Raw genomic sequence first — 103,123 nt, 5'->3', positions numbered from 1 at the left:
GGCAGTGCGACTCCCCCCCTCCCCTCCCGTCGGTGTGTGGGGGTCGGCCAGCCCTCCCCCCCCCCCCCCCCCCAGCGGCGCCGCTGCCGCGCGACCGAGTACCGCAACGCAACGGAGAAGGGACGTCATGCTCGACCACTTGATCAAGGGCGCGACCGTCGTGGACGGCACCGGCACCCCCGCCCGCGTCGCAGACGTCGGCATCCGCGACGGGCGGATCGTCGTCGTCGCCGCGCCCGGGACCGTCACGGAAGAGGCCCGCACCAGCGAGGACGCCACCGGGCTGGTCCTCACCCCCGGCTTCGTCGACCCGCACACCCACTACGACGCCCAGCTCTTCTGGGACCCGTACGCCACCCCTTCGATGAACCACGGGGTCACCACCGTCGCCGGCGGCAACTGCGGATTCACGCTGGCCCCGCTCAACCCGGCCCGCCCAGAGGACGCCGACTACACGCGCCGCATGATGAGCAAGGTCGAGGGCATGGCCCTCAAGGCACTCGAAGAGGGCGTCGACTGGTCCTGGCACACCTTCGGCGAGTACCTCGACGCCCTGGAGGGGCGGATCGCCGTCAACGCGGGCTTCATGGTCGGCCACTGCGCCCTGCGCCGCCACGTCATGGGCGAGGACGCCGTCGGCGGGCAGCCCACCCCCCAGCAGCTCCAGCAGATGCTGGACCTCTTCCACGACGCCATGGCGGCCGGCGCCTGGGGCCTGTCCACCACCCAGTCCGCCACCCACTCCGACGGCGACGGCGCACCCGTCGCCTCCCGGCACGCCGGCCCCGAGGAGCTGCTCGCCCTCTCCCGCGCGGTGGCCGAACACGAAGGCACCCAGCTGGAGGCCATCGTCGCCGGCTGCCTCGACCAGTTCTCGGACGAGGAGATCGACCTCTTCGTGGAGATGAGCGCCGCCGCCGGCCGGCCCCTGAACTGGAACGTCCTCACCATCGACGCGGCCGTCCCCGAGCGCGTCCCCCGCCAGCTGATCCCCAGCGAACGGGCCCGCAAGGCCGGCGGCCGGATCGTCGCGCTGACCATGCCGATCCTCACGCCCATGAACATGTCGCTGGGCACCTTCTGCGCGCTCAACCTCATCCCCGGCTGGGGCGAGGTCCTCGGCCTGCCCCTGCCCGAGCGGATCGCCAAGCTCCGCGACCCGTCCGTACGGGCCGAGATGCTGCGCCGCGCCGACAGCAAGGAGGCCGGCGTCTTCCGGCGCCTCGCCCACTTCGGCCGGTACGTCATCGGCGACACCTACAGCCGCGAGAACGAGGGCCTGTCCGGCCGGGTCGTCAAGGACATCGCCGCCGAGCGAGGCCAGGACGACTTCCAGTGCCTGGTCGAGATCTGCGCCAACGACGACCTGCGGACCGTGCTGTGGCCCATGCCCACGGACAACGACCCCGACAGCTGGGCGCTGCGCGCCGAGACCTGGCAGCACGAGGACGTCATGCTCGGCGGCTCCGACGCCGGCGCGCACCTGGACCGGATGTGCGGCGCCCCGTACACCACCCGCTTCCTCGGGGACTGCCTGCGCGGCCGCAAGCTGGTCCCGCTGGAGCAGGCGGTACGGATGCTCACCGACGATCCCGCGCAGCTCTTCGGGCTGCGCGAGCGCGGCCGGATAGCCGAGGGCTGGCACGCGGACCTGGTGCTCTTCGACCCCGAGCGGATCGAGGCCGGGCCCGCGACGCTCGTGCACGACCTGCCCGGCGACAGCCCGCGGCTGGACGCGAAGGCGATCGGCATCGTGTCGGTGCGCGTCAACGGCGTCGAGACGATCCGCGACGACCGGGTGACCGGCGCGGTGCCGGGCACCGTGCTCCGCTCCGGTCGCGACACGAGGACGGTGAGCACCCGATGAGCGGCACGCCCCAGCGGTTGTACGTCGGCGGCGAGTGGGTGGAGCCGGCGGGCGGGCACTACGAGGTCGTCGACCCGGCGGACGAATCGGTCGTCGGGCTCGCCCCGGAGGCCTCGCGCGAGCAGGTGCAGGAGGCGGCGCGGGCGGCCCGGGAGGCCTTCGAGGGCTGGTCGCGTACGGCGCCCGAGGAGCGGGCCGCGATCCTGGACCGGGCCGCGGACGTCATGCAGCGCGAGTTCGAGCCGTGGACGCGGCTCGCGCAGGCGGAGACCGGCGCGCCGACCGGCATCGCCCGCGGGATGCAGGTCGGGGTGGGCGTGGCCCGCTTCCGGCGGTACGCGAAGGGCGCGCTGGAGCCGGTGGAGCGCGGGCTGCCGCCGCAGGTCACCGAGGCCGGCCCGATGGGGAAGGCGAGCGTGCTGGGCGCGCTGGAGGTGCGCCAGCCGGTCGGCGTGGTCACGTGCATCACCTCGTACAACAACCCGTGGGCGAACCCCGCGGGCAAGGTCGCCCCCGCGCTGGCCATGGGCAACACCGTGGTGGTCAAGCCCGCGCCGCAGGATCCGCTGTCGGTGTTCAAGATGGCGCAGGCCCTGCACGAGGCCGGGGTCCCGGCAGGTGTCGTCAACGTCGTCAACGGCCGGTCGGTGGCCGTCGGCGAGGCCGCCGTCGACTCGCCGGACGTCGACATGGTGTCCTTCACCGGCTCCACCGCCGTCGGCCAGAAGATCGCCGAGGTGTGCGGGCGGTCGATGAAGCGGCAGCTGATGGAGCTGGGCGGCAAGGGGGCGGCGGTCGTCTTCGAGGACTTGGACGACGCGGGCCTCACCGCGGCCGTGATGGGCATCGGCACGACCTTCTCCTTCTACAGCGGTCAGATCTGCACGGCGCCGACCCGGGTGCTCGTGCAGCGCGCGGTCCACGACGCGCTGCTCGAGAAGCTCACGGGCTACCTGGCCTTCATGAAGGTCGGCGAACCTTCGGTCCCGGGCACGGTCGTCGGCCCGGTGATCTCGGCGGCGCACCGCGACCGCGTCGAGTCGTACGTCGAGCTGGGCAGGAAGGAAGGCGCCCGGATCGTCGCGGGTGGCGAGCGCCCGGCCGTCCGCGCGGACGGCAAGGGCTTCTACGTGGCCCCGACGCTGCTGGCCGACTGCACCAACGACATGCGGGTGGTGCGGGAGGAGATCTTCGGCCCGGTGGTCGCGGTGGTCCCCTTCGACACGGAGGAGGAGGCGGTGGCGCTGGCCAACGACAGCGACTTCGGCCTGCTCAGCTACGTGTGGTCGGGTGACGTGTCGCGGGCCTTCCGGGTGGCGCGGCGGCTGCGCTCGGGCGGGGTCGGCGTGAACACGATCGGCCGGAACATGGAGGCCCCCTTCGGCGGGTTCAAGCGGTCGGGCGTGGGCCGGGACGTGGGCTCGTACGCCCTGCACGCGTACAGCGAGATGCAGTCGATCGTGTGGACGACCTGACCGCCGCCCGGAGGCGGTACGTCAGCCGGCGTCCAGGGAGAACCCGGCCTCTCCCTGGACCCGGCCGTTGACCTGGAGCTGCACCAGGTGCTCGCCGGAGTGGTAGCGGCGGGTGGTGATCGGCTTGAAGGAGTGGCGGCGGGTACCGGTGAGCCGCTCGCCCGGGGCCAGGGGGCGCGTGGCGAGCTTGAAGACCTTCGGGGTCCGGGAGCCGTTCGCCTTCACGTGGTGGATGACGTAGTCGACGACCAGCTCGGCGGGCGCGTCGCCGGTGTTGGTGACGGCGTAGTCGAAGACCAGGTACTCGCCGACCGCGACGTGCGGGGTGCTCACGACGGGCCCCCGCACCTCGACCGGCACGTCCGGGGAGTGCCCCAGCAGGGTCAGGGCGTCGGCGCGCCCCGCCTTGATCAGGGTGCGCAGCCCGTGCCGGACGGTGCGGTCGGTGGTGCCGTCGGCCGCGGGCGCCGCCAGCCAGCCCGCGGCGATCCCGACGGCCAGCTCTGGGTGGTCGCGGCTGATGTCGTTGAGGTGGTTGGAGACGGACCGGCGGACGTAGTCGGAGGCGTCGCGGTAGAGCGCGTCCAGCAGCGGCCGGGCGGGCCTCGGGTCGGCGATGAACGCGGGCAGCTGCGGGGCCCACGGCAGCCGCGGCCGGGTGCCCTCGCTGGCGAGGCGGCGCACGTGCGGGTCCGGGTCGGCGGTCCAGCCCGATATCACGGCCAGGGCCCGCTGCGGATCGGCGCGCAGGAAGGGCCGTACGGCCGACTCGGCGGTCAGCCGCGGGGTCAGGTCGTGCAGCAGCGCGAGCCCGGCCTCGAACGCGGATCCGCCCTGGTGGAGGGCGCGCACCGCCACGGCCTCGTTGACGGGGCAGGTCATCCAGCCGTCGAACCCCGGGTCGGCGAGGGCGCCGCGCACGACGGCCTCGAAGCCGGTCCAGTCGTCGGGGAGGTCGGTGAGGACGGCGTCGCGGACGGCCGCGACGCGGGTGCTGAACGACAGCCCGTCGAGGGCGGGGGCGTGCGCGAGGGCCCGCAGCGCGGGGGCGGGGGGACCGGAGAGGCGTCCGGAGACGTGACCTGAGAGGCGTCCGGAGAGGTGACCGGCCAGTTCTCCGACGGTGTGGGCGCTGAGGAGTTCGTCCGCGGTGGGCATGTGCCCAGTGTGTCGAGCGGCACTGACAACGGGCCCGCACGACCGGATCCGTCGGTGGCGGGCGCGGGCACGGTGCAGAAGGACCGCCCGGCCCCTCCGAGCGGCGCGATCCGGCCGAAACCGGGTGGGCCAAATATTGACCCGGAAAGTTTTGAATGGTGCAAAACGGACACGGCTGCGGTTTCCGTCTAGCGGAAGCGGAGGGGCGGGCTCGTCGAAACGACGACCGGCGCGCTTGTGAACCTTTCATTGCGTGATCGTTAAGTCTCTCGACCTCAAGGTTCCAAGGGGTTTTGCGAGTCCGGTATGCGGACTTGACTCCTCCGGATATGGAAACCGCAGCGTCTACCGTCTCGACCCATGACACAGCTGGACGTACGGCAGCAGGCCGGAGACACGGTAAGCGGCGTCGCCGAGGGCGGCGACTATCGCGGCAAGGGCCTCGGCAAGGGCTCCGTAGGCCTCGTGGGAAGTGCCGTGATCGGCATCTCGACCGTCGCCCCCGTGTACTGCCTCACCTCGACCCTCGGGTCCACCGCAGGCGAGGTCGGCCTGCAGATGCCGGCCGTCTTCCTCGCCGGCTTCCTCCCCATGCTGCTGGTCGCCTTCGCGTACCGCGAGCTCAACAAGGCCATGCCGGACTGCGGCACCTCCTTCACCTGGACGGTCAAGGCCTTCGGCCCCCGCGTCGGCTGGATGTGCGGCTGGGGCCTCGTGATCGCCACGATCATCGTCCTCTCGAACCTGGCCGGCGTCGCCACCTCGTACTTCTGGCTGCTCGCCGGGGAGATCACGAACAACCCGTCGATCGCCGCCCTGGACGACAACAAGCTCGTCCACATCAGCACCTGCCTGCTGCTGATCGCCGTCGCGACCGCCATCAGCTACCGCGGCATGACCGCCACCAAGGGCGTCCAGTACGCACTCGTCGGCCTCCAGCTCGTCGTCCTCGGCCTCTTCATCGCCATGGCCTTCCAGAAGGCCTCCGCCGGCTCCTTCGACACCGGCCTGGACTTCTCCTGGTCCTGGATGAACCCCTTCGCCGTCGAGTCGATGGCCGCCTTCACCGCCGGCCTCTCCCTCTCGATCTTCATGTACTGGGGCTGGGACGCCTGCCTGGCCACCAACGAGGAGACCACCGGCTCCGCCAAGACCCCGGGCCGCGCCGCGCTCGTCGCCATGGTCGTCCTGGTCGGCTCGTACCTCGCCACCGGCGTCGCCGCGCAGATGGCCGTCGGCTCCGGCGACAAGGGCCTCGGCCTCGCCAACCCGGAGACCTCCGACAACGTCTTCGCCGCCCTCGCCGGCCCGGTCATGGGCCCGCTGCTCGGCATCCTGCTCTTCCTCGCGGTCCTCGCCTCCGCCACCGCCTCCCTGCAGACCACCTTCATCCCGGTGGCCCGCACGGTCCTGGCCATGTCCACGTACGAGGCCCTGCCGCCCAGCTACGCCAAGGTCCACCCGAAGTTCAAGACCCCGGGCCGCGCCACGGTCATGGCGGGCGTCGCGACCGGCGTCTTCTACACGGTCATGACCCTGGTCAGCGAGAACGTCCTCACGGACACGATCTTCGCCCTCGGCCTGATGATCTGCTTCTACTACTCGCTGACGGCCTTCGCCTGCGCCTGGTACTTCCGCAAGGAGCTCACGCGCTCCGGCAAGGACCTGCTCTTCAAGGGCGTCGCCCCGCTGCTCGGCGGCGTGCTCCTGGCGGCCGTCTTCTTCAAGACCCTCTACGACATGTGGGACCCGGCCTACGGCTCCGGCTCCACGGTCCTCGGCGTCGGCAGCGTCTTCGTCATCGGCGTCGGCCTGCTGGCCCTCGGCCTCGTCATCATGGTCATCACGGAGCGCCGCAGCCCGGCCTTCTTCCGCGGTGAGGTCCTGACCAAGGACACCCCGGCACTGGTGGTCGAAGACTAAGGACCCCAGACCCGCACCGCGCCGCCCGTCGCGCCACTCGATCCACTGTGCAGCCGGATGCCCGGTGCCGTTCGTTCCTCCGAACGGCACCGGGCATCCGCGTATCCGCGGACCGGTGGTGACCCGTGCTGACCGGTGTCGTTGATCCCGGCATGAAGCCCTTGAAGCCCACGAAGGCCGTGACGTCCGTGAAGTCCGTGAAGTCCATGCAGCACGTGAAGCGCACCCTCACCGCCCTGACCCTGGCGGGCGCGGCCCTGGGCGCCGCCCCCGCCGTCGCCCAGGCCGACGACGGATTCCCCTCGGGCAACGCCGTCTCCCAGCTCATGGACCTGACGGAGAACCCCGGCGAGACCCTGGAGCAGGCCCAGATCGCCACGGCCGCCGCCGACGAGGGCCTCGGCACCGCCCTGGCCGGCCCGGCCCCCGCGGTCGCGGGCCCCCTCGGCGCCGTCGCCGGATCTGCCGGCCTCAGCGGCTGAGCTGCGGAGTGGCCGAGCGGCCGAGCGGCCGAGCGACTGAACGGCCGAGGTGGCTCAACGGCTGAAGGGCTGAACCAGCCGGGTGTCCCGATGTCCGGGTAGCCGCGGAGCGGCGGGCCCGGCGTCAGTCCGCCACCACGCCCACATGGGTCCGGTGGTGCGCCGGCCGCTCGATCTCGTCGAGCACCGCCACCGCGAAATCCGCATGAGTGATCCGGCCGTCCGCGTCGGCGGGCACCACCGCGTACCCGCCGCGCGCCGCGGCACCGTGATCGAAGTCCCCGGCGGGGGACACCACCAGCCAGTCCACCCCGGCCCCGGCCGTGCCGTCCCCCGCCGCCGCGCCGTCCTGCCGCAGCACGTCCACCCCGGCCCCGTGGCCCTCGTAGAACGCCCGGTAATCCTGCGGGTAACCCGCCGTGTCCATCAGGAGGGTCCCGCCCTCCGTGGGCAGGACGGACGCCAGTCCGGCCACCACGAGCCGCTGCGCACCCGCCTTCGCCGCCCCCGCCAGCAGGGCCCGCGCGGCCGCCGGGAAGAACACCCCCGGATCCGCAGCCGGGTCGTACACCGCGGCCACCACCGCGGCGTGCCCGTCTGCGAGCCGGGCCACCGCCTCCGCGTCAGTGACGTCGCCGTCCCGCCGCCCGGCCTCCGTGACCTCGTACCCGCGGCGACGCGCCTCCGCGACCACGGCCCGGCCGACCCGCCCGCCCGCGCCCCACACCAGAATCCCGCCGCCGGACCCGCTCGCCGTCCCGTTCGCGATCCCGCTCGTCGTCCCGCTCATGACCCACCCCGTTCGTCTGTCTCCCGGCCGTCTGCCGGTCGACGATCAGGACGCTAGCCGGGGACGTGGTTACCTCCCGGGTACCGCGGCTACCGTGACCCGGTGACCGCACACCGTGACTCCCTCGCCGGCCGCCGCCCCGCCGATGCCCTCGACCCGGAGATGTTCGACGAGGTCTGCCCCTCTGACCTCATGCCCTTCCGCGTCGGCGACAAGTGGGCCGGGATGATCCTGCGCTGCCTCGAGGACCGCCCGCGCCGCTTCTCCGAGCTGCGGGTGCCGCTGCGCGGCGTCACCGCCAAGGTCCTCACCCAGTCCCTGCGCGCCCTGGAGCGGGACGGCTTCGTGGCCCGTACGGAGTCCGGGGAACCCGGCCCGCGGCGCGTCGAGTACGCCCTCACGCCGCTGGGGCGCGGCCTGCTGGGCCCGCTGGACGCGGCGTGCGAGTGGACGCGGGAGCACTGGGACGAGCTGATCGACGCCCGCGAGCGGATGTTCGGCGAGGAGCGGGCGGGGTGACCCGCACGCCGGGCCGTCGTTGATCAACATGCCCGGCAAACGATTCTTCAGTTTCCTCGGGGGGACGGCGACCGTGTCGCTCTGGCTGCTCAACCACCTCAGTACGTTCACGCTCTCGCTGGTGCTCGTGGGGGCGATCGTCGTCCTCGCCGTACTGGGCAGCCTCACCGCCCGCCGCGTCCACCCCCGGCTCGCGCAGGGCGAGCACAACGAGATGGTCGGCGTCGTACTCGGCATGTTCGGCGCGATCTACGGGATCATCCTCGCGTTCGTCGTGGTCACCCTGTGGACGCAGCTCGACCACACCCAGACCGTGGTCTCCCAGGAAGCCACCGACCTCGCCCTCGTCGTTCGCAGCGCCGAGGTCTTCCCGCCCGCCGAGCGCGCCCGCATCGACCGTGCGGTCGGGGAGTACGTCCACGCGGTCGTCGAGGTCCAGTGGCCCAAGATGCGCGACGGGACGCCCAGTTACGCGACCACGGCCCCGCACGTCGAGGCGATGTACCAGGCCCTGCAGGCCTACGAGCCGGCCAGTACGCGCACCCAGACCTTCTACGAGGAGGCGGCGGCCAACCTGAACGACTCCGCCGCCCAGCGCCGCGAACGCATCAACCTGGCCACGACCGAACTCCCTACGCTGCTCCAGGTCCTCGTCTTCGGCGGCGCGCTCGTGATCATCCCGCTGACGTTCCTCTACGGGCTGCGCAGCCTGCGCATGCAGCTGCTGTTCGTCGCCTCGGTGGCCGCACTCATCGGCTTCAGCCTGCTGCTGGTGCTCGTACTCGACCGGCCGTTCGCGGGCGAACTGAGCGTGAGCCCGGCGCCGTACCGGGAAGGAGCGCTGGCCAAGTTCTGGGAGGGCAGCGAGAGGGTGGGGCAGAGCGGTTGAGTCCAGCGATCACCTTCTGGGGTTCATCTTCCGGGGTTCACATCGAGGTTCTTGGCGACCTGGGTGACGACCTTCTGGAACTCCTCGATCGGCGAGAAGTCGATGAACTCGCAGTCCTCCATCGCTTCAGGTGCATGGCCCGGTGCCCAGTAGAAGACCTCTCCGGCCTTGTAGTCCTGGTCCCCGTCGGTGCTGTGCAGGCGCACCACGCCCTTGAGGACGTAGCCCCAGTGCGGGCACGTGCACAGATCGCCCGGCAGGCCCTTGAAGGCCGGGGTCATGTCCGTACCCTTGGCGAACTCGACAAATGCTACGGAGAAACCGCCGCCGATCTCCTGCGTTCGCAGCTCGGCGCCGTCGTTCGAAAAGGCCACGGGTGTCTGGTCCCGCGTCGTTGCCGTCATGGCTCCTCCACGGTGAGTTGGGTCCCCGTCTTCAGTCTCCCGCAGCGCAGGGCGCCCCGCGAGGGCGGAAACCGTGGTGGAGTCGGCAAGGCGCCGTCACCAAGCTGTGAAGCTTCTCCGGGACGCTGGTGCTCAGCCCAGCGCGCACCGTGCGCTTCTCATCCGGGAGAACACCCATGAGTACTTCACGCAGAGTCGCTGCCGTCCTCACCGCCGTATCCGCGCTGGCCCTGATGACTGCCTGCGGGCCGACGGAAGACGAAGCGTCGGGCGGGACCGGCGGAACGACAGCGAGCCCGACGAGCCCGAAGAGTCCGGAGAGCCCGACCGGTCCGGCGAAGCCCACCACCGGGCCGTCGAAGTCCCCGACGCCCGGCTCCGATTACGACGTCTTCCCGTGCAGCACGTACGACGTGAAGTTCACCGCCACCCGCGCGGAACCCACGACCAGCAGCTACCTCCTGAAGATCACCAACAAGGCCGCCAAGGCGTGCAAGGTGCTCGGCCACCCGGTCGTGACCTTCGGCGACCTCGACGGCCAGGCCACGGAACGCGGCCCGGCCCCCGGCATCGAGGACGCCCTCAGGCTCGAACCGGGCGAGTCGGCCTACGCCGGGCTGATGGGCGGCATCAACGACGGCTCGGGCAAGACCGTCGACTCGATCGAGATGACCATGAACACCGAGTCCGACCTGGAGCAGAAGCCGCTCAAGGCGTCGACGCCCGGCCTGTACGTCTCCGACAAGAACTCCGTGACGGCGTGGATGGGCAACGCGGAGGACGCGCTCAGCCTGTAGGCGCGGAGCGGAGCAAGGCACGCACCGGCGATCATCAGTGGGTGACCTTTCTGGATGAACGCCTGGTAGGCGGCTGGTACAGCCAGCCCTTCGACCTGGGAGCGATGGAGACGAGCGAGCTCGTCTTCTTCGCCGACGGCCGGGGCTGGAGCCGCTTCGACAGCATCAGCGGCGAGATGTCCGTCGGCCGCTTCCGCTGGCATTGCACGGGGGAGCGAGGGGACGTGCGGCTGGAGCTCCGCTACACCTGGCGGGTCAGCGGACAGTGGGCGGCCGGGGGCGACGGCTTCGCCTCCGTCCACCACAACGAACCGGACGACGGGGTCGTCCGCCCGCACTACCGCATCGGCCCCGAGGAGACGCCCCTGTCGGACCGTCCGGTGACGGCACTGGTCCTCGACACGTCGGTCGAGTGCGCCTTCCACTTCGCCCGGAACGCACGTCGCCAGACCCCGGCGGACGACCCCTCGGCGGTGCTCGTACCGTACGGGGCGTCGCCGAAGCCGGGGGCTGGGAGCCGCCCTTGCCCTGGTCGGGGGTGACGGAGCCGTCGGGGGCGTGGGGGCTCCGCTGGGGCTGCCCTCCTCCCCCAAGCGGCAATCGGCACGACGGCGGGGCGGGGTCCGGTGCCGCGCTGGCTCCTGACGGTCCCCGCAGGCGGGTCCGGCGCATCGGCACTCGGCGGAGCCGAGGTGTGCTGCGGTCAGGATGACGGCGGGGCGGTGGCGGGGGCGTGTTTCCGGTGGGTCGGGGTGGCGGGGTTCTCCGTGGTCTGCCCGCATGTCTGAGTGTCCGTCCGTGCCGCCGCCCGGCGTCAAGGGCGCTCCCTTCGGTCGCGTCGCTTCGCGATTCCGCTTCGCTCCACCCTTGACTCCAGGCGTCGTCCCGGAAGTCCACAGACTTGCGAGCATCCCCCGGAGGGGGAGGGATGGCAGGGGGGACGGGACCCAGAGCTGGTCCCCCTGGGCCCGCGGAGCGGGGTCGGGGGCGCGGGGTGCCGCCCTCCGGGCGGAAAGGGCACGCGGCAGATCGCTACACAGCCGAGGCCGACCGGCGGCCGGCGGCCGTCCGGGGCCGGTCATAAGCCGCCCACGATCGCTACACACCGGCGGCCGACTGGCGGCTACCGGACCGGCCGTGGCTGGGCATAGGCCGCCATCGATCGCTACACAGCCGAGGCCGATTGGCGGCCGACGGCCAGCCGTGGCGGTTTGGCGGCCGTTGGTGGCCTATGCCCGGCCGCTGCCGATGGGAGGGCATGGCTGAGGTCTCCCAGTGGTCGGCCACCCGCCGTCGGCGGCTTTCCCGCCGTGCGCACCTCCGTCCTGCGGCCTGACGGCCCTCCCACCGAGCTCTGCTACAGACAGGCATCCGCCGCCGGACGACCACGGCTGTCCGGCGGCCGCTGGCGGTCTATGTCCGGCCACGGCCGGTCCGCAGGGCGCCGGTCGGCCGCGGCTGTGTAGCGATCGTGGGCGGTCTATGTCCGGCCACGGCCGGTCCGCAGGCCGCCGGTCGGCCGCGGCTGTGTAGCGATCGTGGGCGGCTTATGTCCGGCCACGGCCGGTCCGCCGGCCGCCGGTCGGCCTCGGCTGTGTAGCGATCTGTCGCGTGCCTTTCCGCCCGGAGGGCGGGCCCGCGCCCCTGACCCGACCGGTCGGCCAGGGGGACCGGCACCGGGTCCCGTCCCCCCTGCCATCCCTCCCCCTCCGGGGGATGCTCGCAAGTCTGTGGACTTCCGGGACGGGACGGGCGGTCAAGGGTGGAGCGAAGCGGAATCGCGAAGCGACGCGACGACGAGGAACGAGGAGGAGCGCCCTTGACGGCACGGCCCGGCACGGACGGACACTCAGACATGCGGGCAGACCACGGAGAACCGCCCAAACCCCGACCCACCGGAAACACGCCCCCGCCACCGCCCCGCCGTCATCCTGACCGCAGCAGACCTCGGCTCAGCCGAGTGCCGATGCGCCGGACCCGCCTGCGGGGACCGTCAGGAGCCAGCGGAGCGCCGCCCCCGCCCCACCGTCGTGCCGATTGCCGTACAAGCCCGACCGGCCGGGGAGGCGGGTGGGCAAACACCGACAGGCAGCAGCCCGCCCGCCGTTCGTGCCGTACCGCCGTACCGCCGTACCGCCGTACCGCCGTGTGCGCCGTCCCGCGCCGGCCGGTTGACCGGCGGCGGCTATTCCAGCGTGCCGCTGAACAGCGCCGCCGTCGTGCACTTCGTCGGGGCCGGGCCCGACGGGGGGCGGCCCACCGTGCGGCAGGTGAGGGTGACGGTGATCTCCTGCTTGGCGGCCGCCATGATCGCGGACGCCCAGTGGAAGTCCTGTTCGCGGAAGTTCTCCAGCGCCGGGGCCAGAAGGGGTTTGCCGCCGACGGAGATCGTCACCGTGCCGGTGTCGCCCTGGGGGTTCTCCAGGACCAGGTCGGTCAGGCGGAGCACCTTGTCGTCCGGGACCTTGTACGTCGCCGAGTCCGTGCCGTTCGCCGGGGCGCTCGCGGTCAGGCGGTGCGAGAACAGGGCCGCCTGCGGCTGCGGGGCCGGGCCCTCGCCCGGCTTCACGGAAGTGGAGGGCGACGGGGAGGGCGAGCCGCCCGGGGACCCTCCCGGGGAGCCGCCGGCGCCGGCCGAAGCGGCCTCCTTGGCCTCCTCCGCCGCCTCCTTCGCCTCGGCCGCCTTGGACTCCGCGGCCTTCACGGGTCCCTTCACCGCCTCCTTCGCGGCACTGCGCACCACCGGGCGCAGCAGCCCGAACCACAGGCCGGCCAGTACCAACAGCAGGACGAGCAGCGCGATCAGGACCTTCACCAGCCCCGGTGAGATCACCGGGCGCTGGAGCAGCGTGCCGTCGAGGACGGCCGGGGCCACCTCGGGGGCTCCGTCGGGTCCGGCGTCCGGGGTCGCGGTGATCTGGAAGGTGTGCGGTACGGCCGTGCCGCGCCACAGCCACCGCTTCGGCTTGACCGGGACCTTCACGAACGCCGCCATCCCCGGTTCCACGCGGGTGGCGGCGGCGGGCCGGCCGAAGGTCAGGAGCTCGCCCGCGTCCTTGCCCGAAAGGGCGACCGTCAGCGGGTAGTTGCCGCGGTTGTCCAGCGCCACCCGGTACGCGGCCCGGGTCCGGCTCTGGCCCAGCCGCGGGGTCAGCTCCGCGGCGAAGTCGGCGTAGGCGCGGATGTGCAGGACGCCTTCCGGCACCGTGGAGTGCTGCGGCTGCTCCTGGGCGAGGACGCGTACTCCGTACGTCAGTTCGCCCGGCGGGACCGTGGTGTCGCGCGGGGGCCGCACGACCAGTTCCACCTGGCCCGACGTCTCGGGATAGAGCGACAGCGTGGCGGGTTCGACCACCGTCCACCGTGCGGCCGGGCCGAGCACCTCGAAGGCGTAGTGCTCGACGACGTTCCCGCTGTTGTGGAGTTCGAGCGGGATCCGGGCTTCCTCGCCGGGCAGCACCGGGGCGGGCGAGGCGTCCAGATGAGCGGAAGTGGTCATGAAAGGACGGTAGGGACGGCGGCGGAGGCCCCGCCGCTCCCGTACGGACACACCCGGGGGCATGCTGCATTGCCCGTTGGGTCCGCCCGTTGAGTCCGCGTGGAGTTCCTGCTGACTGCCCGGGTGTTCACTGGTCCCGTACGAGCGGAGAGGTGGGGCCCTCCGCCGAACAAGGGGGAGTGTGCGCCATGCGCTATCACGGTGAGAGCGGCGCCGAGCGGATCCCGGTGCGGCTGACCGCGCAGGACCCGATCTCGCAGGCGGGGCTGGCGGGGCAGCTGCGGAACTGCCCCGAGCTGAGGCTGCTGACGGACGAGGAGGACTCCGCCGGGGACCAGGTGCGGGAGCACGGGCGGGAGTCGGCGCGGGAGCACGCCCGGGAGGCCGATCGGGCAGGGGCGGCGGCACGTTCCGGGCCGGGCGCGCGCGCTCGTTCGCACCTGAATGCCTGTGCCGGGAGCGGTCCCGGCGCCGGTCCCGGGGCCGTGACCGTCGCCGTCGTGTCGGCCGACCGGGTCGGTGAGACAGAATTGCAGACCCTGCGCCGCTACCAGCGGGCCGGGGACAGCCGGATCGTCCTCGTGGCCACGGAGATCGACGACGCCGGGCTGGTGGCCGCCGTCGAATGCGGGGTCGTGGGCGTCGTACGCCGTGCCGAGGCCTCGTCGGACCGGCTCGTGCAGGTCATCACGGCGGCCGCGCGCGGGGAGGGCAGTGTGCCGGCGGACCTGCTGGGGCGGCTGCTGGACCAGGTGGGGCGGTTGCAGCGGCAGGTGCTGGACCCGCGGGGGCTGGCGTTCACGGGGCTCGCGCCGCGGGAGATCGACGTGCTGAGGCTGGTCGCCGAGGGCAGTGACACCGCGGAGATCGCGCGGGCGCTGGCGTTCTCGGAGCGCACGGTCAAGAACATCCTCCACGACGTGACGACCAGGCTCCAGCTGCGCAACCGCTCGCACGCGGTGGCGTACGCGATGCGGCAGGGCTTCATCTGATCCGCTGATCCGCTGATCCGCTGATCCGCTGATTCGACGGAAAGGCTTCCCGGGTGCTGATCCGGCGGCTGGGTTCCCCGGCCGCGTGATCGCGGGGCGTGCCTCATCGGGCACCGGGTGGTACCCGAAGCGCTGCCCCTCGCCGGGCTGCCGCCGGGGCGGCGGCGCGCCACGGTTTCTCTGGAGGAGGAGGCACGTGCGCAGAGGTGAACTCCGGGGACCCACACGAGTACCGGCGTGGGGGCGGCGCGGGCTGGTGCTGCTGCTCGCCCTCGTGCTGCCCGCGGCCGTTTCCGCGGCGTTGCCGGCGGCCGGGCCCGCCGCCGTTACGGTCGCCGCATCCTCCGCGGCCGCGGCCGCGGCAGCCGATCCGGCCCCCGGGCGCCTCGCGTACATCGGCCACGGCCCGCACCGCAGCCTCGCCACCGTCGGCAGGGGCGGCACGCTCGCGCCGCTGCTGCCGGTCGGGCAGGCGGGCAACGACTGCCAGGCCACGGCGCGCGGCGACGACCTGGTGTGGGTCAGTGACCGGCACGGCACCGGAGAAGGGCTGTTCCGGCGGGTCGGGGACGGGCCCGTGACGCTCGTCCACGCGCGGGCGGGGTGGCGGATCGCCGACCCCGTGCTCTCCCCGGACCGGCAGTGGATCGCCTTCGTGTCCTGGGAGAACGACGACGGCGACCTGAGCTCCACTTCGGGTTACCGGTGTGACGACACGAGGGGCAGGACCGGCAGCGACTCCGAGCCCGCGGTGTGGATCGTCCGCACGGACGGCACGGGGCTGCGGGAGGCCGTCAAGGACGCGGACTGGGCGGACTGGTCCCCGGACGGCACGGAGCTGGTGTTCACGCGGGACGCGCGGGCGTTCCGTACGACGGTGGCCGCGGGCGGTGCCGTACGGCCGGTCTCGCCGCCCTCCGTGCCCGCCGCGAAGCCGGTGTGGGAGCCGGGCGGGCCGGGCAGTGAGGACAGGGTCGCGTACGTGACCCTCTACGAGCGGGACACCAGCGACGGCCGGCTCGTCGACCAGGCGCTGGCGGTCGTGCCGGCCGGGGGCGGCGGCGCGGTGCCGCAGCGGATCCTCGCGGTGGGCGACGACGAGGAGGCGCGGCACGGCGTGGCGTGGTCCCCGGACGGTGCGCAGCTGCTGTTCCTGACGGGTGAGCCGTACCTCGTCGACGCGGACCGGCGGCCGTGCCTGTGCCGCGGGGAGCCGCTGTTCGACCCCGACGCCGTGGTGGACTACGAGACGGAGTCGGTGGGCTGGTACACCCCGGCGGGCGGGGTGGCGGTCCCGCTGCTGGGCGGGCTGGACCCGGAGCGGTTCGCGATCGAGAGTTCGCGTCCCGACGTGCCGCTGGACCGGCTGCAGCTGCGGGCGGCGCAGGGTGTGGAGAGCGATCTGTCCGACCCGGCGTACGCACCGGACTCCCGGCGGATGGCGTTCGTACGGACGACGGGGGAGCCGGAGTCTCCGGCGGGTGAGGAGATCCTCGTCGGGGAGACGGGCCGGTTGGCGGCGGCGGTGCCGCTGCGCTACGCGGGGATGGGTGTCGACGAGCACCACGGCCGCCCGGCCTGGTCTCCGGACGGAACCAAACTGGCTTTTGCGCGCTGGCAGTTGCCCGAGCCGGACAATGCGCATCCGCGGGCGCAGATCGCTGTCGTCGACGTCTCGGCGGGTGCCGGGGCCGGGGTGTTGTTGTACGTCGTGCCGAAGCGGGCGGGGGAGGGCGGCTGGACCTGCGATTCGGACGACCGCGATCCGGCGTGGTCGCCGGACGGCTCGCGGCTGGCGTTCTCGCGGTGGAGTTCGTGCCAGCCGCCGCCGATTTCGGTGCCCGAACCGGGGTCGCTGCTGGTGCCCCCGCCGTCGGGAGGGCCCGGCACGGCGCCGACGGGGTCCGGGCAGGCTCCGCTTGCGTCGGGGCTGATGCCGCTGGCCGGCCGGTCGGCCGCGCTGCCCGTCGTGGCGCCCCCCGCCGCTGCCCCCGCCGGGCCCGCGGCCCCCGTCGCCGCGCCGGCCGCCGTCCCGGCCGCCGTCGAGGACGGGCGGGACCGGCACATCTGGACCGCGCCCGCCGCGGCCACGGGTGCCCAGACCGACCTGTCCCTCCGTACCTGTCCCGTCGAAGACCCCTGCCGGGTGGTCGACGTACGGCCCGCCTTCCGGCCCGGGACCCGCGACCTCGTCTTCGTACGGCAGACCACGACCTACGTCCCGCCCCGGATCAACCTCGCCGCCTTCTCCGGCTTCTCCCGTGTCTCCGGCTTCTCCGCCCTCCCGGCCTTCGCCGGCTACGAAGGCCCGCGGATGGTGCTCGCCGTGGCCGACGACGGGAGCGGCTGCCGGGGCGTGCTGCCCCGGCTCACCGCGTGCCCGTTGCGCGTGCCCTCGTCCTCCTGGGACGACCCGTACTCCGAGCCGGACAACCCCGCCTGGTCGCCGGACGGCCGGCAGCTCGCCGTCGACGTGCGGCAGTCGTACGGCGACGGCGGCCGGGTGCGCCGGATCGCGGTCCTCGACCCCGCCGGGGAGTCGGTGCGGATCCTGCCCGACAAGATCCGCAGCAGCCAGTCCCAGCCCACCTGGGAGCCCAGCGCCGACCTGCACGTGTCCGTCACGACGGCCGACTCGCCGCTGCTGCTGGGCAGTACGGCGCAGGTGGTGGTCGGGGCGGGGAACGACGGCATCGCGGACTCTCCCGGCACCGCGGTGCGGGTGCGGCTGCCGGCCGGTCTGACGCCCGACGGTCCGCTGCCGGCCGGCTGCGCGCCGGACGCGGGGGCGCCTGAGGTGCTGGTGTGCACGGTGGGGCTCCTGGTCTCCGGCGGGACCGCGGAGTTCCGGCTCGCCCTGAAGGGGGCCGCGCTGGGCGACCAGCGGATCGAGGCGGCCGTGGAGGGCAGCCTGCCCGATCACCGGGCGGCCGACAACACCGCGGCGCTCGTGGTGTCGGTGGTCGCCGCGGACCTGGTGGTGACGGCGACGGCCACCCCGCCGGTGGTGCAGATCAACGACCCCTCGGTGGTCGAGTTCACCGTACGGAACGCCGGTACGGCCATCGCCGCCGACGTCGTGCTGAAGCTGACCGTGCCGCCGGGCCTGACCCTGGTGTCGGGTACGGCGTGCCCGGCGGCCGGCTGCGTGCTCGGCGCCCTGCCGCCGGGTGCGGAGAAGAAGGTGACGCTCGGCTACACCGCGGCGAACGCCTTCTCGGGCGCGATCGAGGGCGCGGCGTCGACCGCGACCGTCGACCCGGACTCGGAGAACGACAGCGCGTCCGTGGACCTGACGGTGGTCGACCCGCGGCTGCCCGACGCGGCGGTCTCGGTGACCGCCACCCCTGCCCGGATCCTCACCCGGGACCTGTCGACGGTGGTGTGGACGGTGCGCAACCTCGGCGACGCGACGGCCCGGGGCGTGGTCCTGACGCCCGTGCTGCCGGCCGGGGTGCGGGTGGTGTCCGCGCCGCCGGGGCCGCTGCCGCCGGTTCCCCCGCCGCCCGCGTGCCTGCCGCCCGCGGACGCCGGGTGCGAGCTCGGGGACCTCGCGCCGGGGGCGGTGGTGACGGTGACCCGGGTGGTGACGGCGGATACGCCGCTGAGCGGCAGTGTGGCCGGTACGGTCACCGCCGCCGGGACCGACTCGAACCCGGCGAACAACTCCGCGGCGGCGCCCCTGCGGGTGGACGGGCGGCCGGACCGGCCGCCGCCGACGGCCCGGTACGCCGATCCGCACGTGGCGGTGACGGCGGGACCCCGTACCGCGTACACGGGAGGCCGGGTGACGGCCGAGGTGATCGTCCGCAACGGCGGGGCGGTCACGGCGACCGGGCTGACGCTGCGGGTGGTTCCGCCGGCGGGGATGCGGGTGCTGTCGGCGAGCCGGCCGGCGTGCGTGACGGCGGCGGGCTGTCCGCTGGGCACCCTGGCCCCGCGCGGGCGGCTTCCGGTGACGCTGGTGCTGGCGGCGGAGCGGGCGCTGACGGGATCGGTGACGGCGACGGTGACGACGACGGGCTCGGACTCGAACCCGGCGAACAACACGGCGAGCGCGGCGGTCACGGTGCGCGCGCCGGTGCTGGTGCTCGATCCGCCGCTGGGGCCGCCGGGTTCGGTGACGCAGGCGAGCGGTCGGTCGTTCCCGCCGGGCGTGACGGTACGGCTGGTGTGGAGCCGGGGCGTGACGGTGGCGTCGGCGCCGGTGGTGGTGCGGGCGGACGGGACGTTCTCGGCGCCGGTGCTGGTGCTGGTGCAGGACACGCTGGGGGAGCGGGAGCTGTCGGCGTCGCACGCGGTGGCGCGGGATCCGCTGTTCCGGCCGGTGCGGGCGCCGTACCTGGTGGTGCCCGGGGTGCTCCAGCCGTCCGACTTCCAGTGGCGCGGGTGAGCGGGGGCTGGTGTCGGCGTGATCCATGAGGTGGACGAGGCGTTGCGGGGGCTGGTGCGGGCCGAGGCGGTGGGGGCGGGGGCGGAGGTCGACGTCGTCTTCGACGCGCCGACCCGGGAGTGGGCGGCGCGGCGGAACACGCCGACGGTCAGCCTGTACCTGTATGACATCAGGGAGGACGTGCGGCGGCGCTCGCGGGGGCGGCGGAACGTCTACGACGAGACGGGCCGGGTCACTGCCCGTACGCTGCCGCCGCGTTACTTCAAGCTGTCGTACCTCATCAGTGCGTGGACCCAGCGGCCGGAGGACGAACACCGGCTGCTGTCGGGGCTGTTGGCGTGCTTCCTGCGCCACGACGTGCTGCCGTCGGGCGGGCTCGGGCCGGAGCTGTCGGCCACCGGGCTGCCGGTGCCGGTGTCGATCGCGCTTCCGCCGCCGGAGGACCGGGCGTTCGCGGACGTGTGGTCGGCGCTGGGGGGCGAGCTGAAGCCTTCGCTGGACGTGGTGGTGAGCGCGCCGGTGGCGACGGCCCCGGAGTACGAGGCCGGACCGCCGGTCCGGGAGGGGCTGGTGGTGGACGTGTCGGACGTCGACGGCGCACAGGAGCAGGACGGGCCGGGCGAGCAGGACGGGCCGGGCGAGCAGGACGGACCGGGCGAGCAGGACGGGCCGGGCGGGCAGGACGGGTCCGGCGGGCTCACCGGACAGAACGGGCACACCCCGCCGGCCGGGCGCCCCGTACCGCGGCCCCGCGCTCACCGCCCGCACCGGCGGACGGGCGGCTGATGGACTACCTGCTCGGGCGGCTCGGGATCGTCGAGGCGCGGGTGCGGCGGGCGGTTGCGGCCCGCCGGGCCGGGGACCCGGACGCCGACGATCCGTTCCGCGGGCTGTACCTGTCCGACGAGGCGGTGCAGCGGATCCTGGACGAGCCGGCGGCGGTGCCGTGGCCGGACCCGGTCGACGCGGCGGACCGGGAGGCGCTCGCCGCTTCGGCCGGGGGGTCGCGGCTGTCGGCCCTGCAGCAGGAACTGGGCTTGCAGGAGCTGGACGTGGAGCTGCTGCTGATCGCGCTGGCCCCCGATCTGGACCGCCGTTTCGAGCAGCTCTACGGGTATCTGAACGACGACGTCACGCGGCGGCGGCCCTCGGTCGGACTGGCCCTGGCGCTGTGCGGGGTGCCGGCGGTGTCGGCGGCCGCGCGGGCCCGGCTGGCGGCGGACGGACCGCTCGTCGGGGGCGGGCTGCTGGTGGTGGAGGAGCCGGAACGCCCTTTCCTCGGGCGGACGTTGCGCGTCCCGGACCGGGTCGCCGGACATCTGCTGGGGGATGACGCGCCGGATCCGGTGCTGGCGGACCTGGTGCGGTGGGCGCAGCCGGTGGACCTGCCGGAGGAGGTGGGCGGCGAGCTGCCGGGCCGGCTGGCGTACGCGGTGCGCAACGCCGCCTCGCCGGTGTACCTGCGCGAGCCTGCGGGCGGTACGGCCGTGGAGGTGGCGGTGGCGGCGCTGGCCGGTGCCGGGCGGCGGGCGCTGGTGCTGGACCTGGCCCGGCTGGCGGGGCGGCCGGACGCGGAGGGTCTCGTACGGGTGGCCGGGCGGGAGGCCGCGCTCGGCCGGGCCGGGCTGATCGCCGGGCCGGTGGAGGCGCTGCGGGAGTCGGCGGTTGAGCCGCCGGGGAAGTCCGTGGGGGTGCTCCGGGCGGTGGCGGGGCTGGCGGTGCCGGTACTGCTGACGGGCCGGTCGGGGTGGGATCCGCAGTGGTCGGACCGTACACCGCTGCTGGTGGAGGTCGGTCGGATCGGGGCGGCGGCGCGGGCCGCGCTGTGGCGGTCGGTGCTGGGCGACGGGGTCGGGGACGCGGTGGCGGCGTTCGTGCTGTCTCCGGAGCAGATGCGGCGGGCGGCCCGGGCGGCGCGGGGGCAGGCGCTGCTGACGGGCGGCGCGGTGGGCGAGGCGGAGCTGCTGCGGGGTGCGCGGGCGCAGAACACCTCGGGGCTGGAGCGGCTGGCGCGGCGGATCCGGCCGGGGGTGGGCTGGGACGACCTGGTGCTGCCGGCGGGGGTGCGGGGGCAGTTGCGCGAGCTGGCGGCGCGGGCCAGGCACCGGGACCGGGTGCTCGGGGACTGGGGGATGCGGCCCGGCGGGGGGCGGGGGCGCGGGGTGATGGCGCTGTTCGCCGGCGACTCGGGTACGGGCAAGACGATGTCGGCGGAGGTGATCGCGGGCGCGCTGGGCCTGGACCTGTACACCGTCGATCTGGCGACGGTGGTGGACAAGTACGTGGGGGAGACGGAGAAGAACCTCGAGCGGATCTTCTCGGAGGCGGCGGGGGTGAACGGCGTCCTGCTCTTCGACGAGGCGGACGCTGTCTTCGGGAAGCGTTCGGAGGTCAAGGATGCGCACGACCGCTACGCGAACGTCGAGAGCGCGTACCTGCTCCAGCGGATGGAGACGTTCGACGGTCTGGCGGTGCTGGCGACGAACCTGCGGGCCAATCTCGACGAGGCGTTCACGCGCCGGCTGGACCTGGTGGTGGACTTCCCGCTGCCGGAAGCGGAGCAGCGGCTCGCGCTGTGGGACCGCTGCCTGGGTACGGCCCTGCCGCGGGGGGACGACTTGGACCTGGGCTTCTGCGCCCGGTCGTTCGAGCTGGCGGGCGGCGACATCCGCTCGGCGGCGGTGACGGCGGCGTACCTGGCGGCGGAGGCGGGGCGCCCGGTCTCGATGACGGACCTGGTGGCGGCGGTGGCGCGGGAGTACCGGAAGCTGGGGCGGCTGTGCCTGCCCGGGGAGTTCGGGCCGTACCTCGCGGCGGTGCGCTGACACCGGGCGGCTGCTGGAGGCGCTGGACGAGCTGGACCGCCCGGTGCCGGCGCACGGCGCTGCTCGCTACTTCTTCTGGGCCGGCTGCGTGAGGTAGTAGACGTGGGCGGGGCTGATGATCTCGGTGATGGCCCGGCCGAACAGGGTGGTCGGCTCGTGGCCCTCGTACGTGATGTCGGTGTTGATCATCACGACGAGGCTGGCCTCGTGTTCGGGCAGGTAGATGGTGAGGGATTCGTAGCCCGGCAGGGAGCCGTTGTGGCCGATCCAGCCGTTGACGTTGAAGATCCCGAGGCCGTAGCTCGCGCCCGGGATGCCCGTCGGGATCACCTTCAGGCGCTGCTCCTGGGTGGCCGGGGTGAGAAGTTCGCCGGTCGCGAGGACTTTGGCCCAGCGGTGCAGGTCGTCCTGGGTGGAGATCATGGCGCCGGCCGCCCAGCCCCAGGACGGGTTCCAGTCGGTGGCTTCCTCTTCCTTGCCGCTGGCCGTCTGGACGGTGTAGCCCTGCGGGTGCGGTGACGGGAAGTCGGCGTTGGTCGGGAAGACGGTGCGGCGCATGCCGGCGGGCTCCAGGACGTCCTTCTCGATGACGTCCTGGAGGGGGCGTTTGGTCATCTGCTCCACGACCAGGCCCAGCAGGATGAGGTTGGTGTTGCAGTAGTAGAAGGTCTCGTTGGGTCCGGACAGGTTCGGGTGCTTGAAGGCGTAGTCCAGCAACTCCTGTGGAGTGAAGGGTCGTTCGGGGTGGTCGAAGAGCGCCTTGTCGAAGTCCGGGTCCTCGGAGTAGCTGAAGAGGCCGCTGCGCATCTCGGCGAGGTAGCGCAGGGTGATCTTGTCGCCGTTGGGGACGTCGTCGATGTACTTCGAGATCGGGTCGTCGAGGCCGACCTTGCCCTCGTCGACGAGCTGGAGCAGTGCGGTGACCGTGAACGTCTTGGTCTCGCTGCCGATCCGCAGCCACATGTCGGTGGTCATCGGCTGCCGCGTCTCCTTGTCGGCCACGCCGAAGGCGCGTACGTAGGAGCCCTTGCCGGGGGCGGACACGTGGACCAGCGCCCCGGGCACCTTCGTCTCGCTCAGCACCTTCTCCACCGCCGCGTCGAGCTGCTGCGCGACGGCGGGTGTCAGCTGGGGGAAGTCGCTGCTGGCGGTGGCGGTCACGGAGGGGTCCGGCGGGGTCGGCTGTGCCGCGTACGCGGACGCTGCGGTCCCCGCGGTCACGGGTACGGCCAGCAGTCCGGCTGTCACGACGGCAGCCCAGCTACGGCGGAATCGCTTTCCCGAACACGTCACGACGAGCCTCCTCCACGGAGTGGGCAGGACTCCACGCCCTCCAGCGTAGGCACGGCCGCCCGGGCCCGCGAGGCGAGCCGGCGGCCGGCGGCGGGTGCCCGAAGGGGCAGTCACGGGTGCCCTTGGTGGGCGTCCGGGGCACCTGGGCGGGTGGCGGGCGCGGCGGCACGCTGGCGGGGAGGCAACCCGCGAGGGGGAGAGATGCACGGACACGGACAGGGACACGAACACGGCCAGGAACCGGAGTGCGCGGGCGCCGGGCATTCCAAGGCCGGGCCGGAGTCCGCAGCCCCCGACGCCCTGCTCCTGAAGGCGGCCGCGGACGGCCGGGCGGACGTGCTCGGTCCCGCCGCGATGCTGAGGCTCCAGCGGGCTCTGGGCAATGCGGGCGCCGCGGCGGCCGTCCAGCGGTCGTCCGTGCACGACGTGGTCGGATCCGGCGGGCAGGCCCTGGATCCGGGGGTGCGCACGGACATGGAGGGGCGGCTCGGCCACGACTTCGGGGACGTCCGCGTCCACACGGACGCCGCCGCCCACGATTCGGCACGCTCGGTCAACGCCCACGCCTACACGGTCGGTTCGCACATCGTCTTCCAGCGCGACGCGTACGACCCCGGCTCCCACCAGGGCCGTACGACGCTGGCGCACGAGCTGACGCACGTGGTGCAGCAGCGTTCCGGGCCGGTGGACGGGACGGAGACGGCCGGCGGGATCAGGGTCAGTGACCCGGGTGACCGGTTCGAGCGGGAGGCGGTCGCCAATGCCGAGCGCGTGATGGCCGGTCCGGCGCCGGCCGCGGCCTCCGGGGAGGTGTCCGCGCCGGTGCAGCGGGCGGTGGACGGGGGCTCGGACGAGGCTCCCGTATCCGGCGCGTCCGGCGCGTCCGTGCAGCGGGTCGCGGGCGAGGAAGCGGAAGAGGACGAGGCGCCGGCGGAGTAGCGGGTGCGGTCCGGAGCGGAGCGGGACGCCGGGGAGCAGCGGCGGGAGCCCGCCGGGGAGGCCGCGGCGCCGCCCCGGCGGGCCGACGGGGCTGCCCCGGTCCGCACCCGGGCCCTGGACCCGCGGGCCGTGCAACGCCTCCAGGGCAGGGCGGGCAATGCAGCCGTGGCGCGGCTGGTCGGCTCCCGGGGCAAGGACGGGCCGGGCGGCACGGGCGGTACGGGCGTCACGAGTGGTCCGGGCGTCACGGGTGGTTCCGGGTCGGCCGCCGCCGTCGTGCCCGTACAGCGGCTGGACGCCGGGCTGCCCGCGCCGCCCGCGGGCCTGACGCCGGCCACCGACCCCCGTTTCCGCAAGGCCGCCGCGGACCTGCGGGCGAAGAAGAAGGTCCTGGCGGGGCATCCGTCGGCGCAGTCGCAGGCGAAGGCCGCCCGGGACGCGGCGCAGGCACCGGCCGACGACAAGGAAGCGCAGGCGAAGGCCGCCCAGGCCGGGGAGATGGGCACGGCCAAGCCCGGGGTGTTCGACAAGGCCGCCTTCGTCGCGGCGGTGTCGGCGGCGATCGCGGCGAAGGCCCCCAAGACCCTCGACGAGGCGGACAAGTTCACCGGGTCGGGGAAGGCCGACGAGGTCAAGGGCGAGGTCTCGGGGCAGGTCAAGGCGGGCAAGGAGGGGTCTGCCAAGGACGTCGCGGAGAAGACGGCGAAGGCGCCGGACGAGTCCCGTGCGGTGGAGAAGCCGGTCACCCCGCTGCCCGGGCAGCCCGCTCCGCCCGCGCTCGCGCCGCCGGACCCGAAGGCGGCGTCGGTGGCGAAGGCGCCGCCCGAGCAGACCGACCTGAGTGCGGGGCCCAGGGAGACCGACGCCCAGATGGCCGAGGCGAAGGTCACGCCGGAGCAGCTGGCGCAGTCCAACGAACCCGCGTTCACCGGGGCGTTGGCGGCCAAGAAGGAATCCGACGCGCACGCGGCGACCGCGCCCGCGAAGTTCCGGGCCGCGGAGTCGGTACGGATCGCCGCCGAGCAGGGCGGGGCGGCGGCCGCGGGCCCGGCCGGGATCCAGGCGATGACGGCGGCGCGGGCGGGTGCGGGGCAGCAGGTGGCGGCCGGGCAGGGCGCGGCCCGGTCGAAGGAGGAGCAGGAGCGGGCCCGGGTGTCGGCGGAGATCAAGGCGGTCTTCGACACGACCAAGAAGGACGTGGAGGGCATCCTCGGCGGCCTCGACGACGAGGTGGACAAGGCCTTCGACGCCGGTCAGAAAGCGGCCAAGGCGGCCTTCGACAGCGATCACCAGACGAAGATGAAGGCCTGGAAGGACGAGCGGTACTCCGGGGTGACCGGCGCCGCCCGCTGGCTGGCGGACGCGGTGCTGGACCCGCCGCCGCGCGCGAACCAGATCTTCGCCGAGGCGCGCGTGGTCTACGAGCGCGCGATGCAGGCCTGCATCTCGGACATCGCGGACCTGATCGGCAAGCGGCTGGGCGAGGCGACGGCCAGGATCGCGGAGGGCAAGGCGAAGATCGCGGCCAAGGTGGCCGAACAGCCCGCGTCGCTGCGGAGGTTCGCCCAGCAGGCGGCCGACGGGATCGGCGGGGAGTTCGCCGCGCTGGAGTCTTCCGTCAACGAGAAGTCGCAGGGCCTGGTGGACGGTCTCGCCGAGAGGTACGTGGCGGCGCGGGGCGAGCTCGACGAGGAGATCAAGAAGCTCCAGGAGGAGAACAAGGGCCTGCTGGGCAAGGCGAAGGATGCGATCGCCGGGACGGTCGAGACCGTCCTGAAGCTCAAGGACATGCTGCTGGGCGTGCTGGCGCGGGCGGCCGGCGCCATCGACAAGATCATCGCGAATCCGATCGGCTTCCTGGGCAATCTCGTCGGCGCCGTCAAGGGCGGGGTGATGGCCTTCGCCGCACGGATCGGCGAGCACCTCAAGAACGGCCTCAAGCAGTGGCTGTTCGGCCAGCTGTCGGCCGGCGGCATCGAGATCCCCGAGACCTTCGACGCCAAGGGCATCATCAGGCTCATTCTTTCGATCCTGGGGCTGACCTGGACGAACATCCGCGCGCGGGTGGTCGCCCGGATCGGCGAGCGCGCCATGAGCGCGCTGGAGACCGGCTTCGAGATGGTGCAGGTCCTCGTCACCGAGGGCATCGGGGGCCTGTGGAAGTGGATCGTCGACAAGCTGTCCGACCTCAAGGACACGGTCGTCGGTGCGGTCAAGGACTTCGTGATCGAGAAGATCGTGACGGCCGGCATCACGTGGATCGTCTCGATGCTGAACCCCGCCTCGGCTTTCGTCCGCGCCTGCAAGGCGATCTACGACGTGGTGATGTTCTTCGTGAACCGCGCCGCGCAGATCAAGAGCTTCGTGGACTCGGTCCTCGACTCGGTCGAGTCGATCGCGAACGGCGGCGGCGGCGCGGTCACGGGCCTGATCGAACAGAGCCTGGCCAAGGCGGTCCCGGTGGTCCTCGACTTCCTCGCGAGCCTGCTGGGCCTCGGAGGCATCTCCGCGAAGATCAAGGAGATCCTGCAGAAGGTCCAGGCCCCGGTGATGAAGGCGGTCGACTGGGTCATCGACAAGATCGTGACCGCGGGCAAGAAGATCCTCTCGAAGCTGAGGGGCGAGCGCGGCGAGGGCGGGCCCGACGAGCGCACCATGGCGCAGAAGGAAGCCGATGTGGCCGCGGCGGAGCAGGCCGCCGAGCGCGCGATGAAGACGGAGCGCGCCACACCGGGCTCGGTACGGGCCGCGCTGCCCGACATCAAGAAGACCTACCGGCTGACGTCGATCGACCTCGTCGGCTCGGACGACGCCGGATACAAGGTCCACGTGAAGATCAATCCGGACAAGGACACCCCGGTCATCAAGCTGAACGAGATCGGGCTCGATCCCGAGGAGGTGCGTGCCGCGGTGGCCCGCGCGCGGGCCTCCCTGGCCAGTGCGCAGGCACGGTTCGAGGCGGCCAGGAGCGCCGGTGGCGAGGAGCCGCTCCTCGCGCACGCCGGCGGAACGGAACGGACCGTGGGCGGCGGGCGCATGGCGGCCGCGCAGGCCGACTCCCGCCGCAACGCACGAGGCCGCAACGCCCCCGCTCCGCAGCTGGCCGCAGCGGTTCAGGCGGCGGATGCGGCGGCGGGCCGGGTGGCCGATGTGGAGCGCCGCATCGCGGCCGCGAGCCCGCAGGAGCGTGCGGCTCTCGTGGAGGAACGGCAGCAGGCCGGGCGGGCGGCCTCGGCCGCGGCGCATGCGGCCGAGGCCGTCGCCGGGGCGCAGCCGGGCGCGGCCCGCGTCCGCCTCGAGGCGGACGCGACGAAGTGGGACGAGCTGGGCCGGCTGCCCAAGCCGGTCCTGGAGGGAATGTCGGACGAGGAGATCAACGCCCGCGTCGGCGGCATCCAGCCGTCGGCGCCCAGCAGCGCGCGGCCCACGGGAGGCGTGCGGCAGGGTCCCACCAGCATGGAGGACCGGCGGACCCCGGACTACTCGCAGGCGCGGTCCGGCGGGCAGTACGTCCCGACTCCGGGGCCCAACGACATGGAGGGCGTCTCCGGTACGTCGGCCATCCTGCACGCCGAGAAGATGGCCTTCCGGGCGGCGCAGATCTACCAGGGCGGCACGAACGCGGTGGGCGTGACGCTGCATCAGTGCGAGGACTGCCAAGCATGGTTCCGCAGCCAGGCGAGCAGCTCGGGCAAGTTCCTCGTGGTGGCGGACCCTTCCACGGTTCGGATCTTCCTGCCGGACGGCCGGGTGGTGACCCCGGAGCAAGTGGGCCTCTGACCCGGGGAGCCGTTCCGGCGGCCGGCTGGCATACGGTGGGCGGGCCCCCTCCGCACCCTCCCGAGGAGAACGTGCACCGTGCCCAGCTGGCCTGCCACCCTCACCGCCGCCGAGATCGCCGATCCGGACGTACGTGCCGACTACACGGCCGCCGCCCGCCGCGTGCTGCGGCGGGAGCAGGCGCCATACCTGGCCCTGCGGTTGCTGGCGGCGCCGCCGCTCGTGCCGTACCTGGCGGCCGGGCTCGCCTTCATGAACCTCGTGGACGACATAGCCGAGGGTGAGGAGCCCGAGCGCGAGCTCAAGGCGCTCACGGCGAGGGTGGCCGACGCGCTGGAGTCCGGCAGCAGCGAGGACCCGGTGCTGCGGGCGTACGCGCACGCGGTGGTGGCCCGGGGGCTGCCGGAGCACTGGGTGTACACGTTCCTGGACGGGGCCGCGACCGCCGAGGCCGGCTTCGCTGGCTTCGCGACCGGGCAGGACTTCGAGGACTACCTCGACGCGTACGCCTGGCCGGGCGTGGTCGTCTTCACCGGGCTCCAGTACCAGGGCGGCCCGGACGAGGAGCAGGCCGCGGGCTGGCGGCGGTTCGTGGACGCGGCGCAGCGCGTGGACTTCCTCGCCGACCTCGCCGGTGACCTGGCGGCGGGCCGCCTGTGCATCCCGCTCGACCGGCTGGCCGCGCACGGCGTGACGCGGGAGGCGCTGGAGCAGGGGCAGGACACCGAGCCGGTACGGGCGCTGCTGGCGGACGAGTGCGCCCGTGCGCGTACGGCGCTGGAGGCCGCGGAGGGCGTCGTCGGGCTGGCCGATCCGGGGCTGCGGCGGGTGGGCCACACGATGCTGTCGCTGATGGCCCACCAGCTGACCCTGGTCGAGCAGGCCGGCGCCCGCGCCCTGCGACGCGACGTCGGGTACGGCCTGCTCGCCCCGCTCCGGATCCTGAACCAGGCCCGCCGCAGCACGACCTAGGGCTGCTGAACCGTTTCGGTGCGCGGCTCGCCCTGCCAGCGCCAGGTGGTGAGGCGGGCGCGGCCGGGCAGGTCGGCGCGGCCCGTGGCCCACAGCAGGGTGGGCCACGGCGGCGTGTCGGCGGGCGCGTCGGGGAAGAGCCGGGCCAGCACGCGGGCGCAGACGTCCGCGGGCGGGTCCCACGGCAGGCCCAGGCCCTCGGCCAGGTCGTGGGTGTGTACGAGCGTCTCGACGATGCCCATGGCGGCGAAGCCGTCGGCGTCGGAGGCGCCGAAGACGTGGTGGGCACGGACGTCGGCACCGGTCGTCCGGGCCATCGATACGAGCAGTCCGCAGCAGGCCTCCAGCGTCTGTAGGAGTCCTTCGGGTCCGGCGGCGCGGTCGGCGTGGACGGTGTTCTCCGGGCCGCCCGGCCGGCGGGCCGTGTAGACGACCGGTACCTCGCGGTCCAGGGGGGGCCGCCGCGGGCCGAGTTGCAGCGCGTAGGCGAACAGGTCGTCGGCGAGGTGCTCGACGGTCTCCCAGCAGTCCCACTCCAGCGTGCCGGCCCGGCCGCCCCACGCGGCCGCGGGCGCAGCGGCCAGCGTGGCGACCGCGAGCCGGACGGAGCGGTCGAGGTCGTCGGCGGCGGACGGCAGGGGGGTCTCGGGGGACGCCGGCGTGGGGGCGTGTGTGGGGTTCATCCGGGCACGGTAGCGCGGGATTTGCCCGAAGGGGCAGGGCGGGATTCCCCCGGGGCCGTACGGCAGGTCATGACCTTGGGCCGGGCCCGGACCGACCCTGGGGGCGACCGTCACGTCCCAGGGGAGGACCAGGATGCCTCAGTACCTGTCGCCAGGCGTCTACGTCGAAGAGGTGGAGGCCGGCTCACGCCCGATCGAGGGGGTGGGGACGGCCGTGGCCGCCTTCGTCGGGCTCGCCGCGGCGGGGCCGTGCGACACGCCGACCCTGGTGACGAACTGGAGCCAGTTCACCTCGACCTTCGGCGGGTTCGGAGGGGGCGGCGAAGGCTCGTACCTCGCGCACGCGGTCTACGCGTACTTCCTCAACGGCGGCGGCACCTGCTACGTGGTCCGCGTCGGCGGCCGGGACGCCGACGGGGAGGCGCAGGGCGCGGCGGAGGAGCCGCGGCCCGTGGCCGGGAAGCGGGGCAGGGCCGCGCTGCCCGCGGGCCGGCGCACCGCCCTCGGCGGCTTCCAGGCCGCTGCCCTGGAGGGCACCGGCGAGGGCCTGAGCGTGGAAGTGGCCGACGCGGGCGGCGAGTCGCCCGCCGAGGACGCCTTCACCCTGAACGTGAAGCGCGGGGACCGGGTCGAGGAGACCTGGGAGGTGTCCGCCAAGCGCAGCCAGCGCAACTACGTCGTCACGGTGGTCCGCGACCGCTCGCGCCTGATCACCGTCGAGGACGCGGGCCCCGCACAGCCGCTCGGGCGGCCGGAGAACCAGTCCGTCGCGCTCGCCCCGGCCCCCGTACCCGCGCCGGCGGCCCCGGTGGCCGTCGGCGCGCAGGACTACGTGGGCAGTACGGACGACCGGACCGGCTTCAGCGGCCTGGAGACCGTCGACGAGGTCACCATGCTGGCCGTGCCCGACCTGATGGGCGCCTACCAGCAAGGGGCCCTGGACGCCGAGGGCGTCAAGGCCGTGCAGCTCGCGATGATCGCGCACTGCGAGCTGATGGGGAACCGCGTCGCGATCATCGACCCGCCGCCGGACCTGTCCCCGCAGCGGGTCAAGGAGTGGCGCATGACGGGCGCCGGCTACGACTCCAAGTACGCGGCCCTGTACTACCCCTGGATCAAGGTCGCCGACCCCACCGCCCCGAACCAGATGAGGTTCGTGCCGCCCAGCGGCGCCATGGCGGGCGTGTGGGCCCGCAACGACGAAGCCCGCGGAGTGCACAAGGCCCCGGCCAACGAAGTCGTCCGGGGCGCGGTCGACCTCGCGGTCCACCTGACCAAGGGCGAGCAGGACCTGCTCAACCCGATCGGCGTCAACTGCCTCCGCCCCTTCGCGGGCCGCGGCATCCGCGTCTGGGGCGCGCGGACCCTGTCCTCCGACCCGGCCTGGCGCTACCTGAACGTCCGCAGGCTCTTCAACTACATCGAGGACTCGATCCTCCTCGGCACGCAGTGGGTGGTGTTCGAGCCGAACGACGACGCGCTGTGGGCCCGGATCCGGCGGACCATCTCGGCGTTCCTCGTCAACGAATGGCGCAAGGGAGCGCTGTTCGGGCTGACGCCCGACGAGGCGTTCTACGTGAAGTGCGACCGCGAGACGAATCCGGCGCAGGGGATCGACGCGGGACAGGTGGTCTGCGAGATCGGCATCGCGCCGGTGAAACCCGCCGAGTTCGTGGTCTTCCGGCTGGCCCAGTTCTCGGGCGGCACCAGTCTCGTCAACGAGTAACCGCCAAGCGCTGCGGATTACGGATTAGGGGTTCTTTGTGGCACTTCCCGACATGGACACCTCGGTCGGCCACTCCTTCGGGCTGGAGATCGACGGGGTGGTCATCAAGCAGATCAACGAGGTGACGGGCCTGAAGATGGAGCAGGACGTCATCGAGCTGAAGCAGAACACCGCGGACGGCAAGTACGTCATCAAGAAGCTGCCGGGCCGCCCGAAGGCGGGCGAGGTCACGCTGACCCGCGGCCTGACCGCAGACAACAACTTCGAGAAATGGATCAAGGACGCCCGCTTCGGGAAGATGGGCAGCGCGCGCAAGGGCGGCGCGATCATCGTCTTCGACTACGAGGGCGTGGCCATCAAGCGGTACACGCTGGTCAACGCCTGGCCGAAGAGCCTGGAGATCTCCTCGCTGAAGGCCGGCGACACGAGCGTACTGACCGAGAAGCTCGTCATCACGTACGAGCAGATGGACGTCGCGTGAGGCGACAGCGACAGCGCACGGTGATGCCCCCTGCGGGTACGGAGGTCTTCCCGGAGCCGGCGGGTGTCACCGCCGGGACGGCGGCTTCGGCTTCCGCCTCGGCTTCGGCTCCGATGCGGACGGAGTTCGCCTTCGAGCTGCCGCGCGGGTACGTCGACGAGTCCGGCCAGGTCCACCGTTCGGGCGTGATGCGGCTGGCGACGGCGCGCGACGAGCTGGTACCGCTGCGGGACGACCGGGTGCGGGAGAACCCGGCGTACCTGTCGGTGGTGCTGCTGGGCCGGGTCGTGGAACGCATCGGGTCGGTGACGGACGTGCACGCGGGGGTCATCGAGGACCTGTTCGCCTCGGACCTCGCCTTTCTCCAGGACTTCTACCGGCGGATCAACGCGGAGGGGCACACGCGGGCGCAGGTGACCTGCCCGTCGTGCGAGAGCGCGTTCGCGGTGGACCTGGCGGGTGGTGGCCGCCTGGGGGAATCGTGACGTACGCGACGGAGGACCTGTACGGCGAAGTCGCGTACGTCGCCTACCACTTCCACTGGGCGATGGACTCGATCCTCGACCTGGAGCACGTGGAGCGGCGCCGGTACGTCGAGCAGATCGCCCGCCTGAACCGGGCGGCCGCTGCGGGTGCCGGTGCCGGTGCCGGTTTCGGGGGGCGGTGAGCCGTGGTGTGGGACGGGTTGCGCGGGTGGCTGCGCGGAAGGGCGGCACCGTCGCCCGAGGCGAGCCCGCCGGCCGCCGCTCCTGCGGCCCGCGAGCCGGGCGCGGGATGGCGCGAAGTTCCGTTACAGCGCCTGACGTTCGGCGCACCGGATCTGCTCACGGACCCGCTGGGCTTCGGCCCCGCCCTCGCCTCGTGGCGCGACCCGTCGCTGTCGAGCCCGCTGGGCCACGCGATCAGCGCGGAGGCCCCGGCGGGCGTGGTGCACGGAGTCCTCGTACCGCGACCGCGGCCGGTGCCGGTGGCGGCGGCAGGTGCGGAGCCGTCGCCCGTACAGCGGCTGGTGCCGGCGGACGAGCCCGCCGAATCGGTGGCGGGTCGCGATCCTGATCCTGATGCGGGTGCCGTCCGCCCGGCCGATCCGGTGGGTCCCGTGGTGCCGTTGGCTCCGCAGCGGGCGCTGACGGTGGCGCGGGCGGTGGAGCTGCCGCCGCCCGTCCGCACGCTCCCCGTCGAGCGACTGCCGATCGCGGGCCCCTCGGCGCTGCCGCCGACTCCCCGCCTCGACCTCGTCCGCGAAGACCCCTGGCGTCCGGAGCCCGCGCCCGTGTCCGTTGCCGAGCCGGTCCTCGGGGGCGCGGTGGCTCCCGTTGCGCTGCCCGACGGGCTTCGAGGAGGTGCCCCGGCCGTGCAGCGGGTCGTGGCTCCCGAGGAGGAGGCCGTACTCCCGCCGCCCGTGGGGCCGGTCGAGCCGGCGCCCGCCCCGCCTCTGCCGCCTCCCGCCGCCGTCAGGCCGGTACAGCGTGATGCCGATGCAGCTGTGGACGTGCCGCCGCCGCCCGTGCTGCCCGTTCAGCGGGCTGCGTCCACCGAGGGGGAGGCCGCGCCCTCTCCGTCGGTGGTGGCGGTCGAGCCCGTGTCCGCCGCGCCCCTGCCGCCTCCCGTGGCCGTCCGGCCGGTACAGCGGGACGCGGTGACCGAGGCCGCACCGCAGCCTGGGCGGCTGCCCGTACCGCCCGTGCAGCGGTTGGTGGTCCCCGAGGGGGAGCCCGTACCCCCGCCGAGCATGGTGCCCCCGCCGCCTGCGGCCGTGCCCCCTGAGCTGCCCGTGCAGCGGGCGGCGGTTCCCGAGGGGGACCCGGCGCTCCCGGCGGTCGTGGTGCCGGACGGGCCGGCGTCCGCGCCGTCTCTTCCGCCGCCCGCGGCTGTACGGCCGGTGCAGCGCGATGCGGTGGCGGACGTGCCACCGCCGCCCGTGCCGCCCGTGCCGCCCGTGCAGAGGGCTGTGGTGCCCGAGGAGGCGACGGCGCCCCCGGCGGCTGTGGTGCCCGTCGAGCAGCCGTCCGAGCCGCTGCCCGTGCCGCCCGTGGTCCCGGTGGAGCCGCCTGCCGCACCGCCGCTCCCGCCGCCCGCGTCCATGAGGCCCGTGTACGCGGACGCGGCGGCGGACGTCGGGCCGCCGTCTGCGCCGCCCGTCCAGCGCGCCGAAGGCGACCGGCCCTTGGCCGGGGAGCGGCGGGTGGGGCTGGGGGCACCGCTGAGGCCGTACGGGGGCCCTGCGCCTGCCGCCGCTCAGCCCGGCACTCCGTCCGCCGCTCCGGCCGCCGTTCCGTCCGCGCCCGTGCAGCGGCGGGTCGGGCTGGGGGCTCCCCTGGCGTCCGTGCCGGTGCGGGCGCCGGAACCGCGGCCGCTGCCCGGGCCTGCGCCGGTGCCCGGCCCCGCTCCGGAAGCGGCTCCCGAGGCCTCCGTCACCGGAGCCGCCGTCACCGAGGCCGTCGTGCAGCGTCTGGCGGAGCCGGAACCGCCGCTGGTGCGGACGGGGGCACGGGCCCTGCCCGTCGTGCCGGTCGCCCCGCTGCAGCGGGCGGCGGAGCCGCCTCCGCCGCCACCCGCGATCGGACTGGTCGGGGAACGGGCCCTGGAGCTGCACTCGGTGCCGACCCCTCCAGCCCCGTCCCCCTCCGCCTCGCCGTCCTCATCCGTATCCGCCTCCGCCCCCGGTACGCCGTCCTCCGTGCAGGCGCGGGATCCGGCGGGCGCGCCCGCCGCCGTGCCGGTGACCTGGGTCGCCACTCCGACGCCCGCCCCGCAGCCCGTACAGCGGGTGCTGTCGCCGCAGCCCCTCGGCGGAGCGGCCGTGCCTTCCTGGGCGCCGCCGCCGGTGGCCGCACCGCTGCCCGTCCAGCGGTCCGTACCGGCTTGGCCCGCGCAGCCCTGGGAGCCGGCTCCCGTGGCCGCTCATCCGCCCGCGCCGCTCCAGCGCGCGCCCGAGCCCGCCGGGGAGGTCGTACCGGTGGAGTGGACTCCCCCGCGGGACGAGACGGCCGGGCAGCCGCCGGTCGAGCCACCGCCGGTCGAGCTGCCGCCCGCCGTGCAGCGCGCCCCCGACCCCGGAGCCCCGGCCGGCGCCGCCCACCCGCCCGCTCCCGCCGGGGAGTCCACCGACGAGCTCGTACGCCGGCTCGTCGGGCCCCTCGGCCGGCTGCTCCGGGCCGAGTTGCGGCTCGACCGCGAGCGGGCCGGCGTCCGCCTGGACCCCCGCCACTGAACCAACGCAGATCGCGAAGGACACCGATGCCACAGACCCAGCAGCAGACCGACCCCGCCGTGAGCGTGTGCTTCATGGTCGAGATCGACGACATCAGCCTCGGCGCGTTCAACAGCTGCGAGGGACTCGGCTGCGAGGTGGTCATGGAGCAGCGCGAGGAAGGCGGCAACAACGGATACGTCTGGCAGCTGCCCTCCCGCATCAAGTACTCCAACATCAAGCTCAGCCGCCCGGTCACCAAGGACACCGAGAAGGTCACGGCCTGGCTGTCCGGGATGATCAACGGCGTCGCCCGCAAGACCGCCCACATCAGCGCGATGACCGTGGACGGCACCGTGGTGGCCCGCTGGAGCCTGATGGACGTGGTGCCGGTCCGCTGGACCGGGCCGTCCCTCAGCCCCGAGACGGTCAAGGTGGCGACCGAGACGCTGGAGATCGCCCACCACGGCTTCCTGCACGGCGGGGGCTGACGCCGTGGCCCCGAACCAGCCCGTCGCGTTCATCGCCTCCACCCCGCCCGCGAGCACCCCGGGCGCGGGCGGGGGCGGCAAGGGCGATGCCCGGCCCAAGCTCGAACGGGCCTATCTGGAACTGCGCCAGCCCCCCGCCGACGGCGGTACGACCACGCCCGGCCCGCGCATGGGGCAGATCGACTTCCAGTTCAACCCCAAGGAGCTGACGCTCGCCAAGACCGCGAAGTGGGAGCGGAAGACCGCCCGCGGCGCCCGCCGCGCCGGGCCTGCCGAGTTCAAGGGGTCGGGCCCCTCCAAGCTGACCCTGGAGATGTTCTTCGACGCCACCGGCACGCAGGACGACGCGGTGGTCAAGGCCGTCGAGAGCCTGCTCGCGACCTGCGTGCCGACCGACCAGACCCACCAGCGCCAGCAGGGCGTGCCGCCGTGGGTGATCTTCCACTGGGGCGGGATCACCGGGTTCGTCGGCTATGTCAGCCAAGTGCAGGCGAAGTACACGCTGTTCACGCCCGGCGGGCTGCCGATCCGGGCGACCTGCCAGGTGACCCTGGAGGAGATCAGCGGGCCGATGCCCGGCCAGAACCCCACGTCCGGCGCGCTCGCCGCGCGCCGCGTGCACCGGGTGGTCACGGGCGACACGCTGGCCCTGCTGGCCTGGCGGGAGTACGGCGATCCGGCGGCCTGGCGGGAGATCGCGCAGGCCAACGGCATCGACGACCCGATGCGGCTGCGGCCCGGTGCCGAGCTGCTCCTGCCCGCTGCCGAAGAGATCGGAGGCTGAGCCGCCGTGGCCGGTGAGAGCTTTGCGAACAGTCTCGTGGTGGAGGCGGGCGGGCAGCCGCTGCCCGCGCCCGTCGCCGAGTTGATCGTGTCCGCGTACGTCGACGACAGCACGCAGCTGCCGGACCTGTTCGTGATCCGTTTCCGCGACCCGGACCACAAGGTGCTGGAGCGGACGGGGATCACCATCGGCACGCCGGTGAAGCTGTTCGCGCGGGCCGGGGACGGCGCGCAGCGCGAGCTGCTCGTGTCGGGCGAGGTGACGGCGGTCGAGATCGACCTCGACAGCACCGGGACGTTCACGGTGGTGCGCGGCCTCGACCACGCGCACCGGTTCTTCCGCGGCCGCCGGGTCGCCGGGTACCGGCAGATGACCGCGTCGGACGTGGCGGTGAAGGTGGCGCGGCGGGCCGGGCTGCCGCTGGGCACGGTCGATTCGACGACCACGGTGTACGAGCACCTGGCGCAGCCGGGGATCACGGACTGGGAGTTCCTGCACCGGCTGGCGGACCTTGCGGGTGCCGAAGTGGCCGTGGTCGACGGCAAGTTCATGTTCCGCAGGCCGGCGAAGGCGGAGGCGGCCCCGGCGACGTCCACCCGGCCGCAGGCCAGCCCGTACGTCCTGGAGTTCGGGCGGAACCTGCTGCGCTGCCAGGCCGCGGTGACGGCCGCCGACCAGGTGCAGCAGGTGGAGGTGCGCGGCTGGGACGTGCAGGCGAAGGCGGCGGTGGTGGGCCGGGCGCCGGCGGACCGCAGCGACCGGCTGCAGCTGGGGATCACGCCGGGGCAGGCGGCGGAGCCGTTCGGCAAGGCGGTGTTCCTGGCGACGGACACTCCGTACGGCACGCAGGCGGAGGCGGACCAGGCGGCGAAGGCCCTCGCCGCGGACCTGGCGGGTTCGTTCGCGGAGCTGGACGCGGTCGCGATGGGCATCCCGCAGCTGCGGGCCGGTACGGCGGTGACGCTGGCGAACGTGGGCAGGCCGTTCGAGGGCAAGTACACGATCTCCGCGAGCCGGCACGTGTTCGATCCGGCGGTCGGCTACCAGACCTGGATCACGGTCGGCGGGCGCTCCAACCGCTCGCTGTACGGGCTCGCGTCCGGCGGGCCGGGCTCCGGGGCCGCCGCGGGCAGCCAGGACCGGATCGGCGGGCTGGTGAACGCGACGGTGACGGACACCCGGGATCCGGAGGGGCGGGGCCGGGTGAAGCTGGCGTTCCCCTGGCTGGACGGGGAGTACGTCAGCGACTGGGCCCGGACCGCGGAGGCGGGCGGCAAGGGCGGCGGCGGGATCTTCGGGCCGGAGGTGGGCGACGAGGTGCTCGTCGGCTTCGAGCAGGGCCGGGTGGACCATCCGTACGTCCTGGGCGGGCTGTACAACGGGCAGGACAAGCCGTCGGAGCACGAGGCACCGCTCGTCGATTCGACCAGTGGGGCGACCAACCGGCGTTCCCTGGTGACCCGTTCGGGCAACCGGCTGGAGCTGCTGGACGCGCAGAACGGCCCGCGGGGGGTGCGGCTGGCGACCGGCGACGGGAAACTCACCCTGCACCTGGACCGCAAGGCCACGACGGTCACCGTGCACAGCGACGGCACGGTCGAGATCACGGCCAAGAAGAAGGTCACGGTGACGGCGGACAACGGCATCAGCATGGACGCCGGCACCGGGAAGCTGGAGCTCACCGGGCAGTCCGTCCAGGTCACCGCGAAGTCCGGGGTCGAGGTCGACGGCGGCGCGGGCGCGCTGAAGCTCCAGACCAACGGCCAGGTCGACGTGAAGGGCACGACGGTCGGCGTCAACGGCCAGGCCAGCACCGAGATCAAGGGCGGGGCCAGCTGCTCCATCAGCGCCGCCCTCGTCCGCATCAACTGACCCGCGTACGCATCAACTGCCCGCGTTCGCATCAACTGACCCGCCTACGCGCGGGGGAACGAGAAGAGGGGCCGGGAAACATGCCACCTGCCGCACGTGTCGGGGACCCCACCGGGCATCCCGGGGTGATCGGGCCGCCCGGCGTGCCCACCGTGCTGATCGCCGGTATGCCCGCCGCCGTGGTGTCCACCCCGCACCTGTGTTCCTTCCCGCCCCCGGCGGTGCACCCGCCGTCCGTGATCGCCCCGCCCGGCTGCCCCACCGTGCTCATCGGTGGCATGCCCGCGGCCCGCATGGGCGACATGGCCGCCTGCGGGGCGCCGATCGTCATGGGCGCCCCGACCGTGCTGATCGGCGGGTGAGGCGGCGGTGGGCGAGCAGTTCATCGGCTCCGGCTGGGCGTTCCCCGTACGGACGGACGCCACGGGCGGTGTCGCGCTGGTCGGCGGGGACGCGGAGATCGAGGAGAGCATGCGGCTGATCCTGGGCACCGCGCCCGGCGAGCGGCCCATGCGGCCGCAGTTCGGGTGCGCGATCCACGACCACGTCTTCGCGCCGGCGGACGCGGCGACCGCCGCGCAGCTCGCCTACGAGGTCCGGCTGTCGCTGGAGCGGTGGGAGCCGCGGATCGAGCTGGTGGACGTGCTGGTCTCCTTCGACGGGCAGGACGAGGGGACGCTGTACATCGACGTCCGGTACGCGCTGCGCGGCACCAACGACCCGCGGAACCTCGTCTTTCCGTTCTACGTGATCCCGGCGCACGAGGGCGGGGACGCCGGCGGGTCCGGCGGCCCGGAGGGTGGGGGTCGCCGGTGAGCCTGCCCGAGCCGCACCTCGACGACCGGCGTTTCCAGGACCTCGTGGACGAGGCCAAGCGGATGGTCCAGCAGCGGTGCCCCGAGTGGAGCGACCACAACGTCTCCGACCCCGGCGTCACCCTCATCGAGGCCTTCGCGCACATGACGGACCAGCTGATCTACCGGCTCAACCGGGTCCCGGACAAGAACCACGTGGCGTTCCTCGACCTGATCGGGCTCCAGCTCAGCCCGCCGACGGCGGCCCGTACGGACGTGACGTTCTGGCTGTCGGCTCCGCAGGCGCAGACGGTGCAGGTCCGCGAGGGCACCGAGGTCGCCACCCACCGTACCGAGACCGAGGAGGCCGTGGTCTTCTCGACCCTCGGTGAACTGTCCGTCGTGCCGGTTGAGTTGGCGGTGGTCGCGGTGGCGGGCGGGGAGCCGGGTGCGGTCGCCGCCGAGCGGCGGGCCGAGCTGGCGGGCGGGCGCGGAGTGCCGTGCTTCTCGCCGGTGCCGCGCCCCGGCGACGCGCTGCTGTTCGGGCTGTCCCGGCCCGCGCCGCGCTGTGTGGTGGCGCTGCGGCTGGACTTCCCGGTGGCGGGCCACGGCATCGACCCGGAGGACCCGCCGCTGCGCTGGGAGGCGTGGACTTCGGAGGGCTGGACCCGCTGCGAGGTGGACCGGGACGGCACGGGCGGCTTCAACCGGCCCGGTGACGTGCTCGTGCAGCTGCCCGCCGGGCACGTGGCGTCGGTGGAGGCGCGGCAGCGGGCGGGCTGGCTGCGCTGCGTGGTGAGCGAGCTGCAGCCGGGCCGGCGCATGTACTCGGCGACGCCGGAGCTGCTGGCCGCGGAGGCGTTCACCATCGGCGGCACCGCACCGGCCGTGCACGCCGAACGGGCCGGCGGGGAGCTGCTCGGGATCTCCGAGGGGGTGCCCGCGCAGACGTTCGCGCTGGAGCGCGCCCCGGTGATCGCGGGCAGCAGGCCGTTCGTGGTGGAGACGGCCGCTCCGCACGCCGACTGGGAGCCGTGGGTGGAGGTGGAGCACTTCGCCGAGTCCGGCCCGCTGGACCGGCACGTCCGGCTCGACCGCAGTACCGGCGAGGTGGCGTTCGGTCCTGCCGTACGGGAGCCGGACGGCACCCTGCGCCAGTACGGGGCGGTGCCCGCCAAGGGGGTGCCGGTGCGGGTGCGTTCGTACCTCGCGGGCGGCGGCCGTCGCGGTAACGTCGCCCGCCGGGCGCTGTCCGTGCTGCGCAGCTCGATCCCGTACATCGCCCGTGTCGAGAACCGGCGGGCGGCGGGCGGCGGGGTGGACGGCGAGGACGTCGCGAACGCCCGGCTGCGCGGGGCGCTCGCGCTGCGCACCCGGGAGCGTGCGGTCACCGCCGAGGACTACGAGTACCTGACCCGGCAGGCGGCCCCGGAGGTGGCGCGGGTGCGGTGCGTGGACGCCGGGGCCGGCGGGGTGCGGGTGCTGCTGGTGCCGGCGGCCGAGGACGACGGCGAAGGGCGCCTGGAGTTCCGGCAGATGGCCTGCCCGCGGGAGCTGCTGAGCACGGTCGCCGGGCATCTGGACGCGCGCCGGATGCTGGGGGCCCGGCTGGTGGTCGAGCCGCCGTACTACCAGGGCGTGACGGTGGTCGCGGACCTCCAGGCGCAGCGCGGTGCGCCGCAGGTGCGGGTGCAACAGGCCGCGCTGGCGGCGCTGTACGGGTACCTGAACCCGCTGCGCGGCGGCGCCGACGGGACGGGCTGGCCGTTCGGCCGGGCCGTGCACAGCGGTGAGGTGTTCGCGGTGCTCCAGCGGGTGCCGGGGGTGGAGGCGGTGGAGCAGGTCCGGCTGTTCCCGGCGAACCTGGACACCGGCAGCCGCGGCGAGATCACCGACAGGATCGCGCTCGGTCCGGGCGCGCTGGCCTTCTCGTACGACCACCAGGTCCGCTTCCCCGGGGGCCGGCCGTGACGCGCCGCCTGGTCCCGGGGCTGCCGTCCCGCTACCCGCTGGGCGAGCAGCTGCCGGGCGTGTACGCCGACGACGACACCGTGCAGCGGATCACGGAGGGCCTCGACGAGGTGCTCGCCCCGGTGCTCGCGGTCCTCGACAGCCTGGCCGCGTACTTCGATCCGCGGCTGGCCCCGGCGGACTTCGCGGAGCTGCTGGTGGCGTGGGTGGGTGCGGAGTCGGCCGGCTCCGCGCACCGCGCGGTACGGTCCCACGCCCGCCGGGGCACGGCCGCCGGCCTGGCGCAGGCGCTCCGCGATGCGTTCGGTGCCGTGGTGCGGATCGAGGAGAGCGGGGGGACCGCCTGGTCGGAGACGCCGCTGTCGGCCCTCCCGGGCTCTGCCGTGCCGCACCTGACCGTCCGGGTGGCGTTTCCCGGCGGGGGTTCGGCGGACCAGGCCGAGCTGGAGGCGTTCGTCTCCCGCAACCGCCCGGTCCACCTCCCCTTCACGGTGCAGCCGGCCGACGACGGCCCGGAGTGAGCTGAGGGCGCCCGCCTACAGGAACTCGGCGAGCGAGTCGAGGGCGCGCAGGACTTCCGGTTCCGGGGCCGAGGGGAGCTGGGCGACGACTTCCTCGATGCCCAGGTCCGCGAAGTGGCCGAGCTTGCCGGGCGTGGGGTGCACGGCGTACGGGACGACCTGGAGGGACTTCGGGTCCCGGCCCGCCTGCTCCCACACGGACCGCAGCACCGGCAGGGACTCGGTCAGGCCGCGGCCGCCGATCGGCATCCAGCCGTCGGTGTGGCGGGCGACGTGCGCGAAGAGCTTGGGGCCGGCCGCGCCGCCGAGCAGGGTGCGCGGGCCGTACAGCGGGGTGCTGCCGGGCAGTTCGCGGGGTGCCTGGACCGGCTTGGGGTGGGCGGCGCTCGCCTGCACCGAGCCGAAGCTTCCCTCGTACGGGGTGGGTTCCGGGGCCCACAGGGCGCGCATGAGCGCCATCCGGTCCTCGACGAGCTCCCGCCGGGTGGCCCACTCCACGCCGTGGTCGGCGGCCTCTTCGACGTTCCAGCCGTAGCCGATGCCCAGGGTGAAGCGGCCGCTGGAGAGGTGGTCGAGCGTGGCGACGTGTTTGGCGAGCGCGATGGGGTCGTGCTGGGCGACGAGGGTGATGCCGGTGCCGAGGGCGAGGCGCTCGGTGACGGCGGACGCCTGGCCGAGCGTGACGAAGGGGTCGAGCGTACGGCCGTACTGCTCGGGCAGGTCGCCGCCCATCGGGGCGGCCGTGTCGCGGCTCACCGGGATGTGGGTGTGCTCGGGGAGATAGAGCCCGTGGAAGCCGCGCTCCTCCAGCTCGCGTGCGAGCCGTACGGGAGTGATGGTCCGGTCCGTCAGGAAGATGGTCGTGGCGATCCGCATGTACTGGCACCTCCGTCACGTGGGGGGCTCAACCTACGGGCTGGCGGGTCAAATGCCGAGGGGTACAAGCCAGTTGCGCCGCTGCCGCCAATTCGGTAATCAGTAACTCGTCAGATGCGGAGAGTGAGCATCATCCATCCTTGGCCCGCCGCCCGGCGGGGAGGAGGCCTGCATGCCCGGAACGGCTCGGCCCGGCACCGTGCGCGAGCGGCTGGTGCCCGAGCTGGCCGGCGGGACGGCGACGCTGAGCCTGCTCGTCGCCCCGGCCGGGTACGGCAAGACCACGCTGCTCACGCAGACCGCGGCGGCCTTCGCCGGCCGGGTCCTGCGCTGGCAGCCGTGCCGCGACACCCGTGGCGCGCCCGCCCTGCTGGGGACGCTGGCCCGCGGGCTGGGCCTCCCGGAACTGCCCGGCCCGGTGACCGTGGAATCCGTCCTGCTGGCGGTCGAGCGGGGCCCGGACCCGGTGCTGCTGCTCGTGGACGACGTGCACGTCGTCCACGGCAGCCAGGCCGAAGCAGTACTGGAAGAGCTGGCGCTGCTGGCCCCGCCCCCGCTGCGGCTGATCCTGGCGGGCCGCCGGATGCCGTCCCTGAACGCCAACCGGGCGGAGCTGGCCGACACCCGGGTACTCACCGCGAGTGAACTCCGGCTCGGCGAAGCGGAGATCGCCGCTGCCTTCCCGGACGCACCGCCGGGGGTGCTGGCGGAGCTGACCAGCGGCTGGCCGGGGGTGCTGCGGCTCGCCGCAGCGGCCCTGCGGGGCGGGCGCGACCCGCTGGACTCGGCGGCGGTGCGGACGTACCTCGACCGCGAGGTGCTCGGGGCGTTCCCGCCGCGCCTGGCCCGGCTGCTGGAACGCGGCGGCAGCGAGGTGTCCCACGCGGAACTGGCCGAGGAGTACGGGCTGACGGTCGCGGCCCCGCTGCTCTGGTCGCACCTCGCGCGGCGCTGCGCCGTACCGGCCGGCCGGCAGCCGCAGGCCCCCCCGGAGTGCGCCGCCGCGCCGCTGTCGCTGCGCTGCTTCCGCCGGTACGAGGCCACGCTCGCGGGCCGCCCGCTGGACTGGACCCGCACCCGGCCGCGGGTACGGGCGCTGGCCCGGCTGCTGTCGGTGCACGCGGGGCGGCCCGTACACCGGGAAGAGCTGATGGCCGCGCTGTGGCCGGACATCCCGCCGCAGCGGGCGGGGCGCGGGCTGCAGGTGGCGGTGTCGGCCCTGCGGACCTTCCTCGAACCGGGCCTGGACCGGGGGCGGTCGCAGGTGCTGGTGCGCTCGGGGGAGGCGTACATGCTGGTGCTGGAGCCGGGCGGGAGCTGTGACGTGCCGCGGTTCGAGGCGGCGGCGGGGGAGGGGCTGCGGGCGGCCGCGCGCGGCGAGCCGGGCCGCGCCGTTGCGTCGCTGGAGCGGGCGCTGCGCCTCTACACCGGGGAGCTGCTGCCGGAGGACGGCCCGGCGGAGTGGGTGGTCCCGATCCGCGAGCGGTACCGCAACCAGGCCGTGCAGGTCGCGCACGCGCTGGCGGAGGTGGAACTCGGCCGCGGGCGCGCGGTGGCGGCGGTGGCGGCGGCGACGCACGCGCTGTCGGTGGACCCGTTCCAGGACGCGGTGTGGCGGCTGCTGGTGGCGGCCCACCGGCAGGCGGGCGACCCGGTGGCGGCGGACCGTGCCGAGCGCCGGCACGCGCGGATGCTGGACGCGCTGCGGTAGGCCGGCGGCGCGCCGCCGGCCGTCGCCGCTGCCGGCGTTACCGACGTTTGAAGAACTCGACCTCGGCGAGGGCGAGACGGCGGCCGGAGCCGGTGCCGTGGGCGGCCTGGACGGTCAGCCGGACGCGGACGGCGGCGCTGACGGGGACGTGGAAGGTCTGCTTGCCGGGGGCGTCGGCCAGCCGGATCACCTTCTCCGTGCGCCGCCCGTCGTCGGCGGTGACGGTGACCAGGATGCGGCTGGGCCGGGCCTGGGTGAGGAACTTCTCCGCCACGGGCGAGCTGCCGGGGTGCACGACGAGCTCGAGCAGGCGGACGGGCGCCTCGAAGACGGCTTCGAGGTACTCGCCCTCGCCGGATCCGGCGGCGGCCGGGGCCCAGTAGCGGTCGGTGGTGCCGTCGACGGCGAGGGCGGCGGGGTGCTGCGGGTGGCGGCTGGAGGCGGTCACGCGGGCGGCGTGGAGCTGTTCGGTCTTGCCCGTGCGGTCCTTGACCGACTCGACGACCCGGTCGGCCTCGCCCCGGAAGGCGTACGCGAGCGATGCGACGACGAGGAGCAGCAGCAGGGGGAGGACGAACCGGGGGCGCCGCCAGATCCGCAGCGGGGGCCTGTCCCCGGCCCGGTGTTCCTTGCGGGGCCGCCGGGTGAGCAGCCGCCGCCACCACGGCGGCCGGGGCACGGGCACGGCGTCGGCCAGTGAGGACCCGCAGCGCCGGCAGTAGCGGCGGGTGGGGACGTTCCCGCTGCCGCACTGGCCGCAGACCAGGTCGCCGGCCTGCGGCGGCGCCTCCTGCGGATCGGGCTCCCGTACGGGCCGCGGCGGCTCCTGTCCGGGCTGCCCCTCGCGGGGCTGTACGGCATTGCCGGGCGGATGCGCGGGCCGCGGCGGAATCGCGGGACCCGCGGGTCCCGCCTGCTGCGGTGCCTGGGGTGCCTGGGGTGCCTGTGCGGCTTGTGCTGCCTGTGGGGTCTGCGGTGCGGGCTCCGGCTGCCGGGCCTCGGGCACCGCGACGGGGTTCCCCTCCAGGAACAGTCCGCAGGCACCGCAGAACTGCTCGCCTGCCTGACACCGGTTGCCGCACCGGGCGCAGCTGACCACGGCCCTCACCCCTCTCGGGACCATGCTCCCCGCCCGCCCCCGCGCCGCCCACAGCCCCGCGGGCAGTTCCCGGCCCCCGGCGCTGCCCTTTCGGGCAGCGCCGCCGTACTACGTTGGGGCCGGGTACCCGGCCCCAGCGCTCCTGGCACGCGCGGGTGGTGGAGAACCTCACCTTCGCGCTCCGGCATGCGGCCCCGCAGGGGTACGAGGCCGAGCGGGAGATGACCGTACGCCTGGACCGCAGTAGTCGCCCCGAGCCCGGCATCCTGATCAGCTCGGCCGGCTACGACCCCGACCGGACCGGGTTCGCGCCACAGGACGTGGTCCTGGTCGTCGAGGTCGTCGCCGAGGAGTCCGCGGACCGCGACCGGTCGCTCAAGCCGTTCGAGTACGCCCAGGCGGGCGTCCCGCACTTCTGGCGCGTCGAGGACGAGAAGGGCTCACCGACGGTCCACACGTACGAGCTGGACACCGTCACCGGCGCCCATGTCGCGACGGGGATCCACCGGGAGCGACTCGTCACACCCGTCCCGTTCCCGCTCGACCTGGACCTCGCCCGGCTCGTGCCCCGAGCCGGGCCGACCCCCTAGCCGCGCGGGTAGCGGGCGAGCCAGCCCGGGGAGGAGACGGCGGGGCCGTGGAGGGAGGGGCCCTGGGTCATCTCCATGGCGAAGTCGTCGGCGAGCTGGAGCACGGTGGCCCGGCCCTCGAGCTCCGCGAGCCATGCGGCGGGCAGGGCGGTCTCCCCGTGCAGTGCTCCCAGCAGGGCCCCGCACAGGGCGCCCGTCGCCGTCGAGTCCCCGCCGTGGTTCACGGCGAGCCGCAGCCCGTGCCGGACGTCCTCGGCGACCAGCGCGCAGTACACGGCCACGGCGAGCGCGTCCTCGGCGTCCCGGCCGTCGCCGGGGGAGAGGGACTCGACCAGCTTCGGCGAGGGCAGGCCCTGCCGGACCGCGCCCAGGGCCCGTTGGAGGGCGTCCGTGACCGGCTGCTGGCCGGGTCGGGGGCCCAGCAGGCCGAGTGCCCGCTGCACCGACGCGTCCAGGGTGTCCCCGCGCGTCAGCCCGTGCACGATGACCGCCAGCGCCCCTGCGGACAGGTACGCCGTCGGATGCCCGTGGCTCTGCGCCGCGCACTCCACGGCCAGCTGGAGCACCAGGGTCGGTTCCCAGCCGACCAGCAGCCCGAAGGGCGCCGAGCGGACCGTCGCGCCCGCGTCCCGGGCCGTGGGGTTCTTCGGGGTGTCAAGGGTGCCGAGGATCTCGTCGCCGAATCCCGTCATGCAGGCCCGGTCGGGGCCGCGCCGGGCGTAGAGCCACTCCTCCTGGGCCAGCCAGCCGTTGTCCTTGCGCCGCTCGTCGGGGCCCCAGTCGTGCTGCGTCGCCACCCAGCGCAGGTACGCCCGGTGCACGTCGGTCGGCGGGTGCCAGGCGCCGGTGTCGCGGCGTACGTGCGCCCGGATCAGGCCATCGACGGTGAACAGGGTGAGCTGCGTGGAGGCGGTCACCGCGCCCCGCCGTCCGTACGCCGGGGCCGGTTCGGTCAGCCCCTCCAGGCCGTGCGTCTCACGGATCCCGTCGAGGGAGAGCCCGGCCACCGGCGCGCCGAGCGCGTCGCCGATGGCACCGCCGAGCAGCGCTCCGCGGACGCGGCTGCGGAAGTCCTGCTGCTCCGCCCTGCCCCATACTCCGGCGGAAATACCTGCCACTGCTGAACTCGCTGAGCTCACTGGAACCCCCCAACTGGCCCTGGCGGAGCACTGTAACGGACAGCATCGGTCGGATCCGGACGCAGTCCGTCACCTGGGCCGTAAGTGAGCGAAGAACGCACGCAGAACGGCCGGATTCAAAAGGTGGCACGTTTTGCCACTTGCCTCCGGGGCGGCCGCTTCCGGCCATTCACCGTTCAGCGGCCGTTCTCCCGCGGACCCGAGCCTCGGTGCCATGAAGAAGGCACTCCTCGCCGCGACCGCCGTCGCCTCCGCGCTCACCCTCTCCCTCACGGCGGCCCCGGCCGCCACCGCCGGACCGGGCGCCCACCACCACGACCCCGCGATCCCCTTCACCCAGGCCACCGTCACCGCCGGAGCCGACGGCTCCTACACGGTGAAGTGGGCCGCCGAGGGCACCCGCCGCGTCGCGATCAAGGCGGGCGGCAAGGTCGTGGCCCGCGGCGGCGCGCACGGCGAGGCCGTCGTCACCGGCCTGCCCGCCGCCGATCGCCAGTGGTTCACCTTCGACCCCGAGCGCGGCCGGAGCCTGCGCCTGGCCGACCGGCTCGTCCGGCTCGAGGGCACCTCCAACTTCCGTGACGCGGGCGGCTACCGCACCGCCTCCGGCCAGTGGGTGCGGATGGGCGAGGTCTACCGCTCCGACGCCCTCGACAAGCTCACCGCGAACGACCTCGGCAAGCTGCGCCGCCTCGGCATCCGGACCGTGTTCGACCTGCGCATGCAGGACGAGCGGGACAGGGCCCCCGACCGGGTCCCGGCCGGCGCCTCGTACGTCGTCGCCGACGTCTTCGCGGGTTCGGGCTCCTTCCAGTCCCTGCCGCGCACCCCCGACGAGGCCGTCACCGCCATGATCGACGCCGAGAAGGCCATGGTCAGCGGTACGGGCGGCCGGAAGGCCTATGCGGACGTCTTCGACGGGATCCGCGCCGACGACCGCCGTGCCGTCCTCTTCCACTGCACGGCCGGCAAGGACCGCACCGGCTGGTCCGCCGCGGCCCTGCTGACCGCGCTCGGGGTCCCGGCCGGGACCGTCATGTCCGACTACCTGGCCAGCAACGACTACCGCAGGGCCGCCAACGACGCCGTACTCGGCCACCTGCCGCCGCAGCAGGCCGCCGTGTACAAGCCCCTCCTCGACGTGCGCGCCGAGTACCTGAACTCCGGCTTCGCGGAGGCCGGGGCGAAGTTCGGCTCCTTCGACGACTACCTGAAGGACGGCCTCGGCATCGACGCCCGCGAGCTCAAGCGACTGAAGAAGGACCTCCTCGTCGGCTGAGCCGGGGCGCCCCTTCCGGCCGTTGCCGGACCCCCGGCGGTCCCCGGCCGCCCGGTTGCGGGCCGTGCCGGGGGCGCTGATAGTGAGATGGGCCCACCGGCAGGCCGCCCGAGCGGCGGCCGCGAAGGCTCTTCCGGTCTCCCTCGCAGCATGCGGAGAGGAGCACACCCATGCGCAAGAACGCCCGGACGCGTCGTCTCGTGACGACGGTGACCGTGTTCGCGGCCGGGGGCATCATGCTGCTGCCCGCTCCCGCGGTCGCCCTGCCGCGGACCGGCACCTTCCAGCTCGTGAACTTGCAGAGCGGCAAGTGCGGGACGGTCGCCGGCGGCCGGTCCACCGACAACAACGTCGAACTGGTCCAGTTCACCTGCGACCGTGACCCCTCTCGCCGCTGGCGGCTCACCAACGGCGACGGCAGCTCGTACCAGATCGTCAACGTGCAGACGGGCAAGTGCATGACCGTCGCCGGCGGCCGGTCCACCGAGAACAACGTTCCCCTGGTCCAGTTCGACTGCGACTCGGACCGCTCGCGCCGCTGGGAGATCGTCAACTGGGACAGCGAGAGGAGCTCCTACGAGCTCATCAACGCGCAGACCGGCAAGTGCGCGACGTTCGACGGCGGCACCCTCTCCGCCAACAACCTGAGGCTGCTGCAGTTCGACTGCGACAACCACCCCTCGCGCCGCTGGAGCCTGCGGCTGGCCGGTCCCTGACCAGGACGGCGACCGGGCCGAGAAATCCGGTCGGGACCTCCGGCGCAACCGCACCGGAGGTCCTGGCCGTCGCCGTCCCGGATTCTGGCCGGGACTGGCCCAACCACGGTCGTCTCCCAGCCGTCCTCTTGGTCAACTGGCCTTGAACAAAGACGTGTTCACGTCTCGCCTGGTGGATAACACGCCGAGCCCCAGGTGTGTTTCCAGCCAACCTGAGCGTCCTGATTCCACTTTTGATCGCATTTGATTCGGTTTTGATCTCCACTCGGGATTTAGCTTTCGACGCGGCGGCCGCCGGCAATCCGGCGGCCGCCTGCATCCGCTGAATTCCTGGGGGGATCTTGCTTTTCCGAGCAGACATGAATTCGCCATCTCCACGCCGTCTTTCGGCAGGGAGAAAGCCGGGTGGCCTGCGGGCGACCGCAGTCGGCGTGGCCCTGCTGATGACCGCGCCGGTGCTCTACGGGTCGGAGTCCGCCCTCGCGGCCCCGGCCCCGGCGCCGGAGCAGCCGGCCGGTGTGCGGCAATCGGACGAGACGGCCCAGTCCGCTGCCGACATCCGGTCCGCGCAGGTTGCGGCCCGGCTGTACGGCCACCGCGTCGAGGCGCTCTCCGAGCGTACGGAAGCCTCGACGACCTGGGCCAACAAGGACGGATCGCTTACCACGGAGCTCGTCGCCGGCCCGGTCCGCTTCAAGGGCGCGACGGGCCAGTGGCAGCCCGTCGACATCACGCTCGCCGCGCAGAAGGACGGTTCGGTCGCCTCCAAGGCGCACCCGCGGGGGTTGCGCCTGGCGGGCAAGTCGGGTGCGAAGGCTGCTTCGCTGAAGGCGGCGCAGGCCGCCCCGGCCACCGACCTGGTGACGCTGGGCAGCGGTGAGAACGCCGTCACGCTGCAGTGGCGCGGCGGTCTGCCCGCCCCGAAGCTGGACGGTACGCGTGCCACCTACGAGAATGCCGTGCCCGGTGCGGACGTGGTCGTGGAGGCGACCCGTACCGGCTTCGAGCAGTTCGTCGAGGTCAAGGCCAAGCCCGCCGCGGGCTTCTCCTACACGCTGCCGCTGAAGACCAAGGGCCTCAAGGTCACGCAGCAGGCCGACGGCAGTGTGCTCTTCACGGACCGGAAGTCCAAGAAGACCGCGACGATGCCCGCGCCCGTGATGTGGGACGCGACGGTCGACAAGGCCTCCGGCGAGCACACCCGCCGGGCCAAGGTCGCCATGAAGGTCGTCAAGACCAAGGGCGGCGTGGACCTGGTCCTCACCCCGGACGCCGAGTTCCTGGCGGACCCGGCGACCAAGTACCCGGTGACGGTCGACCCGTCGACCTCGACGCTGGGGAACCTCTTCGACACCTACGTCCAGCAGGGCGAGACCGTCGACTGGTCCAACGACACCGAGCTCGACCTCGGCAACCCGGGCACCAAGAACGCCGACGGCACCTGGCGCACGGCCCGTTCCTTCATCACCTGGAACACCGCCCCCGTCGCCGACGCGCTGATCTCCAGCGCCACCCTGAGCCTGTGGAACTTCCACTCCGGCAACGCGCCCGAATGCGCCGCCCAGCCCTGGGAGGTCTGGACGGCCAACAACGCCTCCACCTCCTCGCGCTGGACGAACCAGCCCGCGATGGTGACCAAGATGGCCACCTCCACGCAGACCAAGGGCAACACGTCCTGCACCGCCGACGGCTGGATCACCGCCGACGTCAAGAACCTCGTGCAGCACTGGTCCAACAACAAGTGGGCCTACTCCGGCATGGGCCTGCGGGCCACCGACGAGAACGACAGCAAGGAATGGAAGCGGGTCAACTCCGCGAACGCCGCCTCCAACCCGCCCAAGCTGACGGTCACCTACAACTACCGCCCGCGGACCGGCACGAAGCAGGAGGCCGGCGCCCCCTTCTTCTCCTACGGCGGCGCCTACGTCGTCAACACGCTCACCCCGACGCTCCGCGACACCTTCGTCGACGCCAACGGCGACAAGGTCAACGGCACCTTCCAGATCTTCGACTCGGCGACCGACACGCAGGTCGGGAACGTCATCGTCTCGCCGTGGGTCGCCTCGGGGCAGGTGGCCTCCGTCACCGTCCCCGCCGGGGTCCTGACCAACGGCAAGACGTACAAGTTCCGCACCTCGCCGTACGACGGCACGCACTACAACCTGGGCTGGTCGGCCTGGAAGACCTTCACGGTCGACACCGCCGCCCCCTCCGCCCCCACCGGCATCACCTCGACGGACTACCCGTCGAACGCGTGGGTCAAGGGCGCGGGCCAAGCGGGCGTCTTCAACGTGACCCCGCCCGCCGCCGACCACAACTGGCTCGAATGGTCCCTCGACGGCACCACCTGGACCAAGGTCGCCACCGGTGGCACCTCCGGCGCCAAGGCGATCTCCATCGCCCCGCCCAAGGACGGCACCCACACCCTCCAGGTCCGGGCGGTCGACAAGGCCGACAACAAGTCCGAGGCGATCGACTACACCTTCCACGCCGGCCCGGGCGGCTTCGTCCAGCCCAGCGAGGGCGAGCGCACCGCCCGCCGCCTGCCCCTCGTGGCAGACGCCGACGGCAGCAAGTACGACAAGGTGTCCTTCTCCTGGCGCCGCTCCGCGGCCGACCCGTGGGTCCAGATCCCGCCCGGCCACGTCACCTCCGGCGGCACCCCGCTCACCACGTGGCCCGTCCCGCTGGTGAACGGCAAGAACGCCGGTGTCGTCTGGAACGCCACCGACACCGTCGACCCCGACGGCACCGTGCAGATCAAGGCCGACTTCACCGGCCCCAACTCTGCGACCGGCGCCACCGAACCCCTGTCGGTCGTCGTGGACCGCAACGCCTCCGGCGCCGCGACCGACGAGGTCGGCCCCGGCTCGGTCAACCTGCTCACGGGTGACTACACCCTCTCCGCCACCGACATCTCGGCCTTCGGCCTCTCGGTCTCCCGGACCGCCTCCTCCCGCACCCCCGAGAAGGGCGCGCAGCAGGAGGGCCAGGCCGCGATCTTCGGCAAGGAGTGGGTCTCCGGCACCGTCTCCGGGGCCACCGAATCCGAGTACTCGCACCTGCGGAAGACCTCCGACACCGCCGTCGCGGTGGTCGACCCCGAGGGCAACGAGCTGCACTTCACCGCGAACGCGGCGAAGACCTCCTGGATACCCGAGCCCGGCTCCGAGGAGCTGACGCTGACCGGCAGCGTGACCGGTTCGTTCACGCTCTCCGACACGGAGGGCACGGTCACGCAGTTCACGAAGACCGACCCCGCGGTGGAGAGCTGGCAGGTGTCCAGCACCCTGCTCAACGGCCTGGCCAACACCGAGACCACGACCGTCTCGGAGACCGTGACCGTCGACGGGAAGAAGCTGGCCCGCCCCAAGCGGATCATCGCCCCCACCTCGGGCGCCTCGGCCGCCGCCTGCACCGCGGCCCCCGCCACCAAGGGCTGCCGCGCGCTGGAGTTCGTCTACGCGACGGCCACCACCGCCACCGGTTCCGACCTCGGTGACTACCTCGACCGGGTCAGGGAGGTCCGGCTGTGGTCCACCGAGCCCGGTGCGGCCGCCGCGACCTCCAAGGCCGTGCAGACGTACGCCTACGACGCCTCCGGCCGGCTGCGCCAGGCCTGGAACCCGCTGATCACCCCGGCTCTGAAGACGGAGTACGGCTACGACTCGGCGGGCCGGGTCACCGGCCTGACCCCGGCGGGCGAACTGCCGTGGACGTTCGCCTACGGCCAGGCCGGGAACGCCGCCACCGCCGGTGCCGGCATGCTGCTCAAGGCCTCGCGCTCCGGCCTCCAGCAGGGCACCAAGGACGTCGAGCAGGGCACCGCGTCCACCTCGGTGGTCTACGACGTCCCGCTGACGGGCGCCAAGGCCCCCTACGCCATGGGCGCCGGCGACGTGAAGGCCTGGGGCCAGACCGACGCCCCGACCGACGCGACCGCCGTCTTCCCGGCGGACTCCGTCCCCGCCTCGCATACCGGTGACGCGCTCGCGGCTGCGGACTACACCCGCGCCGACGTCTCCTACCTGGGCGTCTCGGGCCGTTCGGTCAACGAGGCCAAGCCCGGTGGGCACATCACCACCAGCGAGGCGGATCGTTTCGGCAACACCGTCCGCGAACTGACGGCAGCCAACCGGGCCCTCGCGCTCGGCGTCACTGCCGCCGACCGCGCGGCCCAGGCCGATCTGGGCATCGCCGCTCTGCCGTCGGCCGAGCGCGCCGCGCTCCTGTCCACCACGTCCGTCTACAACGAGACCGGCACCCGCGAGCTGGAGGAGTTCGGCCCGCTGCGGCGGATCGACCTGACCGCCGACCTCAAGTCGGGTTCCACCGTGCTCGTTCCGGCCGCCACGTCCGTCACCGCGCGGAGCTGGACGGTCAACGAGTACGACGCGGGCCGTCCCACCGACGGCACCGCCAAGGTCAAGGACCAGGTCACCAAGACCACCACCGGCGCCCAGGTCCGCGAGCACCCCACCGTCCTCGGTGAGGGCCGCACCACGCAGACCGTGTTCGACTGGCCGAAGGGCCTGGCCACTCAGACCGTGAAGAACCCGGGCGGTCTCGCCCTCACGGAGACCACCGAGTACGACGCGCAGGGCCGCATCACCAAGCAGCTGTCGCCCGGTGCGACCGGCACGGACGCGGCCACCCGCGTGACCACGTACTGGTCGGCGACCGGCACCGGCACCTGCCAGGGCCGTCCCGAGTGGGCCGACCGGATCTGCTCCACCGGCCCGGCGGGCGCGATCACGGGCGGCGGGTCCAACCCGTCGCAGCTGCCGACCACCACCACCGAGTACGACTGGTGGGGCAACCCGGCCAAGACGACCGAGACCGCCAACGGCACCACGCGTACCACCACGTCCGCGTACGACGCGGCCGGGCGGGTCACGACCGTCGCCATCACCGGCGGCACCGGCCAGGCCGTCCCGGAGCGGACCACCGAGTACGACCCGGCTACCGGCAAGGCATTCAAGACGGTCTCGCCGACCGGCGGCACCCTCACCAAGGCGTTCGACAAGCTCGGCCGCCAGACCTCCTACACCGACGCCGACGGCGGTGTCACGACCACCGAGTACGACCTGCTCGACCGGCCCGTCAAGGTCGCCGACAACACGCCGTCGACCGTCACGTACACCTACGACCACGCGGCCGAGCCGCGCGGCCTGGCCACGAAGACCACCGACTCCATCGCCGGTGCCTTCCAGCCCACCTACGACGCCGACGGCTCGGTCAGCTCCGAGAAGCTGCCCGGCGGCTACACCCTCACGCAGGACGAGGACACCACCGGTTCGGCGCTCAAGCGCACCTACACCCGCGACTCCGACGGTGTTCAGGTGTACTCCGACACGGTCGCCGAGTCGGTCCACGGCCAGGTCACCCGGCACGCGGGCTGGTCCGGCCAGGACTACGGCTACGACGCCACCGGCCGCCTGACCACCGTCGAGGACACCGCGGACACGGTCTGCACCAAGCGGACGTACACGTTCGACGGCCGTGCCAACCGCAAGACCCTGACCAGCGCCGCCGGCACCCCCGGCGCCGACTGCCCCACCACCGGAGGCACCACCACCACCCACACGTACGACAGCGGTGACCGCCTGGTCGACGCCGGCTACACGTACGACGCGTTCGGCCGCACCACCGCGCTGCCGGGCAGCACGCTGTCGTACTACGCCAACGACCTGGCGTACCAGCAGACCGCGGGCGGCAAGCGCCAGACCTGGCAGCTCGACGCCGCGCTGCGCTTCCGCTCCTGGAAGACCGAGACCGGCAGCGGCTCCACCTGGACCCAGACCGGCTCCAAGGTCAACCACTACGACAGCGACGGCGACAACCCGCGCTGGATCGTCGAGGACACCGCCACCGGTGCCCTCACCCGCAACGTCGACTCGGCCTCCGGCGACCTGGCCGCCACCACCAGCAAGACCGGCGACACGGTCCTCCAGCTCACCACCATCCACGGTGACGTCGCGCTCCAGCTCCCGCTGGACACCTCGAAGCCGCCGGTGGCGCTGGACGCCGACGAGTACGGCAACCCGCGCGCCGGACAGGCCGCCACCCGCTACAACTGGCTCGGCGCCAAGCAGCGCTCCACCGAGACCCTCACCGGCCTCACCCTCATGGGCGTCCGCCTCTACAACCCCGTCACCGGCCGCTTCCTCTCCACGGACCCGGTCTACGGGGGCAACGCCAACGCGTACGAGTACACGCACGCCGACCCGGTCAACCGCTACGACCTCGACGGCAAGTGGAGCTGGCGCAAGAAGTGGAAGAGCTTCCGCACCTGGGGCGGCTGGCGCACCACGTGGCGTGTGGCCTCCTACGGCGTGGGCATCGCGGCGGCCATCGGCTGCGGTGTGTCCATCGTCTGTGCGGTGGCCGCGGGCGCTGCCGTCGGCGCCATGACGTACTGGGCGGGCGGCGGCCGCATGACCTGGCGCGGTACGGCCAAGGCCGCCGGCTGGGGTGCCGTCAGCGGGTTCATGACCCGTACGGTTCCCAACGCCTGGAAGATCGGCAAGTCCGGGTTCAACCGGACCAGGTACCCTCGCGTTCGCTCGTACAGCGGCTGGCGGTTCTACCGGAACATTCGCTTCTGGAAGCGGATGCTCTGACCGCACGACGTGACAACAGCAGGGGTCCGGCGGCCGGACCGGCCGCCGGGCCCCTGCCCTGGACGGAGTGACATGAGCAAGATCATCGTGGCGGGCGAGATCACCGCCGCGCTCGTCCTCTTCGGACTCACCGCGATCGACGCCTTCGGCTCGGTGCCGGCCAACACGGTACTGGTCCTGATCGGCGCCGGATTCGTCGGCGCCGCGGTGTCGCGCATCAGGAGCGCCCGGTCACCACACTGACCGGACACCCGGGACACCCCCGCGCCGGGCACCCGGGCCCCGCGCCCCGCCCCTCACGGAACCGGCCGACGGCACTGCCGTCGGCCGGTTCTGCCGTCTCCACGGCATCGGCGTAGCGTGGAAGACGAGTCGGACGAAGCCCGCACACGAGGAGCGACGGCGATGGGCAAGCCCTCGATCGACGAGTTGCGCGCACATGTACGCGGGACGGTCGTCACCCCCGGCGACGACGCCTACGACGAGGCGCGCAAGGTACACAACGCCATGATCGACAGGCGGCCGGCCGCCGTCGTCCGCTGTGCGAACGCCGGTGACGTCATGGCCGCGGTCGACTTCGCCCGCGAGAACGGGCTCGACCTCGCGGTCCGTGGCGGCGGGCACAGCGTGCCCGGCTTCGGCACCTGCGACGGCGGCGTCGTGGCCGACCTGTCCGGGATGCGAGGCGTCCGCGTCGACCCCGCTCGCCGGACGGCACGGGCCGAGGGCGGCGCGACCTGGGGCGACTTCAACGCGGCGACGCACGCGTTCGGTCTGGCGACGACCGGCGGGATCATCTCCACCACGGGCGTCGGCGGGCTCACCCTCGGCGGCGGGATCGGATACCTCGCCCGCGGCCTCGGCCTGAGCTGCGACAACCTGATCTCGGCCGACGTGGTGACCGCGGACGGCCGGATGCTCGTCGCGAGCGAGGAGGAGAACGCCGACCTCTTCTGGGCGCTGCGCGGCGGTGGCGGCAACTTCGGCGCGGTGACGTCCTTCGAGTTCCGGCTGTCCCCCGTCAAGGACATCTACGGCGGCCCGATCCTCTACGAACTCGACAGCGCGGCCACCGTGCTGCAGTCGTTCGCCGAGTTCATCGCCGGGGCTCCGGAGCAGCTGGGCGGTTTCCCGGCCTTCCAGATCGCCCCGCCGCTCCCGTTCATCCCGGAGGACCGGCACGGCGATACGTTCGCCCTGATCGTGGCCTGCTGGGCAGGGCCTGTGGAGGAGGGCGAGGAAGCCCTCCGGCCCTTCCACGACTTCGCCCCGGTCGTCGCCGAGGCCGTCGGCCCGATGCCGTATCCCGCGCTCAACAGCGCCTTCGACGCGCTCGTCCCGCCCGGCCTCCAGCACTACTGGAAGGCCAACTTCGTGACCGAGCTCACCGAGGACGCGATCGCGGCCCACGTGGAGCACGGGCCGCGCGTCCCCGCCGTGAACTCGACGGTGCACGTCTATCCGATCAACGGTGCCTGCCACCGGGTCGCACCGGATGCGACGGCCTTCGCCTACCGGGACGCGTCGTTCGCCACCGTCATCGCCGGGATGTGGCCCGAGCCCGCCGACAACGAGGCCAACATCGCCTGGGTCCGGGACTACTACGAGGCGACCGCCCCGCACTCGGAGGCGGGCGGGTACATCAACTTCATGGCCGACGACGACCAGAGCCGGATCCGGGCCAACTACAAGGGCAACTACGACCGGCTCGTCGAGGTCAAGCAGACGTACGACCCGGGGAACCTGTTCCACCTGAACCAGAACATCCGTCCCTCCTCCCCGGGCGGGCCCCGGGAGTGACGCCGGGCGCGAGGCCGTGAGTTGGGACCGTGAGTTGGGGCCGCCGGTCGAAGCCCGTAGGTTGGGGTGCAGCGGTACGGCGGGCACAGGACCCCGCGAGGACCCCGAGCGAGCGGAGAACCGGGCGTGGAACGTGAACACGGGCGGCGGCGCAGGAACCTAGTGGTCGGCAGCGGGGTCGTGGCGGCCGCGGGGCTGGCCGTCGGCCTGTACTGGTTCGAGCCCTGGCAGTTGTGGGTGGACGACACGGTCAACGAGGCCGTCCCCTCGGCCTCGGCCCCGGCCGCTCCGCGTTCCGGCACGCCGGCCACCCCGCCCACCGGGCCGCAGACGGTGGCCCAGGGCACTCTGATCAGCCACGAACACGCCACCACCGGGACGGTCAAGCTCCTCCGGCTCGCCGACGGCTCCCACACCCTGCGGCTGGAGGACCTGGACACCAGCAACGGTCCGGACCTGCGGGTCTGGCTCACCGATGCCCCGGTCATCGAGGGCCGCGACGGCTGGCACGTCTTCGACGACGGCAAGCACGTCAGTCTCGGCGAACTCAAGGGCAACAAGGGCGACCAGAATTACCCCGTCCCGGCCGGCCTGAACCTCGCCGACTTCACCAGCCTCGCCATCTGGTGCGACCGCTTCGACGTCTCCTTCGGCGCGGCCGCTCTCGACCGCTCTTAGCGGCTACGGCTCGATCAGACCGGCGCACCTCGACTCCGGTCGCGCCCGAGTGCCGACACCCATATCCCGCCCCCTCCGACCTGGCACGATGAGCCCGCGCCCGGCCGTGAACCTGCCACGTCCACCGGGTCGCCGCTCCGCACTCGAACAGAACGAAGGGGACGGAGCTGTGTCTGCGCCACGGATGAGCACCACACCGCTGCCCGGCGTGCCGGGATCGGGGTCAAGGGGCGCTGGCGGGTCGGCGGAACGCTCGTCGCCCGCGGCGAGTTCTCCATCGTCATCGCGGGGCTGGCCGTGTCCGCCGGCATCGAGCCCGCGCTGGGCCCGCTGGCCACGGCGTACGTGCTGATCCTCGTGGCGGTCCGACCGCTCACCGCCCGCTACACCGAGCCCGTGGCCGCTTGGGCCGCGGAGCGCCGCCGGGCGCGCCCGGCGGCGCTGACGGCGGTGCCCGGTCCGGCCCGGTCGCCGGAGCCCGTCGCGGCCCAGGACCAGGACCCGGCTCCACACGTCTGAGCCGGGCCCCTCACACGGTCCGGTGCGCGGGCCTGCGCCCGCCGGATCGGATCAGAACGCGAAGACGGCGTTGCCGTTCAGGGTCGCCGACATGGAGCAGGCGTTGGAGAACGTGTGCTTCCAGGCGACGCGGCTGCCCTGCCACACGCCGTCGACGGTGACGGTGACCGGGTCGTAGTGCATCGGACACATCCGGTCCGGGTTCGGGTCCGCCAGCAGCCGGTCGAACTCGCGGTCGGTGGCGTTCAGAGCGGCGCAGGCGGCCTGGGGGTCGGGGTGCGTGCCCTGGGCGGACGGCGCGCAGCTGAGGGTGGTCGCCCTGACGATGGTGGCCGTGGCGTCGTCCCCCTTGGCGACGGCGAAGACCAGGGCGGACGGGGCGTAGAGGCTTGCCGGCTGAGCCTCCGCCACGCCGGTGGCGCCGGCCAGGCAGAGGAGGGCGGCGGCAGATACAGCAGCGAAGCGGTGACGCACGACGATTCCCACTTTCGATTCGAAGGTTGAACGCGATCCATTCATGTCATATCGCGCCCTGACATCGCCAACCCTGTCGGAGTCGAAGGGGAGTTGCATATCGAGGGGTGTTTTACGGACACGGCGTCCGCATATCGGAGACCGAATGGTCGTTCGACCAGCTCACGCGGGGTGTGAGCGCCGGGTAGTCGGGTGGCAACCGGGGGTCAGCAGGGTGATGCCGCACCCGTGTAGGCCCCCTGACCTGCCGTCGGCTGTGCGCGGTTCACCGAACGGCCACCCAGCTTGACCGGATAGAGCCGGTCGGCTCCGTTTATCCGGCGCCGGGGGAGGCACAGCAGACGGCCGGCGCCCCGGAAGGGGCGCCGGCCGTTGGAGCCGGAGGGGTGCGGAGGGTCTAGAAGACGCTCACGCCGTACGCACTGAGGGCCTCGGTCACCGGCTGGAAGAAGGTCGTACCGCCGGAGGAGCAGTTGCCGCTGCCGCCCGAGGTGAGGCCGAGCGCGGTGCCGCCGGAGAAGAGCGAGCCGCCGCTGTCGCCCGGCTCGGCGCAGACGTTGGTCTGGATCATGCCGTAGACGACGTCGCCGCCACCGTAGTTGACGGTTGCGTTGAGGCCGGTGACCGTTCCGCTGCGCAGCCCGGTCGTGCTGCCGCTGCGCTGGACGGACTGGCCCACGAACGCGTTGCCGGCGGACGTGATGTCGCGGTACGAGCCGTTGTAGAGGTAGACGCGGCCGTCCGCCGCCGAGGCGTTGGAGTGGCGGATGATGCCGTAGTCGTTGACCGGGAAGCTCGATCCCGCGCGGGTGCCGAGGAGCGTGGTTTTGGCGGAGTTCGTGTACCACGTGCTGCCTATGTTGGTGCAGTGGCCGGCCGTCAGGGCGTAGTAGGTGCTGCCGCTGCGGACGTTGAAGCCGAGGGAGCAGCGTCCGCCGCCCGCGTAGATGGCCTGGCCGCCGGCGATGAGCTTGTTGAACGTGCCGTTGGTTCGCTTGATCTCGAGGGACTTCGCACGGTCGCCGGCCGCCTTCTTGATGGTGGCGATCTCGGCGGCGGAGACGGTGGAGTCGGCGGTCAGGACGACCTTGCCGGTCGCCTGGTCGGTGTACCAGGCGGTGCCGGGCACGTCGGCGCCCAGTACGGCGTCGCTGACCGCGGCCAGTTGGACGGCTCCGGCTCGTCCGCTGTCGGCCGTGGCCGCGGACGACAGCGGGGCGGTGAGCGCCGAGGCGGCCACGAGCGCGGAGGCCACGGCGATCAGCCGGGCACCGTTGGCGAAGCCGCCGAGGGGGGTCAGGCGCTTGAGGTTCACTGCTTCCTCCGGTGGGGGGAGTGCGTGGACCCGCTGGGTGGGCGGGTCCTTCGGTACGCAGCCGGCAGAGCCAGGGCCACTGGCCGTGAACCTGACAACTGCGACGAGAGGAATCCTCAAGTCCGGGCGGCGGGCACGGCAAGGACGCCTTTCGGCCGTTCTACGCGCGTTCAAGTGCCCTGCGACCCTGGGGACTTGGCGCGGGAGCCCGCCGGATCGCTCCGGTCGGCGCGGGTGATCGTACGCACGCTCGATCGCGCACGCGACTGCAAACACTTGCGGAAGTTTGCTGAGACTCTTTCAGAAGACTCCGCGACGGCCGAGCGGAGCCGCCGGGTGCGACACCCTGAAGCGGAGCGGGGCGTACCGTTTTGCCTGACCAAGGTCGTCGTGACGGCGGAGGCACCCCTGGCCGGGACGGCGTCCCCGGCAAGCGGCCATGGCCACGGCCGGTCGCAGGACTCCGGCGTTACGGGCGCACAGAAACGCCGCAGCGGGGAGGAGGAGCCGTTCGCGGCGGCGGCGGCCGAGCCGACGGCTCGGGGCGCCCCGCCGACACGCCCCGGCGCGGCACCGGACGACTGCCCGGTGCCGCGAAGATGCCGCTTCGCCCGCAAAGCGGGAGTGTCCGGTTCACGCCCGGCAGGTGCCGGGCGGGTCCCGGATGGCGGTCGCGAGTGGCCGGTGGCAGCCTGGGAGGGAAGCCTCAGGCCGCGTCCCCCTCGATTCCCTCCATGCCCTCCACGGCGCATGGGTCCGTTGTTCGTGTTCGCGGGAGGTGGAACTCCGTGAGAAGCCATGCTTCACGTACCGCAACCGCATGCAGTCTGGTGGTGGCCGGTGTGCTGACGGTCACCTGCATGCCGGTCGCCCACGCCTCGCCCTCGGTCGTCGCGCCGTGCGACGCCGCGGCCTCCGTGCGCCCGCCCTCGACCGGCGACACCCAGGTGATGGACACGGTCGTGTGCCTGATCAACGCCCAGCGCACGCAGCGGGGTCTGGCGCCCCTGACCGTGAACCAGGCCCTGACGAACGCCGCACAGCAGCACGCCATCGCGGCCGTCCAGCTGAAGTGGTGGGGGCCGGGCAAGGATTCGCACACCAACCCGCGCACCGGCTCGACCCCGCAGAGCCGCATCAAGGCGGCCGGATACTGCCCGAACCCCCGGTCCTGGGCCGTCGCCGAGATCACCTACACCGGCTGGGGCGGCGCCGGAACCCCGAAGGCCGCCGTCAACTGGTGGGTGAACGTCAGCACATGGGGCCACCGGAACATCGTCCTCGACCCGTCCCTGCGCGAGATCGGCCGCTGGGCGCAGCCCGGTGCGGCCGATCCGGCCGGAGCGGGAGCGAGCGGTGCGGGAACGTACGTCGTGACCTTCGGCCGCTGCCAGCAGTGACCCCGGACAGGTCCGGGTCGCACATCAGCGCGAAGGTTCAGGCCTCGCGCCGGTGCACGGAGTCCAGGACGGCCAGTTCGGCGTCGGACAGGCGCAGGGCGCCGGCGGCGACGTTCGCCTCCAGGTGACCGGGGTCGCCGGTGCCGGGGATGGCCAGTACGTGCGGTCCGCGGTGCAGCGTCCAGGCGATCCGCACCTGGGCCGCGCTGGCCCCGTGCGCCCGGGCGACGGCGAGCACCTCTTCGCTGTCGGAACCGCTCGCGCCCGCCGTACGCCCGTGTCCGGCGATCGCGTAGAACGGCACGAAGGCAACGCCGAGTTCTCCGCAGGCTCGTACGAACTCGTCCTGGTCGGGGCGGACTCCGATGCCGAACTGGTTCTGCACGCAGACCACGGGCGCGATGGCCCGGGCCTCGGCGAGGTGCTCGGGAGTGACGTTGGAGATGCCGAGGTGCCGGATGAGCCCGGCCTGGCGGAGTTCGGCGAGTGCGCCGAAGCGCTCGGCGATGGAAGCGGTGCCGATGACGCGCAGGTTGACGAGGTCGAGGTGGTCGCGGCCGAGCTGGCGGAGGTTCTCCTCCACCTGGCTGCGCAGCTGTCCGGGGCCGGCGTGGTCGGTCCACGCGCCCGACGGGTCGCGGCCCGGACCCACCTTCGTGGCGATCACCAGGTCGTCGGGGTAGGGGGCCAGGGCCCGGTTGATCAGCTCGTTCGCGGAGCGCAGCGGGGAGAAGTAGAAGGCCGCGGTGTCGATGTGGTTCACCCCGAGCTCGACCGCGCGGCGCAGCACGCCGATCGCCCGGCCGCGGTCGCTCGGCACGGCGTCGTCCGCGAACGCCTCGCCGTGCTGTGTCAGTCGCATCGCGCCGAGACCGATGCGGTGGACGTCCTGGTCGCCGAGTGTCCACGTACCCGATGCGGCCGCGGCTGTCGTTTGTGAGGTCATGACCGGATGATCTCCCGGCGGTACGCTGCAGGCCCATTGATTAAGACATGTCCGAATCCGGGGTGGGTGTGCAGACCGAGCTGACCTTCTCGGTGAGCGATCTGGCGCAAGTGCGGTTCGCCGTCTCGCCGATGTGGGAGGTCGGGCCCAGTTTCCGGCTGCTGCGCTCCTCCCCCGCGCATCCCGTGCACCGGCCGTGGGCCGAGCAGGTGCGGCCGAGGCTGGCCGCCGCCGGACTCGACCGCGGCTGGCTCGCCGAGCTGGTGCCGCCCGCGGGGTACGTCCCCGACTTCCTCAATCCGGCGCCGACGGGGCCCGCTCCCACGCTGGCCGAGGAGTTGGGCAGGATCCTGGCTGCACCGGCCGACCGGGTACGCCGTGACCTCGACCGGCTGGAGCAGGAGCAGGGGCGGCTGGGCCCCCGGGCGCGGACCCTGTACGCCGACCCTCAGGCCCGGCTGGTCCGTGTCGCGGAGGAGATCACTGCGTACTGGGAGCTGGCGCTGGCGCCGTACTGGGCACGGATCCGGGCGGTGCTCGACGCCGACGTCTTCCACCGGATGCGGCAGGTGGCCGAGCAGGGCGCGGGGCACCTCTTCAACGACCTGCACCCTTCGGTGAGCTGGGACGACCGTGCGCTGCGGCTCAGTCGCCGGAACGTGCCGCTGTCCCGCAAGACGGCGGGCGCGGGACTGGTGCTGATCCCGTCCGCCTTCACCGCGCCCGTCCCCTTCACCCGGGTGACGCCGCCCGAACCGCCGCAGCTCGCCTATCCGGCGCGCGGTACGGGATCGCTGTGGGAAGCCCGGCCCGTCAGCGGGTCCGGCGCGCTGGCCGCCGTGCTCGGGCGGTCCCGGACGCTGTTGCTGACCGAGCTGGGGCGCCCGGCCTCCACCACCGAACTCGCCCGCCGCACGGGGCTCTCGGCTGCCGGGGTGTCCCAGTACCTCACCGCGCTGCGGGCTGCCGGCCTGGTCAGTGCGCACCGGGCGGGCCGCTGCGTGCTCTACGCCCGCACCGCGGCTGCCGAAACCCTGCTCGCTGCCGCGCCGTAGCCCGGTCCTGCGGGGGCCGGAGCCGGGCTGCGGAAAATACTTCGCCTGCGGACCGGGCCCGTCCGTAGAGTGATCCTCACGAACGCACCTCCCGGTGCGCCGGCCGGCGGCTACTTCCTCCAACGAAACCATGTCCGCAGCCACTTTGATCTCGGGAGGCCGTGCGTGAGGGGTGCCCGGTGCGCAGGCAACGGCTACTTCCGGATCAGGCGGTTGCGGGTTCAAATCCCGCCCGGCCCTCGGGACGACACGACCCGGGCCGGTAGCTCAACTCGGTAGAGCACCAGACACAAGTCCGTCGCCGACTTCTGATCTCGGGCATCCCCTCACGTATCGCTTCCCCTGCTTTCCTCATGAATCCGGGGGGATTCCACATGGCCCGCTTCAACCTGCGCGCGTTCAAGGCCGCGCCCGTGTCGCCCGTCCGGTCCACCGGACGTACCGCCGCCACCCACGAGGGCGGCCGGGGCCGGGAACGCGACGCGCGCTCCGAGCTGTTCCTGCTCGCCGTCGCCAACTTCGTGACGCAGCGGACGTTCTACGAGAGCGGCGAGGGCCGCGACGACCGGTTTGCCGCCCTGGTGCGCAGGCTCGCCGTCGAGGATCCGCAGTGGACGGCCGGCCTGCTGGGATGGCTGCGGGGGGACGCGAACATGCGGACGGCCTCGCTCGTCGGTGCCGCGGAGTTCGTCAAGGCACGGCTGGACGCGGCGGAGTCCGTTGCGCAGGCCGGGGCCGCCGTCCCGTCCAGCCGGCAGGTGATCGACTCCGTGCTGCGCCGCGCCGACGAGCCGGGCGAGCTGCTCGCGTACTGGACGGCGACGTACGGGCGGAACGTTCCGAAGCCCGTCAAGCGCGGGATCGCCGACGCCGTGCGGCGCCTCTACTCCGGCAGCTCGCTGCTGAAGTACGACACCGCTTCCCGGGGTTACCGCTTCGGTGACGTGCTCAACGTGGTGCACGCCTCCCCCGACCCGGCCAAGCCTTGGCAGGGCGAGCTGTTCCGGTACGCGCTCGACCGCCGGCACCACCCGGACGCGGCGGTCCCGCCCGTGTCCAGCCGGACCCTGACCGCCCACCGGGCGCTCATGGAACTGCCGGTCGCCCAGCGGCGGGCCGTGGTCACCGGACCCGGTGGCGCCGAGCGGCTGGCCGAGGCGGGCATGACCTGGGAGGCGCTGGCGGGCTGGCTCCAGGGGCCGATGGACGCGGCGGCCTGGGAGGCCGTGATCCCGTCCATGGGCGTGATGGCGCTGCTGCGGAACCTGCGCAACTTCGACCAGGCGGGCGTCTCGGACGCGGTGGCCGCCCGGGTCGCGGCGAAGATCTCCGATCCGGAGGTCGTCGCCCGGTCGCGGCAGTTCCCGTTCCGCTACCTGGCCGCGTACCAGCACGCGCCCTCGCTGCGCTGGGCGTATCCGCTGGAGCAGGCCCTCGGGCACTCGCTGGCGAACGTACCGGCGCTGCCCGGACGGACCCTGATCCTGGTCGACCGCTCGGGGTCGATGTGGGACAGGCTCTCGGAGCGCTCCCAGCTCAACCGGGCCGACGCGGCGGCCGTCTTCGGTACGGCGCTGGCGATGCGGGCGGAGAATGCGGACCTGGTGCAGTTCGGCACCACCAGCGCCGCCGTGCCGTACACGGCGGGCGAGTCGGTGCTGAAGGTGCTGGAGCGGTACTCCAGCCTCGGCGGCACCAACACCGCCGAGGCGGTCGGGCGGCACTACGACCGGCACGACCGGGTACTGATCGTCACCGACGAGCAGGCCGCACACCACCACGGCGGCGACCCGACCGCGCAGGTGCCCGACCGGATCCCGGTCTACACCTGGAACCTGGCCGGGTACCGCGTGGGCCACGGGCCCTCCGGCGGGGCCAACCGACACACCTTCGGCGGTCTCACGGACGGCGCGTTCCGCATGGTCTCCCTCATCGAGGACGGCCGGAACGCCGACTGGCCGTGGACGGCCGCCTAGCCTCGCTCGCGGGGCGCGGGCGCGCTGCCCGCCCGGGCCGCGTCACCGGTCCCTGGAGCGGTAGGCGCGCATCGCGAGGGGCATGAAGACGGCCGTGATGCCTGCCGCCCAGACCAGGGACCACATCACGGGGCCCCCGACGGGGGTTCCGAGCAGGAGGCCGCGGAAGGCGTCCGAGAGGTGGGTGACGGGGTTGATGTCGACCCATGCCTGGAGCCAGCCGGGCATGGTGTCGACGCGGACGAAGGCGCTGCTGGTGAAGGTGATCGGGAAGATGAGCGTGAAGGCGAAGACCTGCACCTTCTCGGCGTCGCCGGCCAGCATCCCGATCAGGACCGCCGTCCACGAGACCGCGGCGGCGAAGACCAGCAGCAGGACGGTCGCGCCGACGAAGCCCGCGAGCCCTCCGGTGATCTCGAAGCCGAGGACGGTGCCCAGCGCGATCATCAGGAGCATGGCCCAGAGCTGCTTGGCCAGGTCGGCGGTGATGCGCCCGAACAGCGGTGCCGATCGGGCGATCGGCAGACTGCGCAGCCGGTCGAAGACGCCTTTGGTGAGGTCTGTGTTCAACGCCATGGCGGTGTACATGCTCATGAAGAGGGTGTTCTGCACGATGATTCCCGCCAGCGCGTACTGGAGGTACTCCTCGGGCGAGCCCGCCATCTGTCCGCCGAAGACGTAGGTGAACAGGAAGACGAACATGATCGGCGTGATGCTGTAGTCGACGAGCTCCAGCGGGTTGTGCTTCACGGAGATCAGGCTGCGCCACGCCATCGTGGCGGTCTGCCGCAGGGCGGCCACGGGCCGCACCCGGCCGCCGCGGCCCAGGGTTTCCGTGATCGACGCGGTGGTCATGACACGCTCCCCGCCGTCGCGTACCGATCGTCGTCGCCGGCGTCCGCAGCGGCGGTCTCCGGCCGGGCCCGGTGGCCGGTCAGCACCATGAACACCTCGTCGAGGGACGAGCGGCGGAGGGTGAGCTCGCCGACCGCGATCCCCACCTGGTCCAGGCGGCGCACCACGCTCGGCATGAGCGCCGGGTCGTTGACGGGTGCGGTGATCTCTTCGCCCTCGATCTTGGCCTGCGGGCCGGCTTCCTCGGCGACGAGCGCGTGAGCCGCCGCGAGATCGCCGGACCGTGCGGGGCGCAGCTGCAGCACTTGCCCGCCGACCTGCGATTTCAACTCGTCGGGGGTGCCGTCGGCGATCACCTTGCCCTTGTCGATGACCACGATGTTGTCGGCGAGCCGGTCGGCCTCGTCCAGGTACTGCGTGGTCAGCAGGGCCGTCATGCCCTCCGAGACCAGGATGCGGAGCATCTCCCACACCTCGCCGCGGCTGTGCGGGTCGAGTCCGGTGGTCGGCTCGTCCAGGAACAGGATCTGCGGCCGCCCGACCAGGCTGGCCGCGAGGTCGAGGCGCCGTCTCATGCCGCCGGAGTACGTCTTGGCCGCCCGCCCTGCCGCATCGCTCAGCTGGAAGCGGTCGAGGAGCTCGGCCGACCGGGAGCGGGCCTCGGAGCGGGGCATCCCGAGCAGGCGGCCGATCATGAGGAGGTTTTCCGTACCGGTCAGGTTCTCGTCCACGGCGGCGTACTGGCCGGTCAGCCCGATCATCGAGCGGACGAGCCCGGCCTCCCTGACGACGTCGTACCCTCCTACCTGCGCCCGCCCGCCGTCCGGCACCAGGAGGGTGGCGAAGATGCGGACTGCGGTCGTCTTGCCCGCGCCGTTGGGACCGAGCATGCCGAGCACGGTGCCCGCCGGCACCTGGAGATCGACACCGTCCAGGGCGCGGGTCTCCTTGAACCGCTTGGCCAGGCCTTCGGCCTGGATCGCGTATTCCATGGGGTCACCTCGGTTCCGCGGGGAAAGCGTCATCGACCTTTCAACTGTGACGCATGCCACTGACACTCCGCCTGGTGGAAGGCGCACGCGCCGCCGCTCCCGGCCCGGTGCCGCCGGGGCTCGGCAGCCTTGCCGGGCGGGCCCGGTGAGGTCACGCTGGAGGGAGAGGAGCCCGATGCGCGGGTGCCCGAGGAGGGTCCATGCCGTGACGCACGCCGACTGGCTTCTGGTGCCGGGGGAGCGCGGCAATTCCGCGACCCGCCTGGACCGGCGGCGCCCGGGCGGGGCCACGTGGTGCGGGGGCAATCACGTACGGGCCCTGGTGCACGGCTCCGTCTACTTCGCGGAGCTCTTCGGGGCGATCCGGGCGATGCGTGCGGGCGACCTGCTGCTGTTCACCGACTGGCGCGGCGATCCCGGGGAGCGGCTCGACGGGCCGGGCAGCGAGATCGGCCGGGTCCTGGGCGAAGCGGCGCGGCGCGGCGTGATCGTCAAAGGGCTGCTCTGGCGCTCCCACCTGGACGGTCTGCACTTCAGCCAGCAGGAGAACCTGCACCTCGGCAAGGAGGTCGAGGAGGCGGGCGGCGAGTGCCTGCTCGACATGCGGGTGCGGCCGGGCGGCTCGCACCACCAGAAGCTGGTGGTGCTGCGCCACCCGGGGCGGCCCGGGCGGGACGTCGCGTACGTGGGCGGGATCGACCTGTGCCGCAACCGCAACGACGACGCCTCCCACCGGGGCGACCGCCAGTCGCTGCCCATGGCTGCCGCGTACGGCCCGCACCCGCCGTGGCACGATGTGCAGCTCGCCCTGCGCGGGCCGGCCGTCGGCGACATCGAGGCCTGCTTCCGCGAACGCTGGGAGGACCCCGCGCCGCTCACCCGCAGCCCGGTGACCCGGGTGCGGCAGCTGTTGCACCGGGAGGACACCAGCGCGGGCAGGCTGCCCCCGCAGGAGGCCGACCCCGCGCCCTGCGGCACGCACACGGTGCAGGTGCTGCGCACGTATCCGAACCGGCTGCTGGTTGGGTATCCGTTCGCACCGGACGGCGAGCGCAGCATCGCCCGGGGGTACCTCAAGGCACTGCGCAGGGCGCGGACGCTGATCTACCTGGAGGACCAGTACCTGTGGTCCCCGCGTGTGGTGGACTGCTTCGCCCGGGCGCTGAGCGCCCATCCGCAGCTGCGCCTGATCGCCGTCATCCCGACCGTGCCCGAGCAGGACGGCCGGCTCACCCGCCCCATGAACCTCATCGGCCGGATCTCCGCGCTGGACGACCTGCGGCGCGCGGGCGGCGACCGGGTCGCGGTGTACGGGCTGGAGAACCACGGCGGCACGCCCGTCTACGTCCATGCGAAGGTGTGCGTGATCGACGACGTGTGGGCCTCCGTCGGATCCGACAACATCAACCTCCGCTCGTGGACCCACGACTCCGAGCTGAGCTGCGCCGTGATCGACGACCGGGCGGACCTGCGGGAGCCGCGCGATCCGGCGGGGCTGGGGGACGGCGCGCGGACCTTCGCCCGGGAGCTGCGCCTGGGGCTCATGCGCGAGCACCTGGACGCACCGGACGGTGCGGGGCGGGACGAGCCCGAGGTGCTGTGCGATCCGGTGGCGGCCTTCGGCGCCTTCGCGGAGGCGGCCCGGGTGCTGGACGGCTGGCACGCCGGCGGCCGCGGCGGTCCGCGGCCGCCGGGGCGGCTGCGCCGGTACGTTCCGCCGGAACTGCCGGGTCCGGAGACGGTGCTCGCGACTCCGCTGCACCACGTCCTGGTCGATCCGGACGGCCGTCCGATGGGGCTGCGCCGCCGCAACGCGTTCTGAACGCCCGTGCCGCGCGACGCGGTCAGCCGATCCGGTAGCGCGCCTCGATGCCCTCGATCACCAGGCGCAGGCCCTCTTCGAAGCCGGTGTCGTAGTCCTGGAAGAGACCGGCGCCCGCGGTGGAGACGCGTACGGGGCCGGCCGCGGACGCCCTGCACGCCGGTGACCGCGCACCGGACGGGGTCCGCGGGACGGCGTCCGCCTCTTCGACGCGTTCCGGGGCCCGCACTGGACCCTCCTGACCGTCGGCCCCCGGGTGCCGGACCTCCCGGACCTGCCCGGCGTGCCCGCCGTGCGGATCCCGTCGTACGGGGCGTACGGGGCCGGGGTGTTCCTCGTCCGGCCCGACGGCTACGTCGGCTGGGCGGGCGAAACGGCCCGGGGGCTGGCGGAGTTCGCAGCCCGGGCCGGGGTCCAGCAGGTCCCGCAGCTCCTTTGGCGACACTCCCCGGGCGGGGATCCGGCGAGCCGCGGCTGCGCCGACTGCCGAGCCGCGGACCGGTTGCGTACGAGGAGGAACGCGCCGCCGGTCCGGTCACTCCCCCGGCGGGACCATCCGCGCCAGCAGGGCGCGCGCCGCTGCAACGGCCGCCGTACCGGTGGACGTCCCGGCTGCCGGGCCGGGACGGCGGGACCTGTCCAGGGCCAGCCGTACGGGATGGTCGAGCGGCAGCGGAAGAAGGGCGAGCCGTACGCCCTGGAGGGCCTTGCGGCGGGCGCCCGGATCGCCGGGGTCGGCCGCCAGGGCCTCCAGCCGCGTGTGCAGTTCCTCGTACCGGGCGTCGTCGAGCGCGGCCCGGATGCCGTCCGCGTGCTCGGCGGCCAGGCTCAGCAGGTGCTGCGCCGCGGTGGCGGCGGGCTCCTCGCGACGGGGTTCGGCCACCGCGGGCGCGGTGGCGCGCGGCGTCGTCGCCGCCCCGGGATTTCCCTGGTGGGTGAAGGCGGCCCAGAGAGGCAGCCGCTCCAGGCCCGGCCGCTGCATCTCGCGCAGCAGGTCGGGGCCGAGCGTGCCGGGGTCGCGGCGGTCGGGATCGAGCATCCAGATCTGGGCGGCCCGCAGCGCGTCGGCGGGGCTGCGGCCTTCGACCACCACGTGGTGGTGGAAGACGGCCATCATCAGCGCGGTGGGGCCGTCCTGGGCGGTCCACCGCGATCCGACCACGTCCCGGGCGCCGGCGGTCACGAACGCCGTGGCGAGCGTGAGGGCCTCGTCGTGGTCGCGCGTGCTGAGGTCCGTCTCGCACGCGCTGAGCACGACGAGCGGCCCGCTGTCGGCCTCCTGCCCGTCCGGGAAGGCATCGCCCGCGCGGTCGAGCAGCCGGGTGACGGTCAGCATGCCGAGGTCCGGCCGCGCGCCGCGCCCGCCCCGCTCCGGGGGCAGTTGCTCCGTTTCCCCCGGGAAGGCCAGGTGGAGGGCGGAGACGGTGGGGGTGGTGGCCGCCGAGCCGTGGCAGGCGAGGTGGAGTACGGACAGCGGTTCCCCGAGCAGCTCCATCAGCTCGTCGGGGGTGCCGATGGCCTCCGGCTCGACGTCGGATCCGTAGTACTCCCCGAGCATGCGGGCGTCCGGGTAGAACGCCGCGTTGAGAGCCGCCGTCTCGTACTCCGCCAGGGTCAGTTCGCAGCGCGGATCGGCCAGCAGGACCGCGGCGGACGCGGGGGGCCGGTGGTCGCGGGCCACCGTCCGCAGGAAGTGGCCGCCGGAGGCGGCATAACTGATGGCCATGAACTGGCAGGCGTAGTCGGCGGGCGCCCCTTCGGGCAGCCGCGCCGCGTGCCAGGGCACGACTCCGAGGTTGCCGCACGGCACGAGTACGAGGCGCGGGGTGCTGGTGCGCGGGCGGCGGGAGGCGTTCGCCGCGATCCGCTCGGTCATGCCGGTGAGCACGGGCCCCAGGGCCGCCTGGAACGACCAGTCGCACAGCGCCGACAGGGCGTCCTCCCAGGCTTGTTCGACCTCCGGGTCCGGGTCGAGGCCGGCCCGCTTCGAGCGCTCGGCGGCGGCGCCGAGGTACCGCCGCAGCGGACGGCTGTGGCGCTCCGTCAGCAAGGGCAGTCCGATCACGCACGTCCCGCAGTCCGGGCCGACGATCAGGGCCAGGCCGGACGAGAGACCCGTACCGGACATCAGGTAGACGAGCGCGTCGGCGTCGCAGTCGGCGACCGCGGCCGTCAGCTCGCTGATCGTGGGGGTCGGCAGCAGCCGCTGCTCGCGGTAGCCGAGCGCTTCGAGCGCCCGGCGGCGCAGGCTGCTCGGCAGGCCGTCCGGGACGCCGCCGGGGAGGGCGCCGGAATCGGTGTCCCGGGCCGGGTTCCGCCAGGCGGCGGCCAGGTCGGCGTGGCCGCGGGCCTCCAGGAGCTCCGGCACGCCGGACGACACCGAGGCCGCCTGCAGGACCATGGCGCGGCCCAGCTCCAGCGCGGTCACGGTGTCGTTCAGCGCGCCGTGCGTGGCGGCCCACATCGCGGTCTCGACGGCCCGCCGGGAGCCCGACCGGGCCGTCTCCAGGCCGTGTTCGGCGCCGACTTGCAGGACGACGTCCGCGGCCAGCGCGTGGAGCGCCTCGACGGCGATCTCGGTGGCGGCGGCGGAGTCCGCGGCCTGCCGCGTACCGTGCCACCGCTGCTGGTGGAGCTGCGTCAGCTTCCACAGGGAGTCGGCGGCGAGCGAGGGGGCCCGGCCCTCCTTGAGGAGGGTGCGCAGCCGTGCCAGCGCGTCGATGGCCTGGTCGAGGTCCGCCGGGTCGTGGGTCAGTTCGTACCGCAGCTCCAGGCTCGACGCGTGGGTCATCCAGTCGGCGGGCCCGGCGTCGGGGCCCGGCGTGTTCAGCTGCCTGATCGGCCCGGGGTCGTTCGCCACGCGGGCCCGGATGGCCCGGGCGGCTTGCTCCAGCTGCGGCAGCACGGGGTGGAGGTAGGCCGGCAGCCCGTGCTCGACCGCCACGACGCGGTCGAAGCGGTCGACGCCGGCCAGCATCTGCGCGGTGTCGCCGAGCAGGCCGCCCCTCACCATCTGCGCGAATCCGAGCGCGAGCTGCACCTGCACGTGGTTCACGTCGCCGGGTGCGAGGCCCGCCTCGATCCCGGACAGGGTGTCGACGGCCGCGTCGAGCGCCGGCAGGTGGCTGCGGTCCTTGGCCGCGCACGCCACGGAGACCGCCTGCATCACCTGGAGGGGAACCACCCCTTGAGCGGCCCACGGGGGCAGGTCCTCGACGAAGCGGCGGACCATCTCCGGGGTGAGGGCGCGGCCGAGGTCCACGTCCCGGCGGTTCCCGCCGACGCCCTCGCCCAGGTGGAGCATGCTGCTCATCGTCGCGGCGAGCATCCGCGTCATCGGGTCGTCCGGCGGCATCCGGTCGTACGCCGCGCGCAGCAGGCCGAGCGCCTTGTCCAGCTCCTCCGGCTCACGGCTCTGCGCGGCCCCCATCACGGCGGCCATCGCGGGCAGGAGCGCGGTGACGGCGACCTCGCTCGGCGACCTCGGGTCGCCGGTCCCGGTGTCGGGCGCCGGCGCCGGGGGCGCCGCGTCAGCGGGCTGCGCTCCGGCGCCCGGGGGCCCTTCTTCCGGCTGCGCGCCCGCGGTCTGCGCCAGCAGGTCCACGATCGTCTTCAGCTGTCCGGCCATCGGGTGGCCCTCGGGGATCAGCCGGAGCAGCTCGCCCATGTCCTCGGGCACACCGTCGCGTTCGATGCGCTCGAGCATCTCGCCGGCCTGCCGGATCTCCGGGCCGAGCGACGTCAGCGCCTCCGGCGCCGACAGCAGATCGCCGAACGCCCGGCTCAGGGCGCTCATCCCGCCGGGGTGCTCCAGGTCCCATCGGGCGATGTCGGCCGGGTTGGGGACCTCGCCCCGGAACAGGGCGCCCAGGTCGGGGACCGGCAGCGAGGTCATCGCGATGAACATCGCGGCCATCTGCTGCTCCTCGGGGGCGATCGTCACGCCCGGTTTGGGGGTGACTCCCTCGCGCAGCAGGCGCTGCGCCCGCTCCTTGTCCCCGGCCCGGCCGCCGGCGGCGAACCGCAGGGCGAGGAGGCCGCCGAGCACGACCGTGATCCGGTTGCGGGCCGCGGGATCGTGCTCCATCAGGGTGACGAGCCGGTCCAGCTCCTCGATCGATGCGTCGTAGGCCGAAGCCTCGCGCAGGGGCACGTCCTGCATGGAGAGCAGCCCCGCCGCACGCCGTGTCGCCTCCTCCGCCCAGACCCGCAGTCCCTGAAGGCCGCCGCTCTCCGCCTCGCTCATCTGTGCCCCCCTACCGCGGCCGCTGCCGCGCCGCCGCCCATCATGGAACGCCGCCCGGCGCCGTGTCCGCCGATTCGGCTCCGTGACCGGTCTTCGCCCGGAACGCGCCCGGGAGGCGACCGGACGGTGCGGGCTCAGCGGGCGAGTGGGGTCCCGGGGCGTTCGGCGGCGTGCGCGTCGCCGCCGGTCCCGCGTCGCCCGTCGCCGCCCGCCGCGGCGACCCGTCCGCCGCCCTTGCGCGGCCGCAGGCCGAAGCGCTGATGACGGCCGCGACGAGCGCTGCCGCCGACGGCACGAACAGACCGGCCCGGAATCCGTCCAGCAGGGCGCCGGGCGTCTGCGAGGGCGCGGCGGCCGCACTGACCGCGGTCACCGCGGAGAGCCCGACGGCGGCCCCGAACTGGAAGGCGGTGTAGAGGAGTCCGCCCGCGAGCCCCTGCTCCTCCTCGGCGACGCCGTCGGTGGCCACGGTGGCGAGCGGTCCGTACGCCAGGGAGTACGCGAGGCCGAGCGTGATCAGGCTGGCCCGCGACATCGCGCGGGACGTCACCGCGGGCCTGCCCGTGGATGCCCGGGCCGCCTGGCCCCCGCCCGACCGGCCCGGGTCCGGGGGAAGCCCCCTGCCGGACAGCAGGTCGACGGCCTCGCGCACGGCCTGCGCGCCGTCCGACGCCACCGTCCGGCGCAGCGGTTGCCCGACACCGGCACCCGTCACGCACCCTGCGCAGACAGACCCCCGCCACCGCACGGTCGCCCCTCGACGCCGCCTTCCGCCGGACTTCGTCCGGCGCCGGCAGGCCTGTGCCGGAGAGGCCCTCTTGTAATGGGCATGGCACATCAACCACCATGGCGCGCGCACGTCACGCACGTCATTCCCGCACAAGCTGCACGCGTCGTACGAGGAGACCACACGTGGCCCAACGGAACGGACCGTTACGCTCAGCCCTCGCCGTCCTGGCGTCCCTTCTGCTCTTACCCGTCGGTGCGGGCGTCGCGGCAGCGGCCCCGGAGCCGGGCCCCGCCAAGAGCGCGGCACAGCGGAACATCGAAGAGAAGATCGAGCCCAAGCTCCGCACCCAGCTCGACGACGGCAACAAGGCCGTCTTCTGGGTCTACCTCGACAGCGCCGCCGATCTCGACGCGGCCGCCGCGCAGAAGACCCGGGCCGGCAAGGCAGCGGCCGTCTACCGGGCCAAGAAGGACCACGCCGCCCGGACCCAGGCCGACCTGATCAAGGCGCTGGACGGCGCCAGGGCCGAGTACACCTCCTTCTGGATCGTCAACGCCGTCCGGGTCGTCGGCAGCGAGAAGCTGGCCGGCACCCTGGCTCAGCGCTCCGAGGTGGCCCGGATCGACGCCGACGACAAGGTCAGCCTCCCCAAGCCCGCTCTGGGCCAACGGGAGGCGAAGGCCGCCGACGCCGTCGAGTGGAACATCGACCGCATCAAGGCCCCCCAGGTGTGGGAGCAGTTCGGCGTCCGCGGCGAGGGCATCGTCATCGCCAACATCGACAGCGGCGTCGACTTCCAGCACCCCGCGGTCGCGAACCAGTACCGCGGCCGCGCGGGCGACGGCTCGTACGACCACGACTACAACTGGTTCGACCCGGGCGGCGTCTGCTCCGGCGGGGCCCCGTGCGACAACAACGACCACGGCACCCACACCATGGGCACGATGGTCGGGGACGACGGCGGCGCCAACAAGATCGGCGTGGCACCCGGCGCCAAGTGGATCGCGGCCAAGGGCTGCGAGACCAGCTCCTGCTCCGAGGCCTCGCTGCTCGCCTCGGGCCAGTGGATCGTCGCCCCGACCGACCGGGCCGGCCGGAACCCGCGACCGGACCTCGCCCCGCACATCGTCAACAACTCCTGGGGCGGACCGGGCGGCGACGCCTGGTACCAGGAGATCGTCGACGCCTGGCGGGCGGCCGGCATCTTCCCGGCCTTCTCCAACGGCAACTCCGGCCCCGGCTGCGCCACCAGCGGCTCGCCCGGCGACTACGCGCAGTCCTACAGCTCCGGCGCCTTCGACATCAACAACGCCATCGCGTCCTTCTCCTCGCGCGGTGCGGGCCCCGGCGGCATCGTCAAGCCCAACATCGCGGCGCCGGGCGTGAACGTCCGCTCCTCCGTCCGCAACGGCGGGTACGGCGCGTTCTCCGGCACCTCCATGGCCTCGCCGCACACCGCGGCCACCGTGGCCCTGCTGTGGTCCGCCGCCCCGGCCCTCGAAGGCGACGTCGCCCAGACCGAATCCCTCCTCGACGGCACCGCCCAGGACACCGAGAACGCCCAGTGCGGCGGAAACACCGCCGACAACAACGTCTTCGGCGAGGGCAAGCTCGATGCCCTGGCCGCCGTCCAGGCCGCTCCCCGGGGCGCCGTCGGAGCCCTCGCCGGCACCGTCCGGTCCGGCGACCAGCCGGTCGCGGGCGCCAAGGTGACCGCCGACGGCCCGATCGACCGTACGACGACCACGGCCGCCGACGGCACCTACCGCTTCCCGTCGCTGTCGGTCGGCGACTACGCCCTCACCGCGGTGAAGTTCGGCTACGGCCAGGAGTCCGGCGCGGCGACGGTCACCGAAGGCGCCACCGCGACCGGCGACTTCACCCTGACCCAGGCCGCCTCCGGCAAGCTCACCGGCACCGTGTCCTCCGGCACCGGCCCGGCGGCCGGAGCGGTCGTCACCATCGCGGACACCCCGGTGACCGCGACCGCCGACGCACAGGGCCGCTTCGAGGTGACCCTGCCGCACGGCACGTACGACGTCCGCGCGTCCCACTCCTCCCGCTGCGTCACCGCGGGTACCTCGCGGGTGACCGTCGCGGGCGACGCCACGGTCGCCGTGACCCTCCCGCAGCGCACCGACGGCTACGGCTACGCCTGCACCGCCGCGAGCGACCGCCCGTACCAGGCCGGCGACCGCCAGCTCGCGCTGACCGGCGACAACACGACCGAGCGGACGGACCTGCCCTTCCCGCTCCCGCTGTACGGCAAGACGTACAGCCAGGCGTGGATCGGCACCAACGGCACCGTCAGCTTCGGCGGCGCCCACACCAGCGACATCAACGGCGACCTGCCGAGCGCCGCCACCCCGAACGCCGCGCTGTACCCGTTCTGGGACGACCTGGTCGTCGGCGCGGCCGGCACCGGCTCCGGCGTGTTCACCTCGGTGACCGGCACGGCTCCGCACCGGTCCTTCGTGATCGAGTGGCGCCAGGTGGCCCACTGGTCGGCGCAGAGCGACAAGTTCTCCTTCTCCGCCTCGATCGGCGAGGACGGCCGGGTCTCATACTCCTACAAGGACACGGGCGGCACCGGCATCAAGGGCGGCTCGACGGCCACCGTGGGCGTGGAGAACGCGACCGGCACGGACGCCTTCGCGTACTCCTTCAACAGCCCCGTCATCACCGACGGCCTGTCCCTCTCCTTCCGCACGACCAAGAGCGGTGTGGTCGCCGGCCGGGTGCTGGACGCGAACGACGGCAACGGCGTGGCGGGCGCGACGGTGACCGTCGGCACGGGCGGCGGGGCCGTCTCGGCCACGACGGCCGCGGACGGCGGCTACGTCGTCCAGGCCGGCTCGGGCTCCACCCCGGTGTCGGTGACGGCCCCGGCGTACGAGCCGAAGCAGGCCACGGTGGACGTCGAGCCCGCCGACGTCACGGCCTTCACGCAGCCGCTGCGCACGGGCAAGGTGACGGCGTCGAGGCAGTCGGTCGAGCTGGTCCTGCCGCCGAACCAGAAGCGCACCCGCAGCCTGGACCTGACCAACCCGGGTCTGGGCACGGCGTACACGGTGACCGAGGACGCGGCGTGGCTGACGGCGACCCCGGCGTCGGGCGACCTGCCGACGAACGGCAAGCAGTCGCTCTCCCTCGCGGTGGACACCACGGGCCTGCAGCCGGGTACGGTGCTGAGCACCGATCTGAAGATCGCCTCGGCAAGCGGGCGCACGCCCGTCCTGACCGTCCCGGTCAAGGTCGTCGTTCCGCGCTACCTGGTCGCGCTGGACGCGGGTGCGGACCGGCCCGGCACGGACGCGCTGGGCGACGCCTGGTCCCCGGACCGGAAGTACAGCGCCGGCTCGTACGGCTACCAGGGCAGCTCGTCCGTGAAGTCGACGACCCGCACGATCGCCGGGACCGACGAGCAGCGGCTGTTCCGCAACGCGCGTGAGGGCATGTACGAGTACCGCTTCGACAACGTGCCCAACGGCACGTACACGGTGGAACTCGGCTTCGCCGAGCTGTCCTCCACCAAGCCGAACCGGCGCGTCTTCGACGTCCTCGCCGAGGGCGTGCAGGTCCTGCCCTCCCTGGACATCTCGCTGGAGGCGGGCACCTACAAGGCCCTGACGCGCACGTACACGGTCACGGTGACGGACGGCGTGCTCAACGTCCGCTTCGTCGCCCACAGCGGCTACGGCAAGCCGCTGCTCAACTCGCTGCGGGTGACCGACCGCCCCGACCGGGGCTGAGGCGGGGCGCACGGCTCCTGAACACCTGAACCGCTGAGGGGCGGGGTGCCACGGCACCCCGCCCCCTGGCGTACCGGCCCGGCAGCCGCCGCAGTCGTCGACGTGCATCGAAGGTCCCGGAATACCCGGCGGGCGCAGGGAGGTTGCAGCGAACAGACCACCGATCCGAGCGGAGCAGCAGCCTTGACCATCGACAAGAGCCCTGACACGAGCCATGACGCGAGCGGCGGCACGGACCGCTCGTTCCTCTTCGTCCTCGGCAGTTCCCGGCCCGGCGGCAACACCGAGATGCTCGCGCGGGACGCCGCCGAGCAGTTGCCCGCCGGCATCCCGCAGCGCTGGGTTGACCTGTCCCGGCTGCCGCTGCCCGACTTCCAGGACGGCCGGCACGAGACCGCATCCTGGCCCGTCGGGGAGAACGAGGAAACGCTGCGGCAGGCCACGCTCGAGGCCACCGACATCGTCATCGCCTCGCCGCTGTACTGGTACAGCCTCTCCGGGCAGACCAAGCGCTACCTCGACTACTGGTCCGGCTGGCTGGCCGTGCCCGGCCTGGACTTCAAGAAGCGGATGGCGGGCCGGACCCTGTGGGGCGTCACGGTCATGGCCGACCACGACGAGGTCGTCGCGGACGGCCTGGTGACCAGTCTCAACCACACGGCGGCGTACCTGCGGATGCGCTTCGGCGGCGTGCTGCTCGGCAACGGCTCCCGGCCCGGCCAGATACGCGACGACGAGCGGGCGGCGATCCGGGCCAAGACCTTCTTCCAGCGCGAGGCACCGCTCGCCCGGTTCCCGTTCGAGGAGGGCGCCGGAGAGCCGCAGCCGTAGCGGACGGGGAGCGTGGGTGCCGGGCCGGGCACCCACGCTCGCTCAGTCTTCGATGTACCCGGTCGCCGGGTCCACTTGCTCCAGGAAGTTCCGGGCCGCGTCTTCCAGTTGTGCCTCGCTCAGCGCGTCGGCGCCGTGCACCGCCGACATGAATCCGTACCCGGCGTTCGGACCGGACTCCCACACGAAGTCGTACACCCCGCGGCTGTCCGGCCGCTCCGTCACCGTGAACGTCTCACCGTCCACGACCAGCAACTTGTTCACCATCCGGGGAGGATACGCGACCGCTCTCACTCGAGGCGGTACAGGATCGACTCGCGCTCGTTCCGCCGGATCTCCTCCAGCGTCAGGCCGGGCAGGGCCAGGTGCGAGAGCGTCACCTCGGCGGAGCTGGGGACCGCGTCCTCGGCGAGCCACTCCCCGGGCTTCCAGGCGTTGCTGCGCAGGAAGGCCTTCGGGCAGTGCTGGTACGCCTCTTCGACGCCGATCACGATCGCGCTGCGCGGCGGCTTGCCCACCGGCGTCAGCTGTTCCAGCAGACCGGGGTCGGCGCTGATGCAGGCACGGCCGTTCACCCGCAGCGTGGAGGTGCGGCCCGGAACGACGAACATCAGTCCGGCGCGGCCCGTCTCCACGATGTTGTGCGAGGTGTCCAGGCGCTTGTTGCCGGTGGCGTCGGGGATGGCGAGGGTGAACTCGTCCAGTACGGCGACGAATCCGGCGGGCCCGCCCCGGGGCGTCACGTCACAGCTGCCGTCCGCGCCGGCGCTGGCGACGAACACCAGCGAGGAGCGCGCGATGAACGTGCGCGACACGTCGTGGATCCGGTCCACGACCTTGCGCCGCGCGAGGTCGCCCGGGTGCTCGTAGAGGTCGCGCAACCGGGCCGTGTCCTGCACGGCAGTGGACTGCAGGGCGTCGAATATGCGGCCGGTATTCGGCGGGGTCGTCGTCACACGTCCGCAATCTAGCCGACTGTCGATCTTGCCGGAACAGTCCGTGGGCGCACGGCCGGCACCCGGCGGGCTACGCCGGGTGCCGGGCGCCGCTCAGCGTTCCGACAGCTCCGAGGGGGCCTCCTGGACCACCCAGCCGTTGCCGTCCGGGTCCTCGAAGGACATGAAGGAGTTCCAGGTCTCCCCCTTGCCGTCCTCCCAGCCCGCCGCACCCACGTGGCGGACCGGGGAGACGTCCACGCCCCGGGCCACCAGCTCCTCGCGGGCCGCCTCGATGTCCGTCACGCAGATCTGGAGGCCTTGCAGCGTGCCCGGCGCCATGTCCTTCGTGCCGGGCGCCGGGGGCATCCCCTGGAGCATCGCGATCGAGCACCGCGAGCCCGGCGGGGTCAGCTGGATGATGCGCATCCCGGGGGCGACCTCGTCGTCGAGGTCCACCGTGAAGCCGACCTTGTCGGCGTAGAACTCCTTCGCCCGGTCCAGGTCGGTGACCGGGACCGGGACGACTTCGAGCGTCCAGTTCATCAAGGGTCTCCTCAAAAGGCGCAGGCGGCTCCGGCCGCCTCGTCCCCACGCTAGACGAGATCGGTGCGCCCGACCGGCTTCTCCGCCTGCGCGGCACCGGGAACCCGTGGGTACCGTGGGACGGGAGACGACACCCGGTATCGGAGGCGCAACGCGTCGGCGACGAGGTGAGAAGCATGCAGAGGCAGACGACACCCGCACAGTTCCGGGCCAGCCGCGGTGACATGCAGAGCTGGCAGGCGGTCGATTTCGAGGTGTACGAGCACCTGGTGGAGCAGCAGCGTGCGGCGGGCAGCCCGGCCGGGCCCGCGGCGCGCACCCAGGCCGGACGCGGACGCCGACAGGACCGGCCGGGCACGGAGCGCGGCCGCTAGGAGCCCGGGTGGCCTGCGGACCGGCGGGCGACCAGGCCCGCCAGGGCGTGCAGGCCACGGACGTACGGCGACCAGCGGGCCGGACGGGTCACGCTGCCCGTGCAGGCGGCTTCGGCGCGGTCCAGGCTGTCCTCGATGCACGCGTCGTGCATCGAGCGCCAGAAGAGCGGCCAGCCGAGGCGGGCCGGGCCGCGGGCGGACATCGCAAGGGTGTGCCGCAGCACGGTCCGGTCGGCGTCGACGGGCAGGACGGCGAACTCGTGAAAGCCGTGGAACCCCCGCGGCCCGTCGAACGCGAACCGGATCCAGATGCCCGGCACGTACGCCTCGACGGTGTAGCGGACCGGGCCGTGGCCGCCCGCCGCTCCGACCCCGAGCGGGCGGTCGAACTCCATCCGGGGCCAGGCCGGACCGGGCCACAGCCGGTCGCCGTCCCCGCCGGCCAGGGTGTCGACGAGCGCGCCCACCTCGCTCCCCTTGGCCGGCAGCAGACGCTCGTGCACGTTGTAGACGCCCATGCGCCCTCCCTCGAAGCATTTCTAGAGATGATCCTCTAATTAATTGGAGGGTACTCTCTGTTTCATGGCGAGACCACCCCGCTTCGACACCGATCAGCTCCTCGACGCCGCCGTCGCGCTCGCGGCGTCCGGCGGCCCCGCCGCCGTGACCATGACCGCGGTCGCCCAGGCGGTCGGAGCCCCGAGCGGATCGGTCTACCACCGCTTCGCGGGGCGCACGGCACTGCTCGCCGAGGTGTGGCTGCGTACCGTGGAGCGTTTCCAGGAGGGCTACTTCACCGTCGTCGACACCGGTCCCGACCCCCGCCGGGCCGTGCGTGCGGCGGCGCGGTACGTCGTGTCGTGGAGCCGCTCCCACCCGCAGGAGGCCGCGCTGCTCCTGTACGGCCCGGGGGACTTCGGACGGGCCGACTGGTCCGAGGAGCACACCCGGCGCGCCGACTCCGGCAACGCACGCGTGTACGCCTCCCTCCGTGCACTGGCCGCGTCCCTCGGCGCGACGGAGCCCCTGGACGAGGAGCGCATCGCCCTGGCCCTGATCGACCTGCCGCTGTCCGTGGTCCGCCGCCACCTGCGCGCCGGCCGGCCGCTGCCGCCGCACGCGGAGGACCTCACCGAGCAGTGCTCGGCCGCGCTCCTCGAACCGCCCCCGCCGACTGCGCAATAGGCTCCCACCTGCACGTCCGGGAGAACACCGCGCACGGAATCCGGTTGCCCCGTCCGGAATCCGGTGACAGAGTCCGGGCATGCCTGCCTTCATCGCCCCGGACGGGACCGAGCTCGCCTACCACGTATCCGGAGACGGACCTCCGCTCGTCTGCCTGCCCGGCGGCCCGATGCAGGACTCCGTCTATCTCGGCGATCTCGGAGGGCTGACCGCACACCGGCAGCTGATCAGGCTGGACCTCCGCGGAACCGGCCGCTCCGCCACCCCGCAGGACGCCGGCTCGTACCGCTGCGACCGGCTCGTCGACGACGTGGAAGCGCTGCGCACGCATCTGGGCCTCGAGCGGATCGACCTGCTCGCGCACTCCGCCGGCACCAATCTGGCCGCGCTCTACGCGGCCCGGCACCCCGAACGCGTCGGCAGGCTCGCGCTGATCACGCCCAGCGTGATGGCCGTCGGCGTCACGGTCACCCCGGACCACCGGCGCGAGACGGCGCAACTGCGCCGGGAGGAACCGTGGTTCCCGGAGGCGTTCGAGGCGCTGGAGGCGATCGTCGCGGGTCGGGGGGCCGCCGACTCCTTCCAGGCCGTCGCTCCCTTCTTCCACGGCCGGTGGGACGAGGCCGCGCGGGCCTTCCGGGCCGCCGAGGACGGACAGAAGAACCAGGAGGCCGCGGCGGCGTTCGGCGCCGACGGGGCCTTCGAGCCCGCGACCACCCGGGCCGCGCTCGCCCGGCTGGCGTCGCCGGTCCTGCTGCTGGCGGGCGAGGTCGACCTGAACTCGCCGCCCCGGGCGATGGCCGAGGTCGCCGAGCTGTTCCCGCAGGCCCGGCTGGTCGTGCTGCCCGGGGCCGGGCACTACCCGTGGCACGACGACCCGGAGCGGTTCGTGGCGGCCACCGCGGCCTTCCTGGCCTGAACGGCACCCCGCCCACCGGCCGCCCGGCGCCGAGCGGGCCGGTCGTATGCGAAGGCCTACGGCCGCTCCGGCCGCCGGCAGTGCCGAGACGGTCGGGTCACGGCGTCAGGCGCGCGGCGAGGCCGGTGTAGCCGTGGTCGTGGAGGCGGGCCGCCGAGGTGGGGAAGTAGTTCTTGTCCACGGCGACGCCCAGGCCTTCGACCATGCGGTTCATGAAGTTGAACAGGGCACCGACCATCACGGCGTCGTGCAGGGCGCGTTCGTCCCAGCCGGCGGCGAAGACCGCTTCGGCGTCCGCCGGGGTGAGGTGCGACGGGTTGCGGGTGAGGATGCCGAGGTAGCGCAGCACCGGCTTGAGCTTCTCGTCGACCGCGGCGCCGTCGAGGTCGGCGAGCGCCTCGGCCAGCAGGCCCTCGGGGACGCCGAAGGCCTCTGCGGTGGCGGTGTGGATGCCGTGGCAGTAGGTGCAGTCGTTGACACCGGATACGTACGCCGCCATCAGTTCGCGCTCGGCGACGGTGAAGGGCGAGTCCGCGCGCAGCACCAGTTCGTGGAACTCCAGGAGCGGCCGCGAGGTGCGCGGGTAGGCCTCGAAGACCTGAAGGAGCGCCGCGTCGGCGGGCAGGGACTTCAGGTAGGTCATGGCCGCCACCCTTCCGTGGGCGCCGAACGCGCGGCGCACTGGTCGATCTCGTCCCGGCGGAGCCAGCACGCCGCCAGGTGGGCGGTGGTGGCGGGGCCCGGCGCGCCCAGGTCGCAGTAGGCGAACATGCGCAGCGTCTGGTCCCACGCCTTGCGCAGGGCCGCGGGCGCCGATGCCGGTCCGCCGGCCGCGGCCAGGGCCGGGCGGGCCTCGCGCCAGCGCCGTACGCCCGCCTCGACGAGGCCCTCGAAGGAGACGGGGACGTGCACGCCGTGCCGGACCCGGTCCACGGCGAGCAGCACCTGCGCCGGGTCGTCGGCGAGCGACGCCATGCCGAGGCCGGCCAGGAGGCGTTCGGCCTCCAGGCCCATGAGCATCACGCCGGTCTCGGTCATCGCGGGCTCGTCGACCGAGGTGAGCGAGAAGCGGGTGTCGAATGCGCCGGGCTCAGACACGGGCGACCATCCGGTCGTCGGTGACGCGCAGGCCGGAGGCCTCTTCGAGGCCGACGGCGACGGCCGTGGCCACCCGGGCCGTCGCCACGCGGTGGCCGTCGATGTTGCGGGCCGCCGGGCCCAGCACCATGCCGGCTGCCGCGCCCACCGCGAAGACGCGCGGGGCGTTGCGGAAGGCCAGGGTCTGCTCGTCGAGGTCGGGCCACCCGTCGCGGGCGGCGGGAACGCCCTCGGGCAGCAGCCGGTCGCCGTTGGAGACGGTGGTGCCGAGCGCGAGCACGGCGTGGTCGCCGACCACGCGCTCGCCGTCGGCGAGCCGTACGGCGATGCGGCCGGCCCGCTCGGGCAGCAGGCCGGTGACGGCGCGGCCGCGGTGGACGGTCAGCCGTCCGTCGGCTTCGGCGGCCTGCATCAGCGGGCGGAACTCGAACATCACGGACGCCCTGCGGTGCCCGCCCATCAGGGTCAGCCGGTCGTCCCAGCTCGTCCCGTCGAAGCGGGCCCTGCCCTCGGCCCGGAAGAACGACGCGTTGACGTCGGCGCACTGGTAGCGCTCTTCGGAGGCGCGCACGATCCAGTGCACGCGCTTGCCTTCGGTGAGGGCGTTCGCGATCAGGTGGGCCGCGCTGAGGCCGGCGCCGACGACGATCAGGCGCTCGGCGTCCTGCGGTACGGGTTCGTCCCAGTAGCTGACGCCGTGCGGCGCGGCGTCGCCTTCCCACCAGTCGGAGGGGGCGGCGCGGCGCTCTTCGCCCAGGCAGAGGATGGCGTACGGGGCGGTGACCGCGAAGCCGTCGCCGCGTACCGTCACCGCGTCCGCGGTGGGCCGGACGTCACGGACGGTGGCGCGCCAGGTGCGCTGGTCCACGTGGTGCAGGGTGGAGACGTGCCGGCAGTAGGCCTCGAAGACGTCGACGGGCACCACGGACCGGTGGCCGGCCTGGGCCATGCGGATCTCGCGTCGCTCCACCGGGGTGAGCCGGGACCAGTGCAGCCGGGCGAAGTCCAGCAGCTCGCAGTCGCGGTAGCCCTCGACTCCGGGGTGGTGTTCGTAAGGCGAGCGCAGTACGCGCTGCTTGAGCATGTCGACCCGGTCGAAGAACCGGCCGCACGGCCGGCCGTCGCGGTCGAGCAGGACGACGTCGTGGACGCCGAGGTGCCAGAGCGCCGATGCCGCGGCGAGGCCTGCGGGGCCCGCGCCGACGATGACCGCGTCGGCGGTGGCCGGGGGCTGGGTGGACTGCACGGCCATCGGGCCGGTGCCGGGGGCGAGCGGCCAGTCACGGCCCCGGGGCGAGTCGAGCAGATGGGGCTCGGGGACGAAGGTGATCACCCTATGACCGTCACCGGGACGATGACCTCGATGACCGGACGCTGGGGCATGCCCTCGGCGACGAGCCGGTCGAGGGTCTTCGCGGCCGTCTCCGGGCTGTCGGTGGCGACGGGGGTGTACCGGGAGTACGCGTAGGTGGGCCTGCGGCCCGTGGTCTCCAGCGAGTACATCTTCACCACGGCCTCGCCGGGGCGCACTTCACCGCCGTAGAAGGTCAGGCGACGCTGGTCGGGCGTGATGAACGACTTCCCGAACTGCCGTGACATGATCAGGGTGTCGGCGTCGTTGACGAAGACGGAGTCCTCGTCCGTGGCGGCCTGCATGGCGACCCACGTACGGTCCGTCAGATTCGTCTCGGACTTGATCACTTGCCAGCGTCCCGGTTCGGGAAGATTGACGCACACCGAAACGTCGTGGTCGACCGTGTCGATGGCACCGGAAATCATCAGGACGCGGCGTCGTATGTCAGCGACGCCGGCCATCTGAATATCGCGAGCCCTGACCCGCGAGGAAACATCTATTCCCGACACTTCCAGCGACGGCATCGCATCTCCCCGAATTCTTGACAGAGAAGTCCAGGTGTCACAAGTGGGACCGAGATTTCCACAGGACCCACACCCTGTCAAGCACACTTGTGCGAGAGGGCGTTGGGCGTGCGACACCGGCCGGCACGGGGGCCGGCCGGGAAAACGTCGTCACGCCGCCCGGCCGGTCCCGAGGTCGATTCCCGGCGCTTCGCCGACGGAGCCGACGTAGGCGATCTCGAACGCGCCGAAGTCGCGGATGCGGATCTTCAGGACGAGGTCCTCCCGCAGCCGGACGAAGAACTCCCGCGGCTGAGAGGCGTCTTCGAAGGTCTCGTACGTCCTGAAGACCGTCCTTTCGACGATCGCGAACAGCGCCTTGTGAACGGCGTTCTTCTCGATCTGCCCCGCCTTGTCGGACCACTGCTCCAGGAGGTCCCAGCCCGAGTCGAGCCGGAGCCGCGGGGGTTCGACTCCTGCGCCGGCCGCGTGGGACTCCTGCTCCCAGCGGCGCAGCGAGCGGAAGTCGGCTTCCATGGGACGTCCGAGCATCGCGCAGGCAAGTCGCAGTTTGCCCCACACGAACGGCACCGCCCGCTGGCGCAGGACCGCCCGGAGAATGCGTTCGGCCGTCCAGCTGTCGCCGGTGCCGAGATATCCCACGGCCTGTTCGTAGAGGAAATCCACCTCCTGATCGGTGAGTTGTCCGGCCGAACGCGCGAGGTCCTCGATGCGCAGTTCGCGTTCGGTGACCGTGGCCGGAACCGGGTCCGTCGCGTCGGCGAGACCGGCCCAGCGGATCACGACCAGTCCTTCGGCCTGGTCGACGAGCGTGTCGAGGAAGACCCTGCTGCCGTCGTCGAGCAGGTCGGCGTCGATGACGTCGATGCGGCACGGCCCCACCTGCTCCAGCCAGGCCTCCCCCACCTCGCGGAAGCTGCGGATCACCCGCTCGCTGTGGAGGACCCGGATCCGGTCCGGGGCGTGGCGCCGGGCCGCTTCGGTGCGGCCCTCCTCGTCCACGAGCGCGGCGCACGCGGGGTCTTCGGGAGCGATGAGTTTCAGCCCGGCACGGGCCTGCCGGGGCCACCCGGCGGTGACGCCGGCGCCCATCAGGGCCCGTACCGGCAGGAAGCCGATCACGCCGCTTTTGGCGCGCACAGTGAAATGACGCATCTCTACCCCAGATTCCATGGTCCCGGATAAGGCCGGGCGTGAGCGGGAATTTCCGCCGCCGCGGTGCGGTGGCGCCGTGAACCGTCGGTTCGGGAGGCGTTGTTCATGCCCGGGAACGCGACGCTTCCGGCGGTTGGCGCAGCCATCACGAAGTTCATCTGGTCCTCCTGAGAAAGCAGTTCCTGCAGTCCGATACTTGTGAAAGTAGGCACGTCTCCGCACGCCGACATCTTCCAAATTGCTCTCGTCGCTGCGGCGTTGCCGGAAACACGCCCATCTCACCAAGTCGCCCTTGCCACCGCGCCTGACGGGTGGTGAGGGCGCCTCCGCGTGTTCAAGTGGGTGTTCAACCGGGGGCGCGGGAGAGGGGCGCCCGCCCGGCCCGGAGCGCTGCGCCCACCCGGTGGCGGGAATCGTTCGTACGCCGTAAAGCGGCTGTTGTACTACGCCCATGGCAGATCAGAAGCAGTGCACAGTGGTCCGTACCGGGCAGTACGAAGGCGCCCAGGGAGGAACGTTCGGGGCGGGGGTCAGCGCGCAGTCGGTCGGCGCGGAACGGCTATGCCTCCACCGGCTGGTGATGCCCGCGGGCACCCGCGGCCGCCCCCACCTGCACGAAGGGCACGAGTCGGCCATCTTCATCCAGTCCGGCCGGGTCGAGGTGTGGCACGGCGAGGACCTGGCCGAGCACGTGCTGCTTGGCGCGGGCGACTACATCCACATCCCCGCGGACACCCCGCACATGCCGGTGAACAGCGGCACCGAGGACATGGTGTGCCTGGTCGCCCGGACCGACCCGGACGAGCAGGAGGGCGTCAGGCTGCTGGACCTGCCGGTCTGGCTGGAGTCCCGGGTGGGCCCGCTGCCCGTCGGGGCCGGCTGACACCGCGGCCGCCGCCGCGAGAGAACGGCCCGGAACGCCGTGGAGCCCGGGCCCGTTCACGGCCCGGGCTGTCGTACGGAGCACCCACTCGTACAGTGGTCACACGGTGATGACGACCTTCGCGCGCGCGTGCTCCACTTCCAGGTGGCGGATGGCTTCGGCGGCCTCGCTCAGCGGGTAGGTCCGGTCGATGACCGGGGTCAGCGTCCCGGGCCCGGCGAGTTCGCCCAGCGCGGTCAGGTTGTCCTTGTTCGGCGTGGCCGTGAGGACGACCAGCCGCTGGCTGACGAAGCGGGACAGCACCTGCCCCTTGATGAGCAGGCCCATCGGCCCGAGGACGCTGCCGCCCTCGGAAACACCGCCGCCGGACAGGACGAGCGTCCCCGAGGGGGTCAGGGCCCGCCGGCAGTCGGCCAGGGCGCGGTTGCCCACCAGGTCGAACACGACGTCGTACCGCTCCGGTCCGCGGGTGAAGTCCTCCCGCGTGTAGTCGAGGACGCGGTCGGCGCCGAGCGACCCCACCAGGTCGGCGTTCCTGGTGCTGCACACGCCGGTCACCTCCGCGCCGAGCGCCTTGGCGATCTGGACGGCGAAGGTCCCCACGCCCCCCGACGCTCCGTTGACCAGGACCTTCTGTCCGGGCTGCACCCGGCCCAGGTCGCGCAGGCCCATCAGGGCGGTGTTGCCGGCGAGCGGCAGCGCGGCGGCCTGCTCGAAGGTCAGGCCGGCGGGCTTGGGCGCGACCACGTCCTGCGGGGCGCACACGTACTCGGCGAACGCCCCCTCGGCCTCGCCGAACACCTCGTCGCCGGGTCGCAGCCCGGTCACGTCCTTGCCCACCGCCTCCACCAGGCCCGCGAAGTCCGTGCCCCGGACCCGCACCTTCGGTCTGCCGAGGCCGAGCACCAGCCGCGCCACGTACGGGTCGCCGCGCATGAGGTGCCAGTCGCGGGCGTTGACGGCCGCTGCGCGGACCCGTACCAGCACCTCGTGGTCGGCGACGGCCGGCCGGTCGACCTCCCTCAGCTCCAGCACCTCCGGGGAGCCGTACCGGTCCTGCACGATCGCCTTCATCACGCCTCCGTCACGCACGGGTTCGGGTCGCATCGGAACGGCCGACCGGACGATCAGCGCCACTCGCGACGGTAGGCGGGCGGGTACGCCGCCGGAATCGGGGAGATTCCCTAGGTGACGCCGTAACCCATGATGGGCAGGATCGTTTCTCTATACGTCGCGTCAGATGCACACCCCGCAACCCCCCGCGGCGTGCGCGACACCCCGGGCCCTGAGAGACCATCCCTCAGGGCCCGACGGCTCTCCCGCCCCGCGCCCGTCCTGACGGCCGGCCCCCTCGCCCTTCCGGCGGCCGGTACCGTCGTCCCCGCCCGCCCGACCCGACTCGCGCGGGCCCCGCGGCGTCCGCGATCATGATCGCGGGGATGTCCGTTGAGCTATGTTGGAAACGAGCCGCAGCAGAAGGAGGCGCACCGTGCCATCGGGGCAGCAGGCACGCGCACAGGCGGCCGCGATCACACCCGGGCTGTCGTCGGACCCCGAGCGGGCCCCGGCCGACCGGGTCCGCGCCATGTTCGACGGGCAGCGCCTCTCGCCCGGCCAGCGGCGGATCGCCCAGTACCTGATCGACCACCTCACCGAGGCCGCGTTCCTGTCGATCACCGAGCTCGCCGAGCGCGTCGGGGTCAGCCAGCCGTCCGTGACGCGGTTCGCCACGTCGCTCGGGTTCACCGGCTACCCGGCCCTGCGCGACGCGCTCCAGCCGATCGCCCTGAGCGCGGTGGCGGGCACCCCCTCGCCGCAGAGCCGGGAGCAGATCCGGCGCAACGAACTCCAGGCCGCCGTCGACGCCGAGATCGAGAACCTGGAAAACGTCCGGCGGCTGCTCGCCGACACCAACCAGGTCCTCGACATCGGCCGCGAGCTGGCCCGCTCGGTGCCGCTGACCGTGCTCGGCCTGCGCATCTCGGTCTCCCTGGCGGAGTACTTCGCGTACGCCGCGCGCCGCATCCACCCCGACGTGCGCCTGGTGACCCGCGGCGGCAGCGTCGCGTACGACGCCCTGCTGCAGTCCCGCTCCGCCGGCGGCACCTGGGTGCTGGCCTTCGCCATGCCGCGGCACGCCAACGAAACCCTGGCCGCCCTGCGCGCCGCCCGCAGCACCGGGCTGCGGGTCGCGCTGATCACGGACCTCACCCTCGGCCCGCTGGTCGACGAGGCCGACGTGGCCCTGACGGCCGGTACCGGCTCACGCCTGGTGTTCGACTCGTACGCGGCGCCGGGCGTGCTGGCCGCCGCGCTGCTTCAAGCCATGGCCGATGCCGACCCGGAGCGTACGCAGACCCGGCTCGAAGGCTACGAGCAGGTCGCTGACCAGCACAGTTTCTTCCTCTAGGTGCCGTCCGCCCGGTCGCCGGACCGTCGATATTCACACTCCGTAGGCGCATGAAATTTTTCATACTCTTGCTTACTCGACGGTATATATATTTACTGCAACCGGCGCACGGATCACCCGATGCCAAACGGAGGGCGTCCCCACGCTCTCCCGGACCCCCTGGGCCCGACGCTCCCTCCTCGCGCCGGTCCCGGGACGTTCCCCCGGGCCTTCGCATCCCGTAGCAGCGCCACGGCGGCCTCGGTCAACCCCTGGGCCGGGGCCGCCACCACCTCCCGAACCTTGCGAAGCGAAGAGCATGCCCCAGACATCAGACCCCACCCTCGGTCCCGACTGGCCCTGTCAGGTCAAGAGCCCCGGCAACCACGACTGGGAGCGCACCGCCGCACGCTGGCTGCGCGACCTCCTGCCCGCGCGCTATGCGGGGTACACACCGCTCAACCGCCACCCCGTCCTGCTCGCCCGGCACGCCCAGCTCCAGATACAGCACGAGATACGGGCGGTACGGGCCGCGCTGGAGACCAGCCGGGCCGAGCTGCCCACGATGGGCATCGCGGAGGCCGTCATCGAGAGTTCCATCCGCATGTACGCCGTGGAGCTCAACCAGCTGGCCCGCCTCGCCCGCGGCGTCCGCCTCGTCGGTGAGGCACTGCACGGCTCCGCAACGGCCGCGCAGCGCCGCACCCGGGCGGCCGCACGCTGACCCGCACTGACCCGCACGCAGAACGGGTCAGCGGCCGGGGGCCATGTCGTACGTGACCCACATCGTGCGGGTGGCGACCTGGTCGTACTTCGCGCGGGCCCGGTGGTTGTCGTCGGCCGTGATCCAGCGGACCACGCTCCAGCCGCGCTCGGCAGCGATCTCCTTCAGCGCGGCGAGCAGCAGGTCGGCAGCGCCCGAACCGCGTGCCCCGGGTGCCACGAACAGGTCGTCGAGGAAGCACCCGACGGTCGCCGACAGGGGGCGGGCGAACGGGCGGTAGTGGGCGAGGCCGACGAGCGTGCCGTCGGAGTCCTCGGCAACGAGGGCGTTGACCTCGTTGCCGGGGTCGTGCACCCAGGACCAGACCGCCGCGGCGGCCTCTTCGGTCTGCTCCACCCGGTAGAAGTCCGCGTAGCCGCGGTAGAGGGCGCGCCACTGCGGGAAGTCCTCCGGACGCGCTGCGCGGACTGCGATCTGAGACATGTGAGTGAACTCCCGTGGTCGAGGGCCGGGGGCTGGTGCCGCCGGTCCGACGATCATGCGGGAACCGGGACGCCGGCCATCCTGCCGCCCTGTCGAAACGCCCGGCCCCGGGTCACCGCCGTGGACATATGGCCCGGAAGGACAGGGCGGGCAGGTATCCGCCCGGTACGGCGGGCCGGAGTTCGAGTCCGGGGCAGCGACGGCCGGGGCCGCCCCGGCTGTCAGTTGCTCGCGGCGTGCCGCCGCAACCCGGCTCCCGTGTGCCGGGCTGCGGGACGCGCCTGCGCTCCTGCCGCAGCGTCTTGGACACCACCTCGTCCCAGCCCAGCTCGGCGAACTGCTCCCGCCCGTAGCTGACCAGGCTGATCCACAGGATCCGGCTGCCGCGCAGCCTCGACCGGCCGCCGCCGTACGCGAAGCCGTTGTTCCACACCCGGTCGATCCAGCCCTTGAGCACGGCGGGGAAGCCGAACCACCACAGCGGGAAGACCACCACGATCAGCTCGGCCGCCTCCAGGCGCGCCATGTGCTCCCGCACCTCGGCGGTGTACTCCTTGCCGGGGTCGTCCCAGTCCGGCTCGTCCGCAGGGGTCATTCGGGGGTCGAACCCCTCCTCCTGGAGGTCCGGCAGGTCGACCTCGTACCCGGCGTCGAGCAGCCGCTTGCGGGCCCGCTCGGCCAGCTGCGCGGTCAGGGAATCCGTCCGGGGGTGGCCCACGACGACCAGGGCCCGCCGCCGGTACGCACGGTGTCGTTCGCGGCGGACATCAGCGGTCACCCGGCCGGACCGGCATCTTGCCCGTGTTGGCGCCGCGCAGCATGCCCAGGAAGGCTCCGGGTGCCTGCTCGATGCCCTCGGCGACGGTCTGTTCGGTGCGCAGGGTGCCGTCGGTACGCCCGCGGGCCGACTTGCCGATCCATTCCGGGAAGAGGTCGAAGTGGCTGCTGACGAGCATGCCCCGCAGGGTCGCCTCCTGGGCGGCCGCCCGGAAGAGGTTGTCCGGTCCGCGCAGCGGCGCGGTGGCGTTGTAGCCGCTGATCGCACCGACCATGGCGATGCGCCCGCCGGGCCGGACGGCGTCGATGGCGGCGCGCAGGTGGTCGCCGCCCACCGCGTCGACGTAAACGTCGGCGCCTTCGGGTGCGGCCCGTGCCAGCTGCTCGTCGAGGCCGCCGAGGCGGTAGTCGACGGCGGCGTCGAAGCCGAAGGTGTCGAGGAGCTTCTTCGTCTTGGCCGGGCCGCCGGCCGATCCGATGACCCGGGCCGCTCCGAGCTTCCGGGCCACCTGCCCGGCCACGCTGCCGACCGCTCCGGCGGCGGCCGAGACGAAGACGACGTCTCCGGGGCGCACCGGGGCGGTCCGGGTGAGCGCGGCGTAGGCGGTCAGGCCCGTGGTCCCGAGGGCGCCCAGGTAGGCGGCGGGCGGGGCGAGGGAGGTGTCGACGAGGGTGGCCGCAGCCGCGTCCAGGACGGCGTACTCGCGCCGGCCGAGGAAGTGGGACACGGCCGACCCGGTCGGTACGGACTCGGCGCGGGAGGCGACGACCTCGCCGATCGCGCTGCCCTCCAGCGGGGCGCCCGGCTCGAACGGCGGGATGTAGGAAGGGGTGTCGTCCATCCTGCCGCGCATATGGGGGCCGACGGACAGCCAGGTGTTGCGGACCGCCCTGGGCGAGGCGGAGTTCGCGGCGGCGCTCGACCGGGGCCGTGCGCTGTCTCCCGACGGGATCGAGGATGCCGTGTCCGCCTGATCGCCGCCCGGGACCGGATGCCGGTCTTCCGAGCGCGTACGCTCGGTGGATGGCAAAGTACTTCGACGTGCACCCCGAGAATCCTCAGCGGCGCACCATCGGCAGCGTGGCCGACCTCATCCGCTCCGGGGCGCTCGTCGCCTACCCGACGGACTCCTGCTTCGCCCTGGGGTCCCAGCTCGGCAACCGCGAGGGCATCAACCGCATCCGGTCGATCCGCAACCTCGACGACCGCCACCACTTCACCCTGGTCTGCCAGAACTTCGCGCAGCTGGGCCAGTTCGTGCGCATCGACAACGACGTCTTCCGGGCGATCAAGGCGGCCACGCCGGGCAGCTACACCTTCATCCTGCCCGCGACGTCCGAGGTGCCGCGCCAGCTGATGCACCCGAAGAAGAAGACCGTCGGCGTGCGGATCCCCGACCACGTCGTCACGCAGGCGCTGCTGGCCGAGCTCGGCGAGCCGCTGCTCTCCAGCACGCTCCTGCTGCCGGACGAGGCCGAGCCGCTGACGCAGGGCTGGGAGATCAAGGAGCGCCTCGACCACGAGGTGGACGCGGTCCTCGACTCGGGTGACTGCGGTACGGAACCCACCACGGTCGTCGACTTCTCCGGCGGTACCGCGGAGATCGTGCGGCGCGGCGCGGGTGACACCTCGCGGTTCGAGTAGGGGCTGCCGGGGCGCGGCCGCGTCAGTCCTCGGTCGTGTAGCGGATCCGCGCCCACAGCGGCAGGACGAACCAGCACAGCAGGTACCAGAGCAGCACCCCTGCGACCAGCCAGGGGACGAGCGGGTTGTGGGTGGCCACCCGCAGGACGAGGCAGAGCGCGGCGGTGAGGGTCGCCAGCAGGAGGATCAGGCCGGCGAACGTGAGCCGCGAGGCCCAGGTGACCGCCTGGGGCTTGATCCGCCGGCCGGAGACGATCCGGTGGAAGGCCACGGGGCCGATCAGCGCGCCGGTGGCCAGGGAGCCGAGGATGACGGTGACGATGTAGAGCGTCTTGTCGGTCTGCGGCAGCCCCTGGAAGTGGGGGGTGAAGACCACGGTCAGCAGGAAGCCGAAGAGGATCTGGACACCGGTCTGGGCGACGCGGATCTCCTGCACCAGCTCCTGCCATTGGCGGTCGGCCTGCTCCATGGGGGTCTCGTCCCTGCCCTGGTCCTGCATGGCGCCGCCTCCCTGCCTCGATGTCCCTGGCGCGCTGTCCCTGTCTGAGCCCGCTCCTACCCGTCGGCCGGAAACCCATGCGAGGCCGCCGGACGGGCCGGCCGGCGGGACCGCACCGGCCGGCCCGCCACCTGCTAGCCGTGGAACGTGTGCGTGTGGTTGGCGCTGCCCACGACGAACTCGTTCATGAGGATGGTCCGGGAGGTCCCGTCAGCCGTGTTCGAGCACCACTCGAAGGCGCGGTGCGGGACCGTCTCCTGGTAGCGGTCCCGCCATTCGGTGCCGTCGGTGGAGTAGGCGTAGCAGTACCAGGTCGTGTTCACGGCGCGGGGGTTCCCGCCGAAGACCGTGGCGGACTGGCTGGGACCGATCCGCCACCAGCCCTTCTTCACCCAGTTGCTGCCGTCGGAGCAGTTGGGCTGGTACCACTCGACCATCGTCCAGATCTCGGTGTGGTAATTGTTCGTGAACCTCAGCGGCATGACGTGCCTCCTACTCGGATTCCGGCTGCCGGCGAGCGGCGGGGCTGCCGTCGGCCCGCAGCATGGCGGCCGGACTGGGGCTGGGACTCGATGAGCTCGTACTCGTCTCCTTGTCGGCAGGGGCGGCGGAGCGGCCCGCGGTGAGCGCGCGGTCCAGTGCTGCTTCGTCCGCGTCGGTGGTCGGATCCACCTCGTCGGCTGTCTCCTGGGACATGTGCTCCTCCAGATTTCCGTCGGTCGGTGCGCAGGAGGGGTTCCCGGGCGGATCGGCGGCGTATCGCCGGAGGGACGCTCTTGCCCCGTACGAGGGAGGCCGGTTCCGCGGGGGTTCCGCCCTGCGCGCGGTGCCCGCCGGTGGGATTCTGGAGGCGGTGGGGACGGCCCACCCGGGAGGTACCCGACGGCCGGGACGGGCGGGAGGCGCCGATGGATCCGGTGGCCGCGCTGCGGCGGATCGCCTTCCTGCTGGAGCGCGCCCAGGCGCCCACGTACCGCGTGCAGGCCTTCCGGACCGCGGCCGCCCGGGTGTCGGACATGCCGGACGGCGAAGCCGCCGCCCGGGCCGCGGCGGGCACGCTGGAAGCCGTCAAGGGGATCGGGCCGAAGACCGCCGGGGTGATCACCGAGGCGCTGGCCGGGCAGATCCCGGAGTACCTGCAGCGGCTGGAAGAAGAGGCGCAGGCGCCGCTGACCACGGACGGCCGGGGCGAGGCCCTGCGGGCGGCGCTGCGCGGCGACTGCCATCTGCACTCGGACTGGTCGGACGGCGGCAGCACGATCGAGGACATGGGCCGGGCGGCGGCGGAGCTGGGCCACGAGTACGCCGTGCTCACCGACCACTCGCCGCGGCTGACCGTGGCGCGCGGCCTGTCGCCGGAGCGGCTGCGGGAACAGCTGGACGTGGTGGCGGAACTCAACGGCACGTGGGCGCCGTTCCGGCTGCTCACGGGCATCGAGTGCGACATCCTCGACGACGGCTCGCTGGACCAGGAGCCGGAGCTGCTGGAGCGGCTGGACCTGGTCGTGGTGTCGGTCCATTCGAAACTGCGGATGGACAAGCGCGCGATGACCCGCCGGATGACGGCGGCGGTGCGCGATCCGCACGCGGACGTGCTGGGGCACTGCACGGGGCGGCTGGTCACCGGGCGGGGGCGGCCGGAGTCGGACTTCGATGCGGAGGAGGTGTTCGCGGCCTGTGCGGAGGCCGGTACGGCCGTGGAGATCAACAGCCGTCCCGAGCGGCTGGACCCGCCCATGCGGCTGCTGCGGCAGGCGGTTCGGGCGAGCGTGCTGTTCTCCGTCGACACCGACGCGCACGCTCCGGGCCAGCTGGGCTGGCAGATCTACGGGTGCGCCCGCGCGGAGGATGCCGGCGTACCGGCCGACCGGATCGTCAACACGTGGCCGGCCGGGCAGCTGCTCGGGTGGACGGCCCGGCACGATCGGGAAGGGACGGCCTGAACCGGGTCCGGAAGAGACCTCCCGACCGGGTCAGGACAGGGCGGCGTCGAGCATGCGGCGGGCGGTGCCGGTCAGTTCCGCCAGGTCGGGCGCGGGGCGGGAGCGGGCCAGGGCGCCGGCGAGGCGGTCGTAGAGGAGCCCGTCGGTCCAGGCGACGAGCAGTTCGGCGGACTCGCGCGGCCGGGGCGCGCCGAGGGCTTCCAGGATGGCGGCGGCGCGCCGGCGCGCACCGAGGCCCGCCTGGTGCAGGACGTTCTCCAGTTCCTCGTTGCGGGTCGCCTCCAGGCTGAGTTCGAAGCGGGCGAGCTGACGCTCGCGGCCGGTGGTCAGCCACTGGTGGAGCAGCGCGGCGAGCGCGGCCGCGGCGGCCTCCCGGCCCTGCGCGGCGGGGTGCGGCCCGAGGCCGAAGTCGACGTCGGCCAGGTCCAGTTCCGCCAGCCGCTGATAGCAGGCGCCGATCAGGGCGGTGCGCGTGCGGAAGTAGTACGAGGTGCTGCCGGCCGGGAGTCCGGCGGCGGCGTCGACCGCACGGTGCGTCAGGCCGCGCAGCCCGGCGGCGGCCACGGTCGCGATCGCGGTGTCGGCGATGAGGGTTCGGCGGTCGGGGCTGGACATGGAGCCACTCTACAGCTGTAGAGTGGCGACGACGGACTCTACGGATGTAGAGGGTTCTGCGGTGGAAGGGTGTGTCATGGCACAGCGGCATGCGGTCGTGGCCGGAGCGGGGATCGGCGGGCTGACGGCGGCGCTCGCCCTGCACCGCCGCGGCTGGCGGGTCACGGTGTGCGAGCAGGCGGACGGCCTCTCGGCTGCCGGCGCCGGGATCGTGCTGGCGCCGAACGCCCTGCGCGCCTTCGACGCCATCGGCTTCGACGCCGCCCGCACGGCCGGGGACGCTCCGCCGGCCGCGATGGGGGTGCGCCGCCCGCGGGGCACCTGGCTGGTGCGGGCCGACGCCGCCGCGCTGGCGGGCCGGTACGGCCGCGCACCGCTGCCCGTGCACCGCGCGGCGCTCACGGCGGCCCTGGCGGACGCGCTGCCGGGCGGGGCCCTGCGGTTCGGCGCCGCGGTGACGGCCGTCGACCAGGAGGGCGCCCGGCCGGTCGTCCGCACCACGGCCGGCGACCTCACCGCCGACGCGGTCCTCGCCGCGGACGGCATCCACAGCCCGCTGCGCCGCCGGTACTTCCCCGGCCACCCGGGGCTGCACTACACCGGGGAGACCGCCTGGCGGGCCGTGGTGGACGGCGACGGCCTGCCGGCCTCCGCGGCCGTCGAGACCTGGGGGCGGGGCGAGCGGTTCGGCACGGTCCCGCTCGCCGGCGGCCGCATCTACGTGTACGCGACCGCCGTGGTGCCCGAAGGCACCCGGCCGGCCGACGTGCACGCCGAACTGCGCCGCCGCTACGGCCACTGGCACGACCCGGTCCCGGCCCTGCTCGACCGGATCGATCCGGCCGCCGTGCTCCAGCACGACCTGTACGACCTGGCCGGGCCGCTCCCCCGCCTGCACCTCGGCCGACTCGCCTGGCTGGGCGACGCCGCCCACGCCATGGCCCCCAACCTGGGCCAGGGCGGCTGCCAGGCCGTCGAGGACGCCGTCTACCTCGCCCACGCACTCGACGCCGAGGACGTGCCCGGCGCGCTGCACGCCTACACCGGGGCCCGGCACGCCCGTACGGACGCGATCCGCGTCCGCGCCCGGCGGGCCGGGCAGGTCGCGGCCCTCGGCAACCCGCTCGCCGTCGCCGCCCGCGACCTCGTCCTGCGCGCCACCCCGCAGCGGGCCGCCCGGCGCACCCTGGACGACCTCTTCAACGGCTTCCGACTGCCGGAGCCCGTCCGCCGCCCGGCGCCCACGGGGTGACCCCCGCCGGATGCACGGGCCCGGCCGCGGGCGGGGAGACGGTGCGGCGGGCGTGGTCGCGGAACGCGGCGGTGGCCGGGTGGGTGGGCGACTCGGTCGCGAGCAGCGCGACGGTGACGGGCTCGGCGTCACCGGGAGGTAGCGGATCCCGGGGTGCGGGTGGCTGTGGGAGGTGGCCTGCGCGGTGACGCCGACGGCCTCCCCCGTGGCGATGGCCGTGAGCCACTCGTCGACGCCGGCGACGTCCAGGGTGGCCGCGGGCCGCCGCCCGGCGGGCCACAGGTCCGCCGTGGCCGTCGCCGCGGTCCGGCAGAGCACGACCGTACGGCCCGCCAGGTCGCACGCAGGAAGGCGAGGTCGACGTCGCCGCGCCGCAGCGCTTCCGCCGGGTCGGGAAGCCGGTGGACCTGGACGGGCGTGCCTGGGTGGTCTCGGCGCCAGTCGCGCAGCAGCCCGACGGTGTGCGCGCCGAGGGCCACCCGGGCGAAGCCGACGCGCAGGGGTCGCGGCCCGGCAGTGACCTCTGCCAGGGCGTCGTCCGGGCTTCGCCCCCGTGGACCTCGCCGAAGTGGCCCGGACGTACGTGCGCGCGATCGAGGGTGCGGAGACGGGCCAGGTCTTCGAGCCGGGCCACTGAGGCCTGGCCCGCGGGTCAGGAGGCCGGAGGGCCGGCGGCCGGTTCCGGCACGGCGTCCAGGAGCTCGGGGCCGTCGTTGCGGACGCTGTTGACCGCGGTGGACACCGGGCGCACCTCCAGCTGCCCGTCGGCCGGGGTGTGGAGGAGCGCACGGAGGTCGTGCACGTCCTGGTGGGAGGGGTCGAGCCAGGTTTCGAAGTCGTCCGGCGCGAGGGCCAGCGGCATCCGCGGGTGGATGCGCCCGGCCGCATCGCGCGCCTCGGTCGTGATGACGGTGCAGGACACCACCCAGGCGGCCGGGTCGTCGTCCCCGGCCACGGCCTTGTCCCGCCAGAACTCGTACAGCCCGGCCATGGCCATGACGGCACCGTCCTCGGGCCGGATGAAATAGGGCTGCTTGTACGCCTTCGCGTCGGCCGTGGCGGGGACGGGCTGCCATTCGTAGAAGCCGTCGGCGGGCAGCAGACAGCGGCGCTTGGCGAACGCGCGGCGGTAGGCGGGCTTCTCGTGCACCGTCTCCACGCGGGCGTTGATCATCCGCGATCCGACGCCCGGCTCCTTCGCCCACGAGGGCACCAGGCCCCAGCGCAGCGTGCGCAGTTCCCGCTCGATCGCACCGGTCTCCCGGTCCGGGCGTTCGAGCACGGCCCACACCGGGTCGGTGGGGGCGACGTTCCAGCTGGGCGCGAGGGCTTCCGCGGGGTCCCAGCGGGTCACCTCGAACAGGTCCGCGAGGTCCTCGGGTCGCCGGGAGGAGGCGTAACGGCCGCACATGCTCCCACTGTGCCATCCCGGCGGGGCCCGCGGACCGCGGACGCGGCTCTTCAGCGCAGGTGGATCGCGGACCCGTGGGCACCGTCGGCGGGGCGGGTGTGGCGGAAGGACAGTTCGCCCCAGCGGGGGAACTCGAGGTCGGTCACGGCCAGCAGGCGGCCGTCGGCATCGGCCAGCGAGCGGCGGACACCGAGCCGGCAGGGCGCGCCGTGGCCGGGCGCGGGCGGGGATCCGGTGCCGCCCCGGGTCACGGTGATGGTCTCGGTGACCTTGGCCCGCAGCCCGGCGCGGGCGAGCCAGTGGTAGAGCAGGCTCAGGTCGGCGTTTTCCGTATACGGGCGGTCCAGGTAGCGGCGCAGTTCGGGCAGGGCCGTGATGACCGATGGCGCGAAGTAGGTGACGGCCTCCTGGACGGGGGCGCCGGCCGTGTCGAGTGCGGTGTGGTGGTGGACGAGGGTCGGCTGTCCGGCCGGCACGCCCAGCGCGGCGGCGAGCCGGCGCGGGACCTCGGTCCGCTCCAGCCATGACCGGGACGGGGCGGCCGCCTGCGGGGCGGGGGCGCCGGGGAAGGGTGGTACGGCACCCGGTGCGGGCAGGGTTGGTTCGGGCGGGGGCGTCGCGACGGCGTGCGTGCCGCGCCGGTCGGTGACGACGAGCCGCTCTTCGCGCAGCAGGTGCAGGGCCGCCCTGACGGTCTGCCGGTGTACGACGAACCGGGCCGCCAGGGCACGCTCCGAGGGGAGACGGCCCCCGGGCGCGATGGTGCGGCCGGTGATCTCGCGGCGGAGCACCGCGGCGATCTTCAAGTAGTTCGGAGTGTGCGGGGCGTTCGGAGTGTGCGGGGCGTTCGGAGTCTGCGGGGGGTTCGGAGTCTGCGGTGCGTTGGGAGTCTGCGGTGCGTTGGGAGTCTGCGGTGCGTTGGGAGTCTGCGGTGCGGACGAAATAAGAGACACGGCACTCTCCGGTGACGGATGGTGAGCGGCTGTGCGAGAGGTGCAACCAACCTAGCATTGGTCTATACCTCTTGGGATATCGCGTCTGCGTGCGCCTGACCGAAAAGGAGCCGGGCCGTGCGCCGGAGGCGCCCCGAGTGCCGGACGCACCGGGCGTGTTACGCCCCGGTCACATCCCGGGCGGGCGCGGACACTGTCCGGAAACCGCCGGGACCCGAGCCGCAGCACGCGGCGGCCGGCGCGGTCACCCGCTTGGCGGACGGCCGAACGGCCCCGGCGGGGGCCCCGCAGCCGTGCTGGGCAGCGGCGGGACCGTCAGCGGAGACCGCCCGGCGCGCCGCCCTGACGTGCGGGATTCCCCGCCGCCGAGCGAACATGGTTCCCACTAACGGCAATACCGGCCCGCCCGATCGCGGTGCCCGCGCACCGACATCCGGCGTCCACGCCATCCCGCCTCACAGAAGGAAGGGGATCCACCGGATGCCACACGCTTTCGCAGCTCTCGCCGTCGTGGTCGCGACCGCCCTCGTGGGCCCTCCGGCCGTGCTGAGCACCGCGCGTTCCGGGACGAGGACGGCCGCACCCGCCTACGGCGGACAGCTGCTCCACGAAACGGCCCTCTTCAGCGTCAAGGGCGCGGCCAACGCCGCCGCCCAGGAGTTCACCGCCACCGAGCCGCAGCTGTCCCGCGTGAGCATCTACCTCAGCAGCGGAGCCGGTACGGGCGCCGTCACCGTCGAGGTCCGGACGCAGCGCGACAGCAGGGCATCGGCCGTCGCCTCCCGTACGGCCGACCTCGCCGCGCTCGGCGGACGCGGCGCCGGCTGGGTCGAGTTCGCCCTCGACGCCACCCTGCGCCCGGGCGCGACGTACTACCTGTACGTCCAGGCGACGACGGCCGAGGACGCGGCCGTCACCTGGCACGGCACCCGCCAGACGCTGGCCGGCGCGCCGCGTTCGTGGCTCTACGACGCCTCGCTGACCGGCGGCTGGCGCGCCGAGCCGTCGCGGGCGGCCTACTTCGTCAACCCCGTCGGCACCGAGCGCTGCGGCGAGACGGACCCGTGTTACATCCCGGCCGCGGCCCTCGGCGCGCGCACGGCCGGGCTGCTGACCAACGGCGAGGTGACCGAAGCCGTCACGCCGCCGTTCGCCGTCGGCGCCCGGTACGTCGAGGGCAGCAACGTCCTGCGCCTGCCGTCCGGCAACTGGCGCTACCTGCCGGCGGGTGCGAGCGCCTCGGCGGTGGTGCCCCCGAACGACCCCGGGGCGCTCCGGCAGATAACCGAGAGCCGGGCCTGGCTCGCCTCGGGCCGGATACCCGGTGCGAGTGCCGGACAGCGGGAGGCCGCGCAGCGCGCACTGCTGGCGATGCGGGCGCTGCTGAGGCCCAACGGCGCCTTCGCCGCCGCCCAGTCGCCCCCCTGGCAGTACTCGTGGCCGAGGGACGGCAGCTTCGCCGTCGCGGCGTTCGCCCACACCGGCCACGACGCGGAGGCGTACCTGATGCTGTCGTTCAACGCCGCGACGCAGCGGGCGGACGGCACCTGGAACGCGCGGACCAAGCTCGACGGGTCCGGCCCGCCGGATGCGCGCAAGTGGCAGCTGGACGCGAACGGCTGGGTGCCGTGGGCCACCTGGCAGTGGTACCGGGCGGCGGCGCCGGACGAACGTGACGCACGGCTGGAGACGCTGTACCCGATGGTCCGCAAGGCGGCCGACTACGCCGCACAGTCCCTGGGAACCGACGGCCTGCCACCGCCCGCACCGGACTACTGGGAACTGGACACGACCACGAGCAACATCGGAACGGCCGCTCCGCTGCTGGCGGGACTCAACGCCGCCGCCGACCTGGCCGGGCGGACGGGCCGCACAGAAGATGCCGAACGGTGGCAGACAGCGGCACGGCGCCTGTCCGCCGGCATCGCCGAGCACTTCGCCCCGATCGGCTACAGCCGCACCGTGGACGGAAAGCACGGGCGCGACAGCGCGGCGGCGTTCATGGCGCCCCCCTTCAACACGCCTCCGGAGGACCTGCCGGCCGCACTGGAGGAGACGTACGACGCGCTGCTGCTGCCCAACGGGGGTGTGCTTCCCGGCAATGACCCGGGGCACGTCTGGGGCTCGCACGCCTGGGCGCCGAGCACGGCCTTCTTCGCCCTCGCCTGGTCCGGCATGGGACGCCGGGCGCAGGCCACGCACGTGCTGGACTGGGTGCTCTCCAAGCGGAACGTCCTGGGCGAGCTGCCGGAGAAGGTCAACGCGGCAGGCAACGGTGCCTCGGTGGCACCCCTGGGCTGGACCTCCGCACTCGTCCTGCTGACGACGCTCTCCCTTGACGGCACCCCCCAGCCGGTGCCGCCCCCGCCCGCGGCCGCAACTCCGGCCGAACCCGCACAACTGGCATAACCAGCACGACTCCCCCTCGGGGAGACAGCCTGTCGGGGGGGGGGGGGGGGGGGGGGGGGGGGGGGGGGTGTGTTTTGGGGGGGGGGGGGGGGGGCGAGCTTTCTATCCCTCCC

At 73.3% G+C, this 103,123-nt stretch carries 88 protein-coding genes and 1 pseudogene; 53 read left to right on the top strand and 36 right to left on the bottom strand.

Annotated features, from left to right (window positions below):
* Positions 1-127: 127 nt before the first annotated feature.
* The gene (locus ACZ7H1_RS05585; protein ID WP_470783984.1) at positions 128-1,867 is read left to right on the top strand and encodes an N-acyl-D-amino-acid deacylase family protein; all 1,740 of its coding nucleotides are present in this window, start codon (positions 128-130) and stop codon (positions 1,865-1,867) included.
* Positions 1,864-3,342 (top strand): aldehyde dehydrogenase family protein, encoded by a 1,479-nt coding sequence (locus ACZ7H1_RS05580; RefSeq protein ID WP_470783982.1) that lies wholly within the window; start codon positions 1,864-1,866, stop codon positions 3,340-3,342. The genes ACZ7H1_RS05585 and ACZ7H1_RS05580 overlap by 4 nt, the downstream gene beginning before the upstream one ends.
* A gap of 21 nt (positions 3,343-3,363) precedes the next feature.
* On the opposite strand, the gene ACZ7H1_RS05575 is transcribed toward ACZ7H1_RS05580, so the two are convergent.
* The gene (locus ACZ7H1_RS05575; protein WP_470783980.1) at positions 3,364-4,500 is read right to left on the bottom strand and encodes a DNA alkylation repair protein; all 1,137 of its coding nucleotides are present in this window, start codon (positions 4,498-4,500) and stop codon (positions 3,364-3,366) included.
* 360 nt (positions 4,501-4,860) lie between these two features.
* Between ACZ7H1_RS05575 and ACZ7H1_RS05570 the strand changes: the two genes are divergently transcribed.
* A complete protein-coding gene (locus tag ACZ7H1_RS05570; protein WP_470783979.1) occupies positions 4,861-6,423 on the top strand; it encodes an APC family permease in 1,563 nt (520 codons plus the stop codon).
* A 152-nt stretch (positions 6,424-6,575) separates the two neighbouring features.
* A complete protein-coding gene (locus ACZ7H1_RS05565) occupies positions 6,576-6,905 on the top strand; it encodes a hypothetical protein (protein WP_470783977.1) in 330 nt (109 codons plus the stop codon).
* A 124-nt stretch (positions 6,906-7,029) separates the two neighbouring features.
* On the opposite strand, the gene ACZ7H1_RS05560 is transcribed toward ACZ7H1_RS05565, so the two are convergent.
* On the bottom strand, positions 7,030-7,695 hold the full coding sequence (locus tag ACZ7H1_RS05560) for an NAD(P)-dependent oxidoreductase (protein WP_470783975.1): 666 nt from the start codon (positions 7,693-7,695) through the stop codon (positions 7,030-7,032).
* A 162-nt stretch (positions 7,696-7,857) separates the two neighbouring features.
* Between ACZ7H1_RS05560 and ACZ7H1_RS05555 the strand changes: the two genes are divergently transcribed.
* Together ACZ7H1_RS05555 and ACZ7H1_RS05550 are read left to right on the top strand one after the other, a co-directional pair.
* Entirely contained in the window at positions 7,858-8,214 is a 357-nt protein-coding gene (locus ACZ7H1_RS05555; RefSeq protein ID WP_470784024.1) for a winged helix-turn-helix transcriptional regulator, read from the top strand.
* Between the two features lie 73 nt (positions 8,215-8,287).
* Positions 8,288-9,103, top strand: coding sequence for a bestrophin-like domain (locus ACZ7H1_RS05550; RefSeq protein WP_470783973.1), 816 nt, complete (start codon positions 8,288-8,290; stop codon positions 9,101-9,103).
* A 23-nt stretch (positions 9,104-9,126) separates the two neighbouring features.
* Here the strand turns inward: ACZ7H1_RS05550 and ACZ7H1_RS05545 are convergent, their stop codons facing one another.
* Positions 9,127-9,507, bottom strand: a complete 381-nt coding sequence (locus ACZ7H1_RS05545; RefSeq protein WP_470783971.1) for a cupin domain-containing protein — start codon at positions 9,505-9,507, stop codon at positions 9,127-9,129.
* Positions 9,508-9,683: 176 nt separating this feature from the next.
* Between ACZ7H1_RS05545 and ACZ7H1_RS05540 the strand changes: the two genes are divergently transcribed.
* Together ACZ7H1_RS05540 and ACZ7H1_RS05535 are read left to right on the top strand one after the other, a co-directional pair.
* Positions 9,684-10,304 carry a DUF4232 domain-containing protein gene (locus tag ACZ7H1_RS05540; RefSeq protein ID WP_470783969.1) on the top strand — a complete coding sequence of 207 codons (621 nt, stop codon included), beginning with the start codon at positions 9,684-9,686 and terminating at the stop codon, positions 10,302-10,304.
* 41 nt (positions 10,305-10,345) lie between these two features.
* Positions 10,346-10,846: a hypothetical protein gene (locus ACZ7H1_RS05535; RefSeq protein ID WP_470783968.1), complete on the top strand. Its 501-nt coding sequence runs from the start codon at positions 10,346-10,348 to the stop codon at positions 10,844-10,846.
* A gap of 1,643 nt (positions 10,847-12,489) precedes the next feature.
* Here ACZ7H1_RS05535 and ACZ7H1_RS05530 read toward each other — a convergent pair.
* On the bottom strand, positions 12,490-13,803 hold the full coding sequence (locus ACZ7H1_RS05530) for a COG1470 family protein (protein ID WP_470783966.1): 1,314 nt from the start codon (positions 13,801-13,803) through the stop codon (positions 12,490-12,492).
* A 188-nt stretch (positions 13,804-13,991) separates the two neighbouring features.
* Here ACZ7H1_RS05530 and ACZ7H1_RS05525 point away from each other — a divergent pair, with 188 nt between their 5' ends.
* The 4 genes from ACZ7H1_RS05525 (at position 13,992) to ACZ7H1_RS05510 (ending at position 22,013) form a co-directional block, all read left to right on the top strand.
* Entirely contained in the window at positions 13,992-14,795 is an 804-nt protein-coding gene (locus tag ACZ7H1_RS05525) for a response regulator transcription factor (protein WP_470783965.1), read from the top strand.
* A gap of 196 nt (positions 14,796-14,991) precedes the next feature.
* Entirely contained in the window at positions 14,992-19,188 is a 4,197-nt protein-coding gene (locus tag ACZ7H1_RS05520) for a hypothetical protein (RefSeq protein ID WP_470783964.1), read from the top strand.
* 18 nt (positions 19,189-19,206) lie between these two features.
* Positions 19,207-19,974 carry a Pvc16 family protein gene (locus tag ACZ7H1_RS05515; RefSeq protein WP_470783963.1) on the top strand — a complete coding sequence of 256 codons (768 nt, stop codon included), beginning with the start codon at positions 19,207-19,209 and terminating at the stop codon, positions 19,972-19,974.
* A complete protein-coding gene (locus ACZ7H1_RS05510; protein WP_470783961.1) occupies positions 19,974-22,013 on the top strand; it encodes an ATP-binding protein in 2,040 nt (679 codons plus the stop codon). The genes ACZ7H1_RS05515 and ACZ7H1_RS05510 overlap by 1 nt, the downstream gene beginning before the upstream one ends.
* Positions 22,014-22,079: 66 nt before the next feature.
* Here the strand turns inward: ACZ7H1_RS05510 and ACZ7H1_RS05505 are convergent, their stop codons facing one another.
* Entirely contained in the window at positions 22,080-23,261 is a 1,182-nt protein-coding gene (locus ACZ7H1_RS05505; RefSeq protein ID WP_470783960.1) for a serine hydrolase domain-containing protein, read from the bottom strand.
* A gap of 246 nt (positions 23,262-23,507) precedes the next feature.
* Between ACZ7H1_RS05505 and ACZ7H1_RS05500 the strand changes: the two genes are divergently transcribed.
* The 3 genes from ACZ7H1_RS05500 (at position 23,508) to ACZ7H1_RS05490 (ending at position 28,997) form a co-directional block, all read left to right on the top strand.
* Positions 23,508-24,245: an eCIS core domain-containing protein gene (locus ACZ7H1_RS05500; RefSeq protein ID WP_470783959.1), complete on the top strand. Its 738-nt coding sequence runs from the start codon at positions 23,508-23,510 to the stop codon at positions 24,243-24,245.
* A 3-nt stretch (positions 24,246-24,248) separates the two neighbouring features.
* Positions 24,249-28,025 (top strand): phage tail protein, encoded by a 3,777-nt coding sequence (locus ACZ7H1_RS05495; RefSeq protein WP_470783957.1) that lies wholly within the window; start codon positions 24,249-24,251, stop codon positions 28,023-28,025.
* 78 nt (positions 28,026-28,103) lie between these two features.
* Positions 28,104-28,997: a phytoene/squalene synthase family protein gene (locus ACZ7H1_RS05490; RefSeq protein ID WP_470783955.1), complete on the top strand. Its 894-nt coding sequence runs from the start codon at positions 28,104-28,106 to the stop codon at positions 28,995-28,997.
* Here ACZ7H1_RS05490 and ACZ7H1_RS05485 read toward each other — a convergent pair.
* Entirely contained in the window at positions 28,994-29,680 is a 687-nt protein-coding gene (locus ACZ7H1_RS05485; RefSeq protein WP_470783953.1) for a hypothetical protein, read from the bottom strand. The genes ACZ7H1_RS05490 and ACZ7H1_RS05485 overlap by 4 nt on opposite strands.
* Positions 29,681-29,813: 133 nt before the next feature.
* Between ACZ7H1_RS05485 and ACZ7H1_RS05480 the strand changes: the two genes are divergently transcribed.
* The 12 genes from ACZ7H1_RS05480 to ACZ7H1_RS05425 all read left to right on the top strand — a co-directional run bounded on the left by ACZ7H1_RS05480 (position 29,814) and on the right by ACZ7H1_RS05425 (position 41,513).
* Positions 29,814-31,406 carry a phage tail sheath family protein gene (locus tag ACZ7H1_RS05480; RefSeq protein WP_470783952.1) on the top strand — a complete coding sequence of 531 codons (1,593 nt, stop codon included), beginning with the start codon at positions 29,814-29,816 and terminating at the stop codon, positions 31,404-31,406.
* Between the two features lie 37 nt (positions 31,407-31,443).
* Positions 31,444-31,887, top strand: a complete 444-nt coding sequence (locus tag ACZ7H1_RS05475) for a phage tail protein (RefSeq protein WP_470783950.1) — start codon at positions 31,444-31,446, stop codon at positions 31,885-31,887.
* A 23-nt stretch (positions 31,888-31,910) separates the two neighbouring features.
* On the top strand, positions 31,911-32,372 hold the full coding sequence (locus ACZ7H1_RS05470; RefSeq protein WP_470784023.1) for a hypothetical protein: 462 nt from the start codon (positions 31,911-31,913) through the stop codon (positions 32,370-32,372).
* Entirely contained in the window at positions 32,369-32,554 is a 186-nt protein-coding gene (locus ACZ7H1_RS05465) for a DUF6760 family protein (protein WP_470783948.1), read from the top strand. Before ACZ7H1_RS05470 ends, ACZ7H1_RS05465 begins: the two co-directional genes overlap by 4 nt.
* Positions 32,555-32,557: 3 nt before the next feature.
* On the top strand, positions 32,558-35,101 hold the full coding sequence (locus tag ACZ7H1_RS05460; protein WP_470783947.1) for a hypothetical protein: 2,544 nt from the start codon (positions 32,558-32,560) through the stop codon (positions 35,099-35,101).
* Between the two features lie 26 nt (positions 35,102-35,127).
* Complete coding sequence (locus ACZ7H1_RS05455) at positions 35,128-35,571, top strand: phage tail protein (protein WP_470783945.1); 444 nt, start codon at positions 35,128-35,130, stop codon at positions 35,569-35,571.
* 4 nt (positions 35,572-35,575) lie between these two features.
* On the top strand, positions 35,576-36,355 hold the full coding sequence (locus tag ACZ7H1_RS05450) for a CIS tube protein (protein WP_470783944.1): 780 nt from the start codon (positions 35,576-35,578) through the stop codon (positions 36,353-36,355).
* A 6-nt stretch (positions 36,356-36,361) separates the two neighbouring features.
* Positions 36,362-38,227 carry a VgrG-related protein gene (locus tag ACZ7H1_RS05445; protein ID WP_470783942.1) on the top strand — a complete coding sequence of 622 codons (1,866 nt, stop codon included), beginning with the start codon at positions 36,362-36,364 and terminating at the stop codon, positions 38,225-38,227.
* 80 nt (positions 38,228-38,307) lie between these two features.
* Positions 38,308-38,589: a PAAR domain-containing protein gene (locus ACZ7H1_RS05440; protein ID WP_470783940.1), complete on the top strand. Its 282-nt coding sequence runs from the start codon at positions 38,308-38,310 to the stop codon at positions 38,587-38,589.
* A 7-nt stretch (positions 38,590-38,596) separates the two neighbouring features.
* Positions 38,597-39,043 carry a GPW/gp25 family protein gene (locus ACZ7H1_RS05435; RefSeq protein WP_470783939.1) on the top strand — a complete coding sequence of 149 codons (447 nt, stop codon included), beginning with the start codon at positions 38,597-38,599 and terminating at the stop codon, positions 39,041-39,043.
* Positions 39,040-40,992, top strand: coding sequence for a putative baseplate assembly protein (locus ACZ7H1_RS05430; protein ID WP_470783937.1), 1,953 nt, complete (start codon positions 39,040-39,042; stop codon positions 40,990-40,992). Before ACZ7H1_RS05435 ends, ACZ7H1_RS05430 begins: the two co-directional genes overlap by 4 nt.
* Positions 40,989-41,513, top strand: a complete 525-nt coding sequence (locus tag ACZ7H1_RS05425) for a phage tail protein (RefSeq protein ID WP_470783935.1) — start codon at positions 40,989-40,991, stop codon at positions 41,511-41,513. Before ACZ7H1_RS05430 ends, ACZ7H1_RS05425 begins: the two co-directional genes overlap by 4 nt.
* A 15-nt stretch (positions 41,514-41,528) precedes the next feature.
* On the opposite strand, the gene ACZ7H1_RS05420 is transcribed toward ACZ7H1_RS05425, so the two are convergent.
* Positions 41,529-42,389: a TIGR03619 family F420-dependent LLM class oxidoreductase gene (locus ACZ7H1_RS05420; protein WP_470783933.1), complete on the bottom strand. Its 861-nt coding sequence runs from the start codon at positions 42,387-42,389 to the stop codon at positions 41,529-41,531.
* A gap of 172 nt (positions 42,390-42,561) precedes the next feature.
* Between ACZ7H1_RS05420 and ACZ7H1_RS05415 the strand changes: the two genes are divergently transcribed.
* Positions 42,562-44,100, top strand: coding sequence for an AfsR/SARP family transcriptional regulator (locus ACZ7H1_RS05415; protein ID WP_470783932.1), 1,539 nt, complete (start codon positions 42,562-42,564; stop codon positions 44,098-44,100).
* Between the two features lie 37 nt (positions 44,101-44,137).
* Here the strand turns inward: ACZ7H1_RS05415 and ACZ7H1_RS05410 are convergent, their stop codons facing one another.
* Entirely contained in the window at positions 44,138-45,199 is a 1,062-nt protein-coding gene (locus tag ACZ7H1_RS05410) for a discoidin domain-containing protein (protein WP_470783930.1), read from the bottom strand.
* Positions 45,200-45,312: 113 nt separating this feature from the next.
* On the opposite strand from ACZ7H1_RS05410, the gene ACZ7H1_RS05405 reads away from it, so the two are divergent.
* Positions 45,313-45,789, top strand: a complete 477-nt coding sequence (locus ACZ7H1_RS05405) for a Uma2 family endonuclease (protein WP_470783928.1) — start codon at positions 45,313-45,315, stop codon at positions 45,787-45,789.
* Here ACZ7H1_RS05405 and ACZ7H1_RS05400 read toward each other — a convergent pair.
* Positions 45,786-46,907 carry an ADP-ribosylglycohydrolase family protein gene (locus ACZ7H1_RS05400; protein WP_470783927.1) on the bottom strand — a complete coding sequence of 374 codons (1,122 nt, stop codon included), beginning with the start codon at positions 46,905-46,907 and terminating at the stop codon, positions 45,786-45,788. The two genes, ACZ7H1_RS05405 and ACZ7H1_RS05400, sit on opposite strands and share 4 nt — an antisense overlap.
* 235 nt (positions 46,908-47,142) lie before the next feature.
* Between ACZ7H1_RS05400 and ACZ7H1_RS05395 the strand changes: the two genes are divergently transcribed.
* The 7 genes and pseudogenes from ACZ7H1_RS05395 to ACZ7H1_RS05365 all read left to right on the top strand — a co-directional run.
* The gene (locus tag ACZ7H1_RS05395; RefSeq protein WP_470783925.1) at positions 47,143-48,207 is read left to right on the top strand and encodes a tyrosine-protein phosphatase; all 1,065 of its coding nucleotides are present in this window, start codon (positions 47,143-47,145) and stop codon (positions 48,205-48,207) included.
* A 170-nt stretch (positions 48,208-48,377) separates the two neighbouring features.
* Complete coding sequence (locus ACZ7H1_RS05390) at positions 48,378-48,923, top strand: RICIN domain-containing protein (protein ID WP_470783924.1); 546 nt, start codon at positions 48,378-48,380, stop codon at positions 48,921-48,923.
* A gap of 443 nt (positions 48,924-49,366) precedes the next feature.
* Positions 49,367-55,546 carry a DNRLRE domain-containing protein gene (locus ACZ7H1_RS05385; RefSeq protein ID WP_470784022.1) on the top strand — a complete coding sequence of 2,060 codons (6,180 nt, stop codon included), beginning with the start codon at positions 49,367-49,369 and terminating at the stop codon, positions 55,544-55,546.
* Positions 55,547-55,618: 72 nt separating this feature from the next.
* Entirely contained in the window at positions 55,619-55,789 is a 171-nt protein-coding gene (locus tag ACZ7H1_RS05380; RefSeq protein WP_470783922.1) for a hypothetical protein, read from the top strand.
* Positions 55,790-55,951: 162 nt separating this feature from the next.
* The gene (locus ACZ7H1_RS05375) at positions 55,952-57,346 is read left to right on the top strand and encodes an FAD-binding oxidoreductase (RefSeq protein ID WP_470783920.1); all 1,395 of its coding nucleotides are present in this window, start codon (positions 55,952-55,954) and stop codon (positions 57,344-57,346) included.
* Positions 57,347-57,472: 126 nt separating this feature from the next.
* Positions 57,473-58,024, top strand: a complete 552-nt coding sequence (locus tag ACZ7H1_RS05370; protein WP_470783918.1) for a DM13 domain-containing protein — start codon at positions 57,473-57,475, stop codon at positions 58,022-58,024.
* Between the two features lie 198 nt (positions 58,025-58,222).
* Positions 58,223-58,543: pseudogene (locus ACZ7H1_RS05365) on the top strand (cation:proton antiporter); the annotation flags it as partial.
* A gap of 51 nt (positions 58,544-58,594) precedes the next feature.
* Here the strand turns inward: ACZ7H1_RS05365 and ACZ7H1_RS05360 are convergent.
* Positions 58,595-59,062: a subtilase-type protease inhibitor gene (locus ACZ7H1_RS05360; RefSeq protein WP_470783916.1), complete on the bottom strand. Its 468-nt coding sequence runs from the start codon at positions 59,060-59,062 to the stop codon at positions 58,595-58,597.
* A gap of 352 nt (positions 59,063-59,414) precedes the next feature.
* Entirely contained in the window at positions 59,415-60,332 is a 918-nt protein-coding gene (locus ACZ7H1_RS05355) for a S1 family peptidase (protein WP_470783914.1), read from the bottom strand.
* A gap of 833 nt (positions 60,333-61,165) precedes the next feature.
* On the opposite strand from ACZ7H1_RS05355, the gene ACZ7H1_RS05350 reads away from it, so the two are divergent.
* A complete protein-coding gene (locus ACZ7H1_RS05350; protein ID WP_470783912.1) occupies positions 61,166-61,732 on the top strand; it encodes a CAP domain-containing protein in 567 nt (188 codons plus the stop codon).
* Between the two features lie 37 nt (positions 61,733-61,769).
* Here the strand turns inward: ACZ7H1_RS05350 and ACZ7H1_RS05345 are convergent, their stop codons facing one another.
* On the bottom strand, positions 61,770-62,678 hold the full coding sequence (locus ACZ7H1_RS05345) for an aldo/keto reductase (RefSeq protein ID WP_470783910.1): 909 nt from the start codon (positions 62,676-62,678) through the stop codon (positions 61,770-61,772).
* A gap of 47 nt (positions 62,679-62,725) precedes the next feature.
* On the opposite strand from ACZ7H1_RS05345, the gene ACZ7H1_RS05340 reads away from it, so the two are divergent.
* Positions 62,726-63,733 carry an ArsR/SmtB family transcription factor gene (locus ACZ7H1_RS05340; protein ID WP_470783908.1) on the top strand — a complete coding sequence of 336 codons (1,008 nt, stop codon included), beginning with the start codon at positions 62,726-62,728 and terminating at the stop codon, positions 63,731-63,733.
* 374 nt (positions 63,734-64,107) lie between these two features.
* On the top strand, positions 64,108-65,709 hold the full coding sequence (locus ACZ7H1_RS05335; RefSeq protein ID WP_470783906.1) for a TROVE domain-containing protein: 1,602 nt from the start codon (positions 64,108-64,110) through the stop codon (positions 65,707-65,709).
* Positions 65,710-65,751: 42 nt separating this feature from the next.
* Here ACZ7H1_RS05335 and ACZ7H1_RS05330 read toward each other — a convergent pair whose 3' ends face one another.
* Together ACZ7H1_RS05330 and ACZ7H1_RS05325 are read right to left on the bottom strand one after the other, a co-directional pair.
* A complete protein-coding gene (locus ACZ7H1_RS05330; RefSeq protein WP_470783904.1) occupies positions 65,752-66,564 on the bottom strand; it encodes an ABC transporter permease in 813 nt (270 codons plus the stop codon).
* Complete coding sequence (locus ACZ7H1_RS05325) at positions 66,561-67,556, bottom strand: ATP-binding cassette domain-containing protein (protein WP_470783902.1); 996 nt, start codon at positions 67,554-67,556, stop codon at positions 66,561-66,563. Before ACZ7H1_RS05325 ends, ACZ7H1_RS05330 begins: the two co-directional genes overlap by 4 nt.
* 205 nt (positions 67,557-67,761) lie before the next feature.
* On the opposite strand from ACZ7H1_RS05325, the gene ACZ7H1_RS05320 reads away from it, so the two are divergent.
* The gene (locus ACZ7H1_RS05320; RefSeq protein WP_470783900.1) at positions 67,762-69,378 is read left to right on the top strand and encodes a phospholipase D family protein; all 1,617 of its coding nucleotides are present in this window, start codon (positions 67,762-67,764) and stop codon (positions 69,376-69,378) included.
* 22 nt (positions 69,379-69,400) lie between these two features.
* Here ACZ7H1_RS05320 and ACZ7H1_RS05315 read toward each other — a convergent pair whose 3' ends face one another.
* The 3 genes from ACZ7H1_RS05315 to ACZ7H1_RS05305 all read right to left on the bottom strand — a co-directional run bounded on the left by ACZ7H1_RS05315 (position 69,401) and on the right by ACZ7H1_RS05305 (position 74,339).
* Positions 69,401-69,823 carry a hypothetical protein gene (locus tag ACZ7H1_RS05315; RefSeq protein WP_470783898.1) on the bottom strand — a complete coding sequence of 141 codons (423 nt, stop codon included), beginning with the start codon at positions 69,821-69,823 and terminating at the stop codon, positions 69,401-69,403.
* A 90-nt stretch (positions 69,824-69,913) separates the two neighbouring features.
* On the bottom strand, positions 69,914-73,624 hold the full coding sequence (locus ACZ7H1_RS05310) for a CHAT domain-containing protein (RefSeq protein WP_470783896.1): 3,711 nt from the start codon (positions 73,622-73,624) through the stop codon (positions 69,914-69,916).
* A 40-nt stretch (positions 73,625-73,664) separates the two neighbouring features.
* Positions 73,665-74,339, bottom strand: coding sequence for a hypothetical protein (locus ACZ7H1_RS05305; RefSeq protein ID WP_470783894.1), 675 nt, complete (start codon positions 74,337-74,339; stop codon positions 73,665-73,667).
* 197 nt (positions 74,340-74,536) lie between these two features.
* Here ACZ7H1_RS05305 and ACZ7H1_RS05300 point away from each other — a divergent pair, with 197 nt between their 5' ends.
* Both ACZ7H1_RS05300 and ACZ7H1_RS05295 read left to right on the top strand, forming a co-directional pair.
* Positions 74,537-78,106, top strand: coding sequence for a S8 family serine peptidase (locus tag ACZ7H1_RS05300; RefSeq protein WP_470783892.1), 3,570 nt, complete (start codon positions 74,537-74,539; stop codon positions 78,104-78,106).
* A gap of 189 nt (positions 78,107-78,295) precedes the next feature.
* Positions 78,296-78,937: a flavodoxin family protein gene (locus ACZ7H1_RS05295; protein ID WP_470784020.1), complete on the top strand. Its 642-nt coding sequence runs from the start codon at positions 78,296-78,298 to the stop codon at positions 78,935-78,937.
* A gap of 42 nt (positions 78,938-78,979) precedes the next feature.
* Here ACZ7H1_RS05295 and ACZ7H1_RS05290 read toward each other — a convergent pair whose 3' ends face one another.
* From ACZ7H1_RS05290 to ACZ7H1_RS05280, 3 genes are all read right to left on the bottom strand, one after another.
* Positions 78,980-79,204 carry a hypothetical protein gene (locus ACZ7H1_RS05290; protein ID WP_470783890.1) on the bottom strand — a complete coding sequence of 75 codons (225 nt, stop codon included), beginning with the start codon at positions 79,202-79,204 and terminating at the stop codon, positions 78,980-78,982.
* A 23-nt stretch (positions 79,205-79,227) separates the two neighbouring features.
* A complete protein-coding gene (locus ACZ7H1_RS05285; protein WP_470783888.1) occupies positions 79,228-79,893 on the bottom strand; it encodes an MSMEG_1061 family FMN-dependent PPOX-type flavoprotein in 666 nt (221 codons plus the stop codon).
* Between the two features lie 93 nt (positions 79,894-79,986).
* Entirely contained in the window at positions 79,987-80,418 is a 432-nt protein-coding gene (locus ACZ7H1_RS05280; RefSeq protein ID WP_470783886.1) for a VOC family protein, read from the bottom strand.
* Between the two features lie 176 nt (positions 80,419-80,594).
* Between ACZ7H1_RS05280 and ACZ7H1_RS05275 the strand changes: the two genes are divergently transcribed.
* Positions 80,595-80,792 (top strand): hypothetical protein, encoded by a 198-nt coding sequence (locus ACZ7H1_RS05275; RefSeq protein ID WP_470783884.1) that lies wholly within the window; start codon positions 80,595-80,597, stop codon positions 80,790-80,792.
* Here the strand turns inward: ACZ7H1_RS05275 and ACZ7H1_RS05270 are convergent.
* Positions 80,789-81,310 (bottom strand): SRPBCC family protein, encoded by a 522-nt coding sequence (locus ACZ7H1_RS05270; protein WP_470783883.1) that lies wholly within the window; start codon positions 81,308-81,310, stop codon positions 80,789-80,791. The genes ACZ7H1_RS05275 and ACZ7H1_RS05270 overlap by 4 nt on opposite strands.
* A gap of 64 nt (positions 81,311-81,374) precedes the next feature.
* Here ACZ7H1_RS05270 and ACZ7H1_RS05265 point away from each other — a divergent pair, with 64 nt between their 5' ends.
* Both ACZ7H1_RS05265 and ACZ7H1_RS05260 read left to right on the top strand, forming a co-directional pair.
* A complete protein-coding gene (locus ACZ7H1_RS05265) occupies positions 81,375-81,977 on the top strand; it encodes a TetR/AcrR family transcriptional regulator (RefSeq protein ID WP_470783881.1) in 603 nt (200 codons plus the stop codon).
* A gap of 79 nt (positions 81,978-82,056) precedes the next feature.
* Positions 82,057-82,896: an alpha/beta fold hydrolase gene (locus tag ACZ7H1_RS05260; RefSeq protein WP_470783879.1), complete on the top strand. Its 840-nt coding sequence runs from the start codon at positions 82,057-82,059 to the stop codon at positions 82,894-82,896.
* A gap of 97 nt (positions 82,897-82,993) precedes the next feature.
* Here the strand turns inward: ACZ7H1_RS05260 and ACZ7H1_RS05255 are convergent, their stop codons facing one another.
* The 5 genes from ACZ7H1_RS05255 to ACZ7H1_RS05235 form a co-directional block, all read right to left on the bottom strand.
* Positions 82,994-83,539 carry a carboxymuconolactone decarboxylase family protein gene (locus tag ACZ7H1_RS05255; RefSeq protein WP_470783878.1) on the bottom strand — a complete coding sequence of 182 codons (546 nt, stop codon included), beginning with the start codon at positions 83,537-83,539 and terminating at the stop codon, positions 82,994-82,996.
* The gene (locus tag ACZ7H1_RS05250) at positions 83,536-83,994 is read right to left on the bottom strand and encodes a DUF6187 family protein (RefSeq protein ID WP_470783877.1); all 459 of its coding nucleotides are present in this window, start codon (positions 83,992-83,994) and stop codon (positions 83,536-83,538) included. Before ACZ7H1_RS05250 ends, ACZ7H1_RS05255 begins: the two co-directional genes overlap by 4 nt.
* The gene (locus ACZ7H1_RS05245) at positions 83,987-85,327 is read right to left on the bottom strand and encodes an FAD-dependent oxidoreductase (RefSeq protein ID WP_470783875.1); all 1,341 of its coding nucleotides are present in this window, start codon (positions 85,325-85,327) and stop codon (positions 83,987-83,989) included. Before ACZ7H1_RS05245 ends, ACZ7H1_RS05250 begins: the two co-directional genes overlap by 8 nt.
* On the bottom strand, positions 85,324-85,809 hold the full coding sequence (locus ACZ7H1_RS05240; protein WP_470783874.1) for a DUF6423 family protein: 486 nt from the start codon (positions 85,807-85,809) through the stop codon (positions 85,324-85,326). Before ACZ7H1_RS05240 ends, ACZ7H1_RS05245 begins: the two co-directional genes overlap by 4 nt.
* Before the next feature lie 213 nt (positions 85,810-86,022).
* Entirely contained in the window at positions 86,023-87,027 is a 1,005-nt protein-coding gene (locus tag ACZ7H1_RS05235; protein ID WP_470783872.1) for a DUF6235 family protein, read from the bottom strand.
* Between the two features lie 451 nt (positions 87,028-87,478).
* On the opposite strand from ACZ7H1_RS05235, the gene ACZ7H1_RS05230 reads away from it, so the two are divergent.
* A complete protein-coding gene (locus tag ACZ7H1_RS05230) occupies positions 87,479-87,910 on the top strand; it encodes a cupin domain-containing protein (RefSeq protein ID WP_470783870.1) in 432 nt (143 codons plus the stop codon).
* Between the two features lie 99 nt (positions 87,911-88,009).
* On the opposite strand, the gene ACZ7H1_RS05225 is transcribed toward ACZ7H1_RS05230, so the two are convergent.
* The gene (locus tag ACZ7H1_RS05225) at positions 88,010-88,984 is read right to left on the bottom strand and encodes an NAD(P)-dependent alcohol dehydrogenase (RefSeq protein WP_470783869.1); all 975 of its coding nucleotides are present in this window, start codon (positions 88,982-88,984) and stop codon (positions 88,010-88,012) included.
* A gap of 415 nt (positions 88,985-89,399) precedes the next feature.
* Here ACZ7H1_RS05225 and ACZ7H1_RS05220 point away from each other — a divergent pair, with 415 nt between their 5' ends.
* Positions 89,400-90,320 carry a MurR/RpiR family transcriptional regulator gene (locus tag ACZ7H1_RS05220; RefSeq protein ID WP_470783868.1) on the top strand — a complete coding sequence of 307 codons (921 nt, stop codon included), beginning with the start codon at positions 89,400-89,402 and terminating at the stop codon, positions 90,318-90,320.
* 298 nt (positions 90,321-90,618) lie between these two features.
* Complete coding sequence (locus ACZ7H1_RS05215; protein WP_470783867.1) at positions 90,619-91,023, top strand: hypothetical protein; 405 nt, start codon at positions 90,619-90,621, stop codon at positions 91,021-91,023.
* Positions 91,024-91,050: 27 nt separating this feature from the next.
* Here ACZ7H1_RS05215 and ACZ7H1_RS05210 read toward each other — a convergent pair whose 3' ends face one another.
* The 3 genes from ACZ7H1_RS05210 to ACZ7H1_RS05200 form a co-directional block, all read right to left on the bottom strand.
* Positions 91,051-91,506, bottom strand: coding sequence for a GNAT family N-acetyltransferase (locus tag ACZ7H1_RS05210; protein ID WP_470783866.1), 456 nt, complete (start codon positions 91,504-91,506; stop codon positions 91,051-91,053).
* A 112-nt stretch (positions 91,507-91,618) separates the two neighbouring features.
* Entirely contained in the window at positions 91,619-92,284 is a 666-nt protein-coding gene (locus ACZ7H1_RS05205; RefSeq protein ID WP_470783864.1) for an NAD(P)H oxidoreductase, read from the bottom strand.
* Entirely contained in the window at positions 92,274-93,125 is an 852-nt protein-coding gene (locus ACZ7H1_RS05200; RefSeq protein ID WP_470783862.1) for a zinc-binding dehydrogenase, read from the bottom strand. The genes ACZ7H1_RS05205 and ACZ7H1_RS05200 overlap by 11 nt, the downstream gene beginning before the upstream one ends.
* On the opposite strand from ACZ7H1_RS05200, the gene ACZ7H1_RS05195 reads away from it, so the two are divergent.
* Entirely contained in the window at positions 93,115-93,258 is a 144-nt protein-coding gene (locus ACZ7H1_RS05195) for a hypothetical protein (protein WP_470783861.1), read from the top strand. The genes ACZ7H1_RS05200 and ACZ7H1_RS05195 overlap by 11 nt on opposite strands.
* Before the next feature lie 49 nt (positions 93,259-93,307).
* Complete coding sequence (locus ACZ7H1_RS05190) at positions 93,308-93,928, top strand: L-threonylcarbamoyladenylate synthase (RefSeq protein ID WP_470783860.1); 621 nt, start codon at positions 93,308-93,310, stop codon at positions 93,926-93,928.
* 22 nt (positions 93,929-93,950) lie between these two features.
* On the opposite strand, the gene ACZ7H1_RS05185 is transcribed toward ACZ7H1_RS05190, so the two are convergent.
* The 3 genes from ACZ7H1_RS05185 to ACZ7H1_RS05175 all read right to left on the bottom strand — a co-directional run bounded on the left by ACZ7H1_RS05185 (position 93,951) and on the right by ACZ7H1_RS05175 (position 95,123).
* Positions 93,951-94,427, bottom strand: a complete 477-nt coding sequence (locus ACZ7H1_RS05185; protein ID WP_470783858.1) for a DUF6328 family protein — start codon at positions 94,425-94,427, stop codon at positions 93,951-93,953.
* 134 nt (positions 94,428-94,561) lie between these two features.
* Positions 94,562-94,909, bottom strand: coding sequence for a DUF1036 domain-containing protein (locus ACZ7H1_RS05180; protein WP_470783857.1), 348 nt, complete (start codon positions 94,907-94,909; stop codon positions 94,562-94,564).
* A gap of 10 nt (positions 94,910-94,919) precedes the next feature.
* Positions 94,920-95,123, bottom strand: coding sequence for a hypothetical protein (locus tag ACZ7H1_RS05175; protein WP_470783856.1), 204 nt, complete (start codon positions 95,121-95,123; stop codon positions 94,920-94,922).
* Positions 95,124-95,335: 212 nt separating this feature from the next.
* On the opposite strand from ACZ7H1_RS05175, the gene ACZ7H1_RS05170 reads away from it, so the two are divergent.
* Entirely contained in the window at positions 95,336-96,370 is a 1,035-nt protein-coding gene (locus ACZ7H1_RS05170; RefSeq protein ID WP_470783855.1) for a PHP domain-containing protein, read from the top strand.
* A gap of 30 nt (positions 96,371-96,400) precedes the next feature.
* Here the strand turns inward: ACZ7H1_RS05170 and ACZ7H1_RS05165 are convergent, their stop codons facing one another.
* Complete coding sequence (locus ACZ7H1_RS05165; RefSeq protein ID WP_470783853.1) at positions 96,401-96,985, bottom strand: TetR/AcrR family transcriptional regulator; 585 nt, start codon at positions 96,983-96,985, stop codon at positions 96,401-96,403.
* Between the two features lie 76 nt (positions 96,986-97,061).
* Between ACZ7H1_RS05165 and ACZ7H1_RS05160 the strand changes: the two genes are divergently transcribed.
* On the top strand, positions 97,062-98,237 hold the full coding sequence (locus ACZ7H1_RS05160) for an FAD-dependent monooxygenase (RefSeq protein ID WP_470783852.1): 1,176 nt from the start codon (positions 97,062-97,064) through the stop codon (positions 98,235-98,237).
* A 652-nt stretch (positions 98,238-98,889) separates the two neighbouring features.
* On the opposite strand, the gene ACZ7H1_RS05155 is transcribed toward ACZ7H1_RS05160, so the two are convergent.
* Complete coding sequence (locus ACZ7H1_RS05155) at positions 98,890-99,648, bottom strand: SOS response-associated peptidase (RefSeq protein ID WP_470783851.1); 759 nt, start codon at positions 99,646-99,648, stop codon at positions 98,890-98,892.
* Positions 99,649-99,698: 50 nt separating this feature from the next.
* Positions 99,699-100,454, bottom strand: a complete 756-nt coding sequence (locus tag ACZ7H1_RS05150; RefSeq protein ID WP_470783850.1) for a GntR family transcriptional regulator — start codon at positions 100,452-100,454, stop codon at positions 99,699-99,701.
* Between the two features lie 627 nt (positions 100,455-101,081).
* Here ACZ7H1_RS05150 and ACZ7H1_RS05145 point away from each other — a divergent pair.
* Positions 101,082-103,010 (top strand): glycoside hydrolase family 15 protein, encoded by a 1,929-nt coding sequence (locus ACZ7H1_RS05145; protein ID WP_470783849.1) that lies wholly within the window; start codon positions 101,082-101,084, stop codon positions 103,008-103,010.
* Positions 103,011-103,123: the final 113 nt, after the last annotated feature.

This window comes from Streptomyces sp. NPDC037401 (genome assembly GCF_055602345.1).
The sequence above is the reverse complement of the archived record's forward strand: the minus strand, read 5'-3'. Positions and strand labels throughout refer to the sequence as shown.

Coding starts and splice junctions, on each gene's coding strand:
- ACZ7H1_RS05585 (WP_470783984.1), top strand. CDS start 128: ATGCTCGACCACTTGATCAAGGGCGCGACCGTCGTGGACGGCACCGGC.
- ACZ7H1_RS05580 (WP_470783982.1), top strand. CDS start 1,864: ATGAGCGGCACGCCCCAGCGGTTGTACGTCGGCGGCGAGTGGGTGGAG.
- ACZ7H1_RS05575 (WP_470783980.1), bottom strand. CDS start 4,500: ATGCCCACCGCGGACGAACTCCTCAGCGCCCACACCGTCGGAGAACTG.
- ACZ7H1_RS05570 (WP_470783979.1), top strand. CDS start 4,861: ATGACACAGCTGGACGTACGGCAGCAGGCCGGAGACACGGTAAGCGGC.
- ACZ7H1_RS05565 (WP_470783977.1), top strand. CDS start 6,576: ATGAAGCCCTTGAAGCCCACGAAGGCCGTGACGTCCGTGAAGTCCGTG.
- ACZ7H1_RS05560 (WP_470783975.1), bottom strand. CDS start 7,695: ATGAGCGGGACGACGAGCGGGATCGCGAACGGGACGGCGAGCGGGTCC.
- ACZ7H1_RS05555 (WP_470784024.1), top strand. CDS start 7,858: ATGTTCGACGAGGTCTGCCCCTCTGACCTCATGCCCTTCCGCGTCGGC.
- ACZ7H1_RS05545 (WP_470783971.1), bottom strand. CDS start 9,507: ATGACGGCAACGACGCGGGACCAGACACCCGTGGCCTTTTCGAACGAC.
- ACZ7H1_RS05540 (WP_470783969.1), top strand. CDS start 9,684: ATGAGTACTTCACGCAGAGTCGCTGCCGTCCTCACCGCCGTATCCGCG.
- ACZ7H1_RS05530 (WP_470783966.1), bottom strand. CDS start 13,803: ATGACCACTTCCGCTCATCTGGACGCCTCGCCCGCCCCGGTGCTGCCC.
- ACZ7H1_RS05525 (WP_470783965.1), top strand. CDS start 13,992: ATGCGCTATCACGGTGAGAGCGGCGCCGAGCGGATCCCGGTGCGGCTG.
- ACZ7H1_RS05510 (WP_470783961.1), top strand. CDS start 19,974: ATGGACTACCTGCTCGGGCGGCTCGGGATCGTCGAGGCGCGGGTGCGG.
- ACZ7H1_RS05500 (WP_470783959.1), top strand. CDS start 23,508: ATGCACGGACACGGACAGGGACACGAACACGGCCAGGAACCGGAGTGC.
- ACZ7H1_RS05485 (WP_470783953.1), bottom strand. CDS start 29,680: ATGAACCCCACACACGCCCCCACGCCGGCGTCCCCCGAGACCCCCCTG.
- ACZ7H1_RS05480 (WP_470783952.1), top strand. CDS start 29,814: ATGCCTCAGTACCTGTCGCCAGGCGTCTACGTCGAAGAGGTGGAGGCC.
- ACZ7H1_RS05470 (WP_470784023.1), top strand. CDS start 31,911: ATGCCCCCTGCGGGTACGGAGGTCTTCCCGGAGCCGGCGGGTGTCACC.
- ACZ7H1_RS05455 (WP_470783945.1), top strand. CDS start 35,128: ATGCCACAGACCCAGCAGCAGACCGACCCCGCCGTGAGCGTGTGCTTC.
- ACZ7H1_RS05440 (WP_470783940.1), top strand. CDS start 38,308: ATGCCACCTGCCGCACGTGTCGGGGACCCCACCGGGCATCCCGGGGTG.
- ACZ7H1_RS05420 (WP_470783933.1), bottom strand. CDS start 42,389: ATGCGGATCGCCACGACCATCTTCCTGACGGACCGGACCATCACTCCC.
- ACZ7H1_RS05415 (WP_470783932.1), top strand. CDS start 42,562: ATGCCCGGAACGGCTCGGCCCGGCACCGTGCGCGAGCGGCTGGTGCCC.
- ACZ7H1_RS05395 (WP_470783925.1), top strand. CDS start 47,143: ATGAAGAAGGCACTCCTCGCCGCGACCGCCGTCGCCTCCGCGCTCACC.
- ACZ7H1_RS05390 (WP_470783924.1), top strand. CDS start 48,378: ATGCGCAAGAACGCCCGGACGCGTCGTCTCGTGACGACGGTGACCGTG.
- ACZ7H1_RS05385 (WP_470784022.1), top strand. CDS start 49,367: ATGACCGCGCCGGTGCTCTACGGGTCGGAGTCCGCCCTCGCGGCCCCG.
- ACZ7H1_RS05380 (WP_470783922.1), top strand. CDS start 55,619: ATGAGCAAGATCATCGTGGCGGGCGAGATCACCGCCGCGCTCGTCCTC.
- ACZ7H1_RS05375 (WP_470783920.1), top strand. CDS start 55,952: ATGGGCAAGCCCTCGATCGACGAGTTGCGCGCACATGTACGCGGGACG.
- ACZ7H1_RS05360 (WP_470783916.1), bottom strand. CDS start 59,062: ATGAATGGATCGCGTTCAACCTTCGAATCGAAAGTGGGAATCGTCGTG.
- ACZ7H1_RS05345 (WP_470783910.1), bottom strand. CDS start 62,678: ATGACCTCACAAACGACAGCCGCGGCCGCATCGGGTACGTGGACACTC.
- ACZ7H1_RS05340 (WP_470783908.1), top strand. CDS start 62,726: ATGTCCGAATCCGGGGTGGGTGTGCAGACCGAGCTGACCTTCTCGGTG.
- ACZ7H1_RS05335 (WP_470783906.1), top strand. CDS start 64,108: ATGGCCCGCTTCAACCTGCGCGCGTTCAAGGCCGCGCCCGTGTCGCCC.
- ACZ7H1_RS05330 (WP_470783904.1), bottom strand. CDS start 66,564: ATGACCACCGCGTCGATCACGGAAACCCTGGGCCGCGGCGGCCGGGTG.
- ACZ7H1_RS05325 (WP_470783902.1), bottom strand. CDS start 67,556: ATGGAATACGCGATCCAGGCCGAAGGCCTGGCCAAGCGGTTCAAGGAG.
- ACZ7H1_RS05310 (WP_470783896.1), bottom strand. CDS start 73,624: ATGAGCGAGGCGGAGAGCGGCGGCCTTCAGGGACTGCGGGTCTGGGCG.
- ACZ7H1_RS05290 (WP_470783890.1), bottom strand. CDS start 79,204: ATGGTGAACAAGTTGCTGGTCGTGGACGGTGAGACGTTCACGGTGACG.
- ACZ7H1_RS05280 (WP_470783886.1), bottom strand. CDS start 80,418: ATGAACTGGACGCTCGAAGTCGTCCCGGTCCCGGTCACCGACCTGGAC.
- ACZ7H1_RS05275 (WP_470783884.1), top strand. CDS start 80,595: ATGCAGAGGCAGACGACACCCGCACAGTTCCGGGCCAGCCGCGGTGAC.
- ACZ7H1_RS05270 (WP_470783883.1), bottom strand. CDS start 81,310: ATGGGCGTCTACAACGTGCACGAGCGTCTGCTGCCGGCCAAGGGGAGC.
- ACZ7H1_RS05265 (WP_470783881.1), top strand. CDS start 81,375: ATGGCGAGACCACCCCGCTTCGACACCGATCAGCTCCTCGACGCCGCC.
- ACZ7H1_RS05260 (WP_470783879.1), top strand. CDS start 82,057: ATGCCTGCCTTCATCGCCCCGGACGGGACCGAGCTCGCCTACCACGTA.
- ACZ7H1_RS05255 (WP_470783878.1), bottom strand. CDS start 83,539: ATGACCTACCTGAAGTCCCTGCCCGCCGACGCGGCGCTCCTTCAGGTC.
- ACZ7H1_RS05240 (WP_470783874.1), bottom strand. CDS start 85,809: ATGGCCGGCGTCGCTGACATACGACGCCGCGTCCTGATGATTTCCGGT.
- ACZ7H1_RS05235 (WP_470783872.1), bottom strand. CDS start 87,027: ATGCGTCATTTCACTGTGCGCGCCAAAAGCGGCGTGATCGGCTTCCTG.
- ACZ7H1_RS05230 (WP_470783870.1), top strand. CDS start 87,479: ATGGCAGATCAGAAGCAGTGCACAGTGGTCCGTACCGGGCAGTACGAA.
- ACZ7H1_RS05225 (WP_470783869.1), bottom strand. CDS start 88,984: ATGAAGGCGATCGTGCAGGACCGGTACGGCTCCCCGGAGGTGCTGGAG.
- ACZ7H1_RS05215 (WP_470783867.1), top strand. CDS start 90,619: ATGCCCCAGACATCAGACCCCACCCTCGGTCCCGACTGGCCCTGTCAG.
- ACZ7H1_RS05210 (WP_470783866.1), bottom strand. CDS start 91,506: ATGTCTCAGATCGCAGTCCGCGCAGCGCGTCCGGAGGACTTCCCGCAG.
- ACZ7H1_RS05200 (WP_470783862.1), bottom strand. CDS start 93,125: ATGGACGACACCCCTTCCTACATCCCGCCGTTCGAGCCGGGCGCCCCG.
- ACZ7H1_RS05190 (WP_470783860.1), top strand. CDS start 93,308: ATGGCAAAGTACTTCGACGTGCACCCCGAGAATCCTCAGCGGCGCACC.
- ACZ7H1_RS05185 (WP_470783858.1), bottom strand. CDS start 94,427: ATGCAGGACCAGGGCAGGGACGAGACCCCCATGGAGCAGGCCGACCGC.
- ACZ7H1_RS05180 (WP_470783857.1), bottom strand. CDS start 94,909: ATGCCGCTGAGGTTCACGAACAATTACCACACCGAGATCTGGACGATG.
- ACZ7H1_RS05175 (WP_470783856.1), bottom strand. CDS start 95,123: ATGTCCCAGGAGACAGCCGACGAGGTGGATCCGACCACCGACGCGGAC.
- ACZ7H1_RS05170 (WP_470783855.1), top strand. CDS start 95,336: ATGGATCCGGTGGCCGCGCTGCGGCGGATCGCCTTCCTGCTGGAGCGC.
- ACZ7H1_RS05165 (WP_470783853.1), bottom strand. CDS start 96,985: ATGTCCAGCCCCGACCGCCGAACCCTCATCGCCGACACCGCGATCGCG.
- ACZ7H1_RS05160 (WP_470783852.1), top strand. CDS start 97,062: ATGGCACAGCGGCATGCGGTCGTGGCCGGAGCGGGGATCGGCGGGCTG.
- ACZ7H1_RS05155 (WP_470783851.1), bottom strand. CDS start 99,648: ATGTGCGGCCGTTACGCCTCCTCCCGGCGACCCGAGGACCTCGCGGAC.
- ACZ7H1_RS05145 (WP_470783849.1), top strand. CDS start 101,082: ATGCCACACGCTTTCGCAGCTCTCGCCGTCGTGGTCGCGACCGCCCTC.